85 protein-coding genes and 1 pseudogene (2 of these 86 only partly in view) are annotated in these 115343 nt (G+C 58.8%); 36 read left to right on the top strand and 50 right to left on the bottom strand.

What is annotated here, in order from left to right; translation table 11 throughout:
• Positions 1 to 1674 carry the 5' portion of a glycoside hydrolase family 15 protein gene (locus ACL2XQ_RS02010; protein ID WP_413722004.1) on the bottom strand. 159 nt of this gene lie to the left of the window's left edge, so the window shows 1674 of its 1833 coding nt (coding positions 1-1674); the start codon lies at positions 1672 to 1674; its stop codon lies off the left edge, out of view.
• Between the two features lie 136 nt (positions 1675 to 1810).
• On the bottom strand, positions 1811 to 2569 hold the full coding sequence (locus ACL2XQ_RS02015; protein WP_410012331.1) for a helix-turn-helix transcriptional regulator: 759 nt from the start codon (positions 2567 to 2569) through the stop codon (positions 1811 to 1813).
• A 270-nt stretch (positions 2570 to 2839) separates the two neighbouring features.
• On the opposite strand from ACL2XQ_RS02015, the gene ACL2XQ_RS02020 reads away from it, so the two are divergent.
• From ACL2XQ_RS02020 to ACL2XQ_RS02035, 4 genes are all read left to right on the top strand, one after another.
• Entirely contained in the window at positions 2840 to 4144 is a 1305-nt protein-coding gene (locus ACL2XQ_RS02020; RefSeq protein WP_413722005.1) for a purine-cytosine permease family protein, read from the top strand.
• Positions 4145 to 4489: 345 nt separating this feature from the next.
• Entirely contained in the window at positions 4490 to 5110 is a 621-nt protein-coding gene (locus ACL2XQ_RS02025) for a hypothetical protein (protein WP_413722006.1), read from the top strand.
• Between the two features lie 255 nt (positions 5111 to 5365).
• Positions 5366 to 6832 carry a succinylglutamate-semialdehyde dehydrogenase gene (astD, locus tag ACL2XQ_RS02030; RefSeq protein WP_410012328.1) on the top strand — a complete coding sequence of 489 codons (1467 nt, stop codon included), beginning with the start codon at positions 5366 to 5368 and terminating at the stop codon, positions 6830 to 6832.
• Positions 6833 to 6996: 164 nt separating this feature from the next.
• Positions 6997 to 7455 (top strand): hypothetical protein, encoded by a 459-nt coding sequence (locus tag ACL2XQ_RS02035; protein ID WP_410012327.1) that lies wholly within the window; start codon positions 6997 to 6999, stop codon positions 7453 to 7455.
• A gap of 17 nt (positions 7456 to 7472) precedes the next feature.
• On the opposite strand, the gene ACL2XQ_RS02040 is transcribed toward ACL2XQ_RS02035, so the two are convergent.
• Positions 7473 to 8366 (bottom strand): LysR family transcriptional regulator, encoded by an 894-nt coding sequence (locus ACL2XQ_RS02040; RefSeq protein WP_413727253.1) that lies wholly within the window; start codon positions 8364 to 8366, stop codon positions 7473 to 7475.
• Positions 8367 to 8490: 124 nt separating this feature from the next.
• Here ACL2XQ_RS02040 and ACL2XQ_RS02045 point away from each other — a divergent pair, with 124 nt between their 5' ends.
• Complete coding sequence (locus ACL2XQ_RS02045) at positions 8491 to 9231, top strand: SDR family oxidoreductase (protein WP_413740010.1); 741 nt, start codon at positions 8491 to 8493, stop codon at positions 9229 to 9231.
• Between the two features lie 44 nt (positions 9232 to 9275).
• Positions 9276 to 10172, top strand: coding sequence for an SDR family oxidoreductase (locus ACL2XQ_RS02050; RefSeq protein WP_413740011.1), 897 nt, complete (start codon positions 9276 to 9278; stop codon positions 10170 to 10172).
• A 69-nt stretch (positions 10173 to 10241) separates the two neighbouring features.
• Here ACL2XQ_RS02050 and ACL2XQ_RS02055 read toward each other — a convergent pair whose 3' ends face one another.
• Both ACL2XQ_RS02055 and ACL2XQ_RS02060 read right to left on the bottom strand, forming a co-directional pair.
• The gene (locus ACL2XQ_RS02055; protein WP_413740012.1) at positions 10242 to 16052 is read right to left on the bottom strand and encodes a hypothetical protein; all 5811 of its coding nucleotides are present in this window, start codon (positions 16050 to 16052) and stop codon (positions 10242 to 10244) included.
• A 194-nt stretch (positions 16053 to 16246) separates the two neighbouring features.
• Complete coding sequence (locus tag ACL2XQ_RS02060; RefSeq protein WP_413740013.1) at positions 16247 to 17536, bottom strand: DUF445 domain-containing protein; 1290 nt, start codon at positions 17534 to 17536, stop codon at positions 16247 to 16249.
• A gap of 541 nt (positions 17537 to 18077) precedes the next feature.
• On the opposite strand from ACL2XQ_RS02060, the gene ACL2XQ_RS02065 reads away from it, so the two are divergent.
• Positions 18078 to 20531 carry a DUF3772 domain-containing protein gene (locus ACL2XQ_RS02065; protein ID WP_413740014.1) on the top strand — a complete coding sequence of 818 codons (2454 nt, stop codon included), beginning with the start codon at positions 18078 to 18080 and terminating at the stop codon, positions 20529 to 20531.
• A 72-nt stretch (positions 20532 to 20603) separates the two neighbouring features.
• Here ACL2XQ_RS02065 and ACL2XQ_RS02070 read toward each other — a convergent pair whose 3' ends face one another.
• On the bottom strand, positions 20604 to 21146 hold the full coding sequence (locus tag ACL2XQ_RS02070; RefSeq protein WP_410012318.1) for an N-acetyltransferase family protein: 543 nt from the start codon (positions 21144 to 21146) through the stop codon (positions 20604 to 20606).
• Positions 21147 to 21269: 123 nt separating this feature from the next.
• Positions 21270 to 22604, bottom strand: a complete 1335-nt coding sequence (locus tag ACL2XQ_RS02075; RefSeq protein WP_413727248.1) for an MFS transporter — start codon at positions 22602 to 22604, stop codon at positions 21270 to 21272.
• Between the two features lie 315 nt (positions 22605 to 22919).
• Between ACL2XQ_RS02075 and ACL2XQ_RS02080 the strand changes: the two genes are divergently transcribed.
• The 3 genes from ACL2XQ_RS02080 to ACL2XQ_RS02090 all read left to right on the top strand — a co-directional run bounded on the left by ACL2XQ_RS02080 (position 22920) and on the right by ACL2XQ_RS02090 (position 26911).
• On the top strand, positions 22920 to 24572 hold the full coding sequence (locus ACL2XQ_RS02080) for a glucan biosynthesis protein D (RefSeq protein ID WP_413722012.1): 1653 nt from the start codon (positions 22920 to 22922) through the stop codon (positions 24570 to 24572).
• A gap of 343 nt (positions 24573 to 24915) precedes the next feature.
• A complete protein-coding gene (locus ACL2XQ_RS02085; RefSeq protein WP_410012315.1) occupies positions 24916 to 25698 on the top strand; it encodes an ABC transporter ATP-binding protein in 783 nt (260 codons plus the stop codon).
• A 244-nt stretch (positions 25699 to 25942) separates the two neighbouring features.
• A complete protein-coding gene (locus ACL2XQ_RS02090; RefSeq protein ID WP_413740015.1) occupies positions 25943 to 26911 on the top strand; it encodes an MBL fold metallo-hydrolase in 969 nt (322 codons plus the stop codon).
• A 14-nt stretch (positions 26912 to 26925) separates the two neighbouring features.
• Here the strand turns inward: ACL2XQ_RS02090 and ACL2XQ_RS02095 are convergent, their stop codons facing one another.
• The 4 genes from ACL2XQ_RS02095 to agp form a co-directional block, all read right to left on the bottom strand.
• Entirely contained in the window at positions 26926 to 28188 is a 1263-nt protein-coding gene (locus tag ACL2XQ_RS02095; RefSeq protein ID WP_413740016.1) for an MFS transporter, read from the bottom strand.
• Positions 28189 to 28214: 26 nt separating this feature from the next.
• Positions 28215 to 28682, bottom strand: coding sequence for a MarR family winged helix-turn-helix transcriptional regulator (locus ACL2XQ_RS02100; RefSeq protein WP_410012312.1), 468 nt, complete (start codon positions 28680 to 28682; stop codon positions 28215 to 28217).
• A gap of 138 nt (positions 28683 to 28820) precedes the next feature.
• Positions 28821 to 29318 (bottom strand): thiol-disulfide oxidoreductase DCC family protein, encoded by a 498-nt coding sequence (locus ACL2XQ_RS02105; RefSeq protein WP_410012311.1) that lies wholly within the window; start codon positions 29316 to 29318, stop codon positions 28821 to 28823.
• A gap of 81 nt (positions 29319 to 29399) precedes the next feature.
• Positions 29400 to 30716 carry a bifunctional glucose-1-phosphatase/inositol phosphatase gene (agp, locus tag ACL2XQ_RS02110; protein ID WP_413740017.1) on the bottom strand — a complete coding sequence of 439 codons (1317 nt, stop codon included), beginning with the start codon at positions 30714 to 30716 and terminating at the stop codon, positions 29400 to 29402.
• Positions 30717 to 31095: 379 nt separating this feature from the next.
• On the opposite strand from agp, the gene ACL2XQ_RS02115 reads away from it, so the two are divergent.
• Positions 31096 to 32145, top strand: a complete 1050-nt coding sequence (locus ACL2XQ_RS02115; RefSeq protein ID WP_410012308.1) for an aldo/keto reductase — start codon at positions 31096 to 31098, stop codon at positions 32143 to 32145.
• A gap of 285 nt (positions 32146 to 32430) precedes the next feature.
• Entirely contained in the window at positions 32431 to 36657 is a 4227-nt protein-coding gene (locus tag ACL2XQ_RS02120; protein ID WP_413740018.1) for a hypothetical protein, read from the top strand.
• A 17-nt stretch (positions 36658 to 36674) separates the two neighbouring features.
• On the opposite strand, the gene ACL2XQ_RS02125 is transcribed toward ACL2XQ_RS02120, so the two are convergent.
• Genes ACL2XQ_RS02125 through ACL2XQ_RS02145 form a run of 5 tightly spaced genes read right to left on the bottom strand, consistent with a single transcriptional unit; the run spans position 36675 to position 41906 of the window.
• Complete coding sequence (locus tag ACL2XQ_RS02125) at positions 36675 to 38180, bottom strand: efflux transporter outer membrane subunit (RefSeq protein ID WP_413740019.1); 1506 nt, start codon at positions 38178 to 38180, stop codon at positions 36675 to 36677.
• Between the two features lie 2 nt (positions 38181 to 38182).
• Positions 38183 to 39106, bottom strand: coding sequence for an efflux RND transporter periplasmic adaptor subunit (locus tag ACL2XQ_RS02130; RefSeq protein ID WP_410012305.1), 924 nt, complete (start codon positions 39104 to 39106; stop codon positions 38183 to 38185).
• 6 nt (positions 39107 to 39112) lie between these two features.
• A complete protein-coding gene (locus tag ACL2XQ_RS02135; RefSeq protein WP_410012304.1) occupies positions 39113 to 39322 on the bottom strand; it encodes a DUF1656 domain-containing protein in 210 nt (69 codons plus the stop codon).
• Positions 39319 to 41415: an FUSC family protein gene (locus ACL2XQ_RS02140; RefSeq protein ID WP_413740020.1), complete on the bottom strand. Its 2097-nt coding sequence runs from the start codon at positions 41413 to 41415 to the stop codon at positions 39319 to 39321. Before ACL2XQ_RS02140 ends, ACL2XQ_RS02135 begins: the two co-directional genes overlap by 4 nt.
• 5 nt (positions 41416 to 41420) lie before the next feature.
• Positions 41421 to 41906 carry a MarR family winged helix-turn-helix transcriptional regulator gene (locus tag ACL2XQ_RS02145; protein WP_410012302.1) on the bottom strand — a complete coding sequence of 162 codons (486 nt, stop codon included), beginning with the start codon at positions 41904 to 41906 and terminating at the stop codon, positions 41421 to 41423.
• Positions 41907 to 42095: 189 nt separating this feature from the next.
• Between ACL2XQ_RS02145 and ACL2XQ_RS02150 the strand changes: the two genes are divergently transcribed.
• A complete protein-coding gene (locus ACL2XQ_RS02150) occupies positions 42096 to 43205 on the top strand; it encodes a hypothetical protein (RefSeq protein ID WP_413740021.1) in 1110 nt (369 codons plus the stop codon).
• Between the two features lie 20 nt (positions 43206 to 43225).
• Here the strand turns inward: ACL2XQ_RS02150 and ACL2XQ_RS02155 are convergent, their stop codons facing one another.
• From ACL2XQ_RS02155 to ACL2XQ_RS02205, 11 genes are all read right to left on the bottom strand, one after another.
• Positions 43226 to 44365, bottom strand: a complete 1140-nt coding sequence (locus ACL2XQ_RS02155) for a glycoside hydrolase family 88/105 protein (protein ID WP_413727240.1) — start codon at positions 44363 to 44365, stop codon at positions 43226 to 43228.
• Between the two features lie 33 nt (positions 44366 to 44398).
• Positions 44399 to 45964, bottom strand: a complete 1566-nt coding sequence (locus ACL2XQ_RS02160; protein ID WP_410012298.1) for an MFS transporter — start codon at positions 45962 to 45964, stop codon at positions 44399 to 44401.
• A 251-nt stretch (positions 45965 to 46215) separates the two neighbouring features.
• Positions 46216 to 46737, bottom strand: a complete 522-nt coding sequence (locus ACL2XQ_RS02165) for a 5' nucleotidase, NT5C type (protein ID WP_413728940.1) — start codon at positions 46735 to 46737, stop codon at positions 46216 to 46218.
• A gap of 114 nt (positions 46738 to 46851) precedes the next feature.
• On the bottom strand, positions 46852 to 48105 hold the full coding sequence (locus ACL2XQ_RS02170; protein WP_413740022.1) for a DegT/DnrJ/EryC1/StrS family aminotransferase: 1254 nt from the start codon (positions 48103 to 48105) through the stop codon (positions 46852 to 46854).
• 194 nt (positions 48106 to 48299) lie between these two features.
• Positions 48300 to 49022 (bottom strand): L-fucose operon activator, encoded by a 723-nt coding sequence (fucR, locus tag ACL2XQ_RS02175; protein ID WP_413740023.1) that lies wholly within the window; start codon positions 49020 to 49022, stop codon positions 48300 to 48302.
• Between the two features lie 90 nt (positions 49023 to 49112).
• Positions 49113 to 49541 carry an L-fucose mutarotase gene (fucU, locus tag ACL2XQ_RS02180; protein WP_410012292.1) on the bottom strand — a complete coding sequence of 143 codons (429 nt, stop codon included), beginning with the start codon at positions 49539 to 49541 and terminating at the stop codon, positions 49113 to 49115.
• The gene (gene fucK, locus ACL2XQ_RS02185) at positions 49535 to 51010 is read right to left on the bottom strand and encodes an L-fuculokinase (protein WP_413722025.1); all 1476 of its coding nucleotides are present in this window, start codon (positions 51008 to 51010) and stop codon (positions 49535 to 49537) included. Before fucK ends, fucU begins: the two co-directional genes overlap by 7 nt.
• A 78-nt stretch (positions 51011 to 51088) precedes the next feature.
• Positions 51089 to 52849 carry an L-fucose isomerase gene (fucI, locus tag ACL2XQ_RS02190; RefSeq protein WP_413728828.1) on the bottom strand — a complete coding sequence of 587 codons (1761 nt, stop codon included), beginning with the start codon at positions 52847 to 52849 and terminating at the stop codon, positions 51089 to 51091.
• A 63-nt stretch (positions 52850 to 52912) separates the two neighbouring features.
• A complete protein-coding gene (locus ACL2XQ_RS02195) occupies positions 52913 to 53872 on the bottom strand; it encodes an ABC transporter substrate-binding protein (RefSeq protein ID WP_413722026.1) in 960 nt (319 codons plus the stop codon).
• Positions 53873 to 53925: 53 nt separating this feature from the next.
• Positions 53926 to 54906 (bottom strand): ABC transporter permease, encoded by a 981-nt coding sequence (locus tag ACL2XQ_RS02200; protein ID WP_410012288.1) that lies wholly within the window; start codon positions 54904 to 54906, stop codon positions 53926 to 53928.
• A 3-nt stretch (positions 54907 to 54909) separates the two neighbouring features.
• Complete coding sequence (locus ACL2XQ_RS02205) at positions 54910 to 56409, bottom strand: sugar ABC transporter ATP-binding protein (RefSeq protein WP_413740024.1); 1500 nt, start codon at positions 56407 to 56409, stop codon at positions 54910 to 54912.
• A gap of 626 nt (positions 56410 to 57035) precedes the next feature.
• Here ACL2XQ_RS02205 and ACL2XQ_RS02210 point away from each other — a divergent pair.
• The 4 genes from ACL2XQ_RS02210 to ACL2XQ_RS02225 all read left to right on the top strand — a co-directional run bounded on the left by ACL2XQ_RS02210 (position 57036) and on the right by ACL2XQ_RS02225 (position 60263).
• The gene (locus tag ACL2XQ_RS02210; protein WP_413722028.1) at positions 57036 to 57683 is read left to right on the top strand and encodes an L-fuculose-phosphate aldolase; all 648 of its coding nucleotides are present in this window, start codon (positions 57036 to 57038) and stop codon (positions 57681 to 57683) included.
• 353 nt (positions 57684 to 58036) lie between these two features.
• Positions 58037 to 59284: an FAD-dependent monooxygenase gene (locus tag ACL2XQ_RS02215; protein WP_413731353.1), complete on the top strand. Its 1248-nt coding sequence runs from the start codon at positions 58037 to 58039 to the stop codon at positions 59282 to 59284.
• 176 nt (positions 59285 to 59460) lie between these two features.
• Positions 59461 to 59835, top strand: a complete 375-nt coding sequence (locus ACL2XQ_RS02220; protein ID WP_410012282.1) for a DUF3817 domain-containing protein — start codon at positions 59461 to 59463, stop codon at positions 59833 to 59835.
• Positions 59835 to 60263 (top strand): CopD family protein, encoded by a 429-nt coding sequence (locus ACL2XQ_RS02225; RefSeq protein ID WP_410012280.1) that lies wholly within the window; start codon positions 59835 to 59837, stop codon positions 60261 to 60263. Before ACL2XQ_RS02220 ends, ACL2XQ_RS02225 begins: the two co-directional genes overlap by 1 nt.
• Positions 60264 to 60294: 31 nt before the next feature.
• Here ACL2XQ_RS02225 and ACL2XQ_RS02230 read toward each other — a convergent pair whose 3' ends face one another.
• Positions 60295 to 61152, bottom strand: coding sequence for an SDR family oxidoreductase (locus tag ACL2XQ_RS02230; protein ID WP_413723539.1), 858 nt, complete (start codon positions 61150 to 61152; stop codon positions 60295 to 60297).
• Positions 61153 to 61232: 80 nt separating this feature from the next.
• Between ACL2XQ_RS02230 and ACL2XQ_RS02235 the strand changes: the two are divergent.
• A pseudogene (locus ACL2XQ_RS02235) lies at positions 61233 to 61625 on the top strand (winged helix-turn-helix transcriptional regulator); the annotation flags it as partial.
• A 68-nt stretch (positions 61626 to 61693) separates the two neighbouring features.
• Here the strand turns inward: ACL2XQ_RS02235 and xylR are convergent.
• The 3 genes from xylR to xylA form a co-directional block, all read right to left on the bottom strand.
• The gene (gene xylR, locus ACL2XQ_RS02240; protein WP_413722029.1) at positions 61694 to 62872 is read right to left on the bottom strand and encodes a D-xylose utilization transcriptional activator XylR; all 1179 of its coding nucleotides are present in this window, start codon (positions 62870 to 62872) and stop codon (positions 61694 to 61696) included.
• A gap of 114 nt (positions 62873 to 62986) precedes the next feature.
• Positions 62987 to 64441: a xylulokinase gene (xylB, locus tag ACL2XQ_RS02245; RefSeq protein ID WP_413727234.1), complete on the bottom strand. Its 1455-nt coding sequence runs from the start codon at positions 64439 to 64441 to the stop codon at positions 62987 to 62989.
• A gap of 110 nt (positions 64442 to 64551) precedes the next feature.
• The gene (xylA, locus tag ACL2XQ_RS02250) at positions 64552 to 65871 is read right to left on the bottom strand and encodes a xylose isomerase (protein WP_413722030.1); all 1320 of its coding nucleotides are present in this window, start codon (positions 65869 to 65871) and stop codon (positions 64552 to 64554) included.
• 483 nt (positions 65872 to 66354) lie between these two features.
• On the opposite strand from xylA, the gene xylF reads away from it, so the two are divergent.
• The 7 genes from xylF (at position 66355) to ada (ending at position 75947) form a co-directional block, all read left to right on the top strand.
• Positions 66355 to 67350, top strand: a complete 996-nt coding sequence (gene xylF / locus ACL2XQ_RS02255; RefSeq protein WP_413722031.1) for a D-xylose ABC transporter substrate-binding protein — start codon at positions 66355 to 66357, stop codon at positions 67348 to 67350.
• Positions 67351 to 67455: 105 nt separating this feature from the next.
• Complete coding sequence (locus ACL2XQ_RS02260) at positions 67456 to 68964, top strand: xylose ABC transporter ATP-binding protein (protein WP_413723540.1); 1509 nt, start codon at positions 67456 to 67458, stop codon at positions 68962 to 68964.
• Complete coding sequence (gene xylH, locus ACL2XQ_RS02265; protein WP_413722032.1) at positions 68957 to 70123, top strand: xylose ABC transporter permease XylH; 1167 nt, start codon at positions 68957 to 68959, stop codon at positions 70121 to 70123. Before ACL2XQ_RS02260 ends, xylH begins: the two co-directional genes overlap by 8 nt.
• A 299-nt stretch (positions 70124 to 70422) precedes the next feature.
• Positions 70423 to 72810, top strand: coding sequence for a darobactin export ABC transporter permease subunit (gene darB, locus ACL2XQ_RS02270; protein WP_413731349.1), 2388 nt, complete (start codon positions 70423 to 70425; stop codon positions 72808 to 72810).
• Entirely contained in the window at positions 72801 to 74057 is a 1257-nt protein-coding gene (gene darC / locus ACL2XQ_RS02275) for a darobactin export ABC transporter periplasmic adaptor subunit (RefSeq protein WP_413731347.1), read from the top strand. Before darB ends, darC begins: the two co-directional genes overlap by 10 nt.
• Before the next feature lies 1 nt (position 74058).
• On the top strand, positions 74059 to 74718 hold the full coding sequence (gene darD / locus ACL2XQ_RS02280) for a darobactin export ABC transporter ATP-binding protein (protein ID WP_410012269.1): 660 nt from the start codon (positions 74059 to 74061) through the stop codon (positions 74716 to 74718).
• A 155-nt stretch (positions 74719 to 74873) separates the two neighbouring features.
• Entirely contained in the window at positions 74874 to 75947 is a 1074-nt protein-coding gene (gene ada, locus ACL2XQ_RS02285; RefSeq protein ID WP_413722034.1) for a bifunctional DNA-binding transcriptional regulator/O6-methylguanine-DNA methyltransferase Ada, read from the top strand.
• A gap of 168 nt (positions 75948 to 76115) precedes the next feature.
• Here the strand turns inward: ada and ACL2XQ_RS02290 are convergent, their stop codons facing one another.
• A complete protein-coding gene (locus ACL2XQ_RS02290; RefSeq protein ID WP_410012267.1) occupies positions 76116 to 77297 on the bottom strand; it encodes a benzoate/H(+) symporter BenE family transporter in 1182 nt (393 codons plus the stop codon).
• A gap of 330 nt (positions 77298 to 77627) precedes the next feature.
• Between ACL2XQ_RS02290 and ACL2XQ_RS02295 the strand changes: the two genes are divergently transcribed.
• Entirely contained in the window at positions 77628 to 78530 is a 903-nt protein-coding gene (locus ACL2XQ_RS02295; protein ID WP_410012266.1) for a hypothetical protein, read from the top strand.
• 53 nt (positions 78531 to 78583) lie between these two features.
• Here ACL2XQ_RS02295 and dmsD read toward each other — a convergent pair whose 3' ends face one another.
• From dmsD to ACL2XQ_RS02315, 4 genes are read right to left on the bottom strand one after another with little or no spacing between them, the layout of a single operon-like run.
• Complete coding sequence (gene dmsD, locus ACL2XQ_RS02300; RefSeq protein ID WP_410012265.1) at positions 78584 to 79192, bottom strand: Tat proofreading chaperone DmsD; 609 nt, start codon at positions 79190 to 79192, stop codon at positions 78584 to 78586.
• Positions 79193 to 79202: 10 nt separating this feature from the next.
• A complete protein-coding gene (locus tag ACL2XQ_RS02305) occupies positions 79203 to 80063 on the bottom strand; it encodes a DmsC/YnfH family molybdoenzyme membrane anchor subunit (RefSeq protein ID WP_410012264.1) in 861 nt (286 codons plus the stop codon).
• A gap of 1 nt (position 80064) precedes the next feature.
• Positions 80065 to 80682: a DMSO/selenate family reductase complex B subunit gene (locus tag ACL2XQ_RS02310; RefSeq protein ID WP_410012263.1), complete on the bottom strand. Its 618-nt coding sequence runs from the start codon at positions 80680 to 80682 to the stop codon at positions 80065 to 80067.
• A 3-nt stretch (positions 80683 to 80685) separates the two neighbouring features.
• Positions 80686 to 83136, bottom strand: coding sequence for a DmsA/YnfE/YnfF family dimethyl sulfoxide reductase (locus ACL2XQ_RS02315; RefSeq protein ID WP_410012262.1), 2451 nt, complete (start codon positions 83134 to 83136; stop codon positions 80686 to 80688).
• A 350-nt stretch (positions 83137 to 83486) separates the two neighbouring features.
• Between ACL2XQ_RS02315 and umuD the strand changes: the two genes are divergently transcribed.
• A complete protein-coding gene (gene umuD / locus ACL2XQ_RS02320; protein ID WP_410012261.1) occupies positions 83487 to 83903 on the top strand; it encodes a translesion error-prone DNA polymerase V autoproteolytic subunit in 417 nt (138 codons plus the stop codon).
• Between the two features lie 2 nt (positions 83904 to 83905).
• Positions 83906 to 85171 (top strand): translesion error-prone DNA polymerase V subunit UmuC, encoded by a 1266-nt coding sequence (gene umuC, locus ACL2XQ_RS02325; RefSeq protein WP_410012260.1) that lies wholly within the window; start codon positions 83906 to 83908, stop codon positions 85169 to 85171.
• On the opposite strand, the gene ACL2XQ_RS02330 is transcribed toward umuC, so the two are convergent.
• Positions 85142 to 85546 (bottom strand): winged helix-turn-helix transcriptional regulator, encoded by a 405-nt coding sequence (locus tag ACL2XQ_RS02330; protein WP_410012259.1) that lies wholly within the window; start codon positions 85544 to 85546, stop codon positions 85142 to 85144. The two genes, umuC and ACL2XQ_RS02330, sit on opposite strands and share 30 nt — an antisense overlap.
• A gap of 98 nt (positions 85547 to 85644) precedes the next feature.
• Here ACL2XQ_RS02330 and ACL2XQ_RS02335 point away from each other — a divergent pair, with 98 nt between their 5' ends.
• Together ACL2XQ_RS02335 and ACL2XQ_RS02340 are read left to right on the top strand one after the other, a co-directional pair.
• A complete protein-coding gene (locus ACL2XQ_RS02335; RefSeq protein WP_410012258.1) occupies positions 85645 to 86394 on the top strand; it encodes an SDR family oxidoreductase in 750 nt (249 codons plus the stop codon).
• An 80-nt stretch (positions 86395 to 86474) separates the two neighbouring features.
• Complete coding sequence (locus ACL2XQ_RS02340) at positions 86475 to 86957, top strand: GNAT family N-acetyltransferase (RefSeq protein WP_410012257.1); 483 nt, start codon at positions 86475 to 86477, stop codon at positions 86955 to 86957.
• On the opposite strand, the gene ACL2XQ_RS02345 is transcribed toward ACL2XQ_RS02340, so the two are convergent.
• Positions 86954 to 88048 carry a DNA alkylation repair protein gene (locus tag ACL2XQ_RS02345; protein WP_410012256.1) on the bottom strand — a complete coding sequence of 365 codons (1095 nt, stop codon included), beginning with the start codon at positions 88046 to 88048 and terminating at the stop codon, positions 86954 to 86956. The two genes, ACL2XQ_RS02340 and ACL2XQ_RS02345, sit on opposite strands and share 4 nt — an antisense overlap.
• A 196-nt stretch (positions 88049 to 88244) precedes the next feature.
• Positions 88245 to 89681, bottom strand: coding sequence for an alkaline phosphatase (phoA, locus tag ACL2XQ_RS02350; RefSeq protein ID WP_410012255.1), 1437 nt, complete (start codon positions 89679 to 89681; stop codon positions 88245 to 88247).
• A gap of 286 nt (positions 89682 to 89967) precedes the next feature.
• Between phoA and ACL2XQ_RS02355 the strand changes: the two genes are divergently transcribed.
• From ACL2XQ_RS02355 to ACL2XQ_RS02365, 3 genes are read left to right on the top strand one after another with little or no spacing between them, the layout of a single operon-like run.
• Positions 89968 to 90729: an endonuclease/exonuclease/phosphatase family protein gene (locus tag ACL2XQ_RS02355; RefSeq protein ID WP_410016637.1), complete on the top strand. Its 762-nt coding sequence runs from the start codon at positions 89968 to 89970 to the stop codon at positions 90727 to 90729.
• Between the two features lie 2 nt (positions 90730 to 90731).
• Positions 90732 to 91976 (top strand): cardiolipin synthase ClsB, encoded by a 1245-nt coding sequence (clsB, locus tag ACL2XQ_RS02360; protein WP_410016636.1) that lies wholly within the window; start codon positions 90732 to 90734, stop codon positions 91974 to 91976.
• The gene (locus tag ACL2XQ_RS02365; RefSeq protein WP_410012254.1) at positions 91973 to 93028 is read left to right on the top strand and encodes a lysylphosphatidylglycerol synthase domain-containing protein; all 1056 of its coding nucleotides are present in this window, start codon (positions 91973 to 91975) and stop codon (positions 93026 to 93028) included. Before clsB ends, ACL2XQ_RS02365 begins: the two co-directional genes overlap by 4 nt.
• On the opposite strand, the gene cydB is transcribed toward ACL2XQ_RS02365, so the two are convergent.
• The 7 genes from cydB to bhsA all read right to left on the bottom strand — a co-directional run bounded on the left by cydB (position 92998) and on the right by bhsA (position 101308).
• The gene (cydB, locus tag ACL2XQ_RS02370) at positions 92998 to 94026 is read right to left on the bottom strand and encodes a cytochrome d ubiquinol oxidase subunit II (RefSeq protein ID WP_410012253.1); all 1029 of its coding nucleotides are present in this window, start codon (positions 94024 to 94026) and stop codon (positions 92998 to 93000) included. The two genes, ACL2XQ_RS02365 and cydB, sit on opposite strands and share 31 nt — an antisense overlap.
• Before the next feature lie 25 nt (positions 94027 to 94051).
• Positions 94052 to 95473, bottom strand: coding sequence for a cytochrome ubiquinol oxidase subunit I (locus tag ACL2XQ_RS02375; RefSeq protein WP_410012252.1), 1422 nt, complete (start codon positions 95471 to 95473; stop codon positions 94052 to 94054).
• Between the two features lie 37 nt (positions 95474 to 95510).
• The gene (locus ACL2XQ_RS02380; RefSeq protein ID WP_410012251.1) at positions 95511 to 95996 is read right to left on the bottom strand and encodes a DUF1641 domain-containing protein; all 486 of its coding nucleotides are present in this window, start codon (positions 95994 to 95996) and stop codon (positions 95511 to 95513) included.
• Positions 95996 to 98968 (bottom strand): formate dehydrogenase subunit alpha, encoded by a 2973-nt coding sequence (gene fdhF / locus ACL2XQ_RS02385; RefSeq protein ID WP_413740025.1) that lies wholly within the window; start codon positions 98966 to 98968, stop codon positions 95996 to 95998. The genes ACL2XQ_RS02380 and fdhF overlap by 1 nt, the downstream gene beginning before the upstream one ends.
• 171 nt (positions 98969 to 99139) lie before the next feature.
• Complete coding sequence (locus tag ACL2XQ_RS02390; protein WP_410012249.1) at positions 99140 to 100021, bottom strand: PhzF family phenazine biosynthesis protein; 882 nt, start codon at positions 100019 to 100021, stop codon at positions 99140 to 99142.
• 761 nt (positions 100022 to 100782) lie between these two features.
• On the bottom strand, positions 100783 to 101040 hold the full coding sequence (locus tag ACL2XQ_RS02395; protein WP_410012248.1) for a hypothetical protein: 258 nt from the start codon (positions 101038 to 101040) through the stop codon (positions 100783 to 100785).
• A 10-nt stretch (positions 101041 to 101050) separates the two neighbouring features.
• Positions 101051 to 101308 carry a multiple stress resistance protein BhsA gene (gene bhsA, locus ACL2XQ_RS02400; protein ID WP_410012247.1) on the bottom strand — a complete coding sequence of 86 codons (258 nt, stop codon included), beginning with the start codon at positions 101306 to 101308 and terminating at the stop codon, positions 101051 to 101053.
• A gap of 375 nt (positions 101309 to 101683) precedes the next feature.
• On the opposite strand from bhsA, the gene ACL2XQ_RS02405 reads away from it, so the two are divergent.
• The 3 genes from ACL2XQ_RS02405 (at position 101684) to nirB (ending at position 106918) form a co-directional block, all read left to right on the top strand.
• Complete coding sequence (locus ACL2XQ_RS02405) at positions 101684 to 102352, top strand: TetR/AcrR family transcriptional regulator (RefSeq protein ID WP_413740026.1); 669 nt, start codon at positions 101684 to 101686, stop codon at positions 102350 to 102352.
• 147 nt (positions 102353 to 102499) lie between these two features.
• Positions 102500 to 103771 (top strand): nitrate- and nitrite sensing domain-containing protein, encoded by a 1272-nt coding sequence (locus tag ACL2XQ_RS02410; protein ID WP_413740496.1) that lies wholly within the window; start codon positions 102500 to 102502, stop codon positions 103769 to 103771.
• Between the two features lie 144 nt (positions 103772 to 103915).
• Entirely contained in the window at positions 103916 to 106918 is a 3003-nt protein-coding gene (gene nirB / locus ACL2XQ_RS02415) for a nitrite reductase large subunit NirB (RefSeq protein WP_413740027.1), read from the top strand.
• A gap of 45 nt (positions 106919 to 106963) precedes the next feature.
• On the opposite strand, the gene ACL2XQ_RS02420 is transcribed toward nirB, so the two are convergent.
• From ACL2XQ_RS02420 to ACL2XQ_RS02435, 4 genes are all read right to left on the bottom strand, one after another.
• Positions 106964 to 108367, bottom strand: coding sequence for an efflux transporter outer membrane subunit (locus ACL2XQ_RS02420; RefSeq protein WP_410012244.1), 1404 nt, complete (start codon positions 108365 to 108367; stop codon positions 106964 to 106966).
• A 63-nt stretch (positions 108368 to 108430) separates the two neighbouring features.
• On the bottom strand, positions 108431 to 111535 hold the full coding sequence (locus ACL2XQ_RS02425) for an efflux RND transporter permease subunit (protein WP_410012243.1): 3105 nt from the start codon (positions 111533 to 111535) through the stop codon (positions 108431 to 108433).
• Positions 111535 to 114732 carry an efflux RND transporter permease subunit gene (locus ACL2XQ_RS02430; protein ID WP_413722040.1) on the bottom strand — a complete coding sequence of 1066 codons (3198 nt, stop codon included), beginning with the start codon at positions 114730 to 114732 and terminating at the stop codon, positions 111535 to 111537. The genes ACL2XQ_RS02425 and ACL2XQ_RS02430 overlap by 1 nt, the downstream gene beginning before the upstream one ends.
• Positions 114729 to 115343, bottom strand: the 3' portion of a protein-coding gene (locus ACL2XQ_RS02435) for an MdtA/MuxA family multidrug efflux RND transporter periplasmic adaptor subunit (protein WP_410012241.1). The gene runs 597 nt beyond the window's last position; 615 of the gene's 1212 nt are visible here — the last part of the coding sequence; its start codon lies beyond the right edge, outside the window; the stop codon is at positions 114729 to 114731. The genes ACL2XQ_RS02430 and ACL2XQ_RS02435 overlap by 4 nt, the downstream gene beginning before the upstream one ends.

The following is a 115343-nucleotide window of genomic DNA, read 5'->3' on the forward strand; positions in this document are numbered from 1 at the left end:
GAGCAGTTTTTCGAATTCGAAATGCGCTTCCTCCAGGCGATCCGCGCGCGCCAGGCACTCTACATACCAAAACGAGCAGGCGGCGAAGGCGCCCTCGCTGCCGGGCAAGGTATCGGATGGCGTGTTTTCGTTATTATAGCGCCGCACCAGGCCGTCCTGGACCAGCGTATCCCTGATGGCGTCCAGGGTGGCGAGCCAGTCGGGATCGGTGGCGCCGACAAAACGGAACAGCGGCATCAGCAGCATGGACGCGTCCAGGTCCTGACCGTGCCGCGTGGCGGTAAAATGGCCTAGCTCATCATTCCAGAAATGCGTCCAGATATCCGCGCGGATATCGGTGCGCGCCTGATCCCAGCGATCGTAGGGCATGGGCAGGGAGCGTTTCATCCCCAGGCGCAGCGCGCGATCGATGGCCACCCAGCACATCAGCCGGGAGTGCAGGAAATGCTGGGGTTCACCGCGCATTTCCCAGATGCCCGCATCCGGCTGGTTCCAGCTGTTGCAGACATGATCGATCATCCTGACGATATGCTGCCAGCCGCGGTGCGAAATAGCCTCGCCATATTTGTTCGCCAGGTAAACGGCATCCATCAGTTCGCCATAAATATCGAGCTGGAGCTGCCGGTAAGCCCCGTTGCCGATGCGTACCGGCACCGACCCGGCATAGCCCGACAGATGCGGCAGGCTGGCCTCCGGCAGTTCGGTACCGCTGTCCAGCCGATACATGACCTGCAGTTTATCCGGCTCAAACTGACTGTTTTCCATGCAGCGGCCCACCCATGTGGTAAAGGCGCCGGCTTCCTCGATATAACCCAGGCGCATCAGGGCATAAACGCTAAACGAGGCGTCGCGGATCCAGGAGGCGCGATAGTCCCAGTTGCGCGCGCCGCCCAGATGCTCAGGCAGGCCGAAAGTGGCGGCGGCGGCAATGGAGCCGTGTTTCCAGGAGGTCAGGAGCTTAAGCGCCAGCGCCGATCGGTTGACCATTTCCCGCCAGCGCCCTTTATAGCTGCTGGCGGCGCTCCAACGCCGCCAATAGCGCAGCGTGGTATCGAAGCATACCCGGGTATTATCCAGATTGACCTGCGGGTCGCGGGCGCTGCCGAAGATAAATTCCGCGTGTTCACCGGCTTTAAGCGTAAAACGGGCCACGGCGGCGGTGCCCGCGGCGGTATGCAGGGGGACGCTGGACACCAGGCGCAGGCTGGGCTGGCCGGGAGCGGTAAACACCACCGTCTCATGGTCCAGGCGGGCGCGGGTGGCCGCGCGGGCATAGTCGTGCACCGGCGCGCAGCGCAGCGTAAAGCATGCTTCGCCCTGAAGCACCTTCAGGCGACGTATAATGCGCGGCATGCGGTTTTCGTCGTCGCAGATCGGCATAAAATCGGTGATTTCCGCCAAGCCGGTAGTGTCCAGCCAGCGGGTTTGCAGGATATTGCTGTCGGGCAGGTAAAGCTGTTGCCTGCGGGCATCCGGCCAATCGGGGGATAAGGTGAAAACCCCGGCCGCGTCGGTATCCAGCAGCGCGCTGAACACGGACGGACTGTCAAGGTCGGGCCAGCAGAAATAGTCAATGCTGGCGTCAACGGCGATCAGTGCGCAGGTCTGTAAATCGCCGATGATGCCGTGTTCCCCAATGCGTCGTATCGCGTCGGTTTGAGGTAAGTCAGCCATGTCCCTGATTTCCTGAAAAGGCGCGTATGCCGCTGGATTGAGTCAATGTAGTACTAACTATAGCGCAGGATGAATGGCCTGGCCTTTGCATCCGCGTTCATGCGCGCCAGTCTATGGGGTTTATGCAGGGATGATTTCAGGCGGCAGGCACGGAGAGCCGGGTTTTGGCATTGATGTTGATCAGCTGGCTGCCGGCGCAGAAAAATTTTTGCGGAATGTAACGATCGAACCCCTTGGCACGGCAAAAATCCACTAGCCCGCTTAAACAGTGCACGCCGGCTTTTTTATACACAATAAGCAATCTATTCTCGACGGTCCTGAACGAGAGGTTAAGTTTTTTGGCTATTATTTTACTGCTCATGGATTGCAATGCATAAAAGATCACGTCCAACTCGCCTTCGGAAAACAGCTGTTCCGGCGGGAAAAAAGAGAAGAACGTGGGACGCTCGCCGTTAATATGTTTCAGCAGGGAAAAATGCTCAAACTTGCGGGCATGGAAAACGGTGCCGATACATTTGCCGATTCTATGGTCAAATAAAGGGAATTTATCAAAATAATAGGGCTGTAGCAGCTGTTCGCCGCCATAACGATGAATTTCCAGGGAACAGAGCCGATCTTTGACTTGCAGCGTGCTGCGGTCATGCTCTTTGAAATGCCAGGCGAATTCGGCAATGGAGGAGGGCAACTGATCGTCCAGGCAGCCTTCAATATTGTGTAACGAGCGCTTTACATTAATAAGGTCATAATAAGCTTTATTTGCATAGGCATAACGAGATTCTGTATCTTTAACGCCCCACGGCTCGCTGGAATTATCCCAGAACATCAAAAGCTGTGGTGATATTTCAATTGCAAATCGCTCGGCTATCCCAGCAGCGCATTTCATATTAACTTCCATTAGTGTGCCACCTAATTAATCACAACTTGTCCATATCCCCATCATAATGTTTAAACATAGTACTGTCCAGAGGGGTAAAAAAGATATTAATAACTGATAAAAATACATTGTCATTATAGAATGCAGGCCGTTAAGCCGAAGGCGCCCGTGTAGCTTACACCTTCATTTTTTTAATTTTAATTAAACGTAAATTATAAAATTAGATATATAACCAACGTATAAACCGCCGATCCCGCATCTGGCGCTATTTACACTATAAGGATATTTGTGATGGAAAAAATCAATATCGCCGCCAATGATTATGCCTGCGCGCGCGTACCGGACGCGCGGCGCTCCGGCTTTCTCACCGTGACCATGATACGCATCGGCATTACCACCACCCTCGGGCAATTTTTGCTTGGGGCGATGCTTGGCCATGCCATGACATTTTACCAGGCGCTGTTCGCGACCTTTCTGGGAAGCCTGATCCTGGAATTCGTCGGCCTGGGGCTGGGACTGGCCGCCGCCAGGGAGGGGTTGTCCACCAGCCTGCTGGCCCGCTGGTGCGGTTTCGGCCAGGCGGGATCGGTGCTGATTGGCGTTGTGATCGCCCTTAGCCTGTTAGGGTGGTTTGGCGTGCAGAACGCCATTTTTGCCCATGGCGTTGATTATATGCTGGGAGGGCGGCTCGGTTTCGGCTGCTCCGCGGTTATTACCGGCATGGCGCTTACCGCCCTGGTCGCCTGCGGTTTTCGCGCCCTGGGCTGGACGGCCATGATATCGGTACCGCTCTTCTTCCTGGTGGTCGGCTGGATCGCGCTGGAGCTGCTGGCCGGCCATGATGTTGCCGCCCTGGTCGCCGCCGCGCCTATCGGCGAACCCATGACCCTGGGGATGGCGGCCACCAGCGTAGCGGGCGGTTGTATCGTCGGCGCTGTCACCACGGCGGATATCAGCCGTTATTGTAAAAACGGCCGGCATGTTTTCTGGATGATCACCGTCTCGATTATCATCGGCGAATTCGTGGTTAACGGTATCGCCATCCTGATAGCGCATGCGCTGGGAACGTCGGACGTGGTCGCGGTGATGACGCAGACCGCCGGATGGGTAGGCGTATCCGCGGTGATCCTGTCGGCGGTGAAAATCAATGACGCCAATTTGTATTCGTCTTCCCTGGCGCTGGCCAACGCTTTCGAAGGCATTACCGGCAGGAAGTTAAGCTATCGCCGGCTGACGATTATCTTGGGTGCCTGCGGCACGATATTGACGCTAATCGGCATTCTGGAGCAATATCAGCATTTCCTTATCCTGATGGGTGTGGTTTTCCCTCCGGTGGCAGGCGTTATGGTTTGTGATTATTATCTGCTGCGAACCAGCCGCCGGCTCCTCGACCAAACGCGCGCCAACCATGCCCTGCCGGACCCGGCATTGACGCCTGTCATCGGCTGGCGGGCCGTTATAGCCTGCGTAACGGGGATCCTGGCCGGCCTTCTCTTTGATGCGGGGATCGCGGCCCTTAATTCGTTAATGGTTTCCATTATTGTCTATTGGATAATATGTACTCTTAAATCAAGGCGCGTTGCCGATGTACAATAACCCTCCCCTGGTAAAGTAAAATGCCATAACATTAACAGGAAGCGTATCAGCGTCCGGAAAAAGGCGGATATCCTGATCGCTTCTTTGATATTCAAAATAATTCTTTATGTGTTTAAGGAAAATGAATATATCGTTCAGGTAAGATTTAACGTAATCTGCCAGCGCCATGACAATACCGGGCTTTATGCCACAATGTGCCCCGTTGTTAATCACTGGTATATCACAATTAGCCGCTGTCCACTAATCCACGTGGTAGAGTACTTTCTACTCGATAATAAATATGTTTTAATACGCAGCTATTTTAACAACATAACACTATACATTTGCCGGTGCAGGAGAAGACGCATGTGTAAATTCAGCCCCTGCTTCTATGAGTTCCTTTTTGATAGTCATGTTGAGTTCATTAGGAAGCCTGATGGAAATACAATAATTTTTGGCGCCTTGAATTTAACCCATACGGGAATCAGGCATATTCCGCAAAAATTGATAATTGTTAATTCGCTTATTATGAGATATTGCGACATTGAATATCTTCCCGAGGGGTTACAGGTGTTTGATGACCTGGACTTGAAAAACACGCCGATCAAGCGATTACCGCAGGACCTGCACGTTGGCGGAAGTATCTTCCTGGAAAATTCGCAGTTGAGCGAGCTGCCGGACAATTTCGAGGTTGACGGCGGATTGGATCTTGAAAATACGCCGATAAGAACGTTACCGAGTAATCTGTGCGTAGGGGGTTATCTGAACATCCAGGGTACCAATATTACCGCTTTGCCTGAAGATCTTTATGTCGGCCAGACTTTGCTGCTTGATAGCGAAAAAATCAGTATGAACGAGGCCTATCGCAATATTTTGGCCAGCGGGATAATATGGCCTAAGGAACGTCAATATATTAACAAGAATGTTAAGTCATTAACAAAGGTAGGCAATGCCGAATCGAGCTACACGCATCGTGCGTTTTTCTAGCTGCGCCGTTCGGCGCGCCCATGGCGGCCTGCTTTTTGATCCTCTTACCGGAAACGCCGTTCCAGGCTGTATTGCATTGGGGGGCCCGGCTTGTTATTAATATTTCTAATAGGGATATTAATAAAATGAGGGTGGGTTATCCCATTCCCGCGGCCTGTTTTATGGAATAGTAGTGGGCAATCTGACCCATACCACCGGTGTTTACCGCCCGGCGTACCGGCGCTGGGAGTCAATTTTCGCCATGGAGAGATTGTCATGACCCATTTTATCAACGGCAGTTGGCGCAGCGGCAAAGGCGATCCTTTTACCAAGCTTTGCCCTGTCAGCGGCGCGCTTTTATGGCAGGGTAACGAAGCGAATGCGCTTCAGGTCGACGAGGCATGTCGGGCCGCGCGCGCTGCGTTTCCCGCCTGGGCCAGGCGGCCGTTGTCAGGACGCGTCGAGCTGCTGCAGGCATTCGCCGGTTTGCTTGCCCAGCATAAAACCGAGCTGGCGAGCGTCATTTCCCGCGAGACCAGCAAGCCGCTGTGGGAAAGCCAGACCGAAGTGCAGGCCATGATCAATAAGGTGGCTATTTCCCTGACGGCTTACCACGCCCGCACCGCAGAAAGCGTCGCGGCGCAGGGCGACGGCCAGACCAGCTTGCGCCACCGGCCGCACGGCGTGCTGGCGGTATTCGGCCCGTATAACTTTCCGGGGCATTTACCCAACGGCCATATCGTGCCCGCGCTGCTGGCGGGCAATACCCTGGTGTTTAAACCCAGCGAACTGACGCCGATGACCGCCGAACTGACCTTGCGTTTGTGGCAAGAAGCCGGACTGCCCCCGGGGGTTATCAACCTGGTGCAGGGCGGCCGGCAAACCGGCATGGCCCTGGCTCAATCTTCTGAGACCGACGGGCTCTTGTTTACCGGCAGCGCCCATACCGGCTATCAACTGCACCGGCAATTGGCCGGCCGGCCGGAAAAAATGCTGGCGCTGGAAATGGGCGGTAACAACGCCCTGATTGTTGAACAGGCGGACGACGTGGACGCGGCGGTAAATGTTATTATCCACTCGGCGTTTATCTCCGCAGGCCAGCGCTGTACCTGCGCCCGCCGTCTGCTGGTTAGGCGCGGTGCGGCGGGGGATGCCCTGCTCGGCCGGCTGGTAAAGGTAAGCGCCGCCTTGCGAATCGGCGCCTGGGATAGCCAACCGCCGCCGTTTATGGGCGGGGTGATAAGCCTGCAGGCGGCGGCCAGTCTTATCGTGGCGCAGGAACAACTGCTGGCTGCGGGCGGCAAAGCCTTGCTGGCCCTGACTCAGCCGCGGGCGGAAAGCAGCCTGCTGACGCCGGGCATTATCGATATCACCGCGGTGCCTGACGCCCCGGATGAAGAATACTTTGGCCCGCTGTTAAGCGTTATCCGCTATGACGATTTTGACCAGGCCCTGCATATTGCCAACAATACCCGTTTCGGGCTGGCCATGGGATTGATATCACCCCATCGCCATCATTTCGACCGGCTATTGCTTGAGGCCCGCGCCGGCATCGTCAATTGGAATAAACCGCTGACCGGTGCGGCCAGCAGCGCGCCTTTCGGCGGCATCGGCGCATCCGGCAACCACCGGCCCAGCGCTTTTTACGCGGCGGATTATTGCGCCTGGCCCATGGCGTCGCTGGAAAGCGAGCAATTGACCCTGCCCGAGCCATTGGCGCCAGGTCTGACATTTCCCGGTTAGCGGCGCGGATGTTTTCAGGCCGGCGGCGCGGGAAAGTAAACCCGGCATCACCCGCCGGCCGGATCCATAATTTGCCGCTGACCGCAGCGTAAATCGCTGCTATGATTGCCGGATTCATGGGTTCACCGTCATCCGGGCGCCCTCGCTCAGCCTAAGGTAGAGATATGGACATCAATAAAAGCTTCTCTATGGCGGCGCTGTGCGCCGTACTAAGCGCCTGCGCGCCGGCGCCGCACCGCGAGGCGCCGGCGCTATCGCAAAGGGCTGCGAGCGCGCCGGCCCTTTGCGGCAAACCGGATGCGGGCGCGGAAATGGATTATTATCAATCCACCAGGCAGGCCTATCTGGACGCCGGGATGGATGATGAATTAAGCACCTATCTTGCCCATACCGCCTCCGCCATGATGAGCTGTATCTGGCATCAGGAATTCGGTCAGTTCGCCGGCAGGACCTGCTCGGTGAAACTGGATTTCAGCGGTACGCGCCCGGAAAAGTCGTTTTCCGGTGATAAGGCGTTGTGCGCCTTTATCGAAAAACAAATTGTCCCGGTCGCCATTTCTCCGCCGCCGGCCTCCTATCTGAAACAGCATCAAGCCATTTGGATTGAGTTCACGCCCGGTTAAGGCGATACCGCCCGCGCTCAGACATTGCGGTTGGTGAACTCCTGGCCCAGCCAGTCTATAAATACCCGCACCCGGGGTGCTAGCTGGCGATTATGCGGATAGAGCACCGCAACCGGAATCGGCGCGGCGGGATAATCCGCCAGCAGCGACGACAGGGCGCCGCTGGCCAAATCGCCGGCCACATGGTAGCGCGGCACCTGGATTATCCCCATGCCCAGCCGCGCCGCCGCCACCAGGCTCTCCGCGCCGGTAACCGAGACCGTGGCCTGCAGCGTGCGGGTGTGCAGGGTGCCATCGATCATGAATTCCAACGGCATAAGGGTACCGGTGGCGGACGAGCGGAAACCGACCATCCTGTGGTCTGCCAGATCCGCCGGCGAAGCCGGCAGGCCGAAACGCTGAATATAATCAGGCGAAGCGCAGGTGATTTGTGCCAGCGCGCCGAGACGCCGCGCCACCATATCGCTGTCTTTCAGGTTGCCGACCCGCAATACGCAATCCATGCCCTCGCGCACCAGATCCACCAGCCGGTCGCCCTCGCTCATGAAAAACTCGATTTCCGGATACCGCGCCAGAAAGCCGGGCAGGCCGGGCAGTAGGAAATGGCGTGCCAGGGTGCCGTGTACGTCTACCCGCAATAATCCCTTCGGCCGGGCGCCGCTAAAGGCGGTCTCCGCATCCTCCACCGCCGCCAGGATCAGCAGGCAGCGCTGGTAATACGCCTCGCCATCCAGCGTCGGGCTTACCTGACGCGTGGTACGATGCAGCAGCCTTACCTGCAGCCGGTTCTCCAACTGCTTGACGGCGTCGGTGGCGGTTGAACGCGGAATGACCAAATCCCGCGCCGCCAGCGTAAAACTGCGCTGTTCAACCACCCGGGTAAATACCCGCATGGCATCGTATCTGTCCAAGGCATTGTTTCTCATTTTCGGATAGTGATGACGAATAATAGGGGATTATCCGGAAAAGAAAAAGGTCCATGCTGTTTTCACCGGCCCCGACAGGGTATGGCCGGCAACCCGACAGGAGAACAGCATGAATAACGCTACATCGCGCGTCGCCATCATTACCGGCGCCTCAAGAGGCATCGGCGCCGCCATCGCCCGGCGCCTGGCCCATGACGGTTATACCGTTATCGTTAATTATTCGCGCCAGCAGCAAGAGGCCGACGCGCTGGTCAGCCAGATCACGCAGGCTGGCGGCCATGCCCTCAGCGCCCAGGGCGACGTCAGCGACCCGGCGACTTTTACCACCTTGTTTGATCGGGCGGAAGAGGCGTTCGGCGGGGTGGATATCCTGGTCAATAATGCCGGCATCATGAACCTGAGCACCCTGGCGGACAGTGACGACGCGCTGTTTGATCGCCAGATCGCCATCAACCTGAAAGGCACTTTTAACGGATTGCGGGAAGCGGCGCGGCGCCTGCGCACTGGCGGCAGCATCGTCAATTTTTCCACCAGCGTCGTCGGCCTGCGGCTTGAAACCTACGGCGTCTACGCCGCCACCAAGGCGGCAGTGGAAACCCTGACCGCCATCCTGGCTAAGGAACTGCGCGGCCGCGCGATCAACGTCAATGCCGTCGCTCCCGGACCAACGGGAACCGATCTGTTTTTAAAAGGCAAACCGCAGGAAGTGGTTGACCGCATGGCCAAAATGGCGCCGCTGGAACGCCTGGGCACGCCGGAGGATGTTGCCGCCGTGGTGGCGTTCCTGGTGGGTGCCGACGGTGCCTGGATCAATGGCCAGGTGCTGCGCGCCAATGGCGGGCTGATCTAACGCCTTTTCAGTCGATTCATTTCATCTTGAAAAGAGGTTTGGCCATGAAACACGTGATCGTGATAACCGGCGCCTCCAGCGGCTTTGGCGCCCTGACCGCACGGGCGCTGGCCGCAGCCGGACATACCGTTTACGCCGGCATGCGTGAAACCACCGGGCGCAACGCGCCGCAGGCGGCTGAAGCCCGGCGCTATGCCGCCGAACAGGGCGTCGATCTGCGCCCTGTGGAGCTGGACGTCGTGTCCGACGCATCGGTGCAGGCCGCCACTGCCGGCATTATCAGGGAGTGTGGCAGGCTGGATGTGGTGATCCATAATGCCGGTCATATGTCGTTCGGCCCGGCGGAGGCGTTTACCCCGGAACAATTTGCCCAACTGTACGATATCAACGTGCTCAGCACCCAGCGCGTAAACCGCGCCGCCTTGCCGCAGCTGCGCAAGCAGGGCAGGGGATTGGTGGTATGGGTGTCGTCCAGCAGCGCCAGGGGAGGCACGCCGCCCTACCTGTCTCCTTACTTCGCCGCCAAGGCGGCGATGGATTCACTGGCCGTCTCTTACGCCGCGGAACTGAGTCGCTGGGGAATTGAAACCAGCATTATCGTGCCGGGGGCGTTTACCCGCGGCACCCATCACTTCGCTCATGCCGGGGCGCCGGCCGATGCGCCGCGCGCCGCGGAATACGATCAGGGGCCCTACACCGGGCTGGCGGAGCAAAGCCTGAAGGGGTTGTCTTCGCTGGAGCCGGCGAATGCCGATGTCGCCGAGGTGGCCAGGGCCATCGTCCGGGTCGTGGATATGCCCTTCGGCACCCGGCCGTTCCGGGTGCATATCGACCCGTCCGGGGACGGCTGCGAGGTGGTCAATGGCATGGCGGACCGGGTGCGCGCCGAACTGTTCCGCCGCATCGGCCTGGAAGACTTATTAAAACCGCACAAGCGGTAGTATCTCAAGGCGCTTATGGCCTGGCATCCATCCTGTTACCGCCGCGACGGATCGCGGCGGTGATGTTCATCAGCTGTAGGGCCATAATGGCAACGTATGGTTCGCGGTAGTTATGGGCATGGGATAAATCAATTCGGTAAGACGGCGGAAATTCTTGACGGAAAAAAGGATATCGAAAAAACACTGCAGGTAATATTCGTCCGCTTCCGCAATATAGTCCTGGTACTCCCTGAGAATATGATAAATTTTTTCTTCAGACTCTTTATCCAACTGCTGCCGGTAGATGCCGGTAAAATCATAGAAATTCATATCGCGAATGATAAGTCGCGCTAAATCACTCAAAATATCGGGTAAAAAAGTGACGTTTCGTTTGATGCGGGCGTTATTGAGTGATTTTCTGATGGTAATAAGCATTTCCACCATATCAGCCAGGCGCCTGGTTTTTGCATAGCCCCGGCGATGTTCAGTAGCGCCATGCCTGTGCGTTACCGGCGCTGGCAATGCTTCACCCGGTTCGACGGTAGAGGGTGAAAAGCGGGTAAACCAATGGGGCTGCCGTTGCCTGATGTTATCTGTCGCCAGATAGGGGCCCAGCTGGATGTTGAGCCTGAGATCATTAGCCAGCACCTGTCCCCGCTGGGAATGAGGCGCAAATCCATCAAAGAGGGTGATTAATTCCATATATCGTACCTGCGCGAGGTCGGGCAGCTTGCTGTTGGCATAAACCAGACCGCGGATAATGTGCGCCATTTCGCGGGGGCGGGAGGGATAAATATTTTGTGGGACAGCCTCCATTTTAAGCGTCAGCACCGCGGGATTATCAGCCGAAGCCGCCAGCGTCCAGGTATTTTGGGTCAGCGTTTTTTCCCTTGCGGCCACAGGAAATTCTGCGATGGCCTCTTCACCATACGTAGTGGTGTTAACAATCTTCTGAAACGCCAGCCTGTCCGACATAACGGGTTCATCAGGCGGCGCGTTAAAAAGATTACCTGCGATCAGGGTATATTGTTCGGACGTGTTTCTTATCGTGAGCTTGCCTTCGGAAAAAGTACCCATTTCTTCGGCCAGGATAATCGAAGGCCCGGTCTCGAACAGCGGGTTAAATAAATTATTGCCTACGCCTGCAAAGCGGCCATCGCCGACGCTGAGTAATAAATGGCTTAAATATAAATCATCATAGAATACCGCGAGCAATTTTCCCGGCTTTATTTTTAACAAATCATCGATTTCCAGCAGTTCGACACCGGCTGACATGTAGCTCTGGCTGGGATAATTTTGACCTAATGCCCGCGTGGTTTTTTGCTGCATATCTTCCGTTTCCTGGGCGCTGAGAAGTTTAGCCTCTTTCAAAATGAGAAAAGGAAAGGTCACTTTCATATGATGATTTTCATCTGTTCGATCAATACGATCATATTCAGCGGTCATGTTACGCGCTGCCGACAAAACGGAAGGGGTATCATCATACTCAGCAGGTAATTTTTCCTTGACATAGCGATAATAATATTTAATCCCTGCGGTTTTATACCATATAGGTTCACGCAGCAAGAACGCGCCTTTGACGTATTTTCCCGGATGTTCCGCCTCACGATAGGGAAAGGCGATAGCCGATTTAATTTTACTGAAATCTTTGTATTTTATCAGGGGGTAATCGTTGCTGATGGTTTTTTTAATCAGATATGCCCATTCGGGTTCATTAAAAACCTGCCGGTCTTCAATGAGCCCGGCTCCGTACGGACGAAGGTAGGTCATATCAACAATATAATTATTCCCATTTATCTTTAAGACTAAAACAATATGATCTACCGGCAAACGATCGTGCTCATTCTGCCATAAGCGTTGCATGCGGTAGGCGACGCCCACTCCCCCATCCAGTGCTAAACCGGTTACAAAGTGGCGCAGCATAATGTTTTCCTCACCGGATCCCTGCGTAAAGACCTCACGGAATTTATGCTCGTCGGCAAGACAATCTACAAAGTCGGTTAACATATTACTTATGTCGCTGTTTTGGTCAAATAAATTTTTCATATGGGTGGTGTAGTCATTTACCATGATTTCTAACATGTAAATGTACATCCATTTATTGTCCCGGTAATGGTCTTTCGTAAATTGTATGGCGCGTAATGGTTCCATGGTAAAAATATCAATTTCTTTATTTATATGCCGGGTTCGACGGCCGGAGCGCATGTATATAGGGAAGCGGTCATTATCCAAAAAATAGGTGGCACTCCATTTGCCTTTATCGTTTTTATACATAGGGATGGCGTAATTGAAATTTATAACCTCGGTCGGTTTGACGACACGCCAGGATTTTATCGCGGCATCCCAAATAACCTGAAAGAAATAATCGTCAATCTCGATAAATTTCTGCGTGGTCCCCTGTCCCTGATCAAGGATAAATGTGCCATCGTTGTTTTTTTGAGAGAGCAAATTTTTATCAATTTTAGCGGACCAAAGAATAAAATTAGTCATTCTTTGCTCCATATTATTTAGAATAAAATTGCTCATCCATGAAATTACCGTGGCCATATTTTTAGATAAGTGATGCTTTACCTGCCTTGAGAATATGGAATGTATCGGCAACGGATTTAGATAACCGATAAGGCTGCTAACAACAGAACCCGAGCTTTTTCTTGCAATAGTGGGTAATTCTTCAACCAGTATTTTTGAAATAGCCCTATTCAGCTGCTTAACGGGCAGGTTATCGATATTGGCAATGTTAAATAAACGTTTGTATAATATCCCGGTTCCTTTGGCCGCACTACCGGTTAATTGCGCGAGCATAAAAGCCAGATCAAAAGTATCGAATATGATTTCTATGCCATTGGGCTGGTTGTCAGCGTCATGCCATTCCTTCCACAAGATTTCATAAAAGGGTATTAACGCCAGCAACTCTTGCCACCATTTTCTTTCTCGTAGCGAAATTTTTAACTGATCTGTTATCTCCTTTAGCATTTGCGTATTCCAGTAGTCCACTATTTCCATCAGCGTCTTATATCCATCTTTTTCTTTTCCCGCCACCAGAACATAATCCGGTGTGGGCATGCTGGCAATGTTTTCTTCTGGTTCAATCAGGAAAAGACTCAATGGCGACATACGCAACGTAGAGTTGTCAAAATGAATATTAAAAAGCTCTAATAAATCATCCGTTGTTATAGATATTTTCCGGCGATTAAGCCAGTTAAGGTCGAAATTGGTTTTTTTATGTTCAGCCCGAATAAAACTAAGTATGACATTCTCAGGAGATATCGATATCTCTTTGATAAATGGAGCGCTAAAAAGAGTGCATGCCATAATGAGTTTATGACTGTAAGTTTTAATCAGGGAAAAAGTGCCAAAGTTATTATTTGGCGCGAAGATATCAGTATTGGGAGATAATGAATTCTGGACGTAATTCCTAGAATAGATTTTAAAAGTATGTACTTCCTTGGGGGGATAGATCATATCCAAATAATCTAATTGCGAACGGGAAAGAATTTTATATGTAAATTGCCGTGCTTCCTGTTGTAGGGAATAAGCTTTATAATGGATAAATTGGTTATAAAAATCCCTGGCTGAATCAAATTCACTCGAGGGTTTCAACTCAAATATTTTTTTGAAATTTTCAACGGATCGCGACTCGAAATCAAGCGCGACCATTTTTTTTGCATCTTGAAATTGCTTGATGATAAATAATGAATTGAGTTCGCTTAACTGATCCGGCCGGACGCGATGATAATCCATGTACCAGTAGATTGACGCTCTCAAAAGCAGTTCAATATCGCCCATAGTAACGCGGTGGAAGTATTGGTTGAGTATGTCCTGCTTTGATTTGTTGCTGGCGTCGCCGGGGAAGGCCATTATCATCGCCATGATTTTTGCTTCCGCCAGCCGTTGCTCATCCGTGTTACTGCCTAACAACACTTGTTCGTGCTGATGCTCGTCGACTATAATTATTAAGGAGGTTTGCAGCTTTTCAAGGAAACTCAACAATAAAATGCATTCCTTGTCATATTTAATTTGATCGAATAAAGTATTAATCCATTGAGGATTATGCGCATAGGCAGGATCGTCCATACGCGCAAGATTGGTGGCCGCGCTTTTCTCAAGGCAATGTAATGTCTCTTGGTAGGGTAGCAAACTTTCATCCTGCCAGCGTTGGCCTGCGTTGTGAGTAGCTAGGCGGGTACGATAAAAAGCGATGTCACGCAGCAACCGGTCGATATGGGGATGATATTTATCACTGCCGTGGATAAAATCCACGATCTGCTTTGCCACCAGCTCGGCTATTTCCTCTTCGCTTAACGGTGGGACCGGCTGGTCAAAAAGATTTCTGTATTCAGTCAGCTCTCCTGGAATAAAAAGATAATTGCCCTGAATGCTTAGACCATTGTTCCTGCTATACTCGAAAATATAATAAAAAAAACGCTTAATAAGAATCCGCTTGAGATTTTTGGGCTGTTCATCGAGCATGTCAATATATATTTCCCGGGAATTGTAATAGATGAGTCTGTCTATTGTTGGGATTGAATCACTAAATAATGATCTTTCGTATTTATGCTGCGCTTCTTGCATTAAAATAAGCATTGTATATTGTTCTCTATACATTTCAACATCGTCTAATGATGATTCTTTAATCAGTTGCAGCAGGTTTTTTTTGGCATCGGCATACGAAATGCCATTTTTAAAATCTATCAATTCACGCAAAAGTTTGAAATTGATTTTTCCCAACGCCTCTTCAATGTGGTGGCTAATCTGAGGATAAAAATCGGCCACCATCCTTTGCTCTTTGAAATAGTTTCTGCTGGAATTTTCATATTTTGTTATTTTTGCTGATGATTTAATACAATCTTCAATATTGTTTTCGATATATTTTTTGATCATTATAATATCAGTAAACTGCACTATATTGTTAAGGTATGAAATATCGTTAAATAGTTCAGTTATTTTGTCGTATAAAAAAATATTGAGATCGTACATCCATTCTAGCGAGTAAATTTTACCTTTCGCCAATGGGATATATTGCTGTTTAATTTCCGTATATAATTCTTTGGCTGCATGATTAGCGATATGTAAGTTTGTTTCACAGATATGATTTTTTCCATTATCGTCGTTTTCTGTTATCGGCGGGTCGGAAAACAAGGGCAAGGCGTGGTCATGCCGCCGCTCAATGTCATCTACCGCTGCCGCGCCGGCGCCAGGTAACAATGTGGGTAGAAAGAACCTATGACGGGATTGCCACAGGGTGGTTAATATGCCGGAGGCACGCAGCGGGGAAGGACCGATATCGCGTGCTTGCGCGTTGGGCCGGTGCCCCGATGCGGCGATTTTTGCTTGTTGCGGCCCCGGTGTGCCCCGGGGTTGTGCCTGGAAAATCCGGCTCGCGTAATAGCCGCTGACCACGCCCGCGAGATGCTCCAGCAGATTGACCAAATTGTCCATCCAGGTGCGGGGCGGACCGGCAAGATCGTCAATATGATAGATCTCCCCATCGGAAAGCAGCCACCGCCCGTCCATTTCCGCGATATAAACACCATAGCCGCCTGGCAAGACAATCTTGCGGGTCGGTATGCTAAGGGATTGATCGGCAATAGTGATGGTAATATTTTTTCCGGTTGTCGCCGTGGATACGCTTTCGGGATGTTTTTTAAATAAAGCCACGCAGGCGTATAACCGATCCGCTTTTAATTTTTGTTCAGCTGTTTCTTCAGTGTCAATACCGTTATGTGGTTTAGATACGCATTCGCGCTGCTTTGACGGCAGATTAGTATAATGTTGGTTCTGAACGTTGTTAATTTTTTGATAGTAATTATTAATTGTTGATGAGTTGGCATGACCGGCGACAGCGACGTTGGATTCTTTTGTTAAAAAGCAATTATATTGGCTGATAGTTGTATTTAACATAGTATCTCCAGTGATTTATAGGCATCTGTGCAGCTTGCCGACGGGAAAAGTAAGCGGGGCGCCATAATATTATGGCGTGCTATATAAGGCATATTGGAGCATGTTAATTAAGAAAGGACAGTGGATTTTTCGTTAATGTATTTGTGATAAAAAAGCGCTTGCTAACGAACGCAAAAAAATGCCGTTGTTTATTGTTATTGCAACCATAGGCGCAGCATGGCCGGCACAGCCGGTAATTGCGACAGCAGGTACAACACCAGGCCGATAAATCCCCCCACCAGCGTGCCGTTGATGCGAATAAACTGCAGATCCTTGCCGATGTTCAGTTCTATTTGCCGCGACATATCGCGCGCGTCCCAGCTTTTTACCGTATCGCTGATATGTTGGGTCAGGAAGGCCGAGAAGTCGGGCGCCATGCGCAGGGCCGCCTGTTCCAGATGCTGGTTTAACGAAGCGCGCAGGCTGGCATCCTCCGCCAGCGTCCGGCCCATCCAGAGGCCGGCGTCGGTCACCTTGCCATGCAATACCGAGTCCGGCCGATCCAGATCGTCTTTCAGCCAGCCGCGCACATCACCCCACAGGCCGCTGATATAGGTATTCAACACCTCATCGTTTTTCAAGTAATGTTTGATTTCCTCCGCCCGGCGGGCAGTAGCGGGGTCGTGTTTTAGCCGCTCGATCAATTTTTGCGCCAGCCGATCGAACCGCCCGCGCAGCTCATGGCCGCGATCGCGGCCAATTTCATCCAGCCAGGCGTTCACCGCGTTGGCCACCGCCGTGGCGCTGTGTTCGCCAAGCCATTCCGTCGGCAAAACCTTTTCTTTCAGCGGATGCTCACGTTTAAGCCATTGGATAATCTGATCGGCGATAAGCGTGCGGGTGGAAGATTTGTTCAGCAGTTTAACCAGTTGGCGCAGCCCCGCGTCCAGCAAATCCTGATGCCGGCCGTCTTTGGTCAGGCTGTCCAGGATGGCGCCGACGGAAACGGACAGGTCGATTTTATCTATCACAGCGTCCAGGGCGCGGCGGATAAAACCCTGGATGCGCCGGTCATCGGTAAAGTCGAGAAAGCCGCGCATCAGCTGCAGGATTTGGCCGCCCAGACGATCGGCGTTGGCGGGGTCGGTCAGCCAGCCGGCAATGGTCTGCGCCGGATCGTGTTTCCTGATAAGGCCGGCAAGGGACGACGTATTGAGGAATTTTTCCCGGACGAACAGCGCCAGGTTATCGGCAATTTTGTTTTTATTGCGCGGAATAATGGCGGTGTGGGCGGCGATGAACGGGATCGGCACCCGCCTGAACAGCGCTACGACGGCAAACCAATCGGCCATGGCGCCGACCATTGCCGCCTCGGCGACGGCCTTGATTCCATCGCGCCAAAAGCCGGGCGGTATAAACAGCGTCGCGACAAATATGCCCGCGGCCACGGCCAATAACAGCAGAGCCACCCGTTTGATTTTTTTCAGTTCCGTTTGTTTAGTCATAAAGTACTAATATCGGCATCCATCAGGCGGCCGTGGCCTTGGCGCTCTAACGCTCGGGGACAGCCGCCGGTGACTGCGCAGAAGAGGCGCACGCCATCGGGCGTGTGAACGACTTCTCGTGCGGTGGTTAACGTTCAGGTTCCTTAAGCGTAGTCGGCATTTCATCCGGCGGTAAACGAATAGGCGGCCGATCCCTTCCTTCGCGCGCCTTGCCGTTAACGCATTCTTATCACCTGCCGGCGCCGGCGTGTTCAAGAGAAGTCTTAACGCGTTTACCCGTGATTTGCCCTACGATACCGTCGGCAACGCCCCCGTCACCGGCAGCCATCGTGCAAGTTTCCTCCGCTGACGGCAACACGCTTGATGGTATTCAGTGTAATATTAGGGGGCAAATAAAATGCCATACAATATTAAACCGTTATCGGCCTAGCGGCGGACGACGGCAGATAATAATCAGTACCGGCAGTTATCTGTGAGCGTCGCATGCACAACAACCGGCGTAGCGGCCACGGCATCGTTGATTTTCGGAATCATTTACTCTATGTATAACTTTTTCTTTCGGACATGTTTGCACCGTTGCGTCCTGATGGTGTTTATCATCGCGGCGGGTTTTTCCCCCATCAATGTTGTCTTTGCCGCCGATCCCGCACCGGCCGGCGCCGCCCCCGCCGCGCCGAAACTGGTGGCCAGCGTGGAATTGCCCAAACTGCAAAAGCAGTTGGACAGCATCAAGCAACGCGTCTCAGCCGCCACCAATGACAATCAGCTGAGCGCGCTGAACGATGAGACGCTGCAATTAGCCGCCGACGCCGACGCGCTGGTGGCCGCCATCCAGCCGGATCGGGCCCAGGTCCAGGCTCAGCTCGATATCCTGGGGCCGCCGCCCGCCGAGGGGGCGATGCCCGAGACCAGCGTGGTCGCCCAGCAACGCAATGCTCTGAATAAAAGCAAAACGCTTATCGACGGGCAGCTCGAACATGCCAAGGCCATCAGTACCGGCGCCACCAACTTATCGGTGCAAATCGTCGATATCCGCCGCAATGCGCTGCGCACGCAGATGGCGCTGAACTCGGGCAGCATCCTGTCGGGTAGCTTCTGGTCGCCGTTGTTCAATACCGCGCCGGAAGACAAGCGGCGTCTGGACAATTTTGGGGAACAGTTAAAAGACGCCTGGCTTGCGGCCTGGGAGCCCGAGTGGCGCTTTGGCTCGGCCGCGCTGCTGATCATGGCGCTGGCCGTCTGGGCGTTGGCCAGTCGGTTATTGGACAAGCTGACGGCGTGGTTCTGTATCAATATCCTGCCGGAAGGGCGCCTGCGGCGCAGTTTCCTGGCCTGCGCCACCGCGTTGGTGACCGTATTCAGCGTCGGGCTGGGGGCGCAGCTGATTTTGCTGCTGTTTCTCCGCCATCCCGATGTCTCGCAGCTGGTGACGGATTTTATCATCGAAATCTTTAAGCTCACCCTGTTTTCGGCGTTGATTGCCGGGCTCGGCCGCGGATTGCTCTCCATCAAGCGCCCCTCGTGGCGGCTGATGGCCATCGCCGATCCGGTGGCCATGGCGATGCGTTCGCTGCCGCCGATGCTGGCGTCGTTTATTCTGGTGTTCGGCGCGGTGGAGCAGATGAATAACCTGGTCGGCACCAGCGTCGCCACCACGATTTTCGGCAACGGCATTTCGGCGCTGCTGGTGGCGCTGACCGCAGGCTACGCGCCGCTGCGCACCAACCGTACCCGGCGCAAGCTTCTGGCCGAAGGCGGGGAGCCGGAAGCGCGCAGGACGCTGGCCGGGCTGATTCACTTGTGCATTACCGTCACCGCCATCGCCATCCTTGTTTCCCTGCTGATCGGCTATATCGCCCTGGCGCGGTTCCTGACATATGAGCTGGTGTGGGTGGGCATTATCCTGTCCTGCCTTTATCTGCTGATCCACCTGGTGGTGGATCTGTCCGATAGCTTGTTTTCCCCTGCCACCCTGGTCGGCCAGCGTATTAAACACTCCCTCGGCCTTGACGACCGCCACCTGGCCCAGGCCTCCACGCTGTTGTCGGCCATCGGTAAAACGGTGCTGATCCTGTTTGCCGCGGTGGCGTTGCTTAACGGCACCTTTGGTTCCACCACCCCGCTGGCGTTGCTGAACAAGGCCATCGATATGTGGGGCGGCAAGGGGCTGGAGAAGCTGAATATCGTCCCGGCGCATGTGATGAACGCGTTGATTTTCCTGGCCATCGGCATCTATGTGCTGCGCTCGGCCAGGCGATGGCTGGATAAGGATTTCCTGCCGCAGACCATGATGGAGCCCGGCATGCGCGCTTCGCTGGTGATCCTGTTCAGCAATATCGGGTATGTGCTGATCGCCCTGCTGACGCTGTCGACGCTGGGCATCCAGTGGAACAACCTGGCGTGGATCGTCAGCGCCCTGTCGGTGGGCATCGGTTTCGGCTTGCAGGAAATCGTGAAGAATTTTATTTCCGGCATTATCCTGCTGATTGAGCGCCCGGTAAAAGTAGGCGATTTGATCACCATCAGCGGCGTCGAGGGGGACATCCGGCGTATTAACGTGCGCGCCACCGAAATCCAGCTGGGCGACAGGTCTACCGTTATCGTGCCGAATTCACAGTTCATTTCCCAGAACGTGCGTAACGCCACCATGGGCAACGCCCAGGGCGTGGCGACCATCGCCCTGACGTTCCCGTTGGATATCGACCCGGAGCAGGTGCGTAATCTGTTGCTTGAGACCTACCGCGATCATGAGTCCATCCAGGATACGCCCGCGCCCTCGGTGACCTTCAGCCAGCTTGGCCCCAGCGGTATTACGCTAAGCGTAACCGGGTTCGTCAGCAGTCCGCGTATCGTGGCGGGCACCAAAAGCGATCTGTTGTTTGACATGCTTAAACGCATGCGCGCCGCCGGCATCGTGCTGTCTACGCCGCAGAAAATGATTTTCGAGAATTCGCCGCCGTCGGCGCCGGGCATACTGGACACCACGGCCCAGTAGCCCGTTAAAACCGCGGCGTCGGCAATGACGGGCCTGGCGCCCGGCGGCGGGGGATCCGTTATGGCATGGCCGCTATGCGGCCGGCCCGGGCAAGGTATCCTGTCCTTCACCCAGCGGCCGCTGCATCAGCAGCGTGTCGACCCAGCGGCCATGCTTAAACCCAACGGCGGCCAGGGTGCCGATAAGCCGGAATCCCAGTTTTTCGTGCAGACGAATGGAACCAATATTGCCGCTGTCGCCGATAACCGCCAGCATCTGGCGCCAGCCGCCCCGCTGCGCCCGCTCGATGGCCTCGGCCAGCAGGGCATAACCTATTCCCTGGCCGCCCATTTCCGGATGAATATAGACCGAGTCCTCCACGGTAAAACGGTAGGCATGGCGCGGACGATATAATCCCAGGTAACAGTAGCCGACCACCCGACCGTCGAGCCTTGCCGCCAGCCAGGGCAATCCCTTCGCCAACACGCCGGCGCGCCGCGCCGCCATGTCCGCCAGGCAGGGTGGTTCGGTCTCGAAAGAGGCGATGCCGTGCAGGACATGCCAGGCGTATATCGCCTGGATGGCGGTCATATCCGCGTCGGTGGCGTCGGTGATGCTTAAGGGGGTAATGGACACGTTATCGGCCTGTCAATCAAATACATCAGGCGTTCAGCATAATGCAGAAATTCCGCGCCGGGTAGCCGCTTTCTCTTATCGACGCCATAAGCAAAACAGGGTACCGCCGCATTTTGGCCCCGGCTAGTCATTTTGTCCCACGCCCGCCGGCATGGCCCGTGCACGTCGGAACACCGCGCCGTAGCGACGCATCCTCGGCAACAACAGCGCCGCGATAAGGCCCAGCAGCGCTGCCAGCGACAGCCAGGCCCCCGGCATGGCCTTATCGCCGCTGGCATGGATGAGATAGCTGGAAACCGCCGGCGTAAAACCGCCGAAAATGGCCGTCGCCAGGCTGTAGGCCATGGAGAAACCGGTGGCGCGCACGTCGGCCGGCATGACTTCGGCAAGCGTGACCACCATGGCGGCGTTATAGCTGGCGTAGAGAAAAGACAGCCACAGCTGGGCCATCATCAGCCGGCCGAACGCCGGGGCGACCACCAGCCAGTGCAGCACTGGATAAGCGGTCAGCAACATCAGGGCGCTACAGGCCAGCAACAGCGGCCGCCGGCCGATTTTATCCGACATGGCGCCCATGACCGGCAGCCAGAACAGATTGGAAACGCCGACGCACATCGTGACGATAAAACTTTGCTGCTCGCTGAAATGCAGCACGCTTTTGCCATAGGTGGGCGTAAAGGCGGTGATCATATAAAACGCCACGGTGGTGGTGGTCACCATAAACATGCCCACCAGCACCAGCCGCCAGTTTTCCGCCATTGAGCGCATGATATCGGCGGTATGGGGATGGTGGGGGCGCTGTTTGAATGCATTGGTTTCCTCCAGCATGCGCCGGATCCAGAACAGCACCGGCACAATCAGGCAACCGATAAAAAACGGTACCCGCCAGCCCCAGGCCGCCATGACGGCCTCGCCAAACAGATGATGCAGCGCCACGCCGAGCAGGGCGGCAAAGATAACCGCCACCTGCTGGCTGGCGGATTGCCAACTGACATAAAAGCCCTTCTTGCCCGGCGGGGCGATCTCGGCCAGGTAAACCGATACGCCGCCCAGCTCCACGCCGGCGGAAAACCCTTGCAGCAGGCGTCCCAGCAGCACCAGCGCCGGCGCCGCCACGCCCAGGGTGGCGTAGCCGGGCACGCAGGCGATGGTCAGGGTGCCGAACGCCATCAGCGCCAGGGTAAGCAACAGCCCCTTGCGGCGGCCGTGGCGGTCGATATAGGCCCCAAGCACCAGGGCGCCCAGCGGGCGCATCAGGAACCCGGCGCCGAAGGTCATCAGGGTCATCATTAACGAGGCGAACGGATTATTATTCGGGAAAAACGCCGCGGCGATGGCGCTGGCGTAATAGCCGAAGACCATAAAATCGTACATTTCCAGGAAGTTGCCGCTGGTGACGCGAAAGACGGTCATGATGCCGGCCTGGTGAATCCCGGCGTGGGAGTCAGGTGAAGACATAATTAATAACCCATGCAATCAAAAACATTTTATTAACATTGCCGCCGGGGTTTAAAAAGTGATCCAAGTCTCATTTATCTTCATGGCTACGTTAACCCCAAAGCAGAGAGATATTTTTGCCCAACCCGCGCATCCGCGACGTATTTCCCGTAAACTCATTGGCGCTGTAATTTTTTTCCGTGGAATTTTTTATCCCGCCCGCTGTCGAAAAAGTCGAACCCGGGAGGAGCCGAGTGCCCGAAGCCCGCCGCGACGCCTGTCGGCGCACGGCTCCGCGCGGTCACTATACTGCCAGTCATAGGAACCTTTTCCGGCATGGAACGAAGATCATTTATCAAAGCTTCATTGGCCCTGGCCGCCTATTGCGGCGTGCCCGCCATGGCATCATTATTCGTGCGCTCGGCGCAGGCCGCCGACACCGTCGCCGACGGCAGCGCAACCGCGTTTGATTTTTCCACGCTGAAGACCATGGCCGCCAATCTGGCGGGGCAGGCCTTTGGCGGTCCTCCGGCAGAACTGCCGAAGACCCTGGCCGAACTGACTCCCCAGGCTTATAACGATATCCAGTACGATGCCAACCATTCGCTATGGCATGACGTCCCCGGCCGTCAGCTGGATGTGCATCTGTTTCATGTCGGCATGGGATTCAAGCGCCGGGTGCGGATGTATTCCGTTGATCCGCAGGCCCATCTTGCCAAGGAGATCCATTTTCGGCCCGAGCTGTTTAACTACCATAACGCCGGGGTGGACACCGCTCAGCTCCAGGGGCGCGATAACCTGGGTTTTGCCGGTTTTAAAGTCAATAAGGCGCCGGAGCTGACCCGACGCGACGTGGTTTCCTTCCTTGGCGCCAGCTATTTCCGCGCGGTGGACGATACCTATCAGTACGGCCTGTCGGCGCGCGGGCTGGCCATCGACACCTTTACCGATCAACGGGAAGAATTTCCTGATTTTGTCGCTTTCTGGTTCGATAAACCGCAGCCCGCCGATACCACCTTTACGTTGTACGCGCTGCTCGACAGCCCCAGCGCCACCGGCGCCTATCGTTTTGTCATCCATTGCGAGGCCGAACGGGTGGTAATGGATATCGAGAAACATATCCATGCCCGCACGGCCATCAAGCAGCTCGGCGTGACGCCGATAACCAGTATGTTCAGCTGCGGCACCAACGAACGGCGCACCTGCGATACCATCCATCCGCAAATCCACGATTCCGATCGCCTGGCGATGTGGCGCGGCAACGGCGAATGGATCTGCCGCCCGCTGAATAATCCCCAGCGACTGCAGTTTAACGAGTACCTTGATGAAAATCCCAAGGGGTTCGGCCTGCTGCAGCTCGATCATGATTTTGACAATTACCAGGATGTGATCGGCTGGTATAATAAGCGGCCCAGCCTGTGGGTAGAGCCGGTGGGCGACTGGGGCAAAGGGTCGGTCAACCTGCTGGAGATCCCGACCACCGGCGAAACCCTGGACAATATCGTCTGCTTCTGGCAACCCGCCGAGCCTATCCAGGCCGGGCAAGAGCTCAGCTTCAGCTATCGTCTGTACTGGAGCGGCGAACCGCCGGTCAGCAGTCCCCTGGCGCGGGTTAAGGCCACCCGTACCGGCATGGGCGGATTCCCTGAAGGCTGGGCGCCGGGCGAGCACTATCCCGCCACCTGGGCGCGCCGCTTCGCCATCGATTTTGTCGGCGGCGACATCAAGGCCGCAGCGTCCCAGGGGATAGAACCGGTGATTACCCCCACGCGCGGCAAGATCGATAATATCGAGATCCTGTTTGTCGAACCGATGGACGGGTATCGTATCCTGTTCGACTGGACGCCGGACAGCGATTCGATTGACCCGGTGGAGCTGCGCATGTTCCTGCGCACGCGCGGCAATGTGCTGAGCGAAACCTGGCTGTACCAGTATTTTCCGCCGCCTCCCGATAAGCGTAAGTATGTCGACGACCGCCAGATGAGCTGACGGAACCGCGTTGCTTGCACCGGCAGCGCATAGGGCGGAGCGGGCAGCTCCGCCCTTTTTCAACGTCCGGGCCATGATGCGCGGCCGATCAGCGGCATTTGGGCCACGCTGAGCCACAATGCGTTATGACCGGGCCTCACCGTAGTGCATTCCTCCCCTCTCTTGCACCAAAAGCGGAAGTATGGCCGCCGCGTACGTTTGCCATCCTGGAAAAAATCCACGAATAACATGATTAATCATACGGTTACCATGAGTGTTTTTTGTGCTCATTATTGGCCCTGTAATTGCTTGCTCTTGTCTATACAAGTCCCACCTTCGCGTTATTTTCTGATGGAGCCGCCGTATGCCTTCCCCCATAACCCTGTCGATGATCGGCATTCGCAAATCCTTTGGCGACCAGGAAGTATTAAAAGGCATATCGCTGGATGCGCGCCAGGGCGAGGTGATTTCCCTATTGGGCGCCAGCGGCTCCGGCAAAAGCACTTTTCTGCGCTGCATCAATTTGCTGGAAACGCCGGATGAAGGCACCGTGGCCATTGGCGGCGAGACCATCGTCATGAAGCGACACCGGCGCGGGCATCAGCAGCCCGCCGATCGGCGCCAGATTGATAAGATCCGCGCCCGGCTCGGCATGGTGTTCCAGAATTTTAATCTTTGGCCCCATATGACCGCGCTGCAAAATGTGATCGAAGGTCCACAGCATGTGCTGAAACGAACGCGCAAGCTCTGTATCGAACGGGGCGAACAGCTGCTGGCGAAAGTGGGGTTATATGATCGCCGCAATTATTATCCGTCCCAGATGTCCGGCGGCCAGCAGCAGCGGGTCGCCATTGCGCGCGCGCTGGCCATGGATCCGGAAGTGATGTTGTTCGATGAGCCGACTTCCGCGCTCGATCCAGAACTTGTGGGCGAGGTGCTCAAGGTCATGCGGGCGCTGGCGGAGGAGGGCCGCACCATGCTGGTGGTCACTCATGAAATGGGTTTCGCCCGCGGCGTTTCCAATCGAGTGGTGTTTATGCATCAGGGCGCTATCGAGGCGCAGGGCACGCCGGAGGAATTATTTAATCACCACCCGTCCGAACGTTTCCGGCAGTTTATCTCCAGTCATCAACAGCGGGCGCAGTAGCGAAGGCAACACGCGCATGGCGCTTTACCGGGGCGGCCTTCCGGCTATCGTTGCCCGTACACCCGGCAGGCGCGCCGTTGGGCAGCATGGCAAGCCGGTATTCCCTAGGGATGTCGGCCCACGCTAAGCCACGCCGGCATAGGGATAGGGCATTGATTAGTCATGATATTGATGTAAAAGTGAGCGATTGCAGGTAAGGTAGGAAGGCTTCTCACTACCTGAACCCATCGCCGGAGGACTTATCATGATGATTAAAGCCGTTACCCGCGCCGCTATCCTGCTCTGCGCCGCGGCAATGATGCCGTTTGCGTGGGCTGCCGCCACGCCGCAGATCAAAAGCCAGGCCCCGGGCTACTATCGGATTATGGTCGGCAATGCGGAAGTCACCGCCCTGTATGACGGCAGCTCCACCTTTCCCCTGACCCTGTTTAAAAACGCCACGCCTGAAGAATTGCAACGTTATGTCGCGCAAGTGGACGGCGACGCGCCCAAGGTGGTTAACGGATCGGTTAACAGCTTTCTGATCAATACCGGCGAACACCTGATCCTGATCGACAGCGGCGGCGGCAAACTGCTGGGCCCGGGTTTCGGTCAGGTAATGGCCAATCTGAAGGCATCTGGATACGCACCGGAGCAGGTGGACACTATTTTATTAACCCATATGCATGGCGATCATATCGGCGGGCTGGTGACCGCCGACGGCAGGCCGGCCTATCCGAACGCCACCGTCTGGGCGGCTAAGCCGGAGGTGGACTATTGGCTGTCGGCAAGCCGGGCCGCCAAGGCGCCGCAGGCGCAGCAGTTGGGTTTCCAGCGCGCGCGGGATATCCTGACGCCGTTGAAAGACGCAGGCAAACTGAAAACCTTTACCGCCGGCAAAGACCTGCTCCCCGGCCTGCAGCCCATTGCCTTGCCCGGCCATACGCCGGGACACAGCGGTTTTGTCCTGGAAGAGGGCGGGCAGCGTATTTTTTTCTGGGGCGATATCGTGCACTACTCCGCCCTGCAGTTCGCCCATCCGCAGCTGGCGGTGGGGTTTGACGCCGACGGCGCCCAGGCGGTGAAAACCCGTGCCGGCCTGTTAAAACTGATGGCGCATCAGAGAACACTGATTGCCGGCGCCCATATCACCTTTCCCGGCATCGGTTATGTCAGCGAAAACGGGCAACAGGGATACCGTTGGACGCCGGTGGGTTATGGCGAGGTACGCTAAACGCGTTGGCCGGGTTAACGCGGCGCGGCCAGGGGATCGTCGTCGAGGATAAAGCGCAGGCGCCGCTGTTCGACACGCACGCGCAGGTGACGATATTTAACCAGGTAGTACATGCCGACCAGCGCGGCGGCCAGTCCCGCGGCGGCGCCGATGCCCATTGCCCAGCGCGGGCCGAACCTGTCGGCCACCCAGCCCACCGCCGGGGCGCCGATGGGGGTGCCGCCCAGGGCGATGGCCAGGAAAATGGCCATAACGCGCCCGCGCATGGCGGGTTCGGTGGTCAGTTGCATCAGGCTGATTGCCGAGGTGGTTAACGTTTGCGCCGTCACGCCGATAAACACCAGCATGACGCTGAACAGCAGATAATTGGGCATAACGGCGGCAAGCGCCAGGCCGAGACCAAAGATGAGGGTATGGGTGAACAGCAGTGAGATGCCGGTGGTGGCGCGCCGGGCGGCGAGCAGCGCGCCGATAACCGAGCCAAATGCCATCGTCGAGGTTAACAATCCGTACTGGCTGGCGCCGGTATGAAATACGCTGACCGACATGGTGGCGATAAAAATAGGGAAATTCAGCCCGAAGGTACCCATTAAAAAGATCATCAGCAGGATGGTCTTGAGTTCCGGCCGGGCCCAGACATAACGAAATCCCCCGGCGAAGCTTCCCGGCGCGCGCATCGTCCGGTCGCGCGCATACAGTTCACCGTGACGCAGGGCATGCAGCGAGCCCAGCACGGCGATAAAGGAGGCGGCATTGATAAGAAACAGCCAGCCCGATCCCACCACGGCAATCAGTATCCCGGCAAGGGCCGGGCCGACCATGCGCGCCGTGTTGAACGAGGTGGAGTTCAACGCTACCGCATTCGGCAGGTCGGCTTGCGCCACCAGCTCGGCGACAAATGTCTGGCGCGTCGGCGCGTCGAACGCCGTGGCGCAGCCCAGTAAGAACGCAAATACATAGACGTGCCATAACTGCACCAACCCGGTCACCGTCAGGAGACCCAGTGCCAGAGCCAAGATGCCCATGGACGCCTGGGTGGCGATCAGGAGTTTTCGCCGGTCGACATAATCGGCGGCGAATCCCGTCAGGGGCAGCAGCAGGATCTGCGGGCCAAACTGCAGCGCCATCACCACCCCGACGGCGGTGGCGTTATTATGGGTAAGTTGCGTCAGCACCAGCCAGTCCTGTGCGGTGCGCTGCATCCAGGTACCGATATTGGACACCAGCGCGCCGCCGGCCCATATCCGGTAATTGACATTGCGTAATGAACGGAACATCCCCGTGGCCGTACCGCCTGGGCCGGTCATGGGCGCGGGTCGTCGACAAGGCGTTGAAGCAATGCTACCGCGTTGGCCAGTTCCCGCTGTTCCTGCGGCGAGAATTTGGACCGCACGGCCTGGAACAACCAGTCCTCCCGGGCCGCCCGATTGTCGGCAACCCACTGCCGGCAGGCGTCGGTCAATGAGAGCAAGGTCTGCCGTCCGTCGGCCGGGTCCGCCGTGGCGCCGACCAGTCCGGCCGTTTGCAGGGCGGCCACGGTGGCGCCCATGGATTGCGGGCGCATGCCCTCGCACCGGGCAAGGCCGGTGACGGTCATGGGGCCCTCGCGCTCCAGGCGGATAATAACGGCAGTTTGCGCCGGCGTCAGTCCGCCCGGCCGAGTTTCCTCGCGCAGCCGGCGTTTCAGCTGGCCGATCAGGACACGAAAATCCCTGACCAGGGTCAAGGTACGCGCGGCATCGGCATCGTTGGGTAGCAATTGGGTTTTCATAACGGAATGAATAGCAGATATACAGGTAAACTACAAAGGTATCCTTCATAAATAGTGCGCGCGGATGTTAATGCCGGTAACTTGTTATGACATTACGGCGCCCGGGTTCAGCCATGGCAACGGGTAAAGCGCAACACCTCAGCCCCTGCCGTGATCCAGGTAGCGACGACCCTGGCCGTCATCGGGGGGCGGGGTGCCGGCGGGCAGCTTGCCGAACCAGCGATAGCGATTGCGGGCGACGGCGTTATAGATGCCGTCTTTGATCACCTGCGGGAAAAAACGCAGGATCAGCAGTGCGCGCCATGGCCAGCCAAGCTCGGCCAGGGCGGCGAAAAAGGCCGTCGAGCGGGTCGATACCTCGCCGTTGGCGATATAGGCGATGGTGCTGAAGTTATCGGTGGGCAATCCGGCCCAGCGCAGAAGATCCTGGCCGGCCGGCGATTGCACCGTGGCCAGATGGATTTTTTTGCGCCGGTCGGCGCGGATCAGAAAACGCACCAGCCGCTGGCATAACACGCATTCGCCGTCAAACAGGATCACCCGCTCGCCGGCCAGCAAATGCGGCGGGGGCGTGAGGCGTTGATTGCGGATAACATAGAGCAGCGGCGCGGTTGATTTGCGTCTGGCGTTTTCCATGATGCTTACCCCCTTAAAACCGATCCCGGCGCCGCGCCACCGGGCGGCGCGGGGTGACTGCCTCCCGCCGCGCCTGCGGCGTCAGCCCTGTAAATCCTTGAGTACCGCCTGTTTGAACTGCGCCATCGGGCAGAACCCGCGGGCATCCACCGGACATCCCGCAATATGTAGAGTGACACGTTGCGGCGGCGCGGAAAGCGACAGCGCACGCGTATTGCGAATTTGCCTGGCGGTGGGATACACATATTCGATTTTCATCAGATCACGATTGTGTCGAGCGTCGTGCCAGCGCTGAAATACCACGGCGCCGCTGATGGGGGTGCGTTCAAACTGGCCCGGCAGTTGATAATCGCCGGTGCGCAGCGCCGCCAGGAGCGAGGCGATATTGGAATCATGACCTGCCAGCACCGTCAGCTTCGCCCGCTGCGCGGCCTGTTGATTGGCATCCGCCGCCGGCTGGACATCCAGGGCGCCGGCGATAAAGCTCAGCAGGGGCTTGGCCGCATTGGCGGCGATGGCCGGCGAGCCGAACAGCGTTTCGTGGTACAGGTTTTTAATTGTCTCCAACTGCCGCCATTGCTTATCGGTGGTCACTTTGCCCCAGGCGACATCCTTAAGCGGAAAGCCTTCATAATATTGCAGCATAAACGCATCGGTGGCGCCGGTGGCGGTGCGCAGCGGGCCGTTGATGCCCGGTTCCCTGCCGGTGGTCAGCGTCACCGACGACGGTTGCGCGGCAAGATCACAGGTATGGTCCCGCAGGCAGACCGTGCTTTGCCGATAATCCAATACGGTTTCCAGCAGGCGGTAGTTCGGCTGCAGCCGCTGGTTCAGGCCGTCGATGCCGCCGTCCCCCGCGTGCCGGTTAACCGAATCCAGCGCGTTTTGCTTAAAGCTATCGGTCACCTCGGCGGTGATGATCGGATTAAACGTCGGATCCATGGTGCCGACGGCGGCCTGATGGGTAACGTCAATGCCGCAGGTGGGAAAGGCGCCGGCGATAAATGCTTTTGCGGTATCAATGGTGCGCGGCAGGCTGTTGGCATAGATAAACACCTGCTGGTCCGCGGGGCAACCCTCCCTGGGAAGCAGGCCGGTTTGCGCCAGCCATTGCCGGAAATACCGGCCGACATGTTGTTCCACTTCGCCGCCCTTGGGGGTGAGCAGTCCGCCGTCGGTTTGCCATACCGGCCATTTTTGCGGCGTCGCTTCCGCCAGCGCGTCGCCATAGTTCACCAGCGGCGCGCGGATACCGTGGCGGCTGAGCGCCACCACTTGCTCCAGGGTATAACCCGCGGGGATCCGGGCGTTGTTTTCGGCTGCCCGCAGGGGGGCGGAAGACATGGCACATTGCAGCGCCAGCAGGCCAAGGGCATAACCGGGGAGTGTTCTTTTCATTGATATTTTCCTAAAAAAACCGATGCCAATTATATGCAGGTAAATATATTCTATTGAATATAAAGTATTTTCAGAATAGTCATTAATAAGGAAAATAGAGGGATCGACGTCACACTGCCGGCACCGCCCCTGACAAAAACACAAAAAGTTACTTAAACCGCCATGCTTACCGGCGTGATCCGGTATAAATTAATCTGGTCTATACTCAGGATCGGCAAAGCGTAGGCGCGCTACCACCGGCCCCGCGTTCTGTTATCCATCCCCTCTCTGTTCCCTCCCTGCCGTGCCTGCCGCTGATGCGCGTCGCATTTGTTTAATTTAAACACGGATGTCCATGTTGCGGCGGGCCACGGCGGGGAGATTTTTTTTCGGAGGAATTATGCGTTACAGTACATTCGGCAATACCGGTTTATTTGTTTCCGAGCTCTGCCTGGGCACCATGACCTTTGGCGGCGAGGGCGGCATGTGGGGACAGATCGGCAACCTGCAGCAGGCGGACGCCGAACGGCTTATCGGCCGCTCCCTGGACGCCGGCATCAATTTTATCGATACCGCCAACGTCTATTCGGAAGGCCGGTCGGAAACCATTACCGGCCAGGCCCTGAAAAACCTGAAGGTGGCGCGGGAAGACGTGGTGGTGGCCACCAAGGTCTTCGGCGCCAGCGGCACCCAGGGCGTGAATTCCTCGGGACTGTCGCGCTTTCATATTATGGAGGGCGTGAAGGCCAGCCTGAAGCGCCTGCAGCTTGATCATATCGATCTCTACCAGGTGCACGGCTTCGACCCTGCCACGCCAATCGAGGAAACGCTGTATGCCCTGGATAATCTGGTGCAGCACGGGCATGTGCGTTATATCGGCGTCTCCAACTGGAGCGCGTGGCAGATCATGAAGGCGCTGGGCATCTCCGCGCGCCTGGGATTGGCGAGGTTTGAATCGCTGCAGGCCTACTACACTATCGCCGGCCGGGACCTGGAACGGGAACTGGTGCCGTTGCTGCAAAGCGAGAAGGTCGGCCTGCTGACCTGGAGCCCCTTGGCCGGCGGCTTGCTAAGCGGCAAATACGACCGCCATACCGCCGGGGTGGAAGGCAGCCGCCGCACCACCTTTGATTTTCCGCCGGTTGATAAGGAACGCGCGTATGACTGTATTGACGTCATGCGCGAAATCGGCGATGCCAAAGGGGTGTCGGTGGCGCAGATCGCCCTGGCCTGGCTGCTGCATCAGCCGGTGGTGACCAGCGTTATCATCGGGGCGAAAAAAATCGAGCAGTTGGAAGACAATATCGCCGCCACCGCCATCACCCTGTCGCCGGATGAACTGGCCCGGCTGGATAAGGTCAGCGCCCTGCCGGCGGAATATCCCGGCTGGATGCTGGAGCGCCAGGGCGAGAATCGTCGCAAGCGCCTAAACGAGGCGAATAAAGCCTAGCGCCTCCCGCCTGGTGCAATATTTGCAGGCATCGGCGCGCGGCATATATCAATGCGCCGCGCCGATGCCAGTAAAAGGCGAATGACGGCGTGAAGCGTCTTAGGGAAGTATTTTATTAATTACTTATCTTCACACTACTTTCATTAAAACAAATATAATATTTTTATTTATGGGCTCTGATAATGAAATCACGTCATTTACAGTGTCCCGCTAGGTAATATTGAGGTTCCCCCCTGTTATAATCAATATCCCAAGGTTCTTTAATGTCCGCTGCCGGAGTTAATTATGCCGCAATGTCCCCTTGCCAGCAGAAATTGCATTGGTATTTATCACAATAAAACCGCCATTAACGTTGCGGATCAAAAATATCAGCGTCAAATCATTCGCTATTTATCCGAGCACCCCGGCGACCCGCTTAAACGCGCGCGCGCGGATCTGCTGCTGCAAAGTTTGCTATTTATAACGAATATCACGGCTCATACGTCGACCCGCATTTTGCCGCCGGTGGCGCATAAAAAGAACACACATTCGCCGGTATCGCCGGCTGCCCCGCTCGCCGCTGAACGCCAGACGGGGAACGCCGGCGATCGCCGCCATTATTGGCACGCCAGCCTTATTCTCGCCCGAACCGATGCGAAAGCGGGTGAGGGGGGCATATTGCCCGCCATGGTCAACCCGGCGTGGATAAAATCCGGCGACGCCGAAATGGGGCGCGGTGACGTAATCGCCGGCCGCTCCACGCTCGCGCGGCGCCAGCGTCGGCATGCGGCATTAAAAACCAGGCATGATCATGGCATAAACCTGCGCGGCCCGTCCGGCGTGGATGATCCGGCGGCCAATAAAGTGAAAGCGCAAACCCGCCGGATTACGGCGTGGCTGATAAAAGAACGTCTCGCCGCCGTTGACGATGTCGCCAATCATATTTACCCCTTGATCAACCGATGTATTGATTCGTTACAGGATAATCCCGGCATATTACCCAGCCTGGCCAGGGAACTGAGCAAGCCGTCGGGTGATTTTGGATCATATCGCGCGGAGCTATTATCTGAAAAACAGCAGCAGCGTATTTTCAGCCAGTGGCTGGATGCGGTGGTCTTTAAACCCGGCATCGGCGAGTTTATTGCCCGCGCCCTGGTGTGCGACAGGTCCGGCGACGATGAAAATCCCCCCTCGCGCACGGCCATAAGGCACCTATTTTCCGCCATCGAAGCTGAGCTGGCGGCCCCCGCCACGGCGCAAGAGGACGCGGCTTCCCCGGACGCGGGCCAGGCGTTAAGCCAATCCGCCCAGCGCTATATCCTGGACAATGTGGTCTTTGCCGACATGCCGACCTTGCGGTTTTATAACGAAACCGCGCCTTTTGCCGGCATGGATGTTGGCAGCGTGGAATGGGTCTATTTGCATGCCGGGCTGCGTTATGCCGACAGCCTGGCGCTGGACGGTTCTCTCCTGTCGAAAGAAGAATTGCTCCAGCTAGGGTATTCGCTGGAAGAGATGCTAAGCGCCGCGGTGATTGATGCCGAAGTGTTGTTTTTATTTGACGCGCCGGCCAGGATTTTTTATAGCCGGCAACAAAGGTTGCCGGCGACAGAACGGCAGGTGGAAAATATCTTCCATGGGACGAATGCCTCCTCTGTTGCCCTCGAGGCGTTCTTTGCCGCCGGCGAAAAATATAAAAACGACCATAATCCGGCGGAAATTTTACTCTCGGCGCTGGGGAAATACCAAACCCGTACCGCATTGTCGCCGGATTTGGCGCAGGCTACGGCGCTGTTCCAGAGTCAAAATGAGGATATTGCCGCTAAATACGCCGTGGTGGACGCATTAATGCTGTCGCGGTTGCTGGAGGATCGGGCGTCGGTGGCGTCTGAATTTATCGCCGGCGCAGCGGTGAGGTTAATATCGGCAAAATTCAGCGCCTTTAAAAGCCTGAAGCATCTCATGGGCGCAAGGCATATTCCCCGACACGCTTATTCCATCGCGCTATTGCCCGAGGTAGACCTGCTGGCCGCGTCCGTGGGGAGCGAAATACGGATTTTTGCCCTGCGACCCTCGCAGGCGGGTTATAGCCTTGAGCGCGTGGATAAGATAACGGCACATTATTATGCGCTGATGACGGACCCCACGACGGCGAGAAAAGATCCGGACTATCAGTTGGAAATTTATGAGAAGGCCGTCAATGCGCCGCTGATGAAAAGTGCCGGCGATACGCTGGGGCCGTTGATCGAAAATTTGGTCATGCGGCATAAGCAGCGGCTGATGGACCAATTGCATCAATTCGGTTTTGAAGAAACGTCATGGGAAAAAACACAAAAGTTCCTGCTGTCACTGGTTCCGTTTCATGATTGCTTAACGGGACTCGAGGAAGGGCGCAGGGAGGCGATCATCCCCTGCCTGACGGACGCGTTTTCCCTGGTTCCCCTGGCTGGGCAGGGCGTGGCGCTATCGGCCCGATTTGCACAACGCGGCGCCATGGGCGGCATAGTTGCCCTGCGCGCCAGCCTCGGCGCCCTGGTTGTGCGCGCGTCATTCAGGGAAACGCTGCGCCGGGCCGGAACGGATGTCGTCCACTTCGCCGTGCTGCCGGCGTCGCGCGAGCTGAACCGCCAGGCCATGATTTCGCTTGGCCTGACGGCCATCAGGGCCATGGATCCCGGCGTTGAACTGGCGGGCTTCGCCGGCGCCCGGACGTTTAAACAGCTGGTCTCCATCGCCGAATTCATGAACGGCCGACTACCGGTATGGCAAAAAATACGCCTGGGGCTTGAACAGCGTCTACCGCCGGTAATGGCGCCGCCCGCTACACCGGTAATAATGGCTCGGCTGGCGGGGCTGGACAAGGAACTGCCGGTGGTAAAACTCGGGGGCGATAAGCTGGCGGGCCAGGACGTTTATGTCCGTTTTAATCCCGAGACCGGCGAAGCCTTCGGCAAAAAATACCAGTTGGCCCTTGGCAATATATTGCAGGCGATACCTTTGCCCATGGCCAAACGGTTGCGAAACATTCTGGAGCAGGGTATGGGCGGGCGGGGCGCGCCGGGGGCGGGGAAAGCATTCGCCGCCGCATCTTCCGGCCAGCCCTATGCCTGGGTCACGGCCCAACACCTGGCGGCATGGGTGGAAAACGCCATCGGTCCATTACCGACCACTACCCTGGCCCTTATCGCGCGGTGGCGCATTTCTGTGCGCCAATGGCGGGGCTATGTAAGCCCGGACGGGGTATTAACGGCCCGGGGGCGCGAGATGTTGCAAAACGCCGCGCCGGTGACATGGCGTCGCATTCTTGACCTGCCGCTTGCTATGCAACAGCGTATCCTGGGTCCTTCCTACCCGGGGACATTAAGCCATACCGGCCTTGCTTCTCCTGCAGCGGATAACGCTCATCGCGTCCCGGCGCTTTTTCCCCGGCAATCCGATTTGCTCCTGGCAAAAGAACATGCCCATTTCAATGACATATGGCATCGATGGGCAGCCGGCGGGAGCAGCCACGAACAGCGCGGCAATGCGGTGGTAACATTGCAGTTCTGCCTGCGAGATAACCTGAAGGAACTTGATTTAAGGGGGTTGGGCCTGAGGTCTTTACCCACGGCATTACCGCCACAGGTGGTGAAACTGAAGCTTAGCCACAATGAGCTGCGACACTTTCAAGGCGTTCCGCTGCCCAATTTAACGCACCTGGATATCAGCCATAATCGTTTTAGCCTGTTACCCCGGGTGCAGGCGGATAAGCTGGAAACCCTTATCGTCCATCACAACCAGTTACAAAAACTTCCCGCCACGCAGGCGCCGAACTTGTCCGAACTTGACGTCAGCTATAACGAGATTAATATGGTCAACCTGATTAGCCATGGGAAATTGATGTCGTTAAAACTTAATAATAATGAATTAACCACGTTACCCGACATTAGCCAGCTGAAATTAAAAAGTCTTTACCTGGACCATAATTTTCTGACCGAGTTGCCCCGGTTACCGGAGACGTTAACTATTTTCAGCGCCGCGAATAATATTTTAGCGCAGGGAATGGCGGTAGTACCGCACAAATTAACCAATCTGGATCTTAGCTTTAATTTAATCAACAAAATACCCCAGCAATGGCAGTTCAGCCAGTTGTTGCATCTGAAACTCAATAACAACCAGATAAGTGATATACAGCGGCTATTGCCGCCAACGCTGATTACCTTGTCGGCAAACCACAACTTTATCATGGAACTGCCGCCAACCTGGCCACCTAAAATAAGGTCTATCGGGCTACAGCATAATGATATCACCACGTTGGCAAACACCCACTTCCCGCCCGGGCTGCGGCTGATCAACCTGAACCAAAACCATATCCAGTCCCTGTCTGAAAACTTGCCCGCCGGCATAAAAAAGATTTTCATCGCCGACAATAAATTGAAAGCCATTATGACCAACGTGCCGCGTGACCTGGAGCTTATCGACGTTAGCAAGAATATAATTAAGCAGCGCCCCGCGCATTTGCCCGTCGAGGTGGAATTTATCAATACCCCTTAGCGGCAGGGCGTGCGCCTCTATTTTATCGCGCCCTGCGCTGTTTCCCAGCCCCCGCCCAACGCCCGGAACAGCATCACCTGATCGTCGGCCAGTTGCGCCTGAGACTGCGCCAGGGCGGCGTCGCTGTCGGCCAGGCTGCGTTCCGCGTCCAGTACATCCAGATAGCCTATTTTGCCGCTGGCGTACAGCCGGCGGGTTTTTTCCGCCACGTCACGGGTTTCTTTACCCGCAGCGCGCAGCGCCTGGTAGCGGTCCAGTTCCCGGGCGTAGTTATTCAGGGCGGTCTCCACTTCCCGCAGCGCGGTCAGGACGGAACCGTCAAAGCGGGCCAGACTGGCTTTTGTGGCCGCCTGGGACTGGGCGATGCGCGCCTGCGCCACGCCATTATTGGGGATCGTCCAGGAAATCAGCGGTCCAAGGCTCCAGCCATAGGTATCTTTTTCGCCGATGCCGTTCATCAAGCCGGCGGAGCTGCCCGCCAGGCCCAGGGTGATTTTGGGATAGAGATCGGCCATCGCCACGCCGACCCGGGCGGTGGCGGAGGCCAACTGACGCTCGTTCTGGCGGATATCCGGACGGCGGCGCAGGAGCGCGGCGCCGTCCCCCATCGGGATAAGCCGGCTGAGGCGGGGCGGCGTCACGCAGTCGGCGACATCACGCGGAAAATCCTGCGGCAGCGCCCCGGTAAGGGTGGCCAGACGGTAGAGCGCGTTCTGGCGCTGGGCCAGCAGGGGCGGCAGGGTAGCCGTGAGCTGTTGCAACTGCGCGCGGGCGCGTACGGTATCCAGTTCACCGGTGCGGCCCGCCTGTAGCAGCCGGCCGGTTAACGCCACCGATTGACGCTGCAGGTCGATAGAACGCCGGGCGGTTTGCAGCCGCAGGCCGGTGGCGCAGATCTCGGCATAGGCGCGGGCGGTGTTCGCCGCCACGTTGATTCTGACCAGATCAAGGGCCGCCCGGGCCGCCTCGCTGTCGGCGTTGGCGGCCTCGATGGCGCGCTGGATCTGGCCGAACAAATCCAGCTGATAGGACAAGTTCAGGCCGCTGTCGTAGTGCCAGGCGTTATCCGGCACATAACCCGGCTGCAATTCGGACAGCCCGGACGGATGGCCGTAATAAGGCCTGGCGTTAACACCGAGCGTGGGATTTTGCGCGCTGCCGGCTTCCCCGAGCAAGGCCTGCTCCCGCTCAAGATTGGCCATGGCGACACGCAGATCGGTATTACGCGCCAGCGCCTGGGCCACCAGGCGGTCAAGCCTGGCATCCCGGTAAAGCTGCCACCAGCGGTCCGGCAGCGGTTGGGCGCTGGCCGGCGCGGCTCCGGCCTGCGCCGGGGCGTTCGTTTTTTCATCCACCAGCGGCAGGCTGCCGGCGCGGGTGACCAGCGTTGATGCGGGAGCCCGGTAGTCCGGCCCGACCGGTTGTAACGAGCAGGCGTTCAGGCCGGCCAGGGCCAGCACTATGGCGCAGGCCGGCCCGAACGGAAATTTTTGATATCCGGCAATCATGGCTTGCATCGGCATGGCTAGCGTCCTTGCGCGACGGGATGGAGGTTAATGATGCCGCTGGACGACCCCGCCACCTCCACGGTAACCGTCTCGCCAGCCACCAGCCGCTGATCCGGCGCTAAAGCGCCGATTTTCACCCGTACGGGGATACGCTGCGCCAGCCTTACCCAGTTAAAGGTCGGGTTCACGCTGGGCAGCAGGTTATCGCCGGTCAGCCGATCGCGTTCGGCAATGCCGGCGGCGATGCTTTCCACCGTACCCTTGAACGGCCCATTGCCGCCCATGGGGATAACCCGGACCGGATCGCCAAGGTGAATGCGCGGCAGCTTGGTTTCCTCAAAATAACCCTCGACGTAAAACGATCCGGTATCCACCAGCGCCATCACCGGTTTGCCGGTGGTGGCATAGCTGCCCTGGCGCAGATCAAGATTGGTCACCATGCCGTCGACCGGCGAACGCACCTGGGCCCGCTGCAGGTTCAGCCGGGCGCTGTCCAGCGCGACCTCGGCCTGGGCCAGGGCGTTTTGCGCCTGGTCGAGCTGGGTGCGGGTGCGTTCCCGTTCCTCCTGCGGGATCAGCGTGCCCAACTGGGCATTGCGCTTGTCCTCGCGCTGGGCCTGGGCGATGGCGATGCGCTGGGAGTTAAGGCCGACTTCCGCCTGCCGCACCGCCAGTTCATAGCGGCTGCGATCCACCACGAATAACAATGCGCCGGCCGCCACGCGCTGGTTATCATGCACCGCCACCTCGGTCACCAGGCCGGAAACATCCGGCGCGATGGGCACCACGTTGGCGCGCACCCGGCCGTCCCGGGTCCAGGGGGCCAGTTCATAATGATCCCATAGCTGCAATACCGCCCAAATGGCCGCCAGCGTCACCAGCAGGGTAATCAATACGCGGATCGCTTGCCGCGAACGTAAGGCAAAAGTGTCGGATTTCATCGTAGGTTATCGCTGCAAAAGATACGTGACATGGGTAATCCCATAAAGTAAAAGGAAATAAACGGCGATATCGAACAAGGCCGGATGCCAGACCCAGCGATAAAAACCGCCCATCGCCAGCAGGCGCCGTACCGCCCAGAATAGCCCCAGCGCGGCCAGTGCCAGCACCATCAGCCAGGGGAAAAAGAGACCATAAAAACTGGCTTCGCCAATCATGGCGCCTCCTCCTTAACGTTCAGGGCGACGGGGGCGTCGGGGAACAGGTTATTGCGCAGCCCCACCAGGGCGGAAATGGCGCTGCGCCACTGCGGGGTGGGTTCCGGCATGTCGAGCATCGTGCCCAGCGCCTGGTCGACGGCACGATGCAACGACACGGCGGGCAGGTTTTCCGCCGAGCGGAACAACTGGGACAACTGGGCGAGCAGCGCGCCGAAGTCCACCGCCGGAAAATGCCGCCGCGCCTGCTGCAGCGCGATGATATTCACCCCCAGGCGCAGATCGCGCAGGGTTTCCCTGGCGACGCTATGGTGCCGGTTGGTTTCGCCCTGGGCGATGCGCGTCACCAGCAGGCCGATGCGATCGATCATCCTGACGGCAAAAATTTGCAGCTGCTGCGCTTTTACGCCCCTGGCCATCGCCACCAGGTCGCGGCGTATTGCCCGGCGGATACGGCGCGCGCTCCAGTCGGCGCCGACAGAGCGAAATAACCGGGTTACCCGCGCCGCCACGAAGGTTCCCAATAACTGGGCGGTGGTGCTGTTGATAAAGCTGGTGACGTCCGCATGGGCGGTATCATGCAGCGACAGGGTGCCCGCCACGCCGAACAGCAGCGGCAGCGCCACCATAAGCAGGGCCGGGCGGGCGCTGTAGCAGCCCAGCACCAGGAACAGCGGCGCGCATATCAGTACCAGCATGCCGAAGTCATGTACCGCGGGCAGCAGCACCAGAATATAAATCGCCGATATGGGAGCCGACAGGAAGGTGTATTTAAGGAAATTATTGATGGCGGGCACCGGATCGTCCATGACGGCGAAAAAGCTGCAAAACACCGCCGCCATCATGGCCGCGGTGGCGCCGTCGGCCCAGCCGATTTGGATCCAGAACACGCAACACAGGCCGATGGCGATAAAGGCCGCCAGCGACGAAAGCAGCGCCATGCCCAGATCCCGATGCAGCACCCGGTTGCCGACGGCGGCCAGGCGGCGCCTGGGCATGACGCCGAGCCGCATGGCGGTGGCGATATCCTGGCGCAGCACTATGCACTCCTGCCATTTCATCACCAGTTCTTCCAGGTAGCTGACCAGCGAAATGCGCAACGCCCGCGACCACGGGCTGTGATTACCGCCGGATTCCAGCCGTGTTGCCGATTCCCTCAGCGCCAGGCGCTGGTCGTGATACTCCGCCGGGGTGAGCCGGACCTCGACGCCGGCCATTAGCGGTTCGTTGGCCGCCAGCCAGGCGCTGATTTGCCGTTGCACCGCCAGCACATCGGGGCTCCAGCCGCCTTCCGCCCGATACAGCGCCTGCAGGCGATCCTCCACCCCGGAGAGCGTGGGGATCAGTTCCGCCACCCGGTCCTGCATGGTACGCATAGCGCCCGTCGTCCAGGCCAGATTGCCGGTATCAAACGGGATATGGGTGGCCAGCAGCCGCAGTTGGGTAATATCCACCGACAGGCGCAGGCGCGCCGCGGAAGTGGCGCCGTCCTCCCCTGCGGTGGGGGGAAGCGGCGCCGGGGCGGAAAAAATATCCTTCAGCCAGCGCCGGGTATCGGTTAAGGTTTTGTCCAGCAGGCCCATGACGCTGCCCGTCAAGCCTGCCGGCAGCACCACGCTGTGTACCAGGGTGGCGCATAAAATCCCCAGGCAGATTTCCTCCACCCGGGTGATGGCGGTATTAAAGATCAAATCCGGGGTCTGTACCGATGGAAAACCGATCAGCGCCGCCGTGTAGCCGGCCAGCATAAAGGCGTAGGAGCGCGGGGTTCTGTCGAGCAGGGAAATAAACAGGCAGACGCTGACCCACAGCGCCATGGCCAGCACCAGCAGCACCGGCGCGTTGGACAGGGCGGGAATGATAAATACCGTGGCGGTGCTGCCGATAAACGTGCCGCACAGGCGGTAGACCGCCTTCGATCGCACCATGCCGGCCAGCGGCTGGCTGACCACATAGACCGTCATCATCGACCAGAAGGTATTGGGCAGCCCGGCGCGGCTGGACAAATAGAGTGCCATCATCGCCGCCGTAAAGCTTTTCAGCGAATAAATCATTTCCGCGCGGGAAAACAGCCTCAAGGCAGGCAACGTCATGGTCATCAGGCCGGCGTGTTGATTAGCGCGTCGTCCAGGGACGAAGATCCGTTGATACCCAGCCGCCGTTCCAGCAGGCAAAAAGTCCGCAGGCATGCGTCAATGTCCGCCTGCGGCACGTCCTCGAACAGCGTGGCGCGAAAGTCGTTCAGCATCGCCTCGATCCGTATCTGGATAGCGCTGCCCGCCGGCGTCAGGTGCAGAACCTTGGCGCGCTTGTCCACCAGGTCGTCCTGGCGCAACACCAGCCCGGCATCCACCAGTTGGTTGAGTGAGCGCACCAGGGAGGGGCCCTCGATCCCTAGTTCTTCCGACAGCCCGCCGGGACGTATCCCTTCGGGATGACGGCCTATCAGCACCAGCGGCCAGGCCATGGCGGAGGAGAGTCCCAGCGGCGCGACCAGTTTATCCGCCTTGGCCCGATAGGCCCGTTGTAGCTGGCCCAGGGCCATGGTCATCGCCATCAGCGCCTGCGCGCGGGTTTTCGGCATAGTCATCGCTATCGTTAGTATGTAATTAGGTAGTTTGCTAACTATATGGTGATCAGGGGCATGCGTCAACGGATCGGCCGCTTTTCGTTATGCAGTCTTTGCCGATTCGGGACTAGGTTTATTACCCATACATAGTGATCATAGCTATCCACTAACGCGTTGTTGCGTACTGATAAGGATGACTACGCCATGCCAGATCCGTTATTAACCGGCCATGTATTGGGAGAGGCGGCCTGCCTGCACGCCGTTGATGATGGGCCGCCGGAAACGCCTCGCTTTTCGCTTGATCATTTTATCCTGAAGACCTATGTGCAGCCCTGCCGCTACGGCGCATATCGCTTTTATCACGGCATGCGCTGGTTTGAACATGCCGATACCGCTTCCCTTAGCGCGCGCATCCATTTTACCCGCTGTCTGGTCGATCGCATCATTGCCATGGACTTGCCCAGGCAACAGCCGCTAACCCTGATTTCACTGGGTGCCGGCGGACTTTTGGCGGAATATGTCATCAGCCGGTTATTAACCGATAAGGGATTTACGCATCTTCGCTGGCGCTGCATCGACGTTATGTATGCCCATGAGGATTTTGCCGACGCCATCAGGGTTTTCCGTGAATGCACCGGCTCTTGCATCGAGACTTTTTCCACCGAGCGGGCGTATCTTGATCCTATGGCGGGCGCGGGGGCTTGGGCGGCAGGCGACAGGGACGACGGCGCCGCCATTGTGCTGTCCATGGCGCCGCCGGCGATAGCGATGAAAGATTTGACGCCGTCGCAGGAAAAACAATTGGCGGGCCAGGTCTGCATGCGCGGGCATATTACCGAAGAGCTGGAAGAAGCCAACTGTGTGAATATTATTTTCGCACTAAACAATAATATAGACAGCTATTATCAAGAATTAACGGCTGTGCTCAAAGGCAGTAATAAACTTATCTGGCTTAATTGTATACTAAAATGCTCTGTGAATGACCAAGGGCATTATGATATGGTCTCCAGCGCTGATACATACGCCGATGTCATTTATAACAGGCTGACAACGCAATTACATCAGCTCTGGAAAAGCGCGCGCCTTCGCACCGCCGGGGCGCCGGGCGATGCCGTCCCCGTGCTTAGCCTGTCGCAGATCATTATAGCGGCGGGGTTGCTAAGGACACGATGGCCGCCATTAAGGGTCATCCACAAGCTGTTTTTATTCAACGATTATGATATCGCGTTGAGCGGGCTGCGCGCCTTTTTTCGCGACGGCAGCCGGTCAACGTTATTTGCTTCTTTTGAGAATAATACCGCGGAGTTTGCCTAAGCGATCGGCAATGGCCGGGTTTAGATATAGACCCGCAAATACTCCGTCAGGCACAATATGGCCATGGCCTGGCCGTAGGGCATGGACGTCAGGGGGATCTGGCGGTAATATTCCAGCTCGCTGCCCATCGCCGTGCCGAACGACACATCGGTCAACTCGCCGTCCTGGTTTATGCGGCCGATGACGCCGCGCACCGCGTTTTCCGCCATTGCCCGGTAGCGCGGGTCGATGTAGCGTTTGCGCAGCGCCTTCAGTATGCCATAGGCAAAACCGGCGGTGGCTGAGCTTTCAAGGTACGACTGCGGCTCATCAAGCAGCGTATGCCACAGGCCGCTCTCATCCTGGCATTTTTCCAGGGCGTCGATTTGGCTGGTCAGTACCTCGAGCAGATAGCGGCGCGTGGGGTCCTGTTCCGGCAAATCCAGCAACTCGATAAATTCCGGAATGGCCACCGTCAGCCAGCTGTTGCCGCGCGCCCAGCGCGCACGGGCAAAATTATGCCGGCCGGCGAAACTCCAGCCGTGAAACCACAGCCCGGTTTCCCGATCCATCAGGTACTGGATATGCAGTAAAAATTGATAGGTTGCTTCCGCCACGAACTCCGGCCGGTTGAGCAATTTGCCGATTTTCGCCAGGGGCAGCACGCTCATCATCAGCGTATCGTCCCACAACTGCTGATGGTTTTCATTGTTATAGACGATATGCTGCAACCCGTTTTTTTCGGTGCGCGGCATCTCGTACATCACCCATTCCGCCCAGCGCTCCAGGTAAGGGCGCCAGGCTGGATTGCCGGTATCCTCATAGCGGTAGGCCAGCGTCAGCAGCGGACACACCGTGTTCACGTTTTTGGTGGGCGTGCCCTCCGCCAGCCTGGCGGCGAACCAGTCGTCGATAATCCCCCGCATCCGGTCGTCGCCGGTTTGCTGGTAGTATTGATAAATGCCGTACAGGCCGATGCCGTGCGTCCATTCCCACCCGGCCCATCCCTTGGTGTCGATGACCCGTCCGTCGTCGAGGCGCAGTAAAAACTCGCCGGTGCGATCCTCGATATTGATCAGGTTATCGGTCACTTTGCCGATCAACCCTTTTAACCGGTCGCGGGGTAACAGATATTCAGGCTGCCGGAGCAACGGGCTGTGTTTTACGCTAAAGATAGTCATGTATGTCGTCCTGCCGATGTCTTTATAGATAGATTAAATCAGGTGCCCGGTGGGCGCGGCTTTTTCCGGCGCGCCTTTATGGCGGTTAAGGTAGCCGATGTTGTTATTGCCCCACAGCGATTCGTATTTCATGCCGGTCAGCGTCTCCACGGTGGCCCGTGCCTCCGGCGTGATCTGCTGCGGCAGCGGATGATTGGCCGCGCGCATTTTTTGCGTTTCCAGCTGCAGGATGCGGTGGGTTTTCAGGTTCAGCTTAAAGCGCAGGGAAATAATGAAACCCGCGGTCAGCACCAGCACCGTGCCGATGCACAGGATGGCCAGGATGGCGTGGCTTACCTGCGGCAACTGCACTTTCTGCCCGGAAACGAACCCCGACAGCTGCAGGAACACCCCCACCAGCATTACCGCCCCGGCCTGGGACGCCTTGCGCGTCAGCGTCATGATGCCGGCGAAGATGCCCTCGCGCCGCTGGGCGGTGATCGCCTCGTCCACATCGGCGATATAGGTGTAGATATTCCAGGGCACATAGTTGATGCCGCCCCGGCCAAGGCCGGCCACGGCCGATACCAGCAGCAGCAGCGAGAACGTGTCGCTCAGGCCGGCGTAGTACAGCACGCCGTAGGAGAGCGCGCTCAGGCCGAACAGGGTGACCACCAGCCGGTAGGACGGCGCCGGTCCGAAGCGGATGCACAGCGGGATCATGCCGATCACCGCCACGAACTGCAGGATCGCCATCACCCCCATCAGGTTGGAGGCCACGGTGGCGCTTTGCATCAGCACGAACACCACATAATAGGTAAACACCGCGTTGAACACGTCCTGGGCGATGTAGCCGCCGAGGTACAGGCCCAGATGCTGGCGAAAAATGCGCACGCGCAGCGTGGAGGACAGTTCGATATGCAGGCGCCGCAGGCTTTGTCCCAGGGTCAGCTGCTGTTTTTCACGCTCAAGCTTTAATACCGCCTCCGATTTCAGCGCCGCCGGCCGCTCCCAGGTAAACAGGTAGACCAGGGTCAGCACCAGCGCGCAGATCACCGCGAACACCACGCTGGCGTAGAAAAAGGAAATGGCGTTGTCCTTGCCGAAATGCGACAGCAGGATGCCGGGCAAAAAGGCGGCCAGGATGGCGGACAGCTGCGCCAGGGCGATGCGCGCGCCGGAGAACTTGGATTTTTGTTTAAAATCGTCGGTCATTTCCGGCACCAGGGTTTCGTAGGGCACCAGGATCATGGTGTAGACCACGTCGAACAGCAGATAGGTCAGCAGGTAATAACCGTAGCCCATGCCGCCGACCCACATCAGGCAGTAGCTGAACACGCAGGGAATGCCGAGCAGGATAAAAAACTTACGGCGGCCGAAGCGCTTGCCCAGCCAGGTGCCGCCGAAGTTATCGGTCAGGTAGCCCATCAGCGGGCTGACCACGGCGTCCAGCACCCGGGCGCAGGCAAAGATAAAGGTGGCCTCGATGGGCGAGAGGCCGCAAAACGTGGTGTAGAAATAAAGCAGCCAGGCGGCGGTCAGGGCGGTGGTGCCCGCGCCCAGGAAATCGCCGGAGCCATAAGCCAGGTATTGCGGTAAACCTATGGAGCGTATTTTCATCGTCATGCTTCCCCGGATAAGGCGTTGACAGGGCATGGTAAAAAACGGTCAACCGACCGTAATCCTCATTGTCGCTGTCAACCCTAGCGCCTGGGGCGGCGAGAAACCTTTCTCCCGTTGCCAGACCCGGTGATTGAATGGCAAAAAAATAAAGAGCGGGGCGATCAAGCTCAAATTTATAAAATTTTATTTCTTTTATTAAGAAACATTGGTTCATTTAATCAGCAAACCCTGTCCGCCGCGGCGCAAACCTACAAAAAAAGATCAGCCACCTCCCGCCAGTCGTTGACCCGGCGATAGCCGCGCGCATGGATATTATGCGGAGCGGTAAACAGGATGCCTTCGCCGACGAAATGCTCAAAATGACGGACATTGTCGTCGATAAGAAAATCGGCGTTGAGGATGCGCTTGTTGCCGCAAAAGACAAAATTCATGGCGCTTAAAAAACCGAAGTGGGTTTGCAGCCAGTTAAACTTGGCGGTAAACGAGGCGGGGAATTCCATGGCGGCGGTAGTGATGAAAACATGGTATTTGCCGCTCAATTCCCGGACCACATCCTGCGCGCCGGCGATCACATCCAGATCGCTGAAAAACGCCGGCTCGCCGATCATCTGGTTGATTTTCTCGCGCAGCGCCGGACGCAATTGCTGAATAGTCTGTCCGGCAAGATCGTTTAAGCCGATATGTTCGCCAAATTCGGCATTAAAATGCCGGATCATTTTGCTGTTGAAATCGGCAATCACCTCATCCATATCTATGGCTATCGTCTGCATGGCTCCTCCGGTTTTTCAGGCCGCGCCGTGCAGCGGCGGGCCGGTATCGTAGAGCACAATACTAGCCCAACAAGCGGGTAATTGGCCACGCTTGTCCCGGCATCACGCGCGCGCTCACTGGAAAAATTGGTTGATAACGCCGACGATCCGGTCCTGCTCTGCCAGGGACATATGATTGTGCAGTGGAATATGGAGCACCGTGGCATGAATGCTGCGGCTGGTAGCGAAACTTATTTTATCCTGGTAGGTTAAGGCAAACTCGTTGGCCCCGTCATACCCTAATATGGGATAATAGATATCAAATTCGATATTCATTATTTTGGCAAAACGTATCAACTCGTCCCGCTTGCCCGCGTTGACCCGGATGGGGAATAAATGCCAGGTGTTGGCCGTTTGTTCGATGGGCAGCGTAATAAATCCGCGATGTTCCAGGAGAGCGAGCTTATTAATATAACGATAAGCCAGGTAAGATCGTTTTAACGCATTCAGGGCAAAAAAAGTTAATTTGGCTAATAACGTCGCCGCCTGGATATTATCCATCCGGCTGTTAAACCCCCAGTTCTGCGCTTTGACGTTTTTTTTACCCTCGCAAAAGCCATGATAGGAAAATTGCCGGGCGCGTTTGGCGATGGCCGAGGAACAGGTCAGCAACGCGCCCGCCTTGCCGAATCCGCCGATGTTTTTAAACGGGTTAAAACTCAGCGTCACCACATCGCCGTAGTTGATGATATCCGGTATGCCGAAACACTGGGCCGCGTCAATGATGACGCGCAGCTCATGATGCCTGGCCTCTTGGGATATGGCGCTCATATTTCTGACGGAGCCGTACAAGCAAACGGCCAGGATGGCCTTGGTGTGCGGGGTGACCAGCCGCGGGATCTCGGTTGGATTGAGATTGAAACTGGCGTCGATGTTGGCGTAGACCGGCTTTGCCCCGATGGAAAATATGGCGTTTTCCGTGGCCGCGAAAGAGTTGGGCGGCACAATGACTTCGTCGCCCGCACCGACGCCGATGGCCTTCAGCGCAATTTTCAGCGCGTCCGTCCCGCTGCTGGTGGCGATGCATGCCGTCGCCCGGTAAGACGCCGCCAGCCGTTTTTCCAGCCGGGTGATAAAGTCGCCGCTGGTGAACTGGCCTGACGCCACCACTTTTTCCATTTCTTCCAGGCAAGCCGCCCGCTCTTTGTCCGAATTAAGCCGGGTGAAGGGGAGGAATGGAATAGGGGCGCCGCTGTCGTATTTGGCTTCGTTATTAATAATACTGATTAAGCCGTCGCTTTCCATAGGTAAATGGGTTGCCCGTGCGTTGGATTTTCCAGTCTTTAATAATTCAAGTGCGTGATGATTAATATCGATAATGTTAAGCATATAGCTTATTCTTCCTTGATGGCCGGGAGAATAACTTATGCCATTAATGTAAAAAAATCATCATAAAGTTAAAATTTTAACGTTATTTTTCGCTCAATGATTTAGCATTAATATACTTAATTATTTGCAATAAATATTATGTTTTTAATATCCATGCGCCGTTTTTCGTTTCCCCGGCCATAGCGGCGGGCGCATCACGTTGGCGGCTTTCGGTACTCCGTATCGGAAATGACCCGCGCCACCAGGGCCAGCGGTCCGATTTTCACCGTGCTCCTGCGCCCGAGCTTGCTTTTGTCCATCAGCAACAGCGACTGCGTGGCCTTGTTGAGCATCAAGGTCTTGTAATCGGCGTTGATCGCGTTCGAATCCCACATGATATCGTCATTATCAATGCCTTCGCAGGAAAAAATAAACAGGTCGATATCAAGGTGCCTGACGATGGAAAACAGCGCTGGATTGACGTAACAGGCATATTTACGCTGCAACGTGCCGCCGGAGCTGACCAGCGTAATATGGGATTTCTTTTCCAGCTCGCTGCACACCCGGACGCTATTGGTAAACACGGTAAGGGGGATGTCAGGCAGCTTTTTGGCCAGGTACCAGCACGTGGTGCTGGCATCCAGGGCAATCACCATATCCTCGTCAACCCAGGTCAGGGCCTGGCCGGCGATATCAGCCTTGCTGTTTAAATGGCTTTTGACGCGGGCATTAAACGAGTCGCCGCTGTCGGGTTTGCCGCGCGCAATGCCTTTGGCCCGGCCATGTTGACGGATGATCAGGCCCTGGTCCTGCAGGCTGTTGAAATCCCGGCGGATGGTTTCCTTGCTGACGTCGAACCACGCCGCCAGTTCATCCACCTTCAGGACCTCCTGTTGGGATATTAACGCCAGGATACCTTGCTGCCGCGTTGATTTCATCTTGCCCTCCCGCTTACCCGATGTCCCGCTTCCGGCGCCCCAGGCCAGGGTGTGAAAGCGGTTGTCGGCATAAGATACGGCAACGGACGGTCAAAATATGGGCGTTACCCCTTTTTTTAATAAGATATTACCGTATTTTGCCCGCTCGCCGGTCATGACGATGGCGAACGCCCGCCGGGCGCGCTCGTAAAAAGCAAACCGGTCGATGCGCGTCACCGGCAGGCGTTCGCCCGCGCCAAACAAGGCCTGCAGGTAGCGGTTTTCCACCGCCGGGTCCAGTTCATCCCCTGCGCCGGGCATCATCATCACCAGCGGCGGCGCATAGCTGTCCAGCTGGAACAGCGGGATCACCGCCGCCAGCAGCGGTCCGATGTCCAGCCCGTCGGCGCGCAGCACCTGCGGGCCGAGGGAATGCCCCGGAAAATGCGCATCGGCGAAAACAATCTCGTCGCCATGGCCCATTTCGGCCAGCGTTTTTAGCAGCGACGGCGAGATAAGCGGGGATATCAGTTTTAACATACATGCACTCCAGTTCGAGGGGATGGGAGCCCGGTCGGGGGCCACTTAATATCGGCATAGTCGCCGCCGGGCCTGAACCATTGATAGCGATAGCCGACCAGGGCGCGGGCATCTTCCGGCGACGGAACATAACCGATGCCGCTCCAGATAAACATCGAGGCGCCCAATACCGTGGTTTCCGCCTCGTCCATCACTTTGATCGGCACCTGCAGCAGGTCGGCCTTGATTTGGTTCCACAGGGCATTGCGACCGCCGCCGCCCACCAGCGTCAGTTCACTGACGGTGAAATGTCCTATTTGCGCTAATAATGCCAGATTATCGCGCAGGGTCACGGCCAGTCCTTCCAGCGCGGCGCGATAAATATGGCCGCGCCGCGCCGCCAGCGCAAGTCCCTGCCAGCTTGCCAGTCCCGCCCCCGCCGCCAGCAGGGAACCGCTCATCCTGACGCCGTCCGCCCCCGGCGGCACCTCGCGCGCCTCGCGAATCATCGCCTGATAGACTTTGCTGGCCGGCGTTGCCGACCAGCAAAGCTCGCGCACCCACTCCAGTACGCCGGAGGCCAGCCATTGCAGGCCGGGATTAAACAGGCCGGCGCAGCTGTCCAACTCGCAGGTGGACCCGGCGATACGCGGCAGTATGCCGGTGTCCACCCGCCGGCTGCGTACCATCAGTATTTCCCAGGTGCCGGAGGACAGCACCGGCTGGTCCAGCCCGGCCCCCGACCCGAACAGGGCAAACTGCGTGTCATGCCCGGCGGCGATCACCGGCAGGCCCGGCGGCAGCCCAAGCCTGGCGGCGGCGGCGGGCAGCAGCGCGCCGATGATATCGCCGGCGTTCACCAGCGGTGGAAACAGCGCGGCGTCCAGGCCGACGGCCGCCAGTATCCGCGCGCTAAAGCATTCGCGCCCGACATCCAGCAGCTGGCTGGTGCCGGCCATGGTGCGATCGGTGGTGAACGCGCCGGTCAGACGGTGGTTGATAAGCGACGAGATAAACAGCCAGGCGCGGGCCTTCGCCAGCAATGCGGGATGATGCTGTTTCAGCCAGATAAGTTTATACAGGGTATTAAAACTGAACTGGCCGACGCCCGATATCGCCTGTAATTCCGCCGGGCTGATATAGCGGGCGATATCGGCCATCACCGGCGCGGTGCGCGGACACTTCCAGCTGATAACCGGATACAGCAAGGCGCCTTGCGCGTCCACCAGCGCACCGTCGACGCCAAAGGTGGTCACGGCCAGGCCGCGCACCCGGCATGACGCCAGTTCGGCCGCCAGGCGGCGGGAGCACTGGCTGAAGCCGTCCATAATGCTGTCCAGCGACCAGGTTTGCCAGTCGGGGTTCTCCGCCGCCGGCAGGCTGGCGTTCGGCATAACCGCCTTGGCGACCGTCCGGCCGTCCGGGGCCATGGCGATCGCCCGGATATTGGTGGCGCCGCAGTCCAGTACGATAACCACATCTTGCTTCATACCGTCTCCCCACTCGCGTCAAGGGGCGGGGCCGGCAATCCCGCGATAGCGCCGGGATCCGGCCGCGCGCCGCCGGGATTATTTTTTATATAACGCGCCGTAGTTGGCGCAGGCGCGGTAATCCTGTCCTTCCGGATCCATGCCGTGGGCGGCCCAGGCGGAGGGCCGGTAGATGTCTTCCGGCGCCACGTTATGCATGCAAACCGGGATGCGTAGCATCGCCGCCAGGGTAATAAAATCCGCGCCGACGTGGCCCACGCTGAGCACCCCGTGATTGGCGCCCCAGTTGGCCATCACCGAGTAGACGTCGCGAAACGGTCCTTGCCCGGTCAGCCGGGGGGCGAACCAGGTGGTCGGCCAGGTGGCGTCGGTGCGTTGGTTCAGCGTATCGTGGACCCCGGCGGGCAAATCGACGCTCCAGCCCTCGGCGATTTGCAGCACCGGTCCGACGCCGCGGATGATATTGACGCGCGTCATGGTGAACGGCACGCCGCCCCGGCTTAAAAAGCATGACGAATAGCCGCCGCCGCGAAAATACTCATGAATGGCCGGGCACCACGCGGTGGCCGCCAGGCACGCCTGGGCGTCCTGTTCTGTTATCTCCCAATGCGGTTTGATGGTGGGGTTGCCCGCGTCATCGGTCTGGCGGCAGGTGCCGTCAAGCGCCGCCGAGCCGGAGTTGATCAGATGGATAATGCCCGCCGCGGCCCGGCCTTCAAGCCGGTGGCCGGTAACCCGTTCCACCGCCTGCGGCGACCAGTAGGTGCGCACATCGGCAAAAATCTGCGCGGTGCCGGTCAGGGCGCGGCCGAACAGCATGGCGGCGGCGTTCAGGCTATCGTTTTCCGTCGCCACCACCATCGGCTCGCGTACCCCGTTCCAGTCGAACGCGCTGTTGAGCAATGCCTCGGCGGTGTCGCCGTTGGGGTACTGATCGGTCCAATGCCGCTGCCCCTGGAAGCCGGCGGCAATGGCGTTATAGCCCAAAGACTCCTCGATAAAGCCCTTGGCCGCCACCTTAGCGCTGCCCTGCATCATGTCGCGGATACAGATCGCCATCAGCAGGCTGTCGCGCAATACGCCGCGGCTTTGCGCGGCATCGCGGCGGTACCGCTGCGCATTCTTGTCCGGGCCGAAACGAAAGGCCTTGTCCGCCCAGGCCAGCGCCAGCGCCAGTTCTTCCTCGTCATAAATGCCCTGATCCATGCGGCGGCGCAGCTCGGTCATATCCACCGCCTGCACCTTCATGCCCAGCCAGGATTCAAAAAAGTCATGATCGACAATGGAACCGGCGATGCCCATGGCGACGCCGCCGATGGACAGATAGCTTTTACCGCGCAGGGATGCCGCGGCAATGCCCGCGCGGGCGAAGCGCAGGAGCTTTTCCCGCACGTCGTCGGGAATGGCGCCGTCCCCGCCGTCCTGCACGTCGCGGCCATAGATGGCGAACGCCGGCAGTCCTTTCTGGTTATGGCCGGCCAGCGCGGCGGCAAGATACACCGCGCCGGGGCGCTCGGTGCCGTTAAACCCCCAGATGGCTTTCGGCCGGAAGGGGTCCATGTCGATGGTTTCGCTGCCGTAGCACCAGCACGGCGTTACGGTAATGGTCAGGCCGATGTTGCGGCCGCTGAATTTGCGCTCGCAGGCGGCGGATTCCGCCATCCCGGCAATGCAGGTATCGGCGATGACGCACGCCACCGGCTCGCCGTTGGGGTAGCGCAGGGACGCGGTTAGCAGGTCGGCGGTGGCGCGCGCCATTGACAGCGTTTGTTCTTCCAGCGATTCGCGGATGCCCAGGCGACGGCCGTCAATAACCGGGCGAATGCCGATGGCCGGCATATCGTCATGCCGCTGTGGGGAAGCTGTTGTCTTGTTCATGGCAATTCCTTGTGACGTTGACGGTTATTTTTTGCCGAACGGATAGAGCAATTTCTGGATAGCCGGATCGTTAAGATTGGTTTGGGTAACGAATTTCACCGGGATATCGATGACCTTGGCCACCTTCTGTCCCTTCAGGAAGCTGTCGAGGGTCTTGATGCCCTGGTAGCCGATCTGGTAGGCGTCCTGGACGATAAAACCCTGCAGGGTATTGGATTTCAGGAAACCGATAATGGCCTCGGTACTGTCGAAACCGATCACCTTGACCTTGCCGGCCAGGCTCAGGCTGTCAATGGCGTTGGCGACGCCCAGCGTCGACCCCTCGTTGGTGGCATAGATGCCCGCCAGGTCGGGATTGGCCTGTACCATATCGATGGTTTTATCCATGGCTTTCTGCGGGTCGCCGTCGCTGTACTGCACCGGCAGCAGGGTAATGGCGGGATATTTTTCCTTGATGGTCTTGGTAAAACCCTCGGTACGCTCTATCGCCGAGGTGGTGCCCGCCACATGGGCGATAATGCCGACCTTGCCTTTGCCTCCCACCTCTTTCGCCAGGGCGTCCGCCGCCGCGGAGCCGGCCTTGACGTTATTGGTGGCGACAAAACTCACCGGGATATCGGAGTTGACGCCGGAGTCGAAGGTGGCGACAGCGATTTTTTTGCTGTGCGCCATTTCCACCAACGGCACCAGGGCGTTGGCATCCAGTGCCGCGAGCAGAATACCGCTGGGCTGGCGCGTGATGGTATTTTCCATCAGTTGGATTTGTTCGGCGATTTGCGTTTCATCGGACGGGCCGACAAAACTGGTTTTTATGCCTAATTCTTTTGCCGCCGCCTCCGAACCCAGTTTTACCGTTTGGAAAAATTCATGCTGGTAGCCTTTGCTCACCACCGGAATAGAGATATCGCCGGTGGCGGCATCAGCGCCGCCCGCGCCGCAAAGCGTGAACAGCGCGATGCCGCACAACCTGATTAATTTCATCATGACAACCTCCAAAGTGATATTTTTACTGTCCAGATAACAGGAACGTCGGTGAATCAGATCTTTTTGCGCAGCGTATCCAGATACACCGCCGCAACCACGACAATGCCCATCGCAACCATTTGCCAGAATTGCGACACGCCCATTAAATTCAGTCCGTTTTTCAGCACGCTCATGATAAAGGCGCCGATAATAGTGCCGCCGATGGTACCGATGCCGCCCATCAGGCTGGTGCCGCCGATCACCACCGCGGCGATGGCCTCAAGCTCATAGCCCACGCCCACCGTCGGTTGTCCGGAATTCAGCCGTGATGCCAGCACCACTCCCGCGATGCCGGTCAATATGCCGCAGAACAGATAAACGAACAGTTTGACGTTCCGCACCTTGATTCCCGATAAATGGGCGGCGTCCTCATTGCTGCCGACGGCGTAGATATACCGGCCGATAACGGTTCTTTTCAGGATATAGGCGGCAATGGCCGCCAGTACGATCAGGTAGATAACCGGATAGGGCAGGAAATCGAACAGCTTGCCCTGGGCCAGGGTTTTAAAACCGGGATATTGCGAAAAATAAATGGCGCGGCCGTCGGTCAGCACCATATTGATGCCGCGCACCGACATCATCAGGCCGAGCGTGGCGATAAAGGGGGGAATGGCCGCCCGGGCCACCAGAAAACCGTTGATATAACCGCACAACGCGCCGCCCAGCGCCCCGCAGAGGATACACAGCGCCAGCGGCAGCCCGGCCGCGGCCCCCAGGCCGATGGCCACGCCGGAAAACGCCACCACCGACCCCAGCGACAGGTCAATGCCGGAGGTAATAATGACGTAGGTTACGCCAATGGCCATGATGCCTATTACCGAGGTTTGCAGGGCGATGGTCATCAGGTTTTCGGTGTTCAGGAAAAACGGCGAACCGAGGCTGAAAAATAGCATCAGCAGAATCAGGCTGAGCAGCGGAGCAAAACGCATCAGCAACGCTTTATTGCTTATTTTTTTATTGGAGCCGTTCTGTAAATATTTGGTTATGCCAATCATGATTTACCCCTCAAGCGTTGCATATTTCATTATATTTTCCTGGGTGGCCTGCGCGGCCGACAGCTCGGCGGTAATACGCCCCTGCCGCATTACCAATATCCTGTCGCACATGCCCAAGATCTCCGGTAATTCAGACGAAATCATAATGATTGATTTACCTTCCGCCGTCAGACGGTTCATCAAATCGTATATTTCGAGCTTGGCGCCGACGTCAATGCCGCGTGTCGGTTCATCAAAAATCAATATTTCCGAATTCTTGCATAGCCATTTGGCGATAATAATTTTCTGCTGGTTGCCGCCGCTTAAATTTACCGCCAGTTGTTCCAGGTCAGGCGTTTTAATACGCAGCTGGCGGCGCAGGCGCTCGCTTTCGGCGTGACACCTTTTGTCGTCGATAATCCCTAAGCCGTTGGCATAGTGCTGGTAACTGCTGAGCATAATATTGGTGCCGACCGACAGGCCCAGCGCCAGCCCGTCTTTTTTGCGATCTTCGGTCAGATAGCCGATGCCCAGGGCGATGGCGCCGTGCACGCTGCTTATTTTGACGCGATGTCCGGACAGGCGTATTTCCCCGTGGTCCATGGGATCGGCGCCAAACAGCGCCCGCGCCACCTCGGTTCGTCCGGCGCCCATCAGGCCGGCGATGCCGAGGATCTCGCCTTTGCGCAGCGCAAAGGTAATATCGTGCAGTACGCCCTTACGGCCGAGATTATGGACGTCGAGCACCACGTCGTCGCCGGGAATGGCGGCCCGGGCGGGGTAGATATCGCCCAGCTCGCGTCCCACCATCATGGCGATCAGCTGTTCGATGCGCACCATGGTGTAATCGACGGTGGCGATATATTTACCGTCGCGCATGACCGTGGCCCGATCGGCGATAAGCGCCAGTTCCTCCAGCCGGTGGGAGATATAAACGATGGCGACCCCCTGCGACTTAAGCAGTTCGATCACCTTGAACAGACTGTCGATTTCACTTTCGGTCAGGGCCGCGGTAGGTTCGTCCATGATCAGGATTTTGGCGTTGACCGAGAGCGCCTTAGCGATTTCCACCATCTGCTGCTGCGCCACGGTCAATTCACGGATGCGCCTGGCCGGATCGATGGTCAGGTTCAGCATCTGCAGGATATTCATGACCGCCTGGCGCTGGGCGACGTCATCCAGGATCCATGGCGCGCGTTGATGAAATTCCCGGCCGATATAAATATTTTCTTCCACGGTTAAATCAGGAAATAAATTGAATTCCTGGTGAATAATGGCAATGCCCAACGCCCCCGCCTGGATGGGGCTGGTAATCGTCACCGGCCGGCCGTCGAGTTCTATCCGGCCCTCGTCGCAAGAATAAACACCGGATAATATTTTCATCAGCGTGGATTTGCCCGCGCCGTTTTCACCCAGCAGCGCATGAACCTCCCCGCGGTTTAAATCGAAGTTAACGTTATCCAGGGCCAATACCCCGGGGAATCGTTTTGTGACATGTTTCATGGTTAACAACGCTGCGGACATGTTGCCTCCGGACAAAACGGGCTCTGGGTGTTTAAACGCTATAGCTAACTCGAGTTAGCTATTTAAGACATGTTTCCCGGATAAACAAAGTATTTATCCCCCTTTTGTGATGGCGATCGGGCCAGTCAGATTAATACACTGATAAAAAACAATTTTATTGACGGTTTATCCCTTCTTCTCGGGCGGGGACGTTACGGCGCGGGGTAATGAACGTGTTTGCCGTAAAAGCCTGCCGCTGGAAAAAATCTAAGGCAGATACGGATAAAAACCTACGGCGGGGGAGAGGTAAGGCCTGTTATGTAAATAAATTGTGAAGTTAATCACTAAAAAAAACGACGGTTAAATGATTTTTCTTCTGCCACGAAAAAAATAGCGGCGGATAAATGACCGTATTAGAGGTTTAGTAAAAAAACGGGCACTTATTAACAATAGACAAAGCAGGTTGACCGTTTACGCCGGTTCTGCGTTTAAACGGACATTTCTATTTAACTTCAGCACGATGAAAAGCGTATGACCATTAAAATAATGTCGATGTTATCACAATTATAATGCTCGTCGACGGCAGGGTAAGTCGTTCAGTTAATTATTACGCGGAAAAATGGCACTTATTAACTTGAGGAGCAATCATGGCAAGAACGACGCTTGCGCACGAGATTATCGCCACGTGTCTGGAGATGACGCGTTTAGGATTGAACCAGGGTACCGCCGGCAATGTCAGCGTCCGCTACCAGGGCGGAATGCTGATTACACCGTCCGGTATCCCTTATGAGCAGCTGACGGAGCAGCACATTGTCTTTGTCGACGGCCAGGGACATGGCGAAACGGACAAGATCCCCTCCAGCGAATGGCGCTTCCACCAGGCGGTATACCAGGCCCGGCCGGACGCCAACGCCGTGGTCCATAACCATGCGGTCAACTGTACCGGCGTGTCGATCCTCAACCGGCCGATTCCGGCGATCCACTATATGATTGCCGCCGCCGGCGGCAGCGATATTCCCTGCGCGCCTTACGCCACCTTCGGCAGCCGGGCCTTGTCCGAACATGTGGCTGCGGCGATCAAACACCGTAAGGCCATCCTGTTACAGCATCATGGGCTTATCGCCGCGGAAGATAATCTGGCCAAGGCGCTGTGGCTGGCCCATGAGGTGGAGGTGCTGGCCGCGTTGTACTTAAAACTCCTGCCGATTATCGATCCGGTGCCGGTATTGTCCAACGATGAAATTGCGCGCGTGGTGGAAAAATTCAAAACCTACGGCCTGCGTGTGGAGCAATAACCGGGCCTTAACGCCGGCGCCGCGCCGGCGTTAATTTCCGTGGCCGCAGGGGGTGCCGGACGCCGGGAGGCGCCGCGCGGCCGCCAGCCATAACGTCTTCAGGGTAGCGTATACGGCTAGCCGTTATTCATAAAATAATAAGCAATATGTCTATAACGTCGCTGCCATTGCGTCGCCCGCCGTGGTGAACAAGACTGACATAAGCACGCCCTATGCCGAGACGGCCGTTTAACCCCAAGCCTCCCGACATGTGCTGCGCCCGCCCGCCGGGTCCCCGGCGAACCCTGGGCGGGTTCCGACAAAAGGTGTGTAGCACTATTTCATTAAACGTTTATTCACCAAAGGTTAACTGAATGAATCGTAAGCTTCGTATAGGCGTCATCGGCGGAGGCATCGGTGGCGCTGCATTGACCGCATCATTGCAGCAACGGGGCATGGAAGCACATCTGTTTGAGCGTACAGCGGCATTTAGAGAAGTGGGCGCGGGGGTGCAGATGACGCCCAACGCGGTAAAAGTGTTAAAGGCCCTTGGCCTGGGCGGCGAACTCCAGCGGTTGGGCTACCTGCCGCTGGCGATTGTCGGGCGCAACTGGCGTACCGGGCGGGAGAAGTTTCGCACGCCATTATCCAGTGCCTGCCCGCAGCTGTTTGGCGCGGAGTTTTATCACCTGCACCGGGCCGATTTGCTGGCCATGCTGGTCGGCCTTATCGACGCGCGGTTGATTACCCACAACGCGCGCTGCGTCTCGGTGCTTAACCATGAGGGGACGGCGGTCGCCCGCTTTGATAACGGCGCGGAGTACGAGGCCGATGTCATCGTTGGCGCCGACGGCGTTCATTCGGTGGTGCGCGGCGCGCTGTTTGGCGACGAAGCGCCGCGTTTTACCGGCCATATCTGCTGGCGCGCCGCCATTACCCTGGGCGAACACGCCGATTTTATCAGCCCGGTTTCCGCCGTCTGGCTTGGCCCCAACGGACATGTCGTGACCTATACCATCTGCGGCGGCCGGGTGTTGAACATCGTCGCGGTCAGCGAAGCCGCCGACTGGATGGAGTCATCCTGGCATTTGCCCAGTAATCGCGACGAGCTGTTGCGCACGTTCAGCGGCTGGCATCCCGAGCTGCTGCGCATTCTGTCCTGCGCGCGAAACGTGCTGAAATGGGGCTTGTTCGATCGGGATCCGATGCCGCGCTGGTCGCTGGGGCATATCACGCTGCTGGGCGATGCGGCGCATCCCATGCTGCCGTTCCTGGCCCAGGGCGCCGCCATGGCCATGGAGGACGGATATGTGCTGGCCAGCGTCCTGGCGGCCAATGCCGGCGATATCCCCCAGGCGCTGCGGTTATACGAGGCGGAACGGCTGCCGCGCACCAGCCGGGTCCAGCTTTCGGCGCGCGAGCGGGGCCGGCTGTATCATTTGTCCTCGCCGTGGCAGCAGTTCCGGCGTGATTTCAGCTACAAGGTCAAGGCCCTGATGAATCCCCATGCGTCCGGCCTGGAAGCTCACTGGGTCTTCGCCTACGATGCCACCGCCTTCAGCCCGCCCGCGGCCACGCCGCCCGATGCGCCGGCGACCGCCACGCGTTCTGTTATGGGATAGGGGGATGTCGCCGGCGCCCTCCGGTCAGCGGGGTCCGGCGCCGTCGCCTGCCCCGGTTGACGTGTTACCCGCCGGCGGCGGCATTGGCCGGCTGGCTTGCCGTCATGGCAACCTGCGGTTAGAATAACCCTACTTTTTCAGTAGCTATCGCCGCCGCAGCGGCAAAAAGGGCGAACGTGGCCATCGACAATCAATCGCGCCAGGGTCTGGACGGCGCGGAGCTTACGCTGTTAAGACGCCTGCATCTCGCATCGGTGGTGGAAGGCTGTACGCTGGTTATCCTGGTGTGCATTGCCGTGCCGTTAAAACACCTCGCCGGCTTTCCTCAGGTGAGTGCGGCGATGGGGCCGATCCACGGACTGGCTTTTCTGTTTTACGCCTGGATGGTGGTGAATACCGCCGCCGGCGGTATGTGGCGTAAAGCCCAGGTGGCGCGCCTGCTGATCCTGGCTTTTATCCCTTTCGGGACGTTTTTTAACGTGGGCATGATTAAACGGCGTGAAGCCGGGCCGGGCGTGGATGGCGTGCCGGTTAAGGAGAAACGGATATAATGACCTATATGCTGATAAAGGCGCTGCATCTGGTGGCGTTCACGCTGTGGATAGGCGGTATGCTGCTGCTGGCGGTGGCGATGACCGCCTGGAAACACACTCCCGCCGCCGAGCGCGCGCCCGGCCTGCGGCTATTCAGCGCCGTGCAGCGTTTTAACCAAACCGTGACGCTGCCGGCCATGATCGTCACCTGGCTTTCCGGGCTGGCGCTGACCCTGATGGGCAATTGGCCGCCGTCCCTGTCGCTTATCATCAAGGTCATCTTTGTGCTGGCGTTATCGGCGCTGCACGGTATGCAGTCGGGATCGCTGCGCCGCAGCCTGGGCCGCGCCGAACTGACGGCCCCGGCCATCCTGCGCCACGCCGCCGCCTTTACCCTGGTGGCGCTTATCGCCTGCGTGCTGCTGATCGTGCTGCAGCCGCTGTAGCGCGGGCAACGCCGCGCATCGCGGCGGGCGATTACCCGGCTTTCAGTACGGCGGCCACCGTATCCCTGATGGGCGTGGTGGCGCGGCCTATCAGCCGGCTCAACTGCCGGCCATCGTCAAACAGCCCGCCCTGCGACGCGCCGGCATCAGAATCAGCCAGCAGCGCGGCAACCGGCCCGGGCAGTCCCGCCTGGCTGAGCAGCGCCTGGTATTCCGATGGCGGCAGGTCGACATATTTCACCGCCACGCCGGACTGGCGGGTAATTTCCGCCGCCAGTTCGGACAGGGTATAGGCGCTGTCCCCCGCCAGTTCATACACTTTACCGGCCTGGCCGTCCAGGGTTAATACCTTTGCCGCCGCAGCGGCAAAGTCGGCGCGCGCGGCCGAGGCTATCCTGCCGTCGCCGGCGCTGCCCGCCAGGGCGTGGTGGGCCAGGGCGGCGGGGACGCCGGCGGCATGGTTTTCGTTGTACCAGCCGTTGCGCAGCAGCACGACCGGCAGGCCGGAATCACGCAGCAGCGCTTCGGTTGCGCGGTGCTCTTCGCCAAGTCCCAGCGGGCTGGTATCGGCATGCAGCAAGCTGGTGTAAGCCAGTAATTCCACCCCGGCGCGTTTGGCGGCGTCGATCGCGGCGCCATGCTGGCGCGTGCGCTGGCCGAGTTCGCTTGAGGAGATCAGCAGCAGTTTCGTCGCGCCCTTAAACGCGCTGTCCAGCGTCTCGGGCCGGTCATAATCGGCCTGGCGCACGTTAACGCCGCGCGCCGCCAGATCCTGCGCTTTTTGCGGCGAGCGCACGGCGGCCACCAGATCCGCGGCCGGATGGGTTTTTAACAGTTCAGCTATCACTAAACGGCCCAGTTGGCCGGTCGCGCCTGTAATAACAATCATCATTTTCTCCTTTGGGCTTCAGAAAGAGCATCATATCCCCTATACTTACTTAAAGTAAGTACTAACAAAAAGGTAAGTATATGAATTTTCAGGCGGCACCCAAATCCACGCTGGCGCGGCAAATGCAGCGCGGCGAATTGCTTGACGTCAATTGCCCGTCGCGGGAGGTGTTGAAACACCTGACCAGCCGCTGGGGCGTACTGGTGCTGATCGCCTTGTCGCAAGGTACCCATCGTTTTAGCGAGCTGCGCCGTAAAGTGGGCGGCGTCAGTGAAAAAATGCTGGCGCAGACCCTCTCGTGCCTGGAGGAGGACGGCCTGGTCATCCGCCAATCCCTGCCGGTGATGCCGCCCCATGTGCAATATAGCCTTAGCGGGCTGGGACTGGAGGTCGGCGCTATCGTGGAACACCTGGCCGACTGGATAGAAACCCATTTGCCGCAGATTATGCAGGCGCGGCAGGCAAAACCGGCGCGGCGGGAAGCGGATGCCCTGGCCGTGCCTGATGCCGCAATGGTCAGCCGCACCGGCAGCGCGCGGCGCTAATAAGACATTTCGCCATATTTTTCACGATATTCCTTGGGCGTGATATCAAACCCTTTTTTAAATACCGAATAAAAATATTGCAAAGAAGGGTAGCCGCACATTTGCGAGACTTCATTGATGGTGAGCGACGTGGAGATCAATAAATTGCGCGCGCTCTCCAGCTTTTCCTCATGGATGACGTTATGAATTGTTTTACTGGTTTCGTCCTTAAACCGTTTTTCCAGGTTGGAGCGGGACATGCCCACCACGTCCAGCACCTGCTCGACCTTGATGCCCTTGCAGGCATGATAGCGGATATAATGCATCGCCTGTATCACCGCCGGATCGCGCAGCGAGCGGAAGTCCGTCGAGCGGCGCTCCATGACTTTCAGCGGCGGCACCAGAATCCGCTGCAGCGGCAGCCGTGATTTATTCAGCAACTGGTGCAGCAGCTTGGCGGCCTGGTAGCCCATCTGGCGGGTGCCCTGGGCGACGGACGATAAGGCTACCCGGGAAAGGCACCGCGCCAGCTCTTCATTATCGATGCCGATAATGCACAGTTTTTCCGGCACGGCGATATTCAGGTGTTCACATACCTGCAGCAGATGGCGGGCGCGGGCATCGGTTACCGCGATGATGCCGGTTTGCGGCGGCAGCGACTGCAGCCAGTCGGCCAGCCGGTTTTGGGCATGCTGCCAGTTATCCACCGCGGTTTCCACGCCCTGGTAGACTATCGGCTGGTAATACTCATCCGCCGTTAGTTTGCGAAACGCCTGCTCGCGTTCGTGTGACCAGCGCTTGCCGCTGCTGGCCGGCAGGCCGTAAAAAGCAAACCGGTTCAGGCCTTTTTCCTTCAGGTGCAAAAAAGCGCTGGCCACCAGCGCATGGTTATCGGTGGCGATATAGTGCACCGGCGGATATTCCTCGGCATGCTGGTAAGAGCCGCCGACGCCGACAATCGGCACCTTGGCCTCGCTGAGCAGCAGTTCAATTTCCTTATCGTCGTAATCGGCAATCACGCCGTCGCCCAGCCACTCTTCAATACGGTTGATACGGCAGCGGAAATCATCTTCGATAAAAATATCCCAATCGCACTGCGACGCCTGCAAATACTCGCCCACCCCCTCGATAACCTGGCGGTCGTACACTTTATTGGCATTAAATAATAGAGTTATACGATAACGTTTTTCAAACATACGGTGGGTTCTCACGAAAATCTGCCGAAGGCCAGCATATACCTTTGAACAATCAGAAAGAATTGACCGGATGTGCGCCAGCTAGCAAATTCATTATAAAGTGCGGGCGAGGCTCTACTCGCCCAAATGCGCCACCTGCTGGTAGAACCGGCGGAATACTTTCCGTTGCTCCGCATAAGCCTCGTGCCGCTCCTTATCCGGCGTATAGCGGGCCTCCAGCGGCAGCGCGGGCAGCATGTCCGCCCAGGACGTCCCGGGGTGGCAGCTAAGCTGCGCCAGACGCGCCGCGCCCAGCGCCGGACCGACGTCGCCGCCGGTGCGGTAGTCCAGCGCCTCGCCGCTGACATCGGCCAGCAGCTGCCGCCAGTATTCGCTGCGCGCCCCGCCGCCAATCAGCGTGATGCTGTCCGGCCGCAGGCCGGTGCCGTGCAGGGCGTCCATACCGTCCGCCAGGCCGAAGCTGACGCCTTCCACCACCGCGCGCGCCAGGTCGGCCGGGCCGTGTTCATGGGTCAGCCCCCAAAACGCGCCGGTGGCGTTGGGATTATTGTGCGGCGTGCGTTCGCCGGAAAGATAGGGTAAAAACCACACCGGCGCCGCGCCGGGGCGGGACTGCGCGGCGGCTTCCAGCAGTGCCGGCACGCTGCCGATGCCGGTCAGGCGGGCAGCCCAGTCCAGGCAGGATGCGGCGCTGAGCATGACCGACATCAGATGCCAGGTCCCCGGCAGCGCATGGCAAAAACTGTGCACCGCCTGCTCGGGATTGCTGAGAAACCCATCGCTGACGGCAAAATAAACGCCGGAGGTGCCAAGCGACAGCATGGCCTGTCCCCGGCGATACAGGCCGACGCCGATGGCCCCGGCCGCGTTGTCGCCGCCGCCGGCCACCACCGGCACCGCGGCCATGCCCCAGCTTGCCGCCACCTGCGGCAACAGGGTGCCGGTCGCCTGGTTGCCCTCGAACAACCGCGGCATCTGCGCCCGGGACAGCCCACAGGCGCCCAGCAGCGCATCGCTCCAGTCGCGGCGCCCGACATCCAGCCACATCGTCCCCGCCGCATCGGACATATCGGTGGCGAAATCCCCGGTTAGACGCAGCCTGAGGTAGTCTTTCGGCAGCAGGACCTTATCCACTTGCGCAAAGATCTGCGGTTCCTGTTCGCGCACCCAGCGCAGCTTGGGGGCGGTAAAACCGGGCATCATCAGGTTGCCGGTAATATCCCGGGAACGGGGCACGTCGTCTTCCAGCGAGCGGCACTGGGCAAAGCTGCGCCCGTCGTTCCACAAAATGGCCGGGCGCAATACCCGCTGCTGCTTATCGAGCAACGTCGCGCCGTGCATTTGGCCGGTCAGCCCGAGGGCGCGCACCCCGCTCAGATCATGCCGGGCGGCCAGGGCGCGCATGGCGCTGTCGGCCGCCCGCCACCACTGCTCCGGGTCCTGCTCGGACCACAGTGGCCGGGGCCGGGAAACGGTCAGGGGTTCCGTATGGCTGCCCAGAATATGCTGCGCCTCGTCCAGCAGAATGGCTTTCACGCCGGAGGTGCCCAAATCTATGCCGATATACATACGCTATCCTTCTGAATTGTCACCGCGCCGCCCCCGCGTTGGCGGGGGCGGCGCGGGTTGACTATAGCGGCCGTCCGCCAGCGCGGACGCCGGGATCGCCGCCGGAGACGTTAGCTGAACAAGACCTGGTTGACGATATTTTCCAGCAGTTCCTGCTGTCCGCTGCGATGCTCCGGCGCCAGGGCGTGCTTGCCGGCGTACTGGGCCAGCTCGGCAAGGGAAAGGTTGCCCTGCAGTATCCGCTGCCCCAAATCGCCGTTCCAGCCCGCGTAGCGCGCCTTCACCATCTGCTCCAGGCGACCGTCTTCGATGAGCTTCGCCGCCACTTTCAGCGCCAGCGCCATGGTATCCATGCCGCCGATATGGCCGTGGAACAGATCGTATTTATCGGTGCTTTGCCGGCGTACCTTGGCATCGAAATTCAGTCCGCCGGTCGTGAAGCCGCCGGCCTTGAGGATTTCATACATCACCAGCGCATTTTCCTCCACGCTGTTGGGGAACTGGTCGGTATCCCAACCGGACTGCGGATCGCCGCGATTGGCATCTACCGAACCAAAGATCCCGAGTGCTATGGCGGTGGCGATTTCATGATGGAACGTATGCCCGGCGAGCGTGGCGTGGTTGGCCTCGACGTTAACCCGGATCTCTTTTTCCAGGCCGAACTGTTTTAAAAAGCCGTACACCGTGGCGACGTCATAGTCGTACTGGTGTTTGGTCGGCTCCTGGGGTTTGGGTTCGATAAGCAGCGCGCCCTGGAAACCGGTTTTGTGTTTATGTTCCACCACCATTTGCATAAAGCGGCCGATCTGCTCGCGTTCCTGGCGTAAATCGGTGTTCAGCAGCGTTTCATAGCCTTCGCGTCCGCCCCACAGCACGTAATTTTCCCCGCCGAGTTTGCGGGTGGCGTCCATGGCGCTGTTGACCTGGGTGGCGGCCCAGGCGAAGATTTCTGGATCCGGACTGGTGGCCGCGCCGGCGCCGTAACGCGGATGGCTAAAGCAATTCGCCGTGCCCCACAGCAGCTTGATGCCGGTCTGCTGCTGCTTTTGCGCCAGCACGTCGGTCAATATGGCGAAGTTATTCAGATAGTCTTTGATGGTGGGACTGTCCGGCAGGATATCAATATCATGGAAACAGTAATAAGGCGCGCCCAGTTTGCTGAAAAATTCAAAGGCCACATCGGTTTTCAGCCGCGCCTGGGCCAGCGCGTCTCCCGCGTGCTGCCAGGGACGGTCGAAAGAACCCACGCCGAACATATCGGTGCCGCCCCAGCAGAAGGTATGCCAGTAACAGACGGCAAAACGCAAATGGTCCTCCATGCGTTTACCCAAAATCTTTTCGTCGGCGTTATAGTGATGAAACGCCAGCGGATTGGTGCTTTGCGTACCTTCAAAACGGATTTTTTCAACTTGATCAAAGAATTGAGACATAATGACTCCTTGGAAACACCAGGTCCGTTCTGAAGCGGACGGGATTTATCAGGCCGGCGGGTAAATATGACGGCACAATAAGCAAATCTGTGCTTGATTCTGGTAATAACGCCCGGCGCGATCAATTACGTTATTTCACATCGCCATTCATGAAATTATTAATTGTGCGCGGGATCACAAGGAATAGGGGATAAAAGCGCTTTTTGGCGGGGAAAATACGGAAGTTAATGTTTGGCCGGCCTTAACCTCACCGGCAAAATAAGGCGCAGCTCACAGAATACGCATTTGAGTAAAATATCATAATGCCGTTGTGAAAATTTGCAATTGCCGCTGCTGATTTCCGACCCTAATACTACATGGGTTAACTCTGTCGCCTCTTGGGCGCCCCTACGCAACATTATTTGTAAAGGTTTGATTCTTATCCGTTGCTCGGCAAGTTCCATTGCTGAATTTGTTCTTATAAAAGTAACATAAGGAATTAAAATGAAACTGAAAACTCTCCTGCTTTCCGCCTGCGCGGCGCTGGTATTGCTAAGCCAGCCGGGCATGGCCAAACAAATCAAGATCGGCATGGCGGTGGACGACCTGCGTCTGGAACGCTGGCAAAAAGACCGCGATATTTTCGTCGCCAAGGCCAAATCACTGGGTGCCGATGTTTTTGTTCAATCCTCCAACGGCAATGAAGAAACGCAAATGTCACAAATAGAGAATATGATCAATCGCGGCGTCGACGTGTTGGTGATTATTCCTTACAACGGACAAGTGTTAAGCAATGTTATTGCCGAAGCGAAACGGGAGGGCATAAAAGTCCTCGCTTATGATCGAATGATAAATAATGCTGATGTGGATTTTTATATTTCCTTTGATAACGAAAAAGTCGGGCAACTGCAGGCGCAAAGCCTGGTTAAGCGGGTGCCGCAAGGTAATTATTTCCTGATGGGCGGCTCGCCGGTGGATAATAACGCCAAAATGTTCCGCGCCGGCCAGATGACGGTGCTTAAACCCTTGATTGACAGCGGTAAGATAAAAATCGTCGGCGACCAATGGGCCGACGGCTGGTTACCTGAAAACGCCCTGAAAATCATGGAGAATGCCCTGACCGCCAATAACAATAAAATTGACGCGGTAGTGGCCTCCAACGATGCCACCGCCGGCGGCGCCATCCAGGCGCTGGCCGCCCAGGGGCTGGCCGGCAAAGTGGCCATCTCGGGCCAGGATGCGGATCTGGCCGGTATTCAGCGGATTAACCAGGGCACCCAGACCATGACGGTGTATAAACCGATCAAGCAGCTGGCCTCCACTGCCGCCGAGATAGCGGTTCAATTGGGCAATGGTGAAAAACCCAAGTCCAACGCCTCCCTTAACAATGGCCTCAAGGACGTCCCCTCCTATTTGCTGACGCCGATCTCGGTGGATAAAAGCAACATAGAGAGCACGGTCATCGCCGATGGTTTCCACAAGAAATCCGATCTGAACTAATCCGCCTGAACGCCGGCTGTCGTCTGTGACGTTAACTGAACCGGGCCGCGCTAAACAGCGGCCCGGTTGCGGAGGTTGATTATCGTGGCATCAAATTTGCTGGAAATGAAAAATATCACCAAGCGGTTCGGCCAGGTCAAGGCGGTGGATAATGTGTCCCTGACCATCGAGGCCGGCCAGGTGCTGTCGCTGTGCGGCGAAAACGGCTCGGGTAAATCGACGCTGATGAAAGTGCTGTCGGCGGTGTATCCGCACGGCACCTTCGAGGGCGAGATCCTGTTCGGCGGCGAACCTCTGGTGGCGCACGGGGTACGCGATACCGAACAAAAGGGCATCGCCATTATTCATCAGGAGCTGGCGCTGGTGAAACAAATGACGGTACTGGAGAATATTTTCCTCGGCACCGAGTGGGCGAAATACGGCGTCATGGATTATGACAATATGTACCTGCGCTGCCAGCGGATGCTGGCGCAGGTCAAACTCAATATCGACCCCGACACGCGGGTCGGCGAACTGGGCCTGGGCCAGCAGCAGCTGGTGGAAATCGCCAAGGCGCTCAACAAGCAGGTCCGCCTGCTGATCCTGGACGAGCCCACCGCGTCGCTCACCGAAAGCGAGACCGCCATCCTGCTCGATATCGTCGACGATTTGCGCAATCACGATATCGCCTGCATTTATATTTCCCATAAACTTAATGAAGTCAAAGCCATATCGGACATGATCTGCGTCATTCGCGACGGCAGGCATATCGCCACGCGTCCGGCCGCGGGCCTGAGCGAAGAGGCGCTGATCACCATGATGGTGGGCCGCGAACTGACGGAGCTTTATCCCCATGAGCCTCACGTGATTGGCGAGGAAATCCTGCGGGTGGAGGGCCTGACAGCCTGGCATCCGGTCAATCAGCATATCCGCCGCGTCAATAATGCCGCCTTCAGCCTGCATAAAGGGGAAATCCTCGGCATCGCCGGGCTGGTGGGATCGGGTCGTACCGAACTGGTGCAATGCCTGTTCGGCAGTTATCCGGGGCGCTGGGAGGGCACGATCCTGCTCCATGGCGCGCCGGTACGTTTCGCCAACTGCCGCCAGGCAATGCGCAGGGGGATAGCCATGGTGCCCGAGGATCGTAAAAAGGACGGCATCGTGCCGGTGATGAGCGTCGGCGCCAATATTACCCTGGCGGCGCTCAACCAATTCACCGGCGGGTTCGGCATGGTGGACGAGGCCGCCGAGCAGGCCGCGGTGCGTGACGCCATCGGGCGGCTGAAGGTGAAAACCGCTTCCCCGGAACTGGCCATCGGCCGGCTTAGCGGCGGCAACCAGCAAAAAGCCATCCTGGCGAAATGTCTGCTGCTAAACCCGGACATCCTGATACTCGACGAGCCGACCCGCGGTATCGATATCGGCGCCAAGCAGGAAATCTACCTGCTGATTAATCAATTGGTGCGCCAGGGCATCGCCGTCATCGTGGTGTCCTCGGAATTACCCGAGGTGCTGGGCATCAGCGATCGGGTGCTGGCGATGCACCAGGGTGTCATTAAAGCCTCACTTATCAACCGCAACCTGACCCAGGAACAGGTCATGGAAGCGGCGCTCAGGAGTGATTCCCATGTCTAAAATTATTCACACCGACGGTGCGGCGATTGCCGGCGGCAGGCGGAAGTCCCTCAACCTGCAGGTGTTCGTCATGCTGGCCGCCATCGTGGTCATCATGCTGTTTTTCACGTTTACCACCGAAGGCTCGTACCTGAGCGCGCGCAATATTTCCAACCTGCTGCGCCAGACCGCCATTACCGGCATTCTCGCGGTCGGCATGGTATTTGTCATCATCTCGGCGGAGATCGATCTGTCGGTCGGCTCCATGATGGGATTGCTGGGCGGGGCGGCGGCGATTTTCGACGTCTGGCTGGGATGGCCGCTGCCGCTGACCATCGCCGTGACCCTGGTGCTCGGGTTGCTGCTCGGCGCCTGGAACGGCTGGTGGGTGGCGTACCGCAAGGTGCCTTCGTTTATTGTCACCCTGGCGGGCATGCTGGCGTTTCGCGGCATTTTAATCGGCGTCACCAACGGGACCACGGTATCGCCCACATCGCCCGCCATGTCGCAGATCGGGCAAAGCTATCTGCCGGGCGGCGCGGGGTTCGGCATCGGGTTTATCAGCCTGGTGCTGTTTATCGCCTGGCAATGGCGCCGGCGCGGCAATCGCCAGCGTCTGGGATTGTCCGTGCCGGCCAAGACCTGGGATATGACGCGCCAGGCTATTACCGCCGTGGTGGTATTGGGCGCCATTTATTTGCTTAACGACTACCGTGGCGTGCCCACGCCGGTGCTGATGCTGGTGGCGCTGATGCTGGCCGGCCTGTTTATGGCGTCCCGCACCGCCTTCGGCCGGCGCGTCTATGCCATCGGCGGCAATATTGACGCCGCCCGGCTTTCCGGCGTGAATGTCGAGCGCACCAAGCTGGCGGTATTCGCCATCAACGGCCTGATGGTGGCGATTGCCGGGCTTATCCTCAGTTCCCGCCTTGGCGCCGGATCGCCGTCGGCGGGCAATATCGCCGAACTGGACGCCATCGCCGCCTGCGTCATCGGCGGCACCAGCCTGGCCGGCGGCGTCGGCAGCGTGGCCGGCGCGGTAATGGGCGCGTTTATCATGGCGTCGCTGGATAACGGCATGAGCATGCTTGACGTGCCCACGTTCTGGCAATATATCGTTAAAGGGGCCATCCTGCTGCTGGCGGTTTGGATGGATACCGCCACCAAAAAACGGGTGTAAGGTCTGTTTCTGCGCCACGGGCCGCCGGCGGGCGGCCCGTTTTTTTATTCATTAACGGTACGCGTTTTTATGGCGTAAAGTTAAACGCAGATTAAATAATATTAAAAAACACACCCAGTAGATTGACGCTTTTATTAATGCCTTCTTAAATCAATAAGAGGATAATCCTGTTTATAAGTATAATGATTTTCAATCAGTTAGCGTGATTAATATATAGTAATTAATAATTAATAGACAAATTAAATAATATATTGCAAGGCATAGTGGTTTTTTACTCCCTCCACCGAGATAATCCGCTGATGATCCTGAGTGAGTTTGTTAACGATATAAAAGCCAATCCTGTTGCCTCCCTGTTGGCGATCGTTATTACCGCCATCGGTTTTGCCACGACCTTCTTAATTCTGCTGCTCTTTATCGACGATGTTAAAATAGACCGGTTTTATCCCGGCGCTGAACGCCTTTACCGCATCGAAACCCTGTTTTGCCCACCCAACGGCGATAAGGTGCGTTCCGCCCAGGCCCCGCTGCCGTTGCTTGACGCGCTGCGCAAACAACCGGGGATTGACCGCGTCGTCTATGCCCTGCGGCTGTTTACTACCGTTCGCAGCGAGGGGCGGTTTGTCCATCGCGTACCGGTGTTCGCGGTCAGCGCAGGCTTCCTGACGCAGCTCAATCCCTACCGCCAAGCCCCCGCCTTGCTTGCGGCGAACGAAATTTATATCACGCCGGCCTTTAACCGCCGGTATCTCGGCCTGGCGTCCCCCGTGGGCAAGACTATCGATCTGGGCGACAAAGGCCGGTTTGTGATCAAGGGCGTGCTTGAACCCCGTTCCGACAGCAGCATCGATATGCCGGCGGTCATTGCCTTCTCACCGGCGGCGATGGCGGGTTATCACGATAAGCGGAGAGACTGGTATCACAGCCACCTGTTTATTTTTATCAGGACCGCCCCGGCCGCGCCGTTTGATAACGCTCTGCTGGATAAACTGGTCGGGCTTCACGCCCCGCCGCTATCCGGGACGCCCATTACTCCCACGGCATTCATTCACCTGCGCGCCAAACCTATCCAGCAGATGCATTATGACGACGGTTATGCCGATGACATGGCCGCGACTATCGCCAAACCCTTGCTGCATGCCCTGTATGCGGCCGCGTTGTTTGTGCTGCTGACCACGGCGGTAAACTATTTTAACGTCAATGCCATCATTAACGCCGCCAAACGGCGCAGCCTGAATATCAAACGCGCGCTGGGCGCGTCGGATAAACAGCTTGCCGCCGAGTCGGTGGCGGTTATCGTGCCGCAGTTTGCCGTCATCTGCGCGCTGGCGCTGTTGATATTGTTCGGGGCGTCCGCCATGTCGCCTTACGTCCTGGCGCTGATATCACATCACAGCGCCGTATTGCTGGCCGCGCTGTTCCTGGCGGTGCTGCTGCTTATCGGCTGCGTGGTGATCGCCGCGCATGTGCTTTATTTCTGCTGTTTTGTTGTATCCGCCGGCGCGGGACGGGCAAATCACCGCCACGAAACCACCGCGGCCTATTACCTCAACCGGCTTACCCTGGTGACGCAACTGCTGATCTCGGGCGTCCTGGTCTACTCCTGGGCCGGTACGGCGGCGCAGAACCGTTACGTCATGCAAGCCGATTTCGGCTATCGCCAAAAGAACCTGCTGACGTTTGAACCCAGCGAACGGCTCCATTCGCTTGAAAGCGTGCGCGCGCTGCAAAACCGCCTCAAAGAGGACGCCGGCAGCGCCAATATCGCCTTGAGCAACTGGCGCCCGTTTGATATGACGCCTACCGCGCTCATTATCCAGCATGCCCGCCAGCAGGCCAAGGATCAGTTCGTGACCGTCAGCGCTCTCGACGTCGACCCTCACTTTACCCGGGTATGGGGCCTTGAAACCCTGGGCGGCGGAGAAAATGCCATTGCCGTAAGCGCCGATCCGGCGGTGCGCCATGTGATTGCCACCCGGGCCTTTATCGGGCTGATGGGGCTGTCTTCCTATGATGAAGCGCTTAACACGACCTTCTACGCCGAGGTGGACGGCGGGAGGCGCCGGCTGCGCGTGCTGCGCGTCGTCGATAACTTTTATCCGGGCGAGCGTACCCGCCAGCCGCCGCCGCTGATGCTGTTCATTAACGATCGGGTGGAAAAGTATGCCGCTATCGGGTTTTCCACCGCGGCGCAACGGGATCGCATCATCTCCGCGCTCAGCGGTTATGGCCTGGCGGACCTGCAGGTGCGCACGGTGGAAGAGCTGCATGCCGAACACTATAAAAACAGCCTGTTGATCCAGGACGTCATCAGGCTGGTGGCTTCTCTTTCCCTGTTCCTGATGCTGGTCAGCGCGATGGTCATCGGGCTGTCGGAGGCCCGGCGGCTCAATCAGACCCTGATGATCATGGCGGCGGTGGGCGGCTCGGTGTCTACCAGCGCGGTCTTTTTCCTGCGGCAAAACATGCTGGCGCTGACGCTGACGTTGTCGCTATCCCTCGGCATCGGGGTTGTGCTCCTGCGGCGCTGGCTGGGCCAATTCGACGTGGTCACCGGTCTGGCCCTTACCTATGCCTTCGCCGCCCTGATGCTCCTGGGCCTGGCGGTGATGGCGGTGATGGTCGCGACCCTGCTGGCCGGCGGCGGCCGGCTGGCGCGCCTGCGGCGAGGGCCACGGCTATGGACGTAAAACTGGATAAAAAGCCCGCCCTGCTTCCGGGCGCCGGATGGATCGCCTGGATCGCCGCCGCGCTGTTGATCCTGCTGTGCGCAGGGCTCTATAAGCTGGCCACCACCGATAATTACCTGCGCCTGCCGTTGGCGAGCGTGGCCTTGCATCCGGTGACGCGCGGGGCCTATACCGACACCCTGGTTACCCGCGCCATCGCCCTCCCCAACGAAAGCGTTATCGTTTCCACGGAGCGCGGAGGGAAGGTGGTCGATATCTATAAAGCCTCTTCCGATTATGTCAAAAAAGGCGAAATTATCGCCCGCCTGTCCAATTATGATTTTGTCCTGCAGGTCACCTCGCGCATCGCCGACGCCACCGAACAGATCAATAATCTGCGCAATATGCGCATGTTATTGGAACGCAACAGCCGCGACACCAAGCTTGAGCTGCAGAAATCCCATTACAACCGGCAGAAGCTGGTCAAGGACATCCGGCGCAATAAAAAGCTGTTTGAAAAAGCCATTATCGAAAAGGCTAAATATGAAGACCTGCTGGATGAGTTAGCGCATTGGGAAAAAACCTGCGCCATTTTGTCCGGACACGATCGGCAGCAGGACCAAATACTGCCGCAGCAGTTCCAGGAAATTGATCGCTCCATCAAACGCCTGGGCAAACTGGTGGATTTGATCAAGGGCGGCCTGGAGCAGCTGATTATCGTCTCGCCCATCGACGGCACCCTCTCATCGCTGGATATCAAAATCGGCCAGCAGATTAAACCCGGCGACAAGGTTACCATGGTCGACAACCTGCATTCCTACTACTTTGAAGCCGATTTCAGTGAATATTACCTGGATAAAATCAAGCCCCAGGCCAATGTCATGGCGCAGGCCGGCGGCATCGAAATCCCCCTGGCCATTGAATCGGTATCCTCGGCGGTGGACAACGGTAAGTTCAAGGCCAGGCTCCGGCCGTCCCAGCCCCAGCAGATTGCCCTGAAGCGCGGGCAATCCATCGATCTGCATGTGTTTCTGAGTACGCAGCAGGACGCGCTGCTCGTCCCTTCCGAAGCGGTGTTTTTCAACGAGGGCCAGGCGCTGGTCTATGTGTTTGATGAAAACGATCGGCGGGCGGTTAAGACGCCGGTGCGGTTAAAGCGGCAGGGCGCGGCACAGGCGGAAATACTCGGCGGGCTTGCCGAAGGGCAACGGGTGGTGACCTTCGCGGATAATGATTACGAAAAATCCAATATCATTGAGTTTGATTGATATGATTACCCTGGAAAGAGGCGGTAAGTTCTACACCACCAAGACCATCAAGACCCTGGCGCTGAACGCGGTAAGCCTTAACGTCGGGGCGGGTGACTTTCTTGCCGTCATGGGGCCGTCCGGTTCAGGCAAATCCACCCTGCTGAACGTGCTGGGAATGTTCGAACCCCTTGATGAAGGCCGTCTGACCCTGGCCGGCGAAAACGTCGCCGCCCTGGGTTATGCGCAGAAAATCGCCTTACGACGGCGGCTTATCGGCTATATATTCCAATCGTTTAACCTGATCCCTTCCATGTCGGTCTATGACAACGTGGTTCTGCCGCTGAAATACCGCGGCGTGGCGAAGGCGGAGCGCCGGCGGCGGGTTGATCAGATCCTGGCGGTATTCGGCCTGACGCATCGCGCCGGGCATTATCCGGCGCAGCTGTCCGGCGGCCAGCAGCAGCGGGTGGCCATTGCCCGCGCCATGGTGTCCCGCCCCGGCCTGATACTGGCGGATGAACCCACCGGCAACCTGGACAGTAAGAACAGCCGCGACGTGCTGGAACAGCTGAAAAACATCAACCGGGAAGGCACGACCGTGGTGATGGTGACGCATTCGCAGGAGGCGTCGAGTTATGCCAACCGGGTGCTGACCATGCGCGACGGGCGTCTTGCATAATGCCGGCGCGGGCATGGCGATAAAAGCCATTGGCATAACGGCATACATTAAAAAGCAAGCTTCAGGGGGTTTAACCGCCGCGGGCATGCCACCCTAATCATCAGTCTGGTCACCACCTGGCCGTAGCGATATGATGAAACCAAAGGGGCTTTGCCATGAAACCAGGTAACACTGCATCCATGATACCCACCGAGCAGGACCCGCGCTGGCAGGCCATCGTCGCGCGCGATAAAGCCGCCGACGGCCGGTTTGTTTATGCCGTCAGGACCACTGGGATATTCTGCTCGCCATCCTGCCCGTCGCGCCTGCCTCTGGCGGCGAATGTGCTGTTTTTCGCCAATGCCGAAGACGCGTTGCGGGCGGGCTTCCGTCCCTGCAAACGCTGCCGCCAGGGCCGGCCTTCGCTAGCGGCGGAACAGGCGGCGAAAATCCAGCTGGCCTGCCGTTATATTGACGGGGCTGAGGGGATGCCGACACTGGCGGAGCTGGCGCAACAGGCCGCCTTAAGCCCGTTCCATTTCCACCGGTTATTTAAGTCCGTTACCGGCCTGACGCCGAAAGCCTATGCCGTGGCCCGGCGTAACCAGCGGGTGCGGCAACGGCTTGCGGGCGACGCCTCGGTGACCGACGCGGTGCTGGAGTCCGGCTTTAACTCCCAGGGCCGTTTTTACGCCGGAGCCGATGCGCTGCTGGGGATGACGCCCACCGCTTACCGGGCGGGAGGGAAGGGCGTTGCTATCGTCTTTGCGGTCGGGCGTTGCTCGCTGGGTGATATCCTGGTCGCCCAGAGCGCGCGCGGCATCTGCGCCATCCTGTTGGGCGACGATGCGCAGCGGCTGGTGGAACAGTTGCAGGATACCTTCCCCCACGCGGCGCTGGCGGGGGACGATGAGGCCTTTGCCCGGCGGATGGCGCTGGTGGTGGGGTTTGTCGATGCGCCGGCCCTTGGCCTGGACCTGCCGCTGGATATTCGCGGCACCGCCTTCCAGCAGCGCGTCTGGCAGGCCCTGCGGGATATCCCGCCCGGGCGCACGGCCAGCTACCTGGAGGTGGCGAAACGCATCGGTTCGCCCGCCGCGGTGCGCGCCGTGGCGGGCGCCTGCGCCGCCAATATGCTGGCGGTGGCCATACCCTGCCATCGGGTGGTGCGCAGCGACGGGGCGTTATCCGGCTATCGCTGGGGGGTGGACCGCAAACGGCTGCTACTGGATAAGGAGGCCAAAGGCTAAGCGGCGTGACGCCACGATCGGCGGCCATATAATACCCGCGATGAGCCAGCCGGGTCATCGCGATGCGGCCCGATGATGCCGGTATCCACCGCCGGCGGCGGCGGACGCCAACGACTTAGCGACGCGAGGAATGTCGCTACCGGTACCGGCGGCGAGGCGTGTTTCCGCTTATTTTGTCTTACCCGGCAGCGCCAGGATACCCCAGGTGATAATCCCCCCCGCCAGTCCCCAAAAGGCGCTGCCGATGCCGAAAAAACCGACGCCGGACGCGGTCAGTAAAAAGGTGACGATAGCGGCATCCCGGTGCGTCTCTTCCAGCAGGGCGCGATGCAGGCTGCCGGCAATGGTGCTCAGCAGCGCCAGCCCGGCGATGGTATGGATAAGCGCCGCGGGCAGGGCGCCGAACACCATGCCGATGGAGCCGCCGAACAGCCCGGCCAGCAGATAGGCCGCGCCCGCGGCGGCGGCGGCCATATACCGGCGCGCGGGGTCGGGATGGGCCTCCGGGCTCATGCAAATGGCGGCGGTAATCGCGGCGATGCATATGGAAAACCCGCCCAAGGGCGCCAGGATCAGCGACGCCAGCCCCGTCCAGGCGATCAGCGGCGAGGTCGGCACGCGATAGCCGGCGGCTTTCAGGGTGGCGATGCCCGGCGCGTTTTGCGAGGCCATGGTCACCAGAAAAAACGGCATGCCGACGCCCATCAGCGCGGAGAGGGTAAAATGCGGCATGATAAAATGCGGGGCGGCGAAGGTCAGCGGCTTACCGGCGAAGGCAATCTGGCCCTGCAGGCCGGCAACGGCCAGGCCGACGCCAAGCGCCGCCACGACGGCATAGCGCGGCGCCAGGCGCCGCGTCAGGAAAAAGGCCAGGCACATGCCCGCCGCCAGCACAAAATGACTTTGCAGCGCGATAAACGCATCCAGTCCGAAACGCAGCAAAATTCCCGCCAGCATCGCCGCCGAAATCGCTTGCGGAATATGCTGCATCAGCCGGGCGAACAGCCCGGTCACGCCACACAGTAAAATCAGTGCGCAGGCAAAGATAAAGACGCCGACGGCCTCGTTAATCGAGTAGCCCGGCAGGCTGGTGACCAGCAGCGCCGCGCCGGGCGTCGACCAGGCGGTGAGGATCGGCGCGCGGTAATACAGCGACAGGCCCAGCGAGGTTATGCCCATTCCCAGGCCCAGCATCGTCAGCCAGCCGCCGATTTGCTCAACGCTGGCCCCCGTGGCCTGGAGCGCCTGAAACACAATGGCCGCCGAGCTGGCATAGCCCACCAGTACGGCGATAAAACCGGCGATGACGGCGGAAAACGAGAGGTCGCGTAATGCGGAGCGAGGCGCCATGCTGATCATATCCTATTGCCGTGCAATGTTATAAATCACCGGGGCCATAGCGCCCCTGTTTCTGGTTGTGTTTTGCAATGTCGCCTTAAAACTTAACATTGTGCGCGACAACACTCAATCGCGAGCGACATACCGGGGAACGGCGAACGTGAAAACGCCGCTGGGAATGTAAAGCTACCGGTAGCATTTAGGTTATTTAATCAAGGTTTAGCCAGGATTGGCTATAATTCCACGATTATTATGAAATAGTCAGATTATGTGCTTATTTTTTGATAATGGCCATTAAATATATATAGTTGAACCGTTTGATTTATTTAAGGATGCTAATATATGAATGTGAATTTCCAATATGAGTCTTTTCAACTCAGTAACGTCATCATCATAAAAAACAATTCAGGTAACTCTGTCAACCTTACAGGCGAGGAAATAAAAAGTGTAATCGAAACGGGTTGCGAAAAAATAAATTTGCATAACTGTTTTACTCGCGCGGGTAATAACGACATTTATATCAAAAGCCAAAGCGGTGCTATATCCATCTCTGAAGGAGATATCCACTGTAATGTTCAATCTCAATCAGGAAAAATCAGCTGTGAACATGTTATTCTGTCTAACGTCGAAACCGACTCTGGAAAAATTAATTTAAAAAATGTCGAAAAGGCCGGATTTATAAAATCAATGTCAGGCAAGGTTACGCTTAATAACTCCATTGCGGACAGTGTGACTACCGCCAGTGGTAATTTGTCACTTGAAAACAAAAGCCATGTAAAAGGTGATGTCATTACTGCAGGCGTTTTTTCAATAAAAGACTCTGTCATAGATAAAACGTTGGAAATATGCTCGAATAATGTCACTATCGGTGCTAACTCAATCGTTAATGAAGTCTATATGAAAAAGTCTAATATAGAAGAAAATTTTATTAACTCTAATTACCAAAAAATCATTAGTATTAATGGAGTCAACTCTGGCAATATAAATATCATTGTTAGTGGCGTTAACTTCCCCCCCGGAAACTTAAACCTTGTTGGGGTAAATAATATTAGGTTCAGCACACAAAATCACGATTTTACCAGCGGACGCATAACTCAACCACAAGAAAATAGCATAACGATAGAAAATGACGCAGTGGTGAAATCATTGAGGTTTGACGGGGATGAATGCACCGTTATATTGAAAGGCAGCGCCCGTTTCGAAGGCGACCGCAATGTACCGGGGCTTACAGTCAAAAACGCATAACCCGCTTTGGCATCCGGTGCTGTTGACGGTAAAACGGCCTCATCGCGCGGCCGTTAACGGTATAACTCCCTCTCCGGTGATTGCAGATTCCGCCTGCTTCGCCAGTCGCCCAGCGTCAGGCTGGCCAGGCGCGCCACGCCCCGGTAGAACGGATGCTCCGTGCCTTGTTCCAGCAATGCCAGGTAGCGTCCCGACCAGGGCAATATATGCTGCGCCAGCAGGGCGTCCAGCACGCTTTCATTATTTTCCGCCAGCCAGGCGGCCAGCATCAGCAGCAGGCCGATATGGTCCTCCGGCTCGCCGTCCTGCTGCCGGGAGGCGATGCCTTCCTGCGCCAGCCAGCGGCGCAGCGCCACGGTGGATTCCCCAAACAGCACGCTTTCCTTATCGAGATAGACCGATCCCCAGGGCGGGGCGGGCAGGGCATAGGGGCCGATAAACAGATTTTGAAAGGTCTCCTCCAAAGCGTCATGCCAAGGCGCGGCCAGGCCCTGGCGAATCAGCGCCGCCGCGTCTTCGACGCCGCTCTCGACAGGCCATTCCCGCTCCCAGCCCGGGGCCGCCAGCGCTTTCAGCAGGCCGGCGTTGGGCGCCGACAGGGGCGGATAATACAGCAAGGCCCCCAGCGTGCGCCCGGTCAGGGCCATATTCACATCATTCATATCATCGCCCCTAACCGGCAATCGCCATGCCCACGGTCATATGCAGGCCGTAAAATACCGCCCGGCCGATCAGTTCGCCGCCGAGCACCAGCACCAGGCCCAGCGTAAGTCCCGCCAGCGGCGGCGTGTTGCCGCGCGCCACCGGCCACAGCCAGCAGGCGAGGCCCAGCGCCAGCAGCAGCACCCGTCCGGCCATCAGCAGGCCATAGTCGGGGATAAGCGCCGAGGCCTGCTGCACCGAACTGTGGATCGCGGCCAGCCCGGCGGCCTGCATCATCACCGCCGCCACGCTTATCATCACCGCGATAACGCTTATCCAGGGCAGGTAGCGCCAGCCCGGCCCGCGGATGCCCGCGGCCTGCAGCAGCAGGTAGCCCAGCAGCGGGCCGCCGATAAACACCGTCAGCACAAAGCCGAGCGGGGTATAGATATTATCCCAGGTGGGCACGGTATCAATCATATAGACCCGGCCCATGGCATAAAGAAATACCAGGCCCGACAGCGCGGTAATCACCAGCCAGATCTTGTTAAGCGCCCGGGGCATGTGGTTAAACACCGCCATCAGCCAGTAGATGCCGCCGAGGGCGAAAAACAGCGAACCGGTGGCGATTTCATTGCTCAGCGGCGAGGCGCCCAGGCGGTTAAGCGCGTTCATGGCGCGCATCGGCGAGCCCAGGTGCATCATCGAGGCGATAAATCCCAGCCCCATCAGCAGCCACAGGAAAAACATGGCCAGATGCACCCGCCGCGCCTGCTGCACCGTCAGGTTGCCGGCCAGCAGCACCATGGCCATCACCAGATAACCGCCGATTACGCTCTGGCCCGCCACGGTAAAAAACATCAGCGGCCATTCATGCCATCCGTTACCCATATCACACCTCCTTTGGATTGGCGAGAAAGCCGGTGGTGTCGCCCTGCGGGCGGCAATTGGCATTGGCTTTGATCACCAGGTTGGGCATGGTGAAATGCGCCGCCGGCAGCGGCGCCACGTCGGCCAGGTCGCCATACTTGTCGCGCAGTTCGCCGATAGGCGCCAAATCCAGCGCGCGCAGCGGGCAGGATTCCACGCAGACAGGTTTTTGTCCCACCGCCACGCGCTCATGGCAGCCGTCGCATTTGGTCATATGCCCCTTGGCCTCGTTAAACTGCGGCGCGCCGTAGGGACAGGCCATATGACAATAGCGGCAGCCGATACAAATGTCCTCGTTGACTACCACAAAGCCGTCTTCGCCTTTGTGCATGGCGCCGCTCGGGCACACTTTGACGCAGGCGGGATCCTCGCAATGATTACAGGCGATGGACAGGTAATAAGCGAACACATCCTGGCGATAGCCGGCGCCGTCCGCCTGCCAGGTGCCGCCGGCATACTCATAGATGCGGCGGAAACTGACATCCGGCCCCAGGTTCTTGTAATCCTTGCAGGCCAGCTCGCAGGTCTTGCAGCCGGTGCAGCGACTCGAATCAATATAAAAACCGTATTGCGTGCTCATTCACTACACCTTTTCGATCTGTATCAGGTTGGTATGCTGCGGATTGCCCTTGGCCAGCGGCGATGGACGCTGCGTGGTCAGGGTATTGATGCAGCCGCCGTGATCGATTTTATCCCCGGCCATATCGGCCTGATGCCAGGCGCCCTGGCTGACGGCCGTCACGCCGGGCAGGATGCGCGGCGTTACCTTGGCGTCGATCCTGATCTCGCCCCGGTCGTTAAAGACCCGCACCTTATCGCCGTTGCGAATGCCCCGGCTTTCGGCGTCGATAGGATTGATCCACACCTCCTGCGGACAGGCGGCCCGCAGCACGTCGATATTGCCGTAGCTGGAGTGGGTGCGCGCCTTATAGTGGAAACCGGCCATCTGCAGCGGAAAACGCGCGCGCAGCGGATCGTCCCAGCCCTCGAAGGTGGGGACATACCGGGGCAGCGGACTGATGCTTTCATCCGCCTGCAGTTGCCAGGTGGCGGCCAGCTGCGCCAATGCCGCCGAATAGATTTCAATTTTGCCGGAAGGGGTTTTCAGCGGATTGGCCGCCGGGTCCGCGCGGAATTTACGGTAGGCGACAAAGTGGCCGTCGGGATCCTGGCGTTTATAGATGCCTTGGGCTTTTAACTGCTCATAGGACGGCAGTTGCGGGTCCTTGGCCAGCATCTTGGCATATAAAAATTGCAGCCATTCGGACTGGGTGCGCCCTTCGGTAAATTTTTGCGCCACATCCGCGCCGAGGCGCCGCGCGATATCGCTGGTGATCTGGTAAATCGAGCGGCGCTCGAATTTTGCCGAGGTGGCGGGCTGGCCGAAAATCAGATACCCCATATTGGCGGCGTAATCGTTGGGGACGATATCCTCCTGTTCGGTGGTCATCAGGTCCGGCAACAGGATGTCGGCGTATTTCGCCGATGAGGTCATAAAGTTTTCAATCACCACGATCATTTCGCAATCGCGCTCGTTTTTCAGGACTTCATGGGTGCGATTGATATCCGAATGCTGGTTGACCAGGGTATTGCCGGCATAGTTCCAGATAAATTTAATCGGCACGTCGAGCCGGTCCTTGCCTTTTATGCCGTCTTTTAACGCCGTCATTTCCTTGCCGCGTGAGATGGCGTCGGTCCATAAAAATACCGGGATCTGGGTTTTCACCGGATTGGTCAATACCGGCAGCCGTTCGATGGTAATGGTGTAGGTGGACTCGCGGGCGCCGCTGTTGCCGCCGTTAATGCCCACGTTGCCGGTGAGGATCGGCAGCATGGCGATGGCGCGCGCGGTCTGCTCGCCGTTGGCCTGGCGCTGCGGCCCCCAGCCCTGGCAAATATAAGCCGGTTTGGTCGCGCCGATTTCACGCGCCAGCTTGATGATCCGATCGCGGGGGATACTGGTGATCCTCTCCGCCCACTCCGGCGTCTTGGCGATGCCGTCGTCGCCCTGGCCGAGGATATAGGCTTTGTAGTGGCCGTTGGCCGGCGCGCCGGCCGGCAGGGTTTTTTCGTCGTAACCGACGCAGTAGGTATCCAGAAACGCCTGATCCACCAGATTTTCACTGATCAATACCCAGGCGATCGCCGACACCAGCGCCGCGTCGGTGCCGGGGCGAATGGGGATCCATTCATCCTCGCGCCCGGCGGCGGTATCGGTATAGCGCGGATCGATAACGATCATGCGCGCGTTGGAGCGCTCGCGCGCCTGCTCAAGATGGTAGGTAATGCCGGCGCCGCTCATGCGGGTTTCCGCCGGGTTGTTGCCGAACATCACCACCAGTTTGGTATTAACGATATCCGAGGTGCTGTTGCCCTCGTTGCTGCCGTAGGTGTAGGGCATGGCGGCATTGATCTGGGCGGTGCTATAGGTACCGTACTGATTGAGGTAGCCGCCGTAGCAGTTCATCAGGCGGGTGATAAGCGAGCCCGACGGTGACGAGCGGGCGAAATTGGCGCCGGTGGCGCCGGAGGAATAATTGATATACACCGCTTCGTTGCCGTAATCCTTGACGATACGCTTGAGATTATCGGCGATGGCGTCCAGCGCTTCATCCCAGCTGATGCGCTGGAATTTGCCTTCGCCGCGTTCGCCCACGCGCTTCATCGGATATTTCAGCCGTTCCGGATGGTTCATCCGCCGGCGCATGGAGCGGCCGCGCAGGCAGGCGCGCACCTGATGATCGCCGTATTCATCCTGGCCGGTGTTATCGGTTTCCACCCAATACACCTCGTCGTCGCGCACATGCAGCCTGAGCGCGCAGCGGCTGCCGCAATTAACCGAACACATGCTCCAGACCACCTTATCGGCCGTTCCCGCGGTCGTTGCCGGGGTAACGGCCGCCCGGGCGAACAGGAAAGGGAGCTGCAGCGCGCTGCTGGCCAACAGCAATCCCCCGGTCGCCACGCCGCCTTTCACCAGGCTGCGCCGGCTGATGGCGGCTTCGCCAAGCAGGGTTAATGTCTTGTTCTTCATCTCTCACCCGTCACATTGCACACACAAAGCGTTGCAGCCCGCAATCCTATAAAGCCTGATAGTTACTGGGGTTACAATTCATGGGAGCATAATGCGCGAAAAACAGGCGGAAAAACTTGTTCCCGAACAAAGTCGCATAACAAAAAGGGTTTTTAAGAACCAAAAGTATGAGTTACGTCTCGTTTTATCATACAAATATGCGGCGCCAGGCCGGCGCATGGGCGCCAGCCACGCGTGATCTTAAATCCAATGATTATCAGCCGTTTGTCGCCGCCGTGGTTTTTCCAGCTTCACATGTTCCCCCGGTCGCATCTATACTGTATGTAAATACAGTATATGGAGTGGCCGTTATGAAGATTTATCCCGCGGCGTTGGGCATCGGCGTACCGCTGCCGTTTTTTGGCGATAAAGTCGCTGCGGGGTTCCCCAGCCCGGCGCAGGATTATGTTGAACATCGCCTGGATATCAACGCCATCTGCGTGCGCCATCCGGCCAGCACCTATTTTGTCCGCGCCACGGGTGAATCGATGATTGAGGGCAATATCCGTGAAGGGGATATCCTGGTGGTGGACAGCGCCCTTAAACCCGACCACGGCAATATTGTTATCGCCTCCGTCGACGGCGGCTTTACCGTGAAACGCCTGCAGCTTCATCCCCGCGCGCGGCTGATGCCGATGAATCCCGCCTTCGCGCCCATTCCCATTACCGAAGACAGCCAGGTGGAAATCTTCGGCGTGGTGACGTTTATCATCTACGCGGCGCTGTAGCCATGTACGCGCTGGTGGATATCAATTCGTTCTACGCTTCGTGTGAAACCGTATTCCGGCCGGAATTGCGCGGGCGCCCGGTGGTGGTGCTGAGCAACAACGACGGCTGCGTTATCGCCCGTTCCGCCGCCGCCAAACGCCTTGGCGTTGCTATGGCCGCGCCCTATTTCAAGATTCGCCGGCTGCTTGAACAACATGGCGTGGCGGTGTTTTCCAGCAACTATGCCCTGTATGCCGATATGTCGCATCGGGTGATGACCCTGCTGGAGGACATGGCGCCGGCGGTTGAGATCTACAGTATCGACGAGGCCTTTCTCAATCTCACCGGCGTCGGCCATTGCAGGGCGCTGGAACAGTTTGGCCGCGAGGTACAGCAAACCCTGTTGCAGTGCACGCATCTGCATTCGGGGGTGGGTATTGCGCCCAGTAAAACGCTGGCAAAGCTTGCCAACCACGCCGCCAAGCAGTGGAGCAAAACCGGCGGCGTGGTGGATCTGTCCTCGCCGCTGCGCCAGCGTAAGCTGATGGCGCTGATGCCGGTGGAGGAGGTGTGGGGCATAGGACGCCGGCTGGGCAAAACGCTGCGGGCGATGGGGATCGGCACGGCGCTGCAACTGGCGGATTCCCATCCGGCGTTTATCCGTAATAATTTCAGCGTGGTGCTGGAGCGCACGGTGCGTGAGCTGCGCGGCGAACCCTGCCTGGAGGTGGAGGAAATGCCGGCGGTGAAGCAGCAGATTATCTGCAGCCGCAGCTTCAGTTCCCGTATCACCCGTTACCAGGATATGCGCGAGGCGGTATGCAGTTATGCCGCGCGCGCGGCGGAAAAACTGCGCGGGGAAAACCAGTTTTGCCGGCAGGTCGCGGTCTTTGTGCGCACCAGTCCGCACGCGGCCGGCGAAATCTATTACGCCAACCAGGCCACCGGCCGCATTCCCGTCCCGACCAACGATTCCCGGGATATCATCGCCCAGGCGACGGCCTGCCTGGATAGCCTGTGGCTGGACGATCGGCGTTATCTGAAGGCCGGCGTCGTGCTGGGCGATTTTTATGACCGGGGCGTGGCGCAGCTCGGCCTGTTCGACCGGTATAAGCCGCACGTTAACGCCGAGGCGCTGATGGCGACCCTGGATAAGGTCAACCGCTCGGGCCGGGGGCAAATCTGGTTTGCCGGCCAGGGCATCCGCCGGGACTGGCAAATGAAACGCGACATGTTGTCGCCGGCCTATACCTCCCGGCTAAGCGATCTGCCCCGCGCGGCGCTCTAGGCCGGCGCCGGCCTGTAAATCCTCCTGGTGCGCGTCGACCCACGCGGCCAGGGACTGTAGCGGCGCCTTCAGCGTCTTACCCAGGGCGGTGACCTGATATTCAACCCGGGGCGGGATTTCGGCGAACGCGGTACGCCGCACCAGGCCCTTGGTTTCAAACGCGCGCAGCTGACGCGTCAGCTCCTTTTGCGTGATGGGGTAGACCCCGCGCTGCAGTTCGCCAAAACGCACCGGGGCGTCGATAACGATCAGCCGGTAGAGGATGGGAATGGCCCATTTGCCGGCCACCAGCTCGACAAAGGTAAGCATCGGGCAGGGCGTTATCGCCGGCGGCGGTAATATTTTTTTCGGTTGCGCAATCGTTCGGGTCGTCATTTCATCCCACTCGCCTCTTTAGTATCCTATTGGTACCTACTATCATTTTAATACTATCTTATAAATAATGGCATTTTTCACCTGTCAGAGAGATAAAAATGCCTCGTTTAGCCGATAAATTTGCCTTGATCACCGGCGGCACCAGCGGTATCGGGCTGGAAACCGCCCGTCAGTTCCTGGCCGAGGGCGCCACCGTCGCCATCACCGGACGCAACGCCGATGCGCTGGCGCGCGCCGCCGCGGATCTGGGCGAACGGGTGGTATGCCTGCAAAGCGACGCGGGCGATGTGGCCGCCCAGCCGCTCCTGGCCCAAGCGCTTGCCACCTTGTGGCCCCGGCTGGATGTGCTGCTGATCAATGCCGCCGACGTGACCCACCGTCCGCTGGAGGAATGGGATGAAGCCGCCTGGGATCGCCTGATGGCGACCAATCTGAAGGGGCCGTTTTTTTTGGTGCAGTCACTGTTGCCGCTGCTGCATGCACCGGCCTCGGTGATTTTATGCGGTTCGGTCAGCGCGCATATCGGCCTGCCGCAAAGCGGCCCGTATGCCGCCAGCAAAGCCGGACTGCTGTCGCTCTCCCGGACCCTGTCGGGGGAACTGCTGGCGCGCGGCATCCGTGTCAACAGCTTAAGCCCCGGCCCGACGCAAACCCCGGCGCTGGAAAAACTGGGCCTGGACGGGGCGGCCTATGCGGCCCTGCTGGCGCAAATCAAGCAACTGGTGCCGCTCGGCAGGCTGGGCACGCCGCTGGAGCTGGCCAAGGCGGCGGTCTATCTGGCGTCCGATGAATCGGCGTTTGTCGTCGGCAGTGAATTGATTGTCGACGGTGGCGTCAGCGGCTTATGATGTGCCGGTGGCCGGATAAGCCCTGGCTTTGCATCAGGGGCGCCGGCGTGGATAAGCACGTTATGATAACGGGTAGCGCTATGATTCATCTGAGGAATATGACCGCCGGGGAATACCCCGATTATCGCCATTTTTTTATCGGGGAATACGCCCGGGACCTGAGCGCCAACCACGGTTACGATATCGGGCAGGGCAGGATCAACGCCATCGCCAGCATTGACGGGTATTTACCGCAGGGGGTGGCGACGCCGGATAACCAGCTGTACTGCATCGAGGCCGGCGACGCGGCGGACCGGCAAGGCGTACCGCCGGTGGCGGGGTATTTATGGATCACGTGCAAAGACGAGGCGGCCTATATCTCCGATTTCTGCATCCTGCCCGCCTGGCGCCGCCGCGGGCTCGGACGCAGCGCGCTGGCGCAGCTGGATCAGCGGTTGCGCGCCCAGGGCGTGACCGAACTGGGGCTAAGGGTGGCGGCCGATAATCCCGGCGCCCGGGCGCTGTATGATGCCTGCGGTTTCCACGTTACCGGGGTGAATATGGTGAAACCCCTGTCGCGCTAGACAATAAAAAACGCGCCCCGCGCCAGGCATTCGCCGTTGATAAAGACCTCGACGGCATGTCTGCCGGCATAGTGCATGCGGGTGGTAAAGTTGCGGATGGACTGGCTGCGGCTAATCTCAACGCTTGCATGCGGCGCCAGCGTCAGGGTTTTCAGTTTGAACACTTTGGCCGATGTGCCGCCGGATTTTTTCACATAGTGGATGGCGTAATCAATCACCAGCCGCTGGGGCAGGGGCGAGGTCGAGCGCAGCCGGAACGCCACGGTCACCTTGTCTCCCAGCCGGATTTCCCCGGGACTCACGCGCATCTCCTCCAGGCTGACCTGCGCCGCCTCGCCGGCGCCGATAAGTCCCAGCGCCCGCCGGTCCCCCTGTTTGATCAGGCTGCGCAACGCGTGACGGGCGATCCAGGCGGTGGGGGGATGATGCAATTCCCATCCCTCCAGCAGGTCCATGACCCACTCGGGATGATCCTTGGTGATATCGTTGAGATGATTCGCCACGGATTTGCGTACGTACAGGCTGGGATCGGCGCGCAGGTTGTCGAGAATGGGTTTCACCGGCGACGGGTCGGCCCGCAGCGCCTCCAGGCGGAACGACCAGGGCAGGCGCGGCCGGCTGCCTTCGCTGGCCAGCCGGCGGACGTGCTCGTCATCGTCGCGCGACCAGCGTTCCATCAGCGCCAGCCCGCGGGACAGATCCTGGCGCAGGTAGGGGCGCACCGCGAATTCCGAGGAGCCGAACGGGGTAAAAAAGCGCAGGGCCTCCATCGACAGATCGTACTCATCCAGCCCGTACATCGCCACATACTCCGGCAATACCAGGGTGACAAAGCGATTGTCCAACCGCGGCGCCAGCCGGCGTAAAATCGCCAGCGCCTGCCCATAGTCCGCCGGCAGGCCGTCGTGCAGGCAGACGCTTACCCGCCGCAGGCGCGCCATCAGCGATAATTGGTCCAGTCCGTCGCCGGTGGCCGCCAGGAAGCGGGCGCCGTCAAAACCGGGGTGGACGGCGGCGGTGTGCGCCGCGATATCGCGCAGCCGGGCGTGGTTAAAGATTTCCTTCAGCGCGGGCGCGCTTTGCTCTGACATGTCACCTGATCTTATGGGAGCGGAGCCAGTTCGCAGGCTAAAGAAAATGACGGGTTTAGGCAAGTCTCACCGTGCGGAAAATCCTTCCCGGCGACAGGAAATGACAAGGGATGATACGCCATGGCGCGATACCCTGGTCCATTCCCGCCTTTACCGCCGGCACGGCGGTAAAGGCGGGAGGGGTCCCTGGCGGTAATTATTGTTTAATGCCCAGCGCATCGCGCATGGTATAGAACAAATCCGTCTGGTCGGTCAGGCCGGCCACGTTGCCCGCATAGGGACCGAAGGCGGCGATACGCAGCTGGGTGCCGGTATGTCCCTGGGATTCGGGGTCTTCAGAATTGCCGTAGCTGATGGCCATCACCGCGCCGTCTTTCGTGGTCAGCGCCTGGGTCAGGCCGGGGGCCTTGGCGTCCGCTTCGATAATCTGGCTGGAGTGGGCGTGATCGGCGGTGACCACCACCAGCGTATGGCCGTCGGCGCGGGCGAATTCCAGCGCCTTTTGCACCGCTTCATCCAGGTCCACCGTCTCGCCGAACTGGCCGCACGGGTTGGCGGCATGGTCCTGTTTATCAATGGATGCGCCTTCAACCTGCAGGAAAAAGCCGTTGGGATGGGTTTTCAGCAGATCGATGGCTTTTTGCGTCATGGCCGCCAGGGTAGGCACCCCGGCGCCGCGTTTGGGATTATCGCTACAGGTAACCGGCGGCTTATCAATATTGCCGTGATAGACGGCTTTCGGGCCCTGCCAGCGCACCGGCATATTGCCCTCGGCAAACAGGCCCAGCAAGGGTTTGTCCTGGTTGGCCAGGGCTACGCCGTTCAGGCCATCCAGGTCGCTCACCAACTGATAGCCGCGCGCCACGGCTTGTTCCCGCAGGGTTTTACCCTGCCACTCCCCGGCCTTGGCGGTTTCGCCAAAGGTTTTGGCGCCGCCGCCCAGCGTCACGTCGGCGCGGGCCGCCAGCAGCTGTTCGGCAATGGAGCCGCGCCCCTGGTTTTCCAGCGCCTGGGTGGGGCAATCTTTACTGGTCACTTCCGGGCCGTAGCATTTGCGGGAGCTGACGTGGGCCACCAGCGCCGCCGGGGTGGCGTCCTCCAGTTCAGCGGTGGACACGTTGCCGGTGGCTTTACCGGCCGCCTTGGCCAGTTCCAGGATGGTCATATGATCCTTGCCGAACACATCGACGCCCAGCGCGCCGTTATAGGTTTTCACCCCGGTGGACCACGCGGTGGCCGACGCCGCCGAGTCGGTGACGTAGCCGGGTTTATGGGTGGTCTTGTCCAGCGCGTAATGGGTGTATTGACCGGTCAGCGGCAGCGCGTCGATCCCGGGGAACGCGTTGCCCGCGCCCAGCGCGTAGTTGCGCGCGGCGGTGATTTCCGAGTCCCCCATGCCATCGCCAATCAACAGGATGACGTTTTTTGCCTGCTGGTTGTTCAGCGCCGCCTTCAGCGCCTCGGTCTGATCGGCCTGCAGGCGGCGTGCGCCGCCGGGCTGGGTAATATCCCCCTGCGCCGCGCGCAGGCTGTCCGCGCCGGCGGCCGATACGCTGCGCGCCAGCAGGCCGTTGCCGCCCGCCAGGGCGAGGGTCAGGACGAGGGAAAGTACGGGTTGGTGCGGATGCGGCATAAAGAAGGCTCCTGTTGCCGGACGAGAAGAAGGGTATGTCTGAATTTATTATTATGTAAGTCTACGTAACCCGGATGTCATTTTTATGACACCCGGAGATAACCGCCGCGGTCAAACTTGGCGAGGTTGTCCGGCAGCAGCTAAGATAGTAAGCACATTAACTAATAATGACTTCTCACCTATTCTACCCGCGCTATATCGGGGAGTGGGTTTTTGCCGCTTAATTTTGCAGGGGTTCGAGATCATGCTGCGAACGGATTATCATCAAAATAAGGATGTACCGGGCATGCCGCAAGTGGAGCAGGGATTTTCCTTTAAGGTGCTGACCATCAATACCCATAAGGGCTTTGCCGCCTTTAACCGGCGTTTTATCCTGCCGGAACTGCGCGAAGCGGTGCGTACCGTGGCGCCCGATATCGTGTTCCTCCAGGAAGTCCTGGGCACGCACGAAAAGCATTCGCAACGCTTCGATAACTGGCCGGTGGTGCCGCAGTACGAATTTCTGGCCGACACCATGTGGGCCGATTTCGCCTACGGGCGCAACGCGGTCTATCCCGACGGCGATCACGGCAATGCGCTGCTTTCCCGTTTCCCCATCACCCGCCAAAGCAATCTGGACGTGTCCATCGACGGCACGGAGAAGCGCGGCATGCTGCACTGCGTGCTGCAGGTGCCCGGCCGTGAGCTGGAGCTGCATATGATTTGCGTGCACCTGGGGCTGAAGGAAGCGCATCGCCGCGAGCAGATGCTGCGCATGAGCAGGCATATCGCCACGCTGCCGGCGGATGCGCCGCTGGTGGTGGCCGGTGATTTCAACGACTGGCGCCAGCGCGCCAATACGCTTTTGCGGCGCGAAGCCGGCCTGGTGGAGGTCTTTACCCAGGCGCGCGGCCGACCGGCCCGTACTTTCCCCGCCCGCTTTCCCCTGCTGCGCCTGGACCGTATTTATGTCAGGAACGCCCGCATCAGCGAGCCGACCTCCCTGGCCAACCAACCCTGGTCGCATTTATCCGACCATGCTCCCCTCGCCGTGGAGATCCATTTATGAATATGAATATGGAGTGGCGCGACGGCAATCGCATCAAGCTGCTGGAAAACGGCGAAGCGTTTTTCCCGGCCCTGTACGAGCGCATCGGCCAGGCCAGGAAAGAGGTGCTGCTGGAGACTTTTATCCTGTTCGAGGATAAAGTCGGCAAGGCGCTGCAGGAAAACCTGATTGCCGCCGCCAGGCGCGGGGTGCGGGTGGAAATCATGGTCGACGGTTACGGCTCGGCGGATCTGTCCGACAGCTACGTCGGCGCCCTTACCGCCGCGGGAGTGCATTTCCGTTATTACGATCCCCGCCCGGCGTTTATGGGCATGCGCACCAATCTGTTCCGCCGCCTGCATCGTAAAATCGTGGTGGTGGACGGCGTTATCGCCTTTATCGGCGGCATTAATTTTTCCGCCGAGCACCTGAGCGACTACGGCCCGGAGGCCAAGCAGGACTATGCGGTGGAGGTGGAGGGGCCGGTGGTGGAGGATATCCATCGCTTTACCCTACAGGCCTTGTATAAGGAAGATCACCATCGCAGCTGGCTGCGCCGGCGCTCCAGGCTGCCGGCCCATAACCGCCAGCCTGGCGAAGCCCAGGCGCTGTTTGTCTATCGGGATAACGATGAACACGATACCGATATAGAGCGCCACTATATCGATATGCTGCGCGGCGCAAAACGCGAGGTCATCATCGCCAATGCCTATTTTTTCCCCGGCTACCGCCTTTTGAAGGAGATGCGCAACGCCGCCCGGCGCGGCGTGCGCATGGTGCTGATTGTCCAGGGCGAGCCGGATATGCCGATCGTGACGGTCGGCGCGCGCATGTTATACAATTATCTGGTGCCGGAAGGGGTGAAAATCTATGAATATTGCCGCCGTCCGCTGCACGGCAAAGTGGCCGTCATGGACGATAGCTGGGCCACCGTCGGGTCCAGTAATCTTGACCCGCTCAGCCTGGCGCTGAACCTGGAGGCCAACCTGATCATCCATGACACCGCCTTCACGCAGCAACTGCGCGACAATCTTAACGGGCTGATTGAAAACGATTGCCGGTTAATTGACGAAAGCATGGTGCCCAAGCAGACCTACTGGCATGTGGTGAAAAGCGTGCTGGTGTTCCATTTCCTGCGCCACTTCCCGGCCTGGGTCGGCTGGCTTCCCGCCCATACGCCGAAATTATCGCTGGTGGCGCCGCCGGTCCAGCCGGAAATGGAAACCCAGGATCGCGCCGAACCCGAAAACGAGGGGGCAAAATCATGACCCGAAAACGCCCCGCCGGTAAACGCCACCGCGCCTGGTCGATGGCTAAAAAAATCCTGACCGGCCTGTTTTTTATCGGCGTCATTATCTTGCTGGTGGTCTATGCCCGCAAGGTGGACTGGGATGATGTGGAGCAGGCCATTACCGGCTACCGGCTCAATGCGCTGCTGATGGTGATTGGGCTGGCGGTGTTCAGTTACCTGCTGTATGGCGTCTACGATCTTATCGGCCGCGCCTATTGCGGCCATAAGCTGGCGAAAAAGCAGGTGATGCTGGTTTCCTTCATCTGTTATGCCTTTACCCTCACCCTCAGCGCCTGGGTCGGCGGCATCGGCATGCGCTACCGGCTCTATTCGCGCCTCGGTTTGTCCAACAGCGCCATCACCCGTATCTTCAGCCTGAGCCTGGCCACCAACTGGCTGGGATATATCCTGCTTTCCGGCATCGTCTGCGCGTTCGGGGTGCTGCATCTGCCGGCTAAATGGGGTATCGGCGAGCTGGCGCTGCGCCTGACGGGCGTGATCCTGCTGCTGCTGATCGCCGCTTATTTTTGGCTGTGCGCCTTTGCCAAACGCCGGCGCTGGACCATCAAGGGCCAGAAGCTGGTGCTGCCGTCGCTGCGCATGGCCGGCGCGCAGCTGGTGGCCTCCTGCGCCAACTGGCTGGCGATGGCCGCCATTATCTACATTTTGCTTAACGACAAAGTCGATTTTCCGCTGGTGCTCGGCGTGCTGCTGGTCAGCAGCATCGCCGGGGTTATCGTGCATATCCCGGCGGGCATCGGCGTGCTCGAGGGCGTATTTGTCGCCATGCTGGGCAGCGAGCATCTGTCCCATGGCACCATTATCGCCGCCCTGCTGGCCTACCGGGCGATCTATTTCATCGCGCCGCTGCTGCTGGCGCTGGTGCTGTACCTGGGCCTTGAAAGCCGCGCCAAGGCGCTGCGGGAAAAAAACCAGCAACGGGAAGCGGCCCATAAGGCGCAAAAGGACGCGCGGGGGGCGCTGGCGGAAGACGCCGGTCACTTACCCGATAAGGGGCCTTTGGCCTGAGCGTGGATTTTGCCGCGAAACACCCAAAAACCAAAGGTGTTGTAGGCCAGGGTGATGGGGATTAGCACCGCGAAGCCAATCAGCACAAATCCCTGGCTCAGGGGCGGCGAGGACGCGGCGCTTATTGACAGCCGGGGCGGGATCATCGCCGGATATACCGCCAGCAGCAGCAGGGCGAATGTCAGCACCACGCCCCCCAGCGCCAGGCACAGCGGCAGCAGGGCAACCCGGGCGGACAGCGCCCGCCGGAATCCGCCGGCGACCGCCAGCAGCAACAGCGCGGCGGGCAGGGTGAAACGCAGATCGGACAGATGCCGGCGGTACTCCTCATGCAGGCCGCCGGTCCACAGCGTCAGCAGCGCAACCAGCGCCAGGGCCAATGGGCCAAGCCGCCGGGCGAGCGCGCGTGCGCGCGCCTGCAGCATTCCTTCCGTACGCCATATCAGCCAGCAGGCGCCCAGCAGCGCGTAACCGGCCATCAGCGCCAGGCCGCAGAATAGCGGAAATACCCCCAGCCATTCCCAGCCGCCGCCGGTATAATGCGCGCCGTCATGGGGAATACCCTGAATAAACGTACCCATGATCACGCCCTGGCCGGCGGCGGCCAGCGCCGAACCGCCCATCAGCATCAGATCGAACCGCCACCGCTTTTGCGGGTCGGCGCGGTCGCGGTATTCAATCGCCATGCCGCGCGCTATCAGCGCCAGCAGCATGAGAAATACCGGCAGATACAGGGCGCTCAGCAGAATGGCGTAGGCGGCGGGGAACAGGGCCAGCAGGCCGCCGCCGCCCAGTACCAGCCAGGTCTCGTTGCCGTCCCAAACGGGCAGCAGCGAGAGCGTCATGACCTGGCGATCCGCTTCGGCGCGGTTGAACGCATACAGCATGCCGACGCCCAAATCGGTACCGTCCAGCAAGATATAGATCAGCACGCTGAAGGCCAGCGCGGCGGCGGATAACAGTTGCAGCGCGGCGGCGGAAAAAATCAGCTCCGGCATAGGATAAACTCCTGCATTCGTCGTGTTACGGGTGTTGCTCCGGCGGCGGCGCGGCGTCCTGGCCCGCGTACGTCGCGCCATCGCCGGTCTGCCGCGCCAGCGACGGCACCGGACCTTCTTCCCCCGGCCGGGGCGGTTGCGCCAGCAGGCGCAGCATAAAGAGCAGCCCGGTGCCGAACACCAGCAGATAAACCATCGCCACGGCGATGGCGGAGGCGATGATTAGGGCCATGGATACCGGCGAGATCCCCTCATAGGTACGCGTCAGGCCGTAGACCATAAACGGCTGGCGGCCGGCCTCGGTAACCACCCAACCGGCCAGCATGGCGATAAATCCCGCCGGCGCCAGCGGCACCATGATGCGCTGCAGCCAGCGCGCGCGCCACAGGGCGCCCCGCCAGCGCAACGCCACGCCCGCGATGCCCGCCAGGGCCATCACCAGCCCCAGGCCCACCATGACGCGAAAGGCGAAAAACACCAGTGGCACCGGCGGGATGTCCTGGGGCGGAAACTCATTCAGGCTTTTAATGGTGCCGGTAAGGTTATGGCGCAGATAGAGCGAGCCAAGTCGGGGAATCGACACCTCCCAATGGTTGCGCCGCGCCGTCATGTCCGGCAACGCGAACAGCCGCATCGGCTCCCCGGCGCCCGGCGGCGGTCGGTCCCAGTCGCCCTCCATGGCGGCCACTTTTTGCGGCTGGTGGCGCAGGGTATTTTCGCCGTGCAAATCCCCGGCGATAATTTGCAAGGGCGCGGCGACGGCCACGGTCCACAGCGCCCAGGAAAACATCACCCGGGCCGCCGGATTGCGGCTGTCGCGCAGCAGATGCCGGGCACCGGCTGCCGCCACCATAAACGCGGTGCCGAGTACGGCGGCCAGCAGCATATGCGCCAGCCGATAGCCAAAGGAAGGATTGAAGATAATCGCCAGCCAGTCCTGCGGGTGGAAACGACCGCCGTCGTCCATCAAAAAACCCGCCGGGGTTTGCATCCAGGAGTTGGCGGAGATAATCCAGAACGCGCTGAACAGGGAACCCAGCGCCACCATGCAGGTGGTGAAAAAATGCAGTTTCGGCCCGACCTTCTGCATGCCGAACAGCATAATGCCCATAAAACCGGCTTCCAGGAAAAACGCCACCAGCACTTCATAAAACATCGGCGGCCCGATAATCGCGCCCGCCCGCGCGGAGAACACCCCCCAGTTGGTGCCGAACTCAAACTCCATCACCACCCCGGACACCACGCCCACCGCCACGTTAAGCGCAAAGATCTTGAGCCAATACCGATACAGGTCCAGATAGACCTGGCGCCGCCGCCATAGCCACAGGCCTTCCAGCGCCGTCAAAAAAAGGGCCAGGCCGATGGTAAAGGCGGCCAGCACGATATGAAAACCTATGGTGAAGGCAAACTGGGCGCGCGCAATCAGCAGCGCAGAAACGTGTTCCATCGGACCCTTGCTTCGGCAGCAATTGCCGTGTTTGACCTCAGGCGTCGCTGGGCTTGCCGGTAAACGAAGAGATGGGTTTATCCACCTCTTCATCCATGCGGCGGCTAAAGGCCTTCATGCCGTCGATAAACGGCGTAATCCCCTGCCAGAAGGCGTCGTCGTTAAGCATCTTATACAGTCCCCGGACTCCCGGCGCATCCTGGGGAGCGTCGTTTCCTTCCCGCGCGCGGCTTATCACATCGACCATATCGCGCACGGCGAACACCATCTTGTAGAATTGACCGGGAGGAAAGGTGGATAACGCCATGGCCAGCACCGACAGGTTTTGGATAACGTTCAGCGAGCCTTCCCGGTTGAGCCCGTTGACCAGCACCCGCGCTATCTGGTTATTGGCGGCCACCAGGTCGTTGGCCAGGCGCAGCACGCCGTGCTCGTGCAGGGTTTGCAGCAAGCGTTCCAGCTCCTCATGGGCATCCGGCCCGATTTTCGGAGCCTCCACCGTATAACCGATAGGTTTAGCCATTAGAATTTCTCCGGATGAGGTTCTTGTTCAGGCGGCGGCAGGTAATCGTCGCGCCGCCATTTCTGCTCCACGGGCACCTTGTCGATGGGGGTACGGGAGCCATAGCGGAAATTATGGCGCGGCAGGGGCGAAACCATGTTCTCCCGGGGCAGCACGGTAAGTTTAACCGCCAGCTCTTTATAGGCGGGGGTATTCACATCCGGATCGTGATGCTCGCCGGTCAGGGCGTTAACGCCGTCCTTGCCCAGATGAATGGGGAGAAACAGGGTATTGCCCTGCACCCGATCGGTAATCACCGCCGGCACCTCGACGGCGCCGCGCCGCGAGGCCAGGCGTAGCCAGGCGCCTTCCTCGATGCCCCGCTCCGCCGCCAGCGCCGGGCTGATTTCCACAAACCAGTCCGGCGACAGGGAGAGGAGGCGACCTCCGCGTCCGGTCTGGTTGGTGGACTGGAAATGCTCCAGCATCCGGCCGTTATTCAGCATTAAATCATATTCGCCGTCCTGCGCCTCGGCGGGCGGCTTCCATTCCAGCGGATAAAGGACGGCCTTGCCGTCCTCGGTATGGAAACCGTCGGTATACAGCAGCGGCGTGTCGGTACCGTCGGCCTTGACCGGCCAAAGCAGCGATTGCCATCCCGCCAGCCGTTCATAGGTCACGCCGGCGAAGACCTTGGCGATACCGGCGGCCTCGGCCATGATCTGCGAAGGATGGGTGTAACCCCAGGGATGGCCCATCCTGGCCGCCAGGTCGGTGAGGATGCGCCAGTCCGGCCGGCTATCGCCGAGCGGCGGCATCACTTCATAAAAACGCTGGATGCGGCGCTCGGTATTCACAAACGACCCCTCTTTTTCCACGCTCGGGCAGCCGGGCAACACCACGTCGGCGAATTCGGCGGTGCGGCTCATAAACAGGTCCTGCACCACCAGAAAATCCAGATTGGTAAACCCCTCATGCACATTGGCGGCATCGGCGTCAGAGAATGCCGTTTCCTCGCCAATCACATACATCGCCTTGATTTTTTTCTCTTTCGCATGCTTCACCATGGTGAAATTATCGTCGCCGGCCTTATCGGACAGGCGGTCCGGCGCCACACCCCAGGCCTTGGCCCATTTGGCGCGCACCTGGGGATCGGTGACCTTTTCATAGCCGGGATAAAAATCCTTCAGGCAGCCGAAATCACTGGCCCCCTGCACGTTATTATGGCCGCGCATCGGGTATCCGCCGGTACCGGGCCGGCCGTAGTTGCCGGTCACGAGCAGCAGGTTCGACAGCGCCGTGCTGGTATCTGCCCCGTGGCTGTGCTGGGTAATGCCCATCGCCCACAGTATGCAGACGGAGGATGCCCGGCCAATCATTTCGGCGGCGTCAATCAACTGCCGGCGCGCGATGCCGGTGATCCGCTCGGCGAACGCCAGGGTAAAAGGCGCCAGGGATTGGCGGTACGCGTCCACCTGGTTTACCCGCGCCGCCAGGAAGTCCGTATCCGCATAGCCATGATCAAACATATAACGCGCCATGGCGGACGCCCAGACCATATCGGTGCTGGAGTTGATGCGCAGGAATAGATCCGCGCGTTCCGCCATTTCGTGTTTACGCGGATCCACGACAATCAGCCGCTGGTCGCGGTGCTTGCGCGCCGCCTTGAGACGGGCGGCGATCACCGGATGATTCTCGGCGGTATTGCTGCCGACGATAATAATCAGCTCGGCCCGTTCCAGATCCTGGATGGAACCGGCGTCGCCGCCATATCCCACGGTGCGGAACAGACCCATGGTGGCGGGGTTCTGGCAGTAGCGGGACGAATTGTCGACGCTATTGGTGCCGATAATCAGCCGGGCGATTTTTTGCGTCAGGTAGGCTTCTTCATTGCTGGCTTTGCTGGAACCGATAAACCCGATGCTTTCGGCGCCGTGGGTATTGCGTATCTCCAGCAGGCGGCGGGCCACCAGATCCAGCGCTTCATCCCAGCCGGCCTTGCGGAAACGGCCGTTTTCACGAATCAGCGGCGTGGTCAGGCGCGCTTCGCTGTTGACGAAATCCCAGCCGAATTTACCTTTGACGCAGGTGGAGATGCCGTTGGCCGGCGCATCCACCATCGGCTGCACTTTCAGGATATGCCGGTCACGGGTCCACATTTCAAACGAACAGCCCACGCCGCAATAGGTGCAGACGGTTTTGGTGCGTTTGATTTCCGGCTGGCGCCAGTGCATATCCATCATGGAGATACCGGTAATGATTTCCGCGCCGGTGGTGTTCTCGAGGGTTTTGATCATATCGATCAGCGGGCGTTTCAGATCGGGAGACATGGCGGTAAACGGCCCGGCGTCCGGCTGCATGGTTTTTTCCATCAAGGCGTTGCAGGGACAGACCGTGACGCAGTGACCGCAGCTGACGCAGCTGGAGCCGGCGATTTTTTCACCACCGTCCCACAGTACGCGCGGATGATCCGCGCTGTAGTCGATACTCAGCGTCTCGTTGACCTCGACGTTCTGGCAGGCGTCCACGCAGCGGCCGCACAGGATGCACTGATCGGGATCGTAGGTGTAAAATGGATTGGAATGGTCCTTCGCATACGGCTTGCGCTCGAACTTATAACGCTGGATGGGGATATGCATATCCGCCATGGTGTTGTGCAGGGTACAGTCGCCGGTATTGTGCTCGCATACCGTGCAATACAGCTCGTGCTTGGCCAGCAGCCGGTCCATGCCCTCGACTTGCGCCGCCCGGGCCTGCGCGCCCCGGCTGTTGAGCACCATGCCGTCACGGGTGCGCAAGGTACAGCCGCGCACCAGCTGATGGTCCTGCTCCACCCAACAGACATCGCAGGTTTTCAGCGGGTCCAGCGCCGGGTGATAACAGACATGGGGCAGGTTGACGCCCCGCGCGGCCAGGAAATCCACCAGCGGCGTATCCGCTTTGCCGGTCAGCGGCACACCGTCAAAAATAATCGTGCAGTCTGTCTGGCTCATCAGGCTACCTCAAATAACAACCACCACCTATCATGTGCATCTTTGCCATGGCGGCCACTAAGATAGTGTTAAAGGTAGTCGTTAATGATTGATGCGCAATAGCCACACCGTTTGCAGATTGTTGCTAATTATTAACAGTAAGGACGCAGGTTATTAACATTTACCTGACGGCTACAGCCTGAACGTGCCGTCGATCACGGTGACCGATTGGCCGGCAATCCACGGCACGCCGTCGATAAAGCGCGCGCTGACCTGGCCGTCGCGCCCCAGGACCGTGCCCTGGCGGACGCGCCAGGACTCGGCAAACGCCGGATTATCAGGAAATCCCTGGGCGTGCAGCAGGCGCGCCAGGCAGGCATTGGCGCTGCCGGTGACCGGATCCTCCACCAGGGCGCCCTGTTCCACCAAAAAGGCCCTGACTTCATAATCCGCCGGGCCGTTTGCCTCGTGCAGGCCATATACCGCCAGGCCGTTCGCTTCGCAACGCTTGAGCAACCGCTCCAGGGCGACGGCGTCCGGTTGCATCCGCAAACAAGACAGCGCGCTGTCGGCCCGGGCCACCAGCCAGCGGATCCCCATGTCCACCACGACCGGCGGAGACCAGGTGACCGTCGTCGCGCCGCCCACTGCGGCGTTAAGCAGGGGGAAATAACTTTCGTTCACCGTATAGATTTTGGCCTCGGGCGCCTGGAACGCCAGCCATCCGGCGCGGGTGATATCAAGGGCGACCAGGCCCACCCCGCACTCCTGGATGAGTCTATCGGCCGCCTTGGCCCTAAAGCCGCTTTCCAGCATCGCATGGGCAGTGCCGAGCGTGGGATGGCCGGCAAAAGGCAATTCTCCTGCCGGGGAGAAAATACGCACATGATAATCGGCGCCGGCGGCCGAAGGCGGCAGGACAAACGTGGTTTCGGATAAATGAGTCCAGCGGGCCACGGCCAGCATCTGCCGATCGGATAAGCCATCGGCATCCAGGATCACCGCCAGGGGATTGCCCATCAACGCAGTGGCGGTAAACACATCGACCTGTTTAAATCGACGCAGCTCGGTCATAACCCATCCTTTTTAACAGTAAGGCGATTATTGCCGATTCTGGCGTGGTTGCAGGATAACTGCAAGGACGGTAAGAGGGATATTGCGCTTTGAGATAACCGCCAGGCCAGGGGAGCGGTTAACCCGCCGCCTCAGCGGACGGGCGGCAAAAAAAACTGCGCCGCCAACTGTCAATAAAAGCACCTGACAGTTGGGGCGCAGCTCTCAATGGGTTTTATACCAGAGGATCGCAACCCTTAGCCGCGGCCCGGTCCGCCGCCATGGTGATAACCGCCGCCGCCGCCATGACCGCCGCCGCCGCCCCAAGGAGGTGGCCACAGGCAACCGCTAAGCGCGGCGCTAAGAACAATAATTCCGACAAATGCTAAAATGCGACGCATTGTTTTGCTCCATATATTAATAATTACGTTACCGTTAGATGATTATCCATTCGTTAAAAGGGGTCAACGGCGGCAACCGTAAAGATATTTGGCACAGATGTTTCTATTTGCGTTTATTGCATGGAAGCGTAAATTTGGCGGAAAACGGCAGGGCTAATTTATTCATTAACATAGGAAAAAGCTTATTTAGGGCTTTTATTTATTTTAATAAAGATATAATTAAGAATATTCCTGACAGAGGATAGCAACGGGCAGGAGAAAAGAAAGCGTTATTTTGTTACAACGTAAAAAAAGCGTTTGCGCGATGATATTACGCAAACGCTTTAGGGAAAATAATGAATGGGCCAAGCCCGGATTTTTTGATGACGCGCCGGTAAAGCGCTATTCATAAACGACCGACGTACTGTGCATATTATTGCGCCCCGACACCGACGTTACCGGATAGGCGCGGTTATCGACGCGTACGGCGCGTTCACTGCCATGACCGGGCAGGGTAGGCAACCCTGTCCTGGCGCCCACGGTCGTCAATACCACCTGGTGAGGCTCATAACGGGCGGTATTGATGGTGTCGGCGGCAACACTGCCGAACGACACCATGGCGGCCAGGGCAACGATACCAAGATTAACTTTGTTCATCATGGCGCCATCCTTATTGGTAAATTACCGCCGTGCCATGCAGGTTATTCTGGCCGGTGGTGGAGGTAATCACAAAAGACTTCGCGCCTTCGGCCGAAGCCTTGGCGGACAGCTGGCTTTCCAGCGAAGACAGGTTGGCGCCGCCGGTGGCGCTGATGACGCCTACCGGCTGCTGACCCGCCGGGGCGGAGGTCGCCAGTTCTGCGGCAAAACTACCGAAAGAGACGGCGCTCAGGGCGATGGCGGCGATGGCATATTTTACGTTTTTCATAATCTTATCTCTCTATGCATTCTGGTTGCAGGATTTGTGGGTCAACGCTATTTGTTAACGTTCGATAAGTAAATACTAGTCCTCCTGGCGGCGTTGATCAACTAAATTTTTAATGATCGTTAATATAATAAATAAGCCATTGTTAATAATAAAAATTTATTTTTATTGTCAACGCTCACTCACTTTGGGTTGGAGAGGCCGCCGCAAGGGAGGAACAGGCATGGCCGCCAAATTTAACATTCTTTGGGCAATGTGACGAAAGGCACTTGTAATTTTTGTAATGATCGTTAATTATATAGGTGCCGGCTGATATCCACAAGGACGTTGTGCAAGCGGCAAGATGCCAGGCATAAAAATGCGATAAGAGAGGATGTTATGAATACCGATCATGTTGCGCCCATACGGAAAGGACGCGGACGCCCAAAACAGTTCGACCGTGACGATGCGCTGGATAAAGCGCTGGAACTGTTCTGGCGCCACGGCTACGAAGCGACCTCGCTGACCGATCTGGTGGAGGCCACCGGGGCCAAGGCCCCGACGCTGTACGGCGAGTTCGGCAATAAGGAAGGCCTGTTCCGCGCGGCGGCCGAACGCTACGTGGCGAAATTCGCCGAACGGGGCAAGGTGCTGCTGGCCGACCCCGCCTGTACGGCGGCGCAAGCGGTTGAAAATTTCCTGCGCGATACCGCGGCGCTGTACACCGACAAAGATTTGCCCTCGGGCTGCTTTATTATCTGTACGTCCGCCGCGCTCTCGTCTTCATCCGACGCCGTGGCGAAACTGCTGCGCGCGCGGCACCATTTCCAGGAAAACATGCTGGCGGATTTCCTGCGCGCGCGCCAGGCCCAGGGAGAATTGCCGGCCGGCACTCATGTGCCCACCCTGGCGAAATACCTGACCTGTATCCTGCAGGGGATGTCGGTGCAGGCCCGTGACGGCGCTACCCGCGCGGATCTGGATACCATCGTTACCACGTTGATGAAAGTGTGGCCGACTCTGGCGCGCATCGGCGCGCCCGCCGCCCGGGATACGGCACAGGTTTAACGGCGCCGCGCCGACCCGGCGCGGCCGAAAAGACAGCGGCGCGACGCAGATAAAGTTGATTCTGCGCAGGGCGCCGGTGTCCTGCGGTACGTAATATGCGTTTATCAGGTCACGTCGTGGCAATTCCGGACTGGATAAATGAACCCATTGATTGCCGATACTCCCACCGCTATTCGTTTCCTGCAGGCCTCGCGGCAAAGCGAGATCGCGGCGTTGCGACGTTTGCTGCAAACCGGCGAACTGGTGGGGGCGGTCAGTCAATTGGTGCATATGCTGCAACGCGAACGTGGCGTAACCACCCTTTACCTGAGCGCGGGCTTGCACGCCGATACGCTTGAAAAACCGGCGCGCGATGCCGTTATTGCCGAGCGTGCCGTATTGCGGCTATTGGGCCGGGAGAAAGGCGTCAATCGACCGGCGTCCGACAGCCAAAGGCTGGGGCGAATTGCCGCGGTATGTTATGCGCTGGGACGTTTGCCAGCGTTACGCCGCCGCATCCGGCGGGCCGGGATCGATCAGGCGCAGGCGGCGGCGGTATTCAACGCGGTGATCCGCAGCCTGCTGGCGCTGGTATTCGAGGCGGCGGATACGGCGGCGGAGCCGGCTGTTTCCCGGGCGTTGATCGCCATGTTCAGCTTTATGCAGGGCAAAGAGCTGGCGGGGCAGGAACGGGCGCAGGGCGCGGCGGTGTTTGCCGCGCGCGCATTTAGCGCCGCCGCCCGCCAACAGTTGCTGGACCTGATTGAAGGCCAGGAGCGGTGTTTCGCCACCTTCGGCGAATTCAGCGATCCCCTTAACCTGCAGCGCTGGGGCGAGATGGCGCGTGACGGCGATTGCGATGTCGAGCGGCTGCGCCGCATCGTTCTCACGGGTAACATCGCCGCGGATCACAGCCTGCGTTGGTATGAGGCGACGACCCGCCGTATCGACCTGATGAAGGGGGTCGAGGACGGACTGGCGGCGGTATTGATGCAATTATGCCGGGCCGGCATCGACGCCGCGCAAGACGCCGCGGGCGACTGGCCGGGAGATGCCGCGCTGGAAGCCCTGCTGGCGCGTCAGATGGACCAACCGGTGGAGTATAGCGTATTCGTTGCCGCCGCCGGACCGGACGACGCCGCTGAGCCGCTGGGCAATAACGGCCTCAGCCCGCAGCTGGGACGATCGGTATTATCTCTCGTCGGGCAACAATCGCGCCGGCTGCGGGAACTGGCCGATGAGCTGGCGCAACTGCGCGCCACCCTTAATGACCGGCGGCAAATCGAAGACGCCAAGCTGCTGCTGATGCGTCATCAGCGGTTAAGCGAGGAAGAGGCCTATAACGCCCTGCGGCGTATGGCAATGAACCAAAATAAAAAGCTGACGGAAGTGGCCGCGGCCATCCTGGCGGTGGAAGAGATATTGACCGGCCGGCCATAACGGCGGGCCGGGGGTAAGCGACATCAGGATATGACTTCGTGTTAAGCCAATGGCGGCGTAGCGCGGGTCAAGGATAAAGGCGTCCAAAAGCATGCAGTCATTGCATGTTTTTGGACGCCTTTTTTTTATGTAAGGACTTTTGTTATGAACAAACCCGTATTAGCTGTCATCGGCCACGGCATGGTGGGCCAGTATTTTCTGGAACAGCTGGTGGCGCGCGAGCTGCACCGGCGTTACCGCATCATCGTCTTCGGCGCCGAGCGCCGCCCCGCTTACGATAGAGTACATTTGTCGGCGTATTTTTCCGGGCGCAGCGCGGGATCGCTGTCGCTGGTGCCCGACGGTTTTTTTGCGTTGCATGACATCGAATTGCGCGGCGCCACCACCGTTACCGCCATCGATCGTCAGCGGCAATGCCTGACGGATAACCACGGCGGAACAACGCCCTACGATCGGCTGGTGCTGGCCACCGGATCCTATGCCTTTGTGCCGCCGATTCCCGGCTGCGATCTACCCGGCTGCCTGACGTACCGAACCCTGGACGATCTTGACGCCATCGCCGCGCGGGCGCGCCAGTCACGGAGCGGCGCGGTGATCGGCGGCGGCCTGCTGGGGCTGGAAGCCGCCAATGCCCTGCGGCAGCTGGGACTGGAAACCCATGTGATCGAGTTTGCCCCGCGGCTGATGGCGGTGCAGCTTGATGAAGGCGGCGCGGCCATGCTGCGGCGGAAAATCGACGCTTTGCAGGTAACCGTGCACACCGGCAAAAACACCCGCCGTATCACCCCTGCCGGCCAAGACGGCCTGCGGCTGGAATTTGCCGACGGCGGGTCGCTTGATACCGATCTTATCCTGTTTTCCGCCGGTATCCGTCCCATGGACCGGTTGGGCCATCAGTGCGGACTGACGCTCGGCGCGCACGGAGGACTGGCTATCGACGATCGGTGCGTGACCTCGGATGCCCATATTTTCGCTATCGGCGAATGCGCCGCGTGGCGCGACGCCTTGTTTGGGCTGGTGGCGCCCGGTTATCAGATGGCGCGCGCGCTGGCGTCATGTCTTGCCGGGGAGAAGGCGGTATTTAGCGGGGCGGATCTCAGTACCCGGCTGAAACTGCTGGGCGTCGAAGTCGGCTCGCTGGGGGACGCCCAGGGCGCCGCCCCGGGCTGCCAAAGCTATCTATGGACCGACGGCCCGCGGCAGATCTATAAAAAAATCGTGGTTTCCGGGGATAAAACCCGCCTGCTGGGCGCGGTGCTGGTGGGCGACAGCGCGGAGTTCAGTACCCTGCAGCAGATGATACTCAATGGCATACCCCTGCCGGAACGGCCGGAAAGCCTGATCCTGCCGGCCGGCTCGGGGGACGCGCCGAAGGCCGCGGGTGTGGCCTCCCTGCCTGACAGCGCCCAGGTTTGCTCCTGCCATAACGTCAGCAAAGGAGATATCCGCGCGGCGGTGGCGGCGGGGGCGCGCGATCTGGCGGCGGTGAAAACCTGCACCCGCGCCGGCACCGGCTGCGGCGGCTGCGTGCCGCTGGTCAGGCAGGTCATGGAATATGAGCTGTCGCAACAGGGCGTGGTGGTGAAAAAAGACGTGTGCGAACACTTTGCCTATTCACGCCAGGAGTTGTATCACCTGATTCGCGTCAACCGTATCCGTACCTTCAGCCAACTGCTGGCGCAATATGGCCATGGCCTGGGATGTGAAATCTGCAAACCGCTGGCCGGTTCCCTGCTGGCTTCCTGCTGGAACGACTTTTTATTGCAACCCGAACATCTGCCGTTGCAGGATACCAACGATCGTTTTTTCGCCAATATCCAGAAGGACGGTACCTATTCCGTCGTGCCGCGCATGCCCGCCGGGGAAGTCACCCCTGCGGGGCTGATTGCCGTGGGCCAGGTGGCTGCCCGTTATAATTTATACACCAAGGTGACCGGCGGCCAGCGCATCGCGCTGTTCGGCGCCAGGATGGAACAGCTGCCGGCCATTTGGCGGGAACTGGTGGCCGCCGGTTTTGAAACCGGGCATGCCTACGGTAAATCGCTGCGCACGGTAAAATCCTGCGTCGGCTCAACCTGGTGCCGCTTCGGCGTGCAGGATTCCACCGGGCTGGCCATCAGACTGGAAAACCGCTACAAGGGCCTGCGCGCGCCGCATAAATTCAAGCTGGGCGTTTCCGGTTGTACGCGTGAATGCGCGGAAGCGCAGGGCAAGGATATCGGCATTATCGCCACCGACAAAGGCTGGAACCTGTATATTTGCGGCAATGGCGGCATGAAACCGCGCCACGCGGATTTATTTGCCACCGATCTGGATGCCGACGGCCTTATCGTCATGATCGACCGCCTGCTGATGTTTTACATCCGCACCGCCGATCGGCTGCAGCGCACCAGCACCTGGCTGGATAATCTGGAAGGCGGCGTAAACTATCTGCAGCGGGTGATCGTCGATGACGCGCTCGGCATCTGCGCCGAGCTTGAACAGGAAATGCAGTCGGTAGTGGCGAGTTACCAGTGCGAATGGCAAACCACCCTGGCGGATGCCGGCCGGCTGGCGTTGTTCCGGGGATTTATCAACAGCGACCGGCCGGATGAAGCGGTGGTCATGATGGCGCAGCGATCCCAGATCCGGCCCGCACGGCCGGAAGAAAAATCGCGGGCGGGCGTAAGCGCGCCGCCCGAGGGCGATGCGCGCTATGAGGTGTCCATGGGGGCGTTGCCAGCCGCGGCAGGAAATGGCCCCGGGCCGTCGTCCGCCGTTGAGGAAACCGGCTGGCGACCGGTGTGCATGCTCGGTGATATCCCGGCCCATGCCGGCATCGCCGCGCGTTTAGGGCAACGGCAGATAGCCCTGTTTTACCTGCCGTCGGCCGCGGGCCCGGCCGGCGGGGAAGGCCGGGTATATGCTTTATCCAATCATGAGGCGGGCAGCGGCGCCAACGTGTTGGCGCGCGGCTTGGTGGGCGATGTCGCAGGCGAGCCGGTGGTGATTTCGCCGCTGTATAAAAAACATTTCCGCCTGCGCGACGGTTGCTGCCTGGAGGATGCAGGCCTATCGGTCAGCGCCTGGCCGGTGGAAATCCGCCAGGGGCGCGTCTGGGTGGCGGCCTGCGCATTGACGGCGCGCGCGCCGGCGCCGGCGGAATAAGGGCGACGTCCGTGGCGGCCCGGGGCCGCCACGGACCGTCACGGCCTACCGACGGTCTTCGTCATGCCAGCCGCCGCCGAGGGCGACGATCAGCTGAACGCTGGCCACCCATTGGGTGCTGCGCAGCGACAGCAGGTTTTGCTGCTGCGACAGGCTGGTATTTTGGGTGGTGGCGACATCCAGGTAATCAATCATCCCCGCCCGGTACTGGTTAAGCGTAACGCGGGCCGATTCCTGCGCGGACTCGGCGGCGCGCTGCTGCGCGGCGGTTTCCGCCTCCAGGGTCGACAGCTCCACCAAATAATTTTCCACTTCCTCAAACGCCGACAGCACGCTCTGGCGATAGCTGGCGACGCTGGCGTCGTAAGCGGCCCGCGCCTGCTCAACGGATGCCTTGGTGGCGCCGAAGTCCAGCAGCGTTCCGCTCAGTTCCGGTCCCAGCGACCATACCCGGTTCGGCATGGAAATCAGATTATGCAGCACCGAACTTTGGAAACCGCCGCTGGCGCTCAGGGTCAGGTCGGGGTAATAGGCGGCCTGCGCCACGCCGACGGCGGCGTTGGCTGCGGCGACGCTGCGCTCCGCATAGGCGATATCCGGCCGGCGTTGCAGCAGTTGTGACGGCAGCGCCACCGGGATAACGGGCAGGGTGGCGGTGAGCCTGGCGGCGGGCAGGCTGAACTGCGCCGGCGACCGGCCGATCAGCACCGCAATGGCGTGTTCAAGCTGCGCGCGTTGCCACTGTAAATCCAGCGCGGAAGCGCGGGCGCTCTCCAATTGGGTCTGCGCCTGCGCCAGGGTGCCGCGGGACTCGCTCCCGGCGCGGTATTTATTCTCGATAATGTTCAGGTAGCGCTGGTAGGCCTCGACGCTCTCCTGATACAGCGCTATCTGCTCATCCATGACCCGCAGCTGGAAATAATCCTGCGCCAGCTCTGATTGGGCGCTCAGGGTAATATTGGCCAGTTCGGCGGCGCTGGCCTGGGCATTGGCCTGGTTTTCCTCCACCGTGCGTCTGAGCTTACCCCACAGGTCCAGCTCCCAGCTGGCGCTGACCTGCGCCTCATGCGTCGTGGCGGCGGCGGTCCGGGTGCCGCTGCGCGTGGTGTCGGCGGTGCCGGTGACCGTCGGGTACAGATTGGCGCGCGAGGCGGCCGTCAGCGCCCGCGCCTGGCGGTACAGCGCTTCATACTGCGCCACGTTCTGGTTGGAAATCCGCACCTGGCCCAATAAGCCGGAAAGCGTCGGATCCCGGTACACCGCCCACCATTCCCCCTTGCCCGCCTCATCCCGCGGCGCGGCCTGCGTCCAGCCCTTCGCCTGTTTAAATTCAAGCGGCACCGTCATCGCCGGCCGCCGGTAGTCCGGGCCCACCATACAGCCGGCCAGGATCAACGCCAGCGCCAGGGGCAGCAGCTTCAGGGCGGGATGTGGGAATATCGTTATCATAAAGTCACTGTTGTCCGAAATCATAAGTAAGAAGGGTGAGGCGCCATCGTCGGGTTACCGGCTTCAGGCCGCGCCGGTTTTGCCAAAACGCCGCCAGGCCCGCTTGCCGGAACGGCTTAGCCGGTCCATATACAGATACACCACCGGGGTGGTGAACAGGGTCAGCAGTTGGCTCAGCGCCAGGCCGCCGGCAATCGCCATGCCCAGCGGGCTGCGCAAATCCGCATCCCCGCCGCTGCCCAGCGCCAGCGGCAGGGCGCCAAAAAAGGCCGCCAGCGTGGTCATCATAATCGGCCGGAAACGCATCAGGCAGGCTTGGGTAATCGCCTGCTGCGGGCTGAGCCCCTGGGTCCGTTCCGCCGCCAGGGCAAAATCGATCATCATAATGGCGTTTTTCTTAACGATGCCTATCAATAACAAAATGCCGATCAGGGCGATCACCGTGAGCTGGGTGCCGGTGATAATCAACAGCAACAGGGCGCCAAGCCCGGCGGAGGGCAGAGTGGACAGGATGGTCAACGGATGGATATAACTCTCGTACAGCATGCCCAACACGATGTAGACCGCCGCCAGCGCGGCGAGTATCAGCCAGGGCATGCTGGAGGCCAGCGCCGTAAAGGCCTTGGCGGTGCCCTGGAAGCCGCCCTGGATGGTGGACGGCAGGCCAATCTGCGCCATGGCCGTCTTGATAAGCTGCTGCGCCTGCTCGAGGGACACGCCGTCCGCCAGGTTAAACGCCACGGTGCTGGTGGCGGATTGCCCTTGATGCGCCACGGATAACGAGGCGTTGGCGCCGCTGAAACTGGCAAAGGCGGCAATAGGGATTTGCTGGCCCTGGCCATTGACCACCATCAGCTCGTTCAGGACCGCCGGATCGACGGTGAACGCGGCGTCCAGGGTCATCACCACATGGTACTGGTTAAGGGTTTTATAACGCGTGGCGATCTGCCGCTGGCTGAAGGCGTTATTGAGCAGGGTATCGAGCATCTGCACGTTCACGCCCAGCCGGGTGGCCTTATCCCGGTCGATATTCAGCATCACCTCCTGGCCGCCGGTCTGGGAATCGGCGTCCACCCCGGTAAGCTGCGGGATCTTTTCCAGCGCCGCCTTGACCTTCGGCGTCCAGAGCCGCAGGGTATCGAGGTCGTCGGCCTGCAGGCTGTACTGGTAAAGGGCGTTGGCGCTGCGGCCGCCGATATGCAAATCCTGCGCCGGCATCAGGAACAGCTGGACGCCGGGCTGGTTAAGACCTTTGGCGGTCAGGCGGTTGGCTACCTCGGCGGCGCTGGCGTCCCGCTGGCTGAAATCCTTCAGGTGCACGAAAAAGTTGGCGCTGTTGCGCGAGCCGAAGCCGCCGCTGCCCATGGAGGAGAGCACGCCGTCCACCGCCGGATCCTGCTGGATGATGCGCGAAAATTCCTGCAGCTTGGGTTTCATGGCCTGGAACGAGACGTTCTGGTCGGCGCGCAGCATGCCCATCAGCAGGCCGGTATCCTGGTTGGGGAAAAAGCCTTTCTGCACCACGGTATAGAGAAAAATATTCAGCATCACGGTCAGCACCAGGCTGAACAGCGTCAGGCGCTGGTGGCGCATGACCCAGGCCAGGGCAACGGCGTAGGCCGCCAGCAGCCGGGCCAGCCCGCGCTCGATCAGCACATAGAGCCGCGGCGGCTTGCGGGTCACCGGCGGCTTGCGCTTGAGCAGCCGGGAACACAGCATCGGGGTGAGGCTCAGCGAGACCACCATCGAAATCAGCAGCGAGACGGTGAGCGTTATCGCGAACTCGCGAAACAACCGGCCGACGATACTGCCCATCAGCAGGATGGGGATAAACACCGCCACCAGGGACAATGTCATCGCCAGCACGGTGAAACTGACCTCCTGCGCGCCGCGGATTGAAGCGCGCACCGGCCCCAGGCCCTGTTCGATATAACGGGTGATGTTCTCCAATACCACGATGGCGTCGTCCACCACGAACCCGGTGCAGATAATCAGCGCCATCAGCGACAGGTTGTCCAGGCTATAGCCCAGCAGGTACATGACCGCGCAGGTGCCGATCAGGGATACCGGCAGCGCCAGGGCCGGGATAATCACCGCCTGCAGGTTGCGCAGGAAGACAAACACCACCGCGATCACCAGTATGACGGCGATCAGCAGCGTTTCTTCGGTATCGCGCAGCGAGGAACGCACGTTAGGCGAGCGATCCACCACCATATGCAAACCGACGTCGCCGGGCAGGGTGGCGGACAGCGCCGGCAGCCGCGCCTTAATGGCGTCGATGGTTTCCAGCATATTGGCGCCCGCCTGGCGGGTCACGCCAATCATCACCGACGGGGTCTGGTTGTAGTATCCGACGTTGTATTTATCCTCCACCGAGTCGTAGACCGTGGCCACATCCCCCAGCCGCACGGCGGTGCCGTTTTGATAGCTGACGATAAGCGCCCGGTAATCGCGCGCCAGATCCAGCTGGCCGTTGCCGTCCACCACCCAGGATTGCCTGTCCCCCTGCAATATCCCCTTGGGTAAATTGCTGGTGCTGTTGGCGATGGCGCTGCGCACAGTATCCAGGGATAAGCCGAAGTGGGTGATCATCTGCGGGCTCAGCTCAATGCGTATCGCCGGCAGCGAGCTGCCCAACAGCGATACCTGGCCGACGCCCTCGACCTGGGCGATTTTTTGCTGGATTTCGCTGGAGGCCAGATCGTATAACTCCCCGCTGGTGCGGGTGGGGGAGGTCAGGGCCAGCACGACGATCGGCGCGTCGGACGGGTTGGCTTTGCGGTAGGTGGGCAGCGAGGGCATGCTGGAAGGCAGCAGGCTGCGCGCGGCATTGATCGCCGCCTGCACATCGCGCGCCGCGCCGTTGATATCCCGGTCCAGGTCAAACTGCAATATCACGTTGGTGGAGCCCTGCCCGCTGCTGGACGTCATTTCGCTGATGCCAGCGATTTGTCCCAGGGCGCGTTCCAGCGGCGTGGCCACCGTCGCGGCCATGGTTTCCGGACTGGCGCCGGGCAGGCTGGCGCTGACCATGATGGTCGGAAAATCCACCTGCGGCAGCGGCGCCACCGGCAGCAGCCGGTAGCCCAGCAGGCCGAGCAGCACAATGGCCAGCGTCAGCAACAGTGTCGCCACCGGGCGAAAAATAAACACGCGCGAGATATTCATCAGCGCTCCTGGCGGCCGTAACGGCGCCATGTCCGCTGCGCGCGCTGTGACAGGCCGTCAAACCACAGGTAGATCACCGGCGTGGAAAACAGCGTCAGCACCTGGCTGAATATCAGGCCGCCGACGATCACCAGCCCCAGCGGCCGGCGCAGCTCGGCGCCGGATCCGTGCGCCAGCATTAGCGGCAGCGCGCCCAGCAACGCCGCCATGGTGGTCATCAGAATCGGCCGGAAGCGCAGCAGACAGGCCTGGTGGATAGCCTCACGCGGCGTAAGATGCTGGTGGTGCTCCGCCTCCAGCGCAAAGTCGATCATCATAATGGCGTTTTTCTTGACGATGCCGATCAGCAGGATGACGCCGATAAGCGCTATCAGGCTGAACTCAGTATCGGCGAACAGCAGCGTCAGCAGGGCGCCCACCGCCGCCGAGGGCAGGGTGGACAAAATCGTCACCGGATGGATAAAACTTTCGTACAGGATGCCCAGCACCACATACATGGTTATCAGCGCCGCCAGGATAAGCCACAGGGTGTTATCGGTGGCGCTCTGAAACGCCGAGGTTTCGCCCTGGTAGCGCAGGGTAATACTGGACGGCAGTTTCAGCTCATCGGTCACGTTGGTTATCGCCTGCTGCGCGTCTTCCAGCGAATAGCCGGGTTGCAGGTTAAAGGAGAGGGTTACCGCCGGGAACTGATTGAGCCTGGCGTACAGCAGCGACCCGGTACGCAGGTGGATTGCGGCGATAGCGGTGAGTTTCACCATGCCGGCTGAGGAACTGGTGGTGGAGCCGCTCGATGCGCTTGATGTCGTCGTGGCGCCGGACGAACCCGAACTGCCCGAGGTGCTGGCCGTACTCGTGCCGTCGGTAAGATTGGTGGCCAGGTAGATATCGTCCAGCGACGCCGGCGACTGCTGGTACTTCGGCAGCACCTCGAGCACCACGCGATATTGATTGGACTGGGTAAAGATCGTCGACACCAGGCGCTGCCCGAAGGCGTTATATAATGCGGTATCCACATCGGCGGCGGTAATGCCGTAGCGCGCCGCCGCGTCGCGGTTCAGTTCCACGTAGGCCACCTGGCCCTGATCCTGTAGATTGCTCACCACCTCGCTGAACTCCGGCCGCCCCGCGAGCGCCGCCACCACTTTCGGCGTCCAGGCGACCAGGTTTTCGCTGTCCGCGTCGTCGAGGGTGAACTGGTACTGGCTGGGCGTGACCTGATCGTTAACCGTCAGGTCCTGCGCGGATTGCAGATACAGCTGGATGCCGGCGATATCCGCGACGGCCTGCTTAAGCTGCGTGATAATCGCATCGGCGCGCAGGTCGCGATCCGCGAAGGGCTTAAGGTTTATCTGCAGCCGGCCGCTGTTCAGGCTGGTATTGTTGCCGTCGATGCCGATGGTCGAGGATACGCTCGCCACCGACGGGTTTTTGAGAATGACATCCGCCAGCCTTTGCTGTCGCGCCGCCATCTCGCTAAACGACACATCCTGCGAGGCCACGGTTACCCCCTGGATAAGGCCGGTATCCTGCGGCGGGAAAAAGCCTTTCGGCACCACCAGATACAGCAGTGCCGTAAGGGCCAGGGTCAATAGCGCCACCAACAGCATCAGGCGCTGGTGATCCAGCACCACCGTCAGCCAGCGATCGTAGCCGGCCACCAGCTTGTCGAACAGCTGCCCGCCCTTGCGGTTGAACCGGCTCTGTTGTTCCGCCGGGATATGGCGCAACAGGTAGGCGCACAGCATCGGCGTCAGCGTCAGGGACACCACCATCGACACCAGGATCGCCACCGCCAGGGTAATGGCGAACTCGCGGAACAGGCGCCCGACCACATCGCCCATAAACAGCAGCGGGATCAGTACCGCAATCAGCGAAAAGGTCAGCGAAATAATGGTAAACCCAATCTGCGCCGAGCCGTTAAGCGCCGCCTGCATCGGGGTTTCGCCGTTTTCCAGGCGGCGCGAGATGTTTTCCACCACCACGATGGCGTCGTCGATAACAAAACCGGTGGCCACCGTCAGGGCCATCAGCGACAGGTTGTTCAGGCTGAATCCGGCCAGGTACATCACGCCGAAGGTGCCCACCAGCGACAGCGGCACGGCGATGCTGGGGATTAATGTCGCGGCCAGGTTGCGCAGGAACAGAAACGTCACCATCACCACCAGCGCAATGGACAGCAACAGCTCGAACTGCACGTCGCTGATGGATGAGCGGATGGTCTGGGTCCGGTCCGATAAAATCGCGATCTTAACCCCGTCGGGCAGCGCCGCCTGCAGGGTCGGCAACTGGGCCTTGATATTATCCACCACCGAGATCACGTTGGCGCCGGGCTGGCGCTGGACGCTGATGACGATGGCGGGCATGCGATTGGCCCAGGCGGACTGGAACGCGTTTTCCTCCGCTTCGTCGATTTGCGCGATATCGCGCAGGCGCAGCGCGGCGCCGTTCTGGTAGGTAATGATCAGGTTGCCGTACTCGGCCGCCGTGCGCAACTGGTCGTTGGCATCAATGGTAATGGAGTGGTATTTGCCGTCGAACCCGCCCTTGGAGCCGTTGACATTGCTGTTGCCAATCAGCGTATCGACATCGGCCAGCGTCAGGTTATGCGCCGCCAGGGCGCGGGGATCCATGCGCACCCGTATCGCCGGCTGATGGCCGCCGGCCAGCGTCACCATACCCACGCCGGAAATCTGCGACAGCTTCAGGGCGATGCGGGTATTGACCAAATCCTGCACCTTGATAAGCGGCAGGGTATCGGAGGTGGCGGCCAGGGTAATGACCGCCGTATCCGCCGGATTGACCTTTTTATAGGTCGGCGGGTTGGGCAGGTCGGTGGGCAGCAGGCTGTCGGCGGCGTTGATGGCCGCCTGCACTTCCTGCTCGGCCACATCCAGCGACAGCTCCAGCGAAAATTTCAGGGTGATAATCGACGCGCCGCCGGAGCTGGTGGAATACATCTGGCTCAGGCCGGCCATCTGTCCCAACTGGCGCTCAAGCGGGGCGGTGATGGACGACGCCATTACGCTTGGACTGGCGCCGGGATAAAGCGTCGTCACCTGGATGGTGGGATAATCCACCTGCGGCAGGGCGGAGGTGGACAGCATCCGATAGGCGAAAATGCCGGCGACCAGCACGCCGATCATCAGCAAAATCGTGGCGACCGGACGTTGGATAAACAGTCGTGAGGGATTCATTGCGCCGTCACGTCCTTGGTTTGCGCCGTATTCACCACCGTCACCTTACTGCCGGTATTGAGACGGTCTATGCCTTCGGTGACCACCTGGTCCCCCGGGGCGACGCCGGACAACACGGCCTGCAAATCGCTGCCGAACGCCGGCCCGGTTTTAACCGCTTTTCGCTCAACGGTGTTGTCGGCCTTGATCACATAAACAAAATCGCCGTCGCTGCTTAACTGCAGCGCCTGGGCGGGAATCACGGTCGCGCCGGCCAGCGTCCCGGTTTGCAGCCGGATGTTGACAAACTGGTTGGGGTAAAGGCTTTCGTCATCATTGGCAAAAATCGCCTTTAGCTTGATACTGCCTGTATCGCTATCGATTTCATTGCTGATAAAATTCAGCTTGCCCTGGCCGAGAGGGGTAATGCCGTCCTGATCGATGGCCGTGGCCGGCAGGGAATTGCCCTGGTGCAGCGATTTCAGCAGCGTGGGTAAATTAACCTGGGGCAGGCTGAAGGTCACCGCAATCGGCTGGGTCTGGGTAATAGTGACAATGCCGGTGGTATCGCTGCTGTGGACCATATTGCCGGGGTCCACCAGCCGCAGTCCCACCCGGCCGGACACCGGCGC

This window comes from Sodalis sp. RH14 (genome assembly GCF_047324285.1).
Taxonomy (GTDB): Bacteria; Pseudomonadota; Gammaproteobacteria; order Enterobacterales; family Enterobacteriaceae; genus Acerihabitans.

What these genes read in the sequence shown, in the direction of transcription:
- ACL2XQ_RS02025 (WP_413722006.1), top strand. Translation starts at nt 4,490, where the DNA reads ATGTGTAAATTCAGCCCCTGCTTCTATGAGTTCCTTTTTGATAGTCAT.
- nirB (WP_413740027.1), top strand. Translation starts at nt 103,916, where the DNA reads ATGAACAAACCCGTATTAGCTGTCATCGGCCACGGCATGGTGGGCCAG.
- ACL2XQ_RS02195 (WP_413722026.1), bottom strand. Translation starts at nt 53,872, where the DNA reads ATGATGAAATTAATCAGGTTGTGCGGCATCGCGCTGTTCACGCTTTGC.
- xylF (WP_413722031.1), top strand. Translation starts at nt 66,355, where the DNA reads ATGAAACTGAAAACTCTCCTGCTTTCCGCCTGCGCGGCGCTGGTATTG.
- ACL2XQ_RS02120 (WP_413740018.1), top strand. Translation starts at nt 32,431, where the DNA reads ATGCCGCAATGTCCCCTTGCCAGCAGAAATTGCATTGGTATTTATCAC.
- fdhF (WP_413740025.1), bottom strand. Translation starts at nt 98,968, where the DNA reads ATGAGCCAGACAGACTGCACGATTATTTTTGACGGTGTGCCGCTGACC.
- ACL2XQ_RS02405 (WP_413740026.1), top strand. Translation starts at nt 101,684, where the DNA reads ATGAATACCGATCATGTTGCGCCCATACGGAAAGGACGCGGACGCCCA.
- ACL2XQ_RS02155 (WP_413727240.1), bottom strand. Translation starts at nt 44,365, where the DNA reads ATGACTATCTTTAGCGTAAAACACAGCCCGTTGCTCCGGCAGCCTGAA.
- fucR (WP_413740023.1), bottom strand. Translation starts at nt 49,022, where the DNA reads ATGAAATCAACGCGGCAGCAAGGTATCCTGGCGTTAATATCCCAACAG.
- darD (WP_410012269.1), top strand. Translation starts at nt 74,059, where the DNA reads ATGATTACCCTGGAAAGAGGCGGTAAGTTCTACACCACCAAGACCATC.
- ACL2XQ_RS02335 (WP_410012258.1), top strand. Translation starts at nt 85,645, where the DNA reads ATGCCTCGTTTAGCCGATAAATTTGCCTTGATCACCGGCGGCACCAGC.
- ACL2XQ_RS02065 (WP_413740014.1), top strand. Translation starts at nt 18,078, where the DNA reads ATGTATAACTTTTTCTTTCGGACATGTTTGCACCGTTGCGTCCTGATG.
- clsB (WP_410016636.1), top strand. Translation starts at nt 90,732, where the DNA reads ATGAATATGGAGTGGCGCGACGGCAATCGCATCAAGCTGCTGGAAAAC.
- phoA (WP_410012255.1), bottom strand. Translation starts at nt 89,681, where the DNA reads ATGCCGCATCCGCACCAACCCGTACTTTCCCTCGTCCTGACCCTCGCC.
- ACL2XQ_RS02085 (WP_410012315.1), top strand. Translation starts at nt 24,916, where the DNA reads ATGCCTTCCCCCATAACCCTGTCGATGATCGGCATTCGCAAATCCTTT.
- ACL2XQ_RS02130 (WP_410012305.1), bottom strand. Translation starts at nt 39,106, where the DNA reads ATGAAATCCGACACTTTTGCCTTACGTTCGCGGCAAGCGATCCGCGTA.
- ACL2XQ_RS02365 (WP_410012254.1), top strand. Translation starts at nt 91,973, where the DNA reads ATGACCCGAAAACGCCCCGCCGGTAAACGCCACCGCGCCTGGTCGATG.
- cydB (WP_410012253.1), bottom strand. Translation starts at nt 94,026, where the DNA reads ATGCCGGAGCTGATTTTTTCCGCCGCCGCGCTGCAACTGTTATCCGCC.
- ada (WP_413722034.1), top strand. Translation starts at nt 74,874, where the DNA reads ATGAAACCAGGTAACACTGCATCCATGATACCCACCGAGCAGGACCCG.
- ACL2XQ_RS02150 (WP_413740021.1), top strand. Translation starts at nt 42,096, where the DNA reads ATGCCAGATCCGTTATTAACCGGCCATGTATTGGGAGAGGCGGCCTGC.
- ACL2XQ_RS02105 (WP_410012311.1), bottom strand. Translation starts at nt 29,318, where the DNA reads ATGGAAAACGCCAGACGCAAATCAACCGCGCCGCTGCTCTATGTTATC.
- ACL2XQ_RS02075 (WP_413727248.1), bottom strand. Translation starts at nt 22,604, where the DNA reads ATGTCTTCACCTGACTCCCACGCCGGGATTCACCAGGCCGGCATCATG.
- umuC (WP_410012260.1), top strand. Translation starts at nt 83,906, where the DNA reads ATGTACGCGCTGGTGGATATCAATTCGTTCTACGCTTCGTGTGAAACC.
- ACL2XQ_RS02310 (WP_410012263.1), bottom strand. Translation starts at nt 80,682, where the DNA reads ATGAGCACGCAATACGGTTTTTATATTGATTCGAGTCGCTGCACCGGC.
- ACL2XQ_RS02290 (WP_410012267.1), bottom strand. Translation starts at nt 77,297, where the DNA reads ATGGCGCCTCGCTCCGCATTACGCGACCTCTCGTTTTCCGCCGTCATC.
- ACL2XQ_RS02200 (WP_410012288.1), bottom strand. Translation starts at nt 54,906, where the DNA reads ATGATTGGCATAACCAAATATTTACAGAACGGCTCCAATAAAAAAATA.
- ACL2XQ_RS02165 (WP_413728940.1), bottom strand. Translation starts at nt 46,737, where the DNA reads ATGCAGACGATAGCCATAGATATGGATGAGGTGATTGCCGATTTCAAC.
- ACL2XQ_RS02425 (WP_410012243.1), bottom strand. Translation starts at nt 111,535, where the DNA reads ATGAATATCTCGCGCGTGTTTATTTTTCGCCCGGTGGCGACACTGTTG.
- ACL2XQ_RS02340 (WP_410012257.1), top strand. Translation starts at nt 86,475, where the DNA reads ATGATTCATCTGAGGAATATGACCGCCGGGGAATACCCCGATTATCGC.
- ACL2XQ_RS02100 (WP_410012312.1), bottom strand. Translation starts at nt 28,682, where the DNA reads ATGAAAACCCAATTGCTACCCAACGATGCCGATGCCGCGCGTACCTTG.
- ACL2XQ_RS02170 (WP_413740022.1), bottom strand. Translation starts at nt 48,105, where the DNA reads ATGCTTAACATTATCGATATTAATCATCACGCACTTGAATTATTAAAG.
- ACL2XQ_RS02230 (WP_413723539.1), bottom strand. Translation starts at nt 61,152, where the DNA reads ATGATTGTTATTACAGGCGCGACCGGCCAACTGGGCCGTTTAGTGATA.
- ACL2XQ_RS02160 (WP_410012298.1), bottom strand. Translation starts at nt 45,964, where the DNA reads ATGAAAATACGCTCCATAGGTTTACCGCAATACCTGGCTTATGGCTCC.
- ACL2XQ_RS02115 (WP_410012308.1), top strand. Translation starts at nt 31,096, where the DNA reads ATGCGTTACAGTACATTCGGCAATACCGGTTTATTTGTTTCCGAGCTC.
- ACL2XQ_RS02260 (WP_413723540.1), top strand. Translation starts at nt 67,456, where the DNA reads ATGAAAAATATCACCAAGCGGTTCGGCCAGGTCAAGGCGGTGGATAAT.
- ACL2XQ_RS02225 (WP_410012280.1), top strand. Translation starts at nt 59,835, where the DNA reads ATGACCTATATGCTGATAAAGGCGCTGCATCTGGTGGCGTTCACGCTG.
- ACL2XQ_RS02145 (WP_410012302.1), bottom strand. Translation starts at nt 41,906, where the DNA reads ATGCCGAAAACCCGCGCGCAGGCGCTGATGGCGATGACCATGGCCCTG.
- ACL2XQ_RS02205 (WP_413740024.1), bottom strand. Translation starts at nt 56,409, where the DNA reads ATGTCCGCAGCGTTGTTAACCATGAAACATGTCACAAAACGATTCCCC.
- darB (WP_413731349.1), top strand. Translation starts at nt 70,423, where the DNA reads ATGATCCTGAGTGAGTTTGTTAACGATATAAAAGCCAATCCTGTTGCC.
- ACL2XQ_RS02055 (WP_413740012.1), bottom strand. Translation starts at nt 16,052, where the DNA reads ATGTTAAATACAACTATCAGCCAATATAATTGCTTTTTAACAAAAGAA.
- agp (WP_413740017.1), bottom strand. Translation starts at nt 30,716, where the DNA reads ATGAAAAGAACACTCCCCGGTTATGCCCTTGGCCTGCTGGCGCTGCAA.
- ACL2XQ_RS02215 (WP_413731353.1), top strand. Translation starts at nt 58,037, where the DNA reads ATGAATCGTAAGCTTCGTATAGGCGTCATCGGCGGAGGCATCGGTGGC.
- astD (WP_410012328.1), top strand. Translation starts at nt 5,366, where the DNA reads ATGACCCATTTTATCAACGGCAGTTGGCGCAGCGGCAAAGGCGATCCT.
- ACL2XQ_RS02140 (WP_413740020.1), bottom strand. Translation starts at nt 41,415, where the DNA reads ATGACGTTGCCTGCCTTGAGGCTGTTTTCCCGCGCGGAAATGATTTAT.
- ACL2XQ_RS02390 (WP_410012249.1), bottom strand. Translation starts at nt 100,021, where the DNA reads ATGACCGAGCTGCGTCGATTTAAACAGGTCGATGTGTTTACCGCCACT.
- ACL2XQ_RS02080 (WP_413722012.1), top strand. Translation starts at nt 22,920, where the DNA reads ATGGAACGAAGATCATTTATCAAAGCTTCATTGGCCCTGGCCGCCTAT.
- ACL2XQ_RS02330 (WP_410012259.1), bottom strand. Translation starts at nt 85,546, where the DNA reads ATGACGACCCGAACGATTGCGCAACCGAAAAAAATATTACCGCCGCCG.
- ACL2XQ_RS02345 (WP_410012256.1), bottom strand. Translation starts at nt 88,048, where the DNA reads ATGTCAGAGCAAAGCGCGCCCGCGCTGAAGGAAATCTTTAACCACGCC.
- xylA (WP_413722030.1), bottom strand. Translation starts at nt 65,871, where the DNA reads ATGTCTCAATTCTTTGATCAAGTTGAAAAAATCCGTTTTGAAGGTACG.
- bhsA (WP_410012247.1), bottom strand. Translation starts at nt 101,308, where the DNA reads ATGAAAAACGTAAAATATGCCATCGCCGCCATCGCCCTGAGCGCCGTC.
- fucI (WP_413728828.1), bottom strand. Translation starts at nt 52,849, where the DNA reads ATGCCGGCCATCGGCATTCGCCCGGTTATTGACGGCCGTCGCCTGGGC.
- ACL2XQ_RS02060 (WP_413740013.1), bottom strand. Translation starts at nt 17,536, where the DNA reads ATGACTAAACAAACGGAACTGAAAAAAATCAAACGGGTGGCTCTGCTG.
- ACL2XQ_RS02430 (WP_413722040.1), bottom strand. Translation starts at nt 114,732, where the DNA reads ATGAATCCCTCACGACTGTTTATCCAACGTCCGGTCGCCACGATTTTG.
- ACL2XQ_RS02045 (WP_413740010.1), top strand. Translation starts at nt 8,491, where the DNA reads ATGAATAACGCTACATCGCGCGTCGCCATCATTACCGGCGCCTCAAGA.
- darC (WP_413731347.1), top strand. Translation starts at nt 72,801, where the DNA reads ATGGACGTAAAACTGGATAAAAAGCCCGCCCTGCTTCCGGGCGCCGGA.
- umuD (WP_410012261.1), top strand. Translation starts at nt 83,487, where the DNA reads ATGAAGATTTATCCCGCGGCGTTGGGCATCGGCGTACCGCTGCCGTTT.
- ACL2XQ_RS02035 (WP_410012327.1), top strand. Translation starts at nt 6,997, where the DNA reads ATGGACATCAATAAAAGCTTCTCTATGGCGGCGCTGTGCGCCGTACTA.
- ACL2XQ_RS02095 (WP_413740016.1), bottom strand. Translation starts at nt 28,188, where the DNA reads ATGTTCCGTTCATTACGCAATGTCAATTACCGGATATGGGCCGGCGGC.
- ACL2XQ_RS02380 (WP_410012251.1), bottom strand. Translation starts at nt 95,996, where the DNA reads ATGGCTAAACCTATCGGTTATACGGTGGAGGCTCCGAAAATCGGGCCG.
- ACL2XQ_RS02125 (WP_413740019.1), bottom strand. Translation starts at nt 38,180, where the DNA reads ATGCCGATGCAAGCCATGATTGCCGGATATCAAAAATTTCCGTTCGGG.
- ACL2XQ_RS02355 (WP_410016637.1), top strand. Translation starts at nt 89,968, where the DNA reads ATGCCGCAAGTGGAGCAGGGATTTTCCTTTAAGGTGCTGACCATCAAT.
- ACL2XQ_RS02135 (WP_410012304.1), bottom strand. Translation starts at nt 39,322, where the DNA reads ATGATTGGCGAAGCCAGTTTTTATGGTCTCTTTTTCCCCTGGCTGATG.
- xylH (WP_413722032.1), top strand. Translation starts at nt 68,957, where the DNA reads ATGTCTAAAATTATTCACACCGACGGTGCGGCGATTGCCGGCGGCAGG.
- ACL2XQ_RS02015 (WP_410012331.1), bottom strand. Translation starts at nt 2,569, where the DNA reads ATGGAAGTTAATATGAAATGCGCTGCTGGGATAGCCGAGCGATTTGCA.
- xylR (WP_413722029.1), bottom strand. Translation starts at nt 62,872, where the DNA reads ATGTTTGAAAAACGTTATCGTATAACTCTATTATTTAATGCCAATAAA.
- ACL2XQ_RS02305 (WP_410012264.1), bottom strand. Translation starts at nt 80,063, where the DNA reads ATGGGTAACGGATGGCATGAATGGCCGCTGATGTTTTTTACCGTGGCG.
- ACL2XQ_RS02375 (WP_410012252.1), bottom strand. Translation starts at nt 95,473, where the DNA reads ATGGAACACGTTTCTGCGCTGCTGATTGCGCGCGCCCAGTTTGCCTTC.
- fucU (WP_410012292.1), bottom strand. Translation starts at nt 49,541, where the DNA reads ATGTTAAAACTGATATCCCCGCTTATCTCGCCGTCGCTGCTAAAAACG.
- ACL2XQ_RS02295 (WP_410012266.1), top strand. Translation starts at nt 77,628, where the DNA reads ATGAATGTGAATTTCCAATATGAGTCTTTTCAACTCAGTAACGTCATC.
- ACL2XQ_RS02210 (WP_413722028.1), top strand. Translation starts at nt 57,036, where the DNA reads ATGGCAAGAACGACGCTTGCGCACGAGATTATCGCCACGTGTCTGGAG.
- ACL2XQ_RS02020 (WP_413722005.1), top strand. Translation starts at nt 2,840, where the DNA reads ATGGAAAAAATCAATATCGCCGCCAATGATTATGCCTGCGCGCGCGTA.
- fucK (WP_413722025.1), bottom strand. Translation starts at nt 51,010, where the DNA reads ATGAAGCAAGATGTGGTTATCGTACTGGACTGCGGCGCCACCAATATC.
- dmsD (WP_410012265.1), bottom strand. Translation starts at nt 79,192, where the DNA reads ATGAATGATGTGAATATGGCCCTGACCGGGCGCACGCTGGGGGCCTTG.
- ACL2XQ_RS02395 (WP_410012248.1), bottom strand. Translation starts at nt 101,040, where the DNA reads ATGATGAACAAAGTTAATCTTGGTATCGTTGCCCTGGCCGCCATGGTG.
- xylB (WP_413727234.1), bottom strand. Translation starts at nt 64,441, where the DNA reads ATGTATATCGGCATAGATTTGGGCACCTCCGGCGTGAAAGCCATTCTG.
- ACL2XQ_RS02090 (WP_413740015.1), top strand. Translation starts at nt 25,943, where the DNA reads ATGATGATTAAAGCCGTTACCCGCGCCGCTATCCTGCTCTGCGCCGCG.
- ACL2XQ_RS02420 (WP_410012244.1), bottom strand. Translation starts at nt 108,367, where the DNA reads ATGATAACGATATTCCCACATCCCGCCCTGAAGCTGCTGCCCCTGGCG.
- ACL2XQ_RS02315 (WP_410012262.1), bottom strand. Translation starts at nt 83,136, where the DNA reads ATGAAGAACAAGACATTAACCCTGCTTGGCGAAGCCGCCATCAGCCGG.
- ACL2XQ_RS02050 (WP_413740011.1), top strand. Translation starts at nt 9,276, where the DNA reads ATGAAACACGTGATCGTGATAACCGGCGCCTCCAGCGGCTTTGGCGCC.